This is a genomic window from Leptolyngbya sp. ST-U4, assembly GCF_039962215.1.
Taxonomy (GTDB): Bacteria; Cyanobacteriota; Cyanobacteriia; order Elainellales; family Elainellaceae; genus Leptolyngbya_A.
Genome location: NZ_JAMPKZ010000001.1, coordinates 864,661 through 980,003, shown reverse-complemented (window position 1 = coordinate 980,003; position 115,343 = coordinate 864,661). Strand labels below are relative to the sequence as shown.

The window sequence follows — 115,343 nt, the reverse complement described above, 5'->3', positions numbered from 1 at the left end:
GAGGCTAGCCTTGCAGTCAATTCAGCTCTAAGAGTAACGATCGCTAGGCGCGAACGGCAAGCCGGAAAATGCTGCTCAGAATATTAAACAAAATGGAATTGACAATGGTGAGGGCGATCGCTCCCAGAATTGCACTCCAAATTCCCAAACGCAAACGGAAGCCTTCAACGAGCTTTGCAGATAAACCAAAAACAATTGTGTTGACAACTAGCCAGAGAATGCCCAGCGTCAAAACATTTAGAATTGTGGAACCTGCAATCCAACCCAGCAGCCAGTTCAGCACGCCAAACACGACACCCGCAGTCAGAGCCTTGCCCACATTATCGACCTCGACCCCGATAAAGGGAATCTTTGAAATAATCAGCAAGCTAATGGCGGTGACGGCAACGCCAATCAGAAAGGGAATGAGGAAATTCATCGAGTTCTTATCTCCTATTTTGTTGATGTTTTGTTGATTGTTAATCAAGCGGAATCGATAAAGAAAAACCCGAACTGATACAGATTTTGCTCAAACTTCAGATTTTACTCAAACTTCAGATTTTGCTCAAACTTTGGGCAGGGGCTGAACGAAAAAACCCTTCAGCGCGACGGCTCCTCCGAAGCTTGTGAAGCAATCAATGACAGCAACCCAACGGATTGTCATGCCTTTATGAAAGGAAAAAAGTTTCAAGTTAAGTAAAGAATAGACATTAAAAGCTGTCAAGCGATCGGATACAAACTCCTTGTTACAACTAATTTCCTCTCGATACTCTGCCCCCACGATCGGGTACACACTGCGGTAAGCTGATTTAGGCGGAAAAAGCCCTGCCTTTATTAACATTTCGCAGTCTTTCGAGATAACCCTTTACAAAAATGGTTGCAAGTCTTCCCCGTTCCATTCGCATCGGCTCCCGCAAGAGTCAGCTCGCCCTTGTTCAAACCCACTGGGTTCAAGCAGAACTCCAGAGACTATTTAGTGATCGCAATTTTGAAGTTCATACCATGAGTACCCAGGGCGATAAAATCCTGGACGTGGCACTGTCCAAAATTGGCGATAAGGGACTGTTTACGAAAGAACTCGAAGTCGGAATGTTGAACGGAGACATCGACTTTGCTGTCCACTCGCTTAAAGATTTGCCGACTCGTCTACCCGAAGGCTTAATGCTGGGCTGCGTCACTGAACGGGAAGATCCGGCAGATGCCCTTGTGGTGCATGAAAAGTTTAAAGACAAACAGCTTGATACGCTGCCCGAAGGAACCGTCGTGGGAACGTCTTCCCTCCGGCGATTGGCACAGTTGCGCCATCACTACCCCCACCTGGCGTTCAAAGACATTCGCGGCAACCTGAATACCCGCTTGCAAAAGCTGGATTCGGGCGAATTTGATGCCATTATCCTGGCGGTTGCTGGACTGCGGCGCTTGGGCATGGGCGATCGGGTTCATCAGGTCATCTCTTCAGAAGTGTCGCTTCATGCGGTTGGCCAGGGTGCGCTAGGAATTGAGTGCCGTACCAACGATCCGGAAATTCTGAATCTGCTGAAGCTTCTGCAACACCAGCCCACAGCCTATCGCTGCTATGCGGAGCGGGCATTCCTACGCGAACTCGAAGGCGGGTGTCAGGTTCCGATCGGTGTCAACACCACTCTCAATGGCGATTCGCTGACACTAACAGGTATGGTTGCTAGCGTCGATGGACAACGCCTGATCAAAGACACCGTAACGGGTGCAGTCACAGATGCGGAGGCGATCGGGATTCAGCTTGCTCATAAGCTTCGGGATCAGGGCGCGACCGAAATTCTTCAGCAGATTTTTGCTGAGGTTCGTCCAGAGGCTTAACCCTAAACGGCAGAATTGAGATTCTCCTTAATCCCCCTCCAAAAGGGGGACTTTGAGTTTTTAAAGAACCTTTTACTGTATGAGAGCTTTCAACAGGTTCGGTTCTCCTTTTTCAATTCTTCTTTTTCCCGAGGAGGTTAGGGGGAATCAAAGGCTTTATCAGTTCTCCTGCAAGACAGCCCCGTAGAATCGATCGCGGTTTTGTCCCTGGATTGTTGTAGATTGATAAGGACTGTAAAACTCTCGATTTTTAAGCGATGTAAAGCAGTTCCCCTTAGGGGAAATCGAGAGTCACAGGTTCTTTCATTGCAGGGGACACAAGGCGAGTATGCGGATTCTGTTTGTAGCGGCGGAAGCGGCTCCGATTGCCAAAGTGGGCGGCATGGGAGATGTCGTAGGCGCACTTCCTAAGGTGCTGCAAAAAATGGGGCACGATGTGCGAGTCTTTATGCCCTATTACGGCTTTGTCTCGGACAAAATCAAAGTTCCGAAGCAGCCCCTCTGGAAGGGAACTGCGATGTTTCAAGAATTTCAGGTCTTCGAGTCGAAGCTGCCCAACTCAGAGGTGCCGCTTTACCTGTTTTCCCATCCCTCCTTCGCTCCGCGCCAAGTCTATTTTGGTGAAGATGAAGACTGGCGGTTCACACTGTTTGCCAATGGAGCGGCTGAGTTTTGCTGGAACTACTGGAAGCCTGACATCATCCACTGCCATGACTGGCACACAGGCATGATCCCGGTGTGGATGCATGAAACACCCGATATTAAAACTATCTTTACGATTCACAACCTGGCATATCAGGGTCCGTGGCGGTGGCGGCTGGAGCAGTTTGCCTGGTGTCCGTGGTATATGCAGGGACACAACACGATGGCAGCGGCAGTTCAGTTTGCTGATCTAGTAACGACTGTTTCTCCCACCTATGCTGATCAGATTAAAACCCCTGCCTACGGAGAACAGCTTGAGGGATTGCTGTCTTTTGTTAGCGGTAAGCTTGTTGGCATTCTCAACGGCATCGATCGCGACCTGTTTAACCCCGAAACCGATCGCCGCATTCAGGAAAACTATTCTGCCGAAAAACTGGACGATAAGCTCGCCAACAAGATCGCGCTGCAAGAAGAACTAGGGCTGGAAGTCAATTCCAATGCGTTTCTCGTCGGCATGGTGTCCCGGCTGGTCGAGCAAAAAGGCTTGGATCTGATTATTCAGGTGATGGATCGCTTCATCTCCTACACAGACGCACAGTTTGTGGTGCTGGGAACGGGCGATCGCTATTACGAAACTCAGCTCTGGCAGTTGGCTTCACGCTTTCCCGGACGGGTTGCCGCCTATTTGCTGCACAACGATACGCTGGCACGACGCGTTTATGCCGGAAGCGATGCCTTCCTGATGCCTTCTCGGTTTGAGCCTTGCGGCATTAGCCAGCTCATTGCCCTGCGTTATGGCTCTGTGCCGATCGTGCGGCGAACCGGTGGACTGGTCGATACGGTGACGCACAACAACCCGATGGAGCATGAAGGCACGGGCTACTGCTTCGATCGCTACGAGCCGCTCGATCTGTTTACCAGTATGGTGCGGGCTTACGAGGCATATCACTTTAAAGACCAGTGGCGAGAGCTACAGCAGCGCGGTATGGCGCAAAACTTTGGTTGGGAAAAGTCAGCAGTGGAATACGATCGGGCATATCGTCGAGTTCTGGGATTGCCCGAAGCTGACCCGCTCCAGCCTGAACCTTCACTCAATGGCGGAGCTGCAGACGTACCGGAAGATATGCAGCCTGAGCTAATTTCTTGAGCTCGTTTCTGGAGCTAATTTCTTAAGTTAGTTCGCGTCTGGATTGGGGCTGGCACGGGTTTCCCCAGCAAATCATTTGCTCTGGCATCGATTTGAAGACGGTACTTCTTGCCCCAATTACCGCATTTGCCCCGATCGTCACTCCAGGCGCGATAAAGCAATCTGCTGCAATCCACACTCCATCTTCGATCGCGATCGGAGCCGTTTTAAGGGCAAAAGCCCGATCGCGAATATCATGGCTACCGGTGCAAAGGTAGCTTTTTTGTGAGATGACGCAGTGGGAGCCAATGTGAACGCGATCGAGGCTGTAAATCACTACATCATCGCCAATCCAGCTCCAGTCGCCAATGCTGACTTTCCACGGATAGGTAAATCGTGCGGTCGGACGAATCATGACGCCTTCCCCGATCGCCGCACCAAATAACCTCAAGAGCCAGATCCTCGGCAGATGCAGCGAATGGGGCGTGATGGGAAAAACGATCGCCTGCAAAAACCACCACAGCAAAATGATCCAGCCCGACCGACCGCGATCGAAGTGGGATTGATCGTAGCGGCGAAGGTCAACGAGCGATCGAGGCGCAACAGCACGAGATTGAGGAACCATGAGGTAGAAAAGAACAGGACTGAGGCTAGCTTTCCCGATGAACCGACCCGTTCTCACAGGGATGCTTGGGGTTTTGCAGTCCCTTGAGTTCTCGTTACAAAATGAGTAACCCGATCGCCGCTCGTCCATTTCAAAGGCAATCTAATTGCAGGCGTTATGCGAAGGACAACCTCAAAACGGGCAAATTGCGGGAGGCGACAAATGCTTTATTCTGTAACGCGACGGCTGATGATGATTGGGGTTAGCAGTATACTGCTTGGCATCGTGGGATATTGGGCATTGCAAGTTCCGCATCGGGCAACAGCTCAGTCCTCTTCTTCATCTTCATCGATGCAAACTTCGACGGTGGATTCGGCATTTGTCGCAGCGAATACACGCTTTGGTTTCAAGCTGTTTGCCCGGTTGCTAGAGCAAAACCAGGGTGAGAATGTTTTGATTTCGCCGAGCAGCGTATCGATCGCCCTCAGCATGACTTATAACGGCGCAAGTGCAGCGACTCAGGAGGCCATGCAAAACGCGCTGGAAATGCAGGGCATGAGTCTAGCGGAAATTAATCAAGCAAACCGTGCCTTGCTGGAAGCCTGGAGAAGTTCTGACCCGGCAGTGCAGCTAACCGTGGCAAATTCCCTCTGGGGACGATCGGGCATCAATTTCAATCCAGCGTTTCTGAAGCGCAATCAGGAATTTTATGGCGCAGAAGTTACGGATCTGGACTTTAACGATCCGGGTGCAATCGATCGCATTAATCTCTGGGTGAATCAGCAGACGCAAGGCAAGATCGACAAGATTGTGAATCAAATCAATCCCAACGATATTTTGTTTTTGATTAACGCGATTTATTTCAAAGGCAAATGGACAAATCCATTTAATCCTGATGAAACGATCGATCGCCCTTTTCACCAGGGAGACGGCACGACGATCACGCAGCCTTTAATGACAAAGCGGGGAAAGTTTCACTATCTAGAAACTGAGCAGTTTCAGGCAGTGCGGCTACCCTACGGCAACGAACGCTGGCAGATGGCAATTTTTTTGCCGAAACCGACCAGCAGCCTGAACCAATTGACCCAAAGCTTGAGCCATAGCCACTGGGAAACCTGGATGAATCAATTTTCTTCGCGTCCTGGTACAGTACAGCTTCCGCGCTTTAAGGTGGAATATGGCACGAGTTTGGTCGAGTCTCTGAAGGCGATTGGTATGGAACTCGTGTTTGACGATCGGCAAGCCAATTTTGGTGAAATGAGTTCTTTGCCTGCCTATATTAGCGATGTGCAGCACAAAACCCTGCTGGAAGTGAACGAAGAAGGAACCGAAGCCGCTGCTGCTACCTCAGTTGCCGTTGCCGTTCGTGCTGCTTTACCCCAGCCGCCCTTTCAAATGACGATCGATCGTCCTTTCCTTTGTGCAATCTGGGACGAGCAAACGGGCACGATTCTATTTATCGGCACGATTCAGTCATTAACCTAAGCAAAAGTAATCAAATGGGAGAAATCAGGATGGAGAACGATCGTTACGGTGAGGCAAACCTTCAACGTCTGCAAATGTTTCTCTGCCTCGTTCCGATCGTTGGTTTTTTCCCGGCACTCTGGACGCTCTATTGCAGAAACGGCACAAGGGAACAGCGTCAGACCAGTCAACTTGCCGTAAAACTCGCGCTGGGCTGGCTAGTAGGAAATTTGCTGTTGCAAGTGGGAGTGCAGACTCATCAGGCGGCGATCGTGCCTTTGCTGATCCTGGCAAGCCTGCTAACTTCGGGCTATTTCTTGACCAATCTTTGGCTGATGGTTCGGCTCTGGCGACGGCAGCCGCTCGATTTGCTGAGAAGGAATTGATTAAAGAATCGATTAAATTCCAGCTCTAATGCAAAGTTTTTTCATCGCAATGCAAATCTTCTTCTAGAATTGGGTCAACTTGGTGATAATGCGCCTATAGTTACACCAGGTATAGCGATTCTGTGCTGATTGAAAAGTTGCTGAGTGTGAAAAACTTCCTGTCGCTGAATAATTCTGCTGCCAACGCTGCTGGCAATTCACCTGATTCTCTGCCCGCTGATTTCCAGAATCAAAAACAGTCTCGTGGTTCGTCTGTGGCTTCAACTCCTGCTGCCTCCAATCAGATGGGTGCTAAGTCGGACAAGGCGGATCATTTAGAGGATCATTTAGATTCGATGAATACTAATCCGGTCTGTGTGAACCCGATCGCTGCAAATTCGGCAACCAGTCCGGGGGCAGAGACTTCGGAGAGAGTTGAGCCAGCTTCAGCAGAGGAATTGCCGAAGAAAAACGGCTTCGGGTCGGGCAAATGGCGTTGGCTGGGGTTGACGGTGGGGCTGACGGTGGTGGCGGCAGTTTCGGCTTCGGCGGGTGCGCTGCTGGCAGTAGCAATTTCTGGCACACCGCTGATGCAGAGTAAGCTCAGTGCGGAAGACGCAAAAGCGTTTAATCAGGATGAGCCGATCGCCAGCGGGACGAATTTGCAGTTACCGCAGTTGACCCGTCCGGTGACTGTGCTGGTGCTGGGGATTAAGGTGCTGTCTTCCGAGATCTCGGATCCGCCGCCTGAGGTGCGCGATTTGCGGTATCACGCCGTCGTGAACTCGTTGGATGGCTTATCAGACTCGATGCTGCTGGTGCGGTTTGATCCTCAGACTCATCAGCTTACAGTGCTTTCTCTGCCGCGTGACACTCGCACGTGGATCGATGGTGCAGGCTTAACCAAGCTCAATGAAGCCAATGTTTACGGCGGTCCGGCACTTGCTGCCCGATCGGTGACAGACTTGCTGGGCGGCGTCAAAATCGATCGCTATGTGCGAATCAACGTGCAGGGGGTTGAAAAACTGATCGATGCACTGGGCGGTGTAAAGATCAACGTGCCGCAGGATATGTCGTACAAAGACGATTCACAGCATCTTTATATCAATCTCAAGCAGGGTGAGCAGCGGTTAAACGGTAATCAGGCAGTTCAGTTTCTCCGGTTTCGCTACGACCAGTTTGGTGATATTGGGCGGGTGCAGCGACAGCAAATGTTTCTGCGAGCACTGGTAGAACAGGCGATTAAACCTGTCACGCTTGCCAAAATGCCGCAGGTGCTTTCCGTGATTCAATCGAATCTGGATACTAATCTAAACGTTGAAGAACTGGTTGCTCTGGCAGGATTCACAGCTCAAACAAATCGTCCAAACGTGAAAATGCTGATGCTGCCGGGTGGCTTTAGCTCCAGTGCTGAGTTTGAGGCGAGCTACTGGCTGCCCAGCCAAGCCAAGATTGCTCAAATGATGCAGCAGTATTTTGGTCTCCCTGCTGCCAGCAGCACCATTGCCCACACGCCGACCACTGCCCAGATTGTGGTACAAAACAGCACCGGAAACGATCGGGCAATCGATCAGCTCATGACCACGCTAAAAACGGGCGGCTATGCGAATGTCTACCTTGATCAGCCCTGGAACGAACCCTTGACGATAACTCAAATTGTGGCGCAGGGGGGCGATGTTGCCAGTGCTGAGGCAGTCCGGCAAAGTCTGGGCTTTGGGGAGGTGCTGGTCGAAAGTACCGGAGATCTAGATTCCGATGTGACGATTCGACTGGGAACGGATGTGTTTCAGCCTACTCCTGCCCTGGTTGCCGATCCCACGCTGGAACCGAAAACCATTCCTGATCCGGCGGTCAACCCTTCCCCCTCAAGTCTCACAGGTCCGGCAGATCCTCAAACGATGAGTTCGCCGTAGGTTTTTGGGACGGAGAAGCAACATATTTTTCATACGGCTCTAGCTTGCAGTTTCTCAGCCGGGTCATCCATGCCCGTAAGCGCGACACATCAACGCGCCAGCCTCCCTGTCCGAACCCGATGCCACCAAGCTGAAAGGCGTATGGACGCGGAATTACCCAGAACCAGTAAGCCGGAAACTGCCCCGCCGGAATATCAGGACGGCTTGCCAGATCTGTATGGAAATCGAGCCATTTGTAAAACTTGAGAAATTGCAGCCGATTATCCCACCAACCAATTCGTCGTACAAATTCCTGGATATAAAGCTGCTGTAAGCGATCGCCTTTCAGCTTGCTTTGATGCTCGTCTTGCAGGTCTTTGATCACTTTCTTATAGACCTCTTGCTGAGCGAATAAGCCGTATCTGCCTTCGCTTGCAACACTCCATAGGCGATCGATTCGCTCCAGGGCATCGTTCTGCGTTATTGTTTCGATCGCCTGCATATTGAGCCAGTTCAGGGAGGGATTGGGGGAAAGCTTGAGCAAAATCTCGAAGGTTATCTGGTCTGCTTCCCACCAGTCGCGCTGTCCTTCCTTGCCTAAATGCTTTTCTAATTCCTGAAAAGCTTGCTCCAGCTCCGATTGAACGATAATTGTAGAACCAACTGTAGAACCTTCCTGAGAGCCTGAATTTTTCTCCTGGGTATTCGGTTTAGCATTCGCATTTGCGCTGACCTTGGACCCAGGTTGAGATTGATTCAACGAACTATCAGCGAAAAGGACATCCGCTTCTTCGGTCACTCGCGTTTCGGGCTTCAGGTGAGCGGTTGAAACTAAGGGGCGAGACGTGCTATGACCGGGTTCAGAATTTGTGGGGTTAAACAATTCATCTTTAATTTTGTCTTCGAGAGCCTGAATGCCTGCCGAGGCAAAGGAATCTTCGATCGGCGGAAAAGCCTCATGATGGCTATCGCGCCTTGCGTCCTGCATGACTTCCCGTTCTAGCCTCAGCACATCTTCACTCCGAAGTTTGAGCTTGCGCTGAAGCTCCCACAGCTCATCCTGCACTGACTCGCTATATAAAAAAGCTCTCGAACCCTCAAACTCTTCTCGATATTTCTCAAGGTTTGCTTTGTACTGCTGCTGCTCTGCGTCCAGTGCCTCAAGGCTGCGAATTTCGATCGCCTCTATATGCTGATCGGTCAGATTTAGCGTTTGCTGCAACGATCGCAAGCCTAACTTCAGCACTTCGTTCAGCGGAAACTGAAACCGAATTGCCTGGGCAAAAGCAGCTTGATAACGAGAAATGGCTTCTGGATTGGACAGCTCCTCAGGCGTGACCGCTGCTGGCTCTGGTTCTGGCGCAGTGTGAGTCTCTGAAGGACTAGCGTTCGCGGGTGCTGCCAAATTTTCTAGAGTAGGTGCAACTGGGCTGTTTTGATGGGTCGCTTGATCGAGGTTGTGTTCAGCAAGCAAAACTGGGCTGGGATCGGGCTGTTGGGCAGACTGTGAATCTAATAGTGAATCTGTCTGCGAATCCGTCTGCGAATCCGTCTGCGAATCCGTCTGCAAATCTAACGGTAAATCCGTTTGTGAATCTAACGGTGAACTTGTCTGCAAGTCCTTCTGAAAGCTCGTCTGGAAATCCGCCTGTGAATCCGAGTTTGAATTCGCCTGCAAATCTGTCTGTGAATCCGCCTGAAAGTCTAACTGTAAAACCGATCGCTCGATCGCCTCAGCTTCCTGGCTTAATAGCTTTAGATAACGTTGTTGTCGCTCTAGAATTTGCCGGACATCAGGCGAGATTAGCCCGTTAGGAGCATAGTGCCGAACGATTTCCCGATACTGCTCTGATGCGGAAGTCATAACAGGATCTCGATTAACGATCTGAATCCTAATCTTACTCCCACTCTTCCGTTGCTTCGACTTCCCTCTGAAGGAGAGTTTCTTTCACCTCGTGCCAGTCAAGGCGATCGATCGGGGCATCAGCGGCTAATCGACCGCGATCGAGCAAGAGCATCCGGGTGCAAAACTGCTGCGCCAGCTCAAGCTGATGATTCACCATCAAAATTGCCGTGCCTTCTGTCTGTGAAAGATCGTTCAGCACCTCCAGCAAATTTTGGGCGCGTCCAGCATCAAGGGCAGAAGTCGGCTCGTCCAGCAAAAGCACCTTTGGCTGAGTCATTAATGCTCGAGCGATCGCTACAAGCTGTCGTTGTCCCACCGAAAGCTGAATCTCCGATCGCTCCAGCCACTCTTGCGGAATGTGCAGTCGTTCCAGCCAGAGCTGCATTCGTTGTTCAAGCTCGCGCTGGGGCAATTTGCGAAGCTGGAGCGGATATTTCAAAGCGGCGCGTACCGTCATTCCAAGCAATTTTGATTCTTGAAGAACCAGCACCACCTGCTGCCGAAGCTCAACCGGGGGAATTTGCCGAATTTCTTGCTGCTGAAAAAACACCTGCCCCTGAGAAACTTCGCTTAGCCGATTCAGCACCCGCAGCAGCGTCGTTTTGCCCGCGCCCGACGCGCCCACGATCGCCACCCGATCGCCCGAAAATACCTGAAATGAAACGTCTTGCAGCAGGTAATGCGCCCCAATTCCCGTTTGCAGGCTCACCTGCTCTAATTGCAAAAGCGGATTGGTTTCAGCCGATCGCATTATGCTTGCCCTAGCGCAGTGGTGATCGTCCAGGCATCGATTGCCAGCAGCATTAGGGTCAACAGCAGCAAAATCAGATACATCCAGGGCTGTGCCAGAGGCTTGACATCTCGCGTATCAATTCCCGTTTTGGCTTCCACAATCCGAACGAGCTGAGCAAAGCCGACAATTCGCATCGGCAGCAGATACGCCCGCTTACCTTGATAGGGGAACTGCTCCGTATCACTGCTCCGGCTAAGAAAGTAATAGACAATACCGCCCTGTCCGGTCGATCGCGGCTTCAACGCCTGAATCTCTGACCACTGAAGCGACCATCCCCTGCGCCATAACCAAGAAATCCAGCCCGGATAGCTCACCCGAATGCCCTGCTCGTCCACCGTCACCCGCTCGGTTAGCGCGACATACAGCAGCCCCAACCCAACGACTAAACCGATCGCCAGCAGTCGGGATGACACCGAAGCCTCGGTCACATCTGCCAGAAACGGTAGGGGCAGCGTCAGCGCAATGTAGAGCAACAGCAGTGTCAGCCGAATCAGGGGTGACAGGCGAAACACCTGCGGCTGGTTTAAATCCAGCTTAGGAGCAGTGAGGTCAGAAGCTTGAGACACGGGCGATTGAGAATGTAAAACGGTTTCAGTTTTAGTATTACAGGTTTTTCTGCATGGGTTGCTATTCTCACGATCGCCAAAAAAAGGGCAGGCAATTAGCCCACCCTGTTATTTCATTGGAGATGTAGCAATGAAACTGCTTTAGCCCAGCAGAGCTTTTGCTTTGCTCACCACGTTATCAACGGTGAAGCCAAACTTCTCCATACACACGCTACCCGGAGCCGATGCGCCAAAGCGATCGATGCTGACCGTATCGCCTTCGCTGCCGGCATAGCGACACCAGCCAAAGCTGATTCCGGCTTCCACTGCCAACCGCTTCTTCACGTTCTTTGGCAGAACGGACTCTTTGTAGGCGGCATCCTGCTCTTCAAATACTTCCCACGACGGCATGGAGACGACGCGCACCTTCTTGCCTTCGCCCCGAAGCTGATCAGCCGCTTTAACGCAGAGGGAAACTTCGCTGCCCGTGCCGATCAGGATAATATCCGGTGTGCCTTCGCTGTCGGACAACACATACGCGCCCTTCGTCGCCTGCTCGATCGACCCACCCAAGTTGGGCAAACCCTGACGCGACATTGCCATCAACGTCGGGCGGTGCTGATTCGCGTACTCCACTGCTACTTTGTAGGCCGCAGAGGTTTCGTTACCGTCAGCCGGACGGAACACCGTCAGATTCGGAATGGTTCGCAGTGAGGCGATCGTCTCCACCGGCTGGTGCGTCGGGCCATCTTCGCCCAGGGCGATCGAATCGTGGGTCATGACCCAGATCACGCCGCAGCGTGACAGCGCAGACAAACGAATTGCCGCCCGCATATAGTCGGTAAACACCAGGAAGGTTGCGCCGTAAGGAATCAAACCCGATCCGTGCAGGGCCATGCCGTTGCAGATCGCGCCCATGCCGTGTTCCCGTACCCCAAAGCGGAGGTTGCGTCCGCCGAAGCTGCCTTTCTGGAAGTCGCCAAAACCCTTTAGATAGGTGAGATTGGAGTGGGTCAGGTCTGCCGAGCCGCCAACCAGTTCCGGCAGTGCTGGAGCCAGGGCATTCAGCGTTTTTTCTGAAGTTTGACGGGTTGCCAGTGCTTTGTCTTCCGGGCTGTAGACAGGCAGAGCTTTGTCCCAGCCTTCGGGCAACTTGCCGCTGATCATGCGCTCAAACTCAGCCGCTTCGTCTGCGTACTTGGTTTTGTACTGGGCAAAGGTTTCGTTCCACTCGGCTTCCAGGCTGGCTCCGCGATCGACTGCCTGACGGAAGTGGTTCAGCGCGTCTTCGGGCACTTCAAACGAGCCATAGGTCCAGCCCAGCTTGTCGCGGGTAAGTTGAATTTCGTCGCCGCCCAGCGGAGAACCGTGAACGCCTGCCGTATTTGCCTTGTTGGGCGATCCATAGCCGATCGTCGTTGTCACCTTGATCATCGTCGGTTTGTCGGTGACTTTCTTCGCTTCTTCGATCGCCGCCGCAATCGCCTTCAGGTCCGTATTGCCGTTTTCAACGTGGATTGTGTGCCAGCCATACGCCTCAAACCGCTTGCTCACGTCTTCGGTGAACGACACATCGGTGGAGCCGTCGATCGAAATATGGTTGTCGTCGTACAGCGCGATCAGCTTGCCCAGTCCCAGGTGTCCTGCCAGCGAGCAAGCCTCACCGGAAACGCCTTCCATATTGCAGCCATCGCCCAGAATCACATAGGTATAGTGATCAACAATCGTGCTGTCGGGCTTATTAAAGCGAGCCGCCATGTGTGCCTCTGCCATTGCCAGACCCACCGCATTTGCAATGCCCTGCCCCAGCGGACCTGTGGTCACTTCGACTCCGAGCGTTTCAAAGTTCTCTGGGTGTCCAGGGGTTTTCGACTCCCACTGACGGAAACTCTTGAGATCGTCCAGCGTCACGCTGTCATAGCCCGTCAGATGCATCAGGGCATACTGCAACATACAGCCGTGTCCAGCAGACAGCACAAACCGATCGCGGTTGTACCACTTGGGATTCTTGGGATTAAACCGCATGAACTGATCCCACAGGACAAACGCCATCGGCGCAGCTCCCATAGGCAGTCCGGGATGACCCGATTTCGCCTTTTCAACGGCATCGACTGCTAGAAAGCGAATCGAATTAACACACAATTCCTCAATCGATTGGGTTGTTGCGACAGCCATGACTTCCTCTATTCAACAAACGGCTTGGCGAGATGGACAGGAGATCAGCAGTTCAAAATCTGCGTCCAGTACACGAAGACCGGATCACAAACAGTAAGTAACTATACTTATCGATATTGCTTATAGTTTATAACTTATGAGGCGAATGATCTATCCTTTGTCCCTTTTAAACCTAATACAAAACGGATTTCTCTTAAGCAGCAGGATATCGAAACCGGGAGAGGATGCCTGCAATAGCTTCTAACCCGCCTAAAGAATCGATCGCCCCACTCGTTGAGAGTAAAGCGATCGAGTCCTAAAGAGAGGAGAATCTGACGCGATGTTCTGAGTGGCAAGCTCAAAAGATTGGGCACCACAATCAGAGCAAATAACTGGTACTTGCTAAACTAGCCTTGTCCAGCCTGTGCCTGAATCTTGTCAAAGGCAGCTCCATCATCGAAGAACTTTTCCTGCACCTGGCTCCAGCCGCCAAAATTCTGCACAGTGCTTAGATTTTTGATTTTGGGGTATTCGCTGGCAAACTCCTGAGCAACGGAAGTATCTACAGGACGGAAGCCAACCTTCGCGAACTCACGCTGCGCCTCAGGGGTGTAAAGGAACTGCACAAACGCTTCTGCAACTTCCCTGGTGCCGTGCTTGTCTACATTGGTATCGACTACTGCAATGGGATTGTCGATCGAAATATTGGGGTCAGGAATCACATAGGGCAGCACTTCGCCTTTTTGTTTCGCCAGCAGCACTTCGTTCTCGTAGTTCAGCAGCACATCGCCCTGCTTTTGCTTAAAGAAGACATCAGTTGATTCGCGAGCATCTTTGGGTAGCACGGGCACGTTCTTGAAAACATCAGTGGCGTATTGCAGTGCCTTCGCATCTTCAGCGTTTTGTGACACCGAACCCCACAGTCCTAGGAAGTTCCAGCGCGCACCTCCAGAAGTTTTCGGATTCGCCGTGATCACTTTTACATCGCTGCGGGTTAAGTCTTGCCAGGATCTCACATTCTTGGGATTGCCTTCGCGAGTTACCAGCGCAATCACCGATTTCGTCACGATGCTGTCGTTGGGTAGTTCTTTTTCCCAACCTGACTCAATCAGTCCTGCTTTCTCGATTTTCTGTGTATCGAGTGCCAGTGCCAGCGCAACCACATCGGCTTCCAGTCCATCAATAACCGCGCGAGTTTGAGAACCGGAACCGCCGTAGCTCTGGTTAAAGGTTACGTCCTGGTTATGTTCCTGCTTCCATTTATTCGTAAACAGCGGAATGATCTTTTCGTAAGCAGCCTGAGTTACCGCAAAAGAGACAAACGTTAGCTCGGCAGGCTGACCTGCTGAATTGCCGTCTCCAGATGCAGTGGTTTGGGTTGTTCCGCTGCCTGTGCAGGCCGCAAGGCTAATGCTCAAGCTAACCCCAGCCAGCAGCAGCGCCACAAATCGCCGCAGTTTACGAATCTGAAACATCTTTGCCCTCCAAAATACGGTAAATCAATCAGGATACTCAACTATGGATTTGAGACTAACCGATCGCCAACAGAAAGTCCAGTAAGTTTATCGGATAAGTTGGGTATCTAGGTACACTCGCTCACCTACCCACCGACTCACCCCTCCCCAAAAAACGCTATAAAAACAATGAAGTTAGGAATTACCCGCAATGCAATTTGGACCTGGTGTACTGCCTACGTTTCTCTACTACTTCACAGCAACAGCAGTCATTGTCGGTTTTGTCACAATTCGAGGGTTGCATTTTGGTTCAGAAACAGGCGTACCGCAGATCCTGGGGGTGATCGCCGGACTGATTGCAGGGGGGCTGGGAACCTCTTTCAACCGTACGACCACGCTGACGGTTTCAGTTGCAAGCAGAAAGAAATTTGTAAATCAGCTTGAAAGTACGCTGAGCCAGATGGGATACGAAAAAACGGCAGAAGAAGGTGAGGTTTTGACTTTTGAGCGATCGGCAGGAACCCTATCGCCCAGTAAAATCTATGTGCAGCTTGAAGGCGAAACGGCGACGATCGCCAGTCGTGCCCGAATTTTGCGTCAGGTGAAACAAGCCCTTGAACCGTCAGGAGTTTAATGAGTTCCCTCAAAAATTCAGGTGTTCTGGATACTTCTTTTTTGCCGCCGTGGGGCTTACGCAATGGCTATGCGATGACGGTATTCATAGCCCTGCAAGCGAGTCGTCAGTGGCAACAGTGGACGATTGACCCTGAGCCTTCCTATCGATCCCAGATATTTCTGGGGCAGGGTAATGTGCCAATTTTCGGATGGGTGGCAGTTCCAGAGTCGCCTAAGGGGACAATCGTGGGAACTTACGGAATTACGGGCACGCTGGAAAATCAGTGGTTTCTGCAACTTCTCGGACGCAAGGCATTTGCTCAGGGCTATGCGGTCGTCTTATTCGACTGGCGGGCACATGGCAAAACAGCAGAGCTGTCGCCGACGCTCACTTCTGATGGAATCTATGAAGGGCAAGATTTCGTTCACATCGCGGCAAAGGCAAAAGCGTTGGGCTGTCCGCCGCCTTTCTGGTTTACAGGCTACTCATTGGGCGGTCAGCTTGCGCTCTGGGGCATTCAGGAAGCATCTCACGCTGAGAATTTTGCCGATTTGGGCATTGAGCCGTCCGATCTAAGAGGTGGAGCGGTGATTTGTCCCAGTCTGGATTCCCACCGATCGCTTGCCTACCTGATGAATGATCCATTGGGAAAACATCTGGAACGGGGAATCGCCCGTGCCCTTAAGCAGCTTGCCCTAGAAATTCGGCAATATCATCCGGGCAGTCTCGATCCAGCGGCGATCGATCGGGCAAATAGTATCTGGGGCTTTGATCACGAACTGGTGATTAAACCATTAGGCTTTCCCTCGGTTGAGGCGTACTACGATGCCAGTAGTCCTTTACCCCTGCTGCCTCACCTGACCAAGCCAACGCTGATTCTGTATGCAGCAGACGATCCGTTGTTTGACCCGACGATCGTTCCTGATCTCCAGGCTGCCTGCGCGTCAAATGAAGCGATCGATCTGATGTTGACCCAATATGGGGGTCATGTGGGCTATTTCAGCAGCAAAGCCTGCCAACGTCGCTTCGGCGATTGTGACCCCTGGTGGGCATGGAATCGAATTTTAGAATGGATCGATCGGCAGTCAGCCTAGGTCTGCTCAACCTTATAAAGTCCCCCCTTTTGAGGGTGTGGGGGGCTGCAAAACCTTGAACTGAGGCTGACCGTTTACTGCACGCCCTCTATTAAAAATGACTGCTCAATTAAAATACTCAGTTAAGCAGCCGAATTTGTGTGAGCGGCGATCGCATATTCCTTAAACCGCTCCAGATCTGCCATAAGCGTCGATTCAACCACCCGTCCCAAAAACAAATTGTCCATAATTTTGCCAATCACGCCTGGAATTGCATAGGACACGCTGAGCCGCACAATACTGTACTCGCCGCGATCGTAAAACCGAATTGCGCCCCGGTTAGGCAGCCCGTCAACCGACTCCCACTGGATAATCTGATGGTGAATCTGCTTGAGAATGCGCGATTTCCAGCTAAACTCTAGTCCTCCGGTTGCTAGCTTCCAGCGCGACAGATCGGGATTGTCTTCCAGCACCTTCACAGACTCGATCCATTTCATCCAGTTCGGCATCTGCTCCAGGTCAGCCCACAACCCCCAAACCTGCTCCATTGGAACGGGAACCTCGATCTGGACACTATGCTCAAGCCAATTTGACATAAAAATTTGACATCTAAAACCGGGCGTACTCTTGCATTACTTTAGCAATCGAGCGGCAGGAAAGGAACGATTCCTCCTCTAAGGTGCTGCGAACAACTAGCTTTTTTCTCTATGAGTACAAGTTCCTGTAAAAACTGTACGGGTTCCCAGCAAGCTGCCTGGAAAGATGTGTGTAAGGATGATTCTCTGTCCATGTCTCAGGGGCATCCTAACTGCATAATTCATATCAACCAAAAACTGTCGATCGCTCTGATCCCACTTAGCCATGTCTCTACTGATTCATGTCGAACCTCATCTGGCTCAGGCAAAGCCTGCTACCCCAGCCTCTGAACTCTCGCTCCAGCAGATCTGGATGGCAACGTCAGGTATTCTCACGCTGCTGCTAATCGGGCTAGCGATTTACAACAAAATCCGCACGACCAAGCTCGAAAAACAGCGGCGGTTTGAGGAATTCAAAAATCGAGAACTGCAAAAAAAGCTGAAGTTAGCACTGGGCACGATCAGCAAAATGGAGCGCAATCCGGACCTGATCCACTCCCGCGAGTTTAACCTTGACTATCTGCGGATGCGGATGGAGGAAGAGCAGTTTCACTTTACTATTGTTAATCAAATTAAAATTAGAGTCAAAGAAAAAATTACGATCGCCTTACGTCCCTCCCAGGCAGACAACGGCATTGTCGGCATTGCCAGTGCAACAGGACGAATGATCGACGAAATTTTTGATGTGGAATACGACCCATCCGGCTCACCTGTAGGAACGAATCGACGAGTGCTGTTTCGGATTCAGATCAAGCTTGCTAAGCTGCCGACTCAGCCCACCTCAACCACGATCGCCCAGATTATTGAGTGTATGGAAAAATACATGAGTCAGGGCGGTGAGGAGAACTGGCAGCCAACGATTCAGGGCAGAATTGCCACGATGCACTGGGATCAAAAAGCAAAGCCCACTCCTCTGCTGGTATTGGAACAATCAAATGAGGGCGTGAATGTTACATTTCGCACACAGCGAATTGTTAACAATGAACGATAGGTCTAGGCTTCGTCAATCATACTGAGGTTTCTTTGAGTAAAATTTTACAGACCTGAAAATTTCTGTATAAGTACGGAGCATTTTGATCGATCGTCGGAGGAATTAGGGCAGGCTAGAGTCTACAGTACGTTCAGGAGGAGCATGGCTCATGCCAGCCGATCGTCTCGGAAATCGCCTGCGAGCAGCAAGAAACTTAGGCTCTCTTGCAGCCCCCGTCTCTCTTCGAGATGCTTTAGATCGGCAAGACCGGAATGACGTTGCCCGGCTTCGGTTGAGCAGTCGCAGTACCCTAACGCTGCAAGTGAGCGGGATTCAACGCAAAAGTGCGATCGGGGTTGACGTATTTATCCCAAAATCCACTGCTGGTAAACCGTGGAAGCGGCTTCGCCAAACTAATCTGGGACAGCTCAAACCAAAAGATTTGCGGCGGCAGTTCACTTTTCTGTCGCGATCGAAAGCAACTTCAGGTAGCTCTAACACTGTAAACCTGACGCTGGATGCAGGGGAATACTATTTGCGGCTCTACTTCCGCAAAAATTCTACCGCTTATCGACTGGTGGCTAGTGCAACGCCGCTTCCGCTTCCAACAGATTCACCGTCCCCTTCTGCTTCACCTTCGCCTCCTCCTCCTGCTTCACCTTCGCCTCCTCCTCCTTCCCCGCCTTCGCCGCCAACGAACCCACCCGCTTCTCAGTCCTTTACCCGAAACTGGGTGCGTCAGTTTGGAAGCAGTGCCAATGACTATGCCTATGGAATTGCAGTCAACGGCGGGACGCTTTTTGTTGCAGGGTCTACCAACGGTAATTTGGGCGGAGCAAATGCAGGCGATCGAGATAGCTATGTCGCGCAGCTTAGCACTGAAGGATCTGCCCCAATCCTGAGACAGTTTGGGCGATCGGGAACGGATGTAGCAGCCGACATCGTCGCCGATAGCGCAGGCAATTACTATGTCTCCGGTATTGATGTAATAACAGAGACTATTCCTTTTCTGGGACCAGTTCCCAATCCCAATGGCTACGCTGTCAAATATGGTTCTAATGGAACACCGCTTTGGTCAGCAACGATCGCCACAACGACTGATATTCCAGTTGCGCCGGGTGCTGCTATTCCGGCTGCCGATGCTGCCTCGCGAATTGCGATCGACGCTCAGGGCAACGTTTATGTCACAGGCTTCCTGCGCGGCTTACCCCCAGTAGCGGGCTTCGGTCAGCCCAGTCGAGCCTTTATTGCCAAATACAACAGCAGTGGAAATCAGCAATGGGTGGTAGAACTGAATGAGCTTTCAGGTTCCAGCAGCGGCACGGATATCACGCTCGACGCTCAAGGTAATATCTACCTCAGTGGGATTACCAACGCTACGCTAACCCCTAATGTGACCGATCCGCTTACCGGCGGCGATGCCTTTGTCGCCAAATTAAACGGCAATGGAGCAAGGCTCTGGCATCAAACAATCGAGGCTCCGGGCACAAATCTAGCGGGCGGAGTCGTTGTTGACAGCGGTGGTAATGTCTACATCACGGGCGATACGATCGGTGCCCTTCCGGGACAAACGAGCGCAGGCGGCAGCGATGCCTTTCTGGCGAAGTACGATTCCAATGGCACTCGCCAATGGATCAAACAGTTTGGGACGGCTCAGCTTGACGAATCTCAGGCAATTGCGATCGACGATCGCGATCGAATTTATTTGGCCGGGGAAACGACCGGATCACTCTTTGGCAATGCCCCACTCGGCTTGTCCGATGGCTGGCTTGCCACCTTTGATTCGGCGGGAACGCTGCTCGGCAGTACGCTGGTCGGTACGCCGCAGGACGATGATGTGTACAGTTTAATCGTTGTGAACCCTGCGCCTAACGCCGCGCTCAACTCGCCGTACACGGTTTACCTAGCGGGACAAACTCAAGGAACTTTCCTAAATGGCGGTATAAATAATCAGGGTAGCTTTGATGCTTGGGCTGCTCAGTACAGCTTTAGCCCTGTTTGATGACGACTGAGAAACGGCAATTCCCCTGTTGACCTTTTGCCCCAACGTTTCCTGCATTCCCTGTTGATTCCCTGGCTGCATCTCTGACTCAGGGAATCCTTGACTCAACCTTTCGCTCAAACATCGATTCAGAGCTTTGCCCCAAGCTTTGCAGGAACTCTTATTTTGTCAATTTCCCCAAATTTATTCGTCTATGCGCCTTGACTTCTGAATCTTGGCAAGACGATCGCTCACTGTAACTTGCTATCGGTGAACGCAGCTTGCGTTTGCTTTAGGAGAAATCATGCGTAGAACTCTTTCTGACCTCAGTGCTGCAAAAGGAATTCCCAGCACGGCGGCAATTCGCGATCGAGTGAACTCCAGCAACTCAAGCGATTTATTTCGGTTTGATTTAGCACAGCCCAGCGGCATTCGCATCAAGTTTAGAAGCTCTAGGCAGGGAGCAAACCTAAGGCTAGTTCAAGACCGCAATTTCAACGGACGAATTGATACGGGCGAAATTGTGCAATCGGCTCAGATAAGTTTTCAGCAAAAAGAGGTAAGCCGCTCTCAATTAGCAGCCGGAACCTATTACCTCCAGGTTTCTGCTGGAGGACAAGGAGCAAACCGCTATCAGCTTAATCTTGAAACCAGTGCGTCGTCTAACAGCAGCTCGCTGCAAACTGGCTTACCCGCACCCCAGCCTGTGAGTGTGAGTGTGATCGATCAAATTGTGTCGCTTACCAACGATTTTCGCCGTCAAAATGGCTTGCCCCCCGTGACGCTGAATCCGCTGTTAGGCACGGCTGCCCAAACCCAAAGCCAGAACATGGCATTGGAGGATTACTTCGATCACACCAGCCCCACTGGCGTTACGCCCGGTCAACGAGCAACTGCCGCAGGCTATCGCTGGTCGCGGGTGGCTGAAAATATTGGTGCAGGACATACAACAGCTGTCAGTGTGGTGCAAGGCTGGATCAATAGTCCCGGACATCGGGCTAATTTGCTTGACCCCAAACTAAGGGAAATCGGAGTTGGGTATTACTTTATGCCAAGTGATACGGGCACTGAGAACTGGAATCATTATTGGACACAAGTTTTGGCTGCGCCGATGTAGGGGATGAGGGAATAAGGGATGGGAGGTGAGAGTGGGCGTATGTTTTGTTCTTGTGCTTTCTTTCCTCGATCGCCCATAGTAAGGTTGCCCATAGTAAGGTTTGAGGAGAGCGTGAGCAGGTTGAGAAATTGCGAGTGAGAGAGCCTGCTACTTTCCCCTACCTTACTTTGTCTTTTTTATAGGGAGTTTTATACCGAGCAGCTGAGAGAGAACTACACCTGGCAGGAAGTGTTTCTTCAGTAAGCGGGTTATACAGCTCCTAAAGCGACTGTGTACTGATCAGTCTGACCAGCGGGTGAAATGGCTCTGAACGTCCTGACGGGTCAATGCTGGGCGGAACTGAGCTGATTGTGGGTTCGGAAATTCCCCAAGATTAGGGATTTAGAGGGCTGCAGTACCTCAAATACGAATAAACTCGCTTAGTGTGTACCCAGTAGCCATTTAGGGAGAATTAGGGGGAGACTTAACCCCCTAAACTTCAACTCGCAGCCTGCTCTGACGCTCGCTAAAGACCTTTTTTCTTTTTGTAGAAGGGCACTCCAGCAGTGGTATGAAAATCTTCTTGTACCTTCTGGGTTAGTCGTCGGGAGACTTGGCGCACAATTTGGTTCAGGAGACGATCGCCTGTGGACTGGACTAGGGACTTGGGCAAAGCCTGGATGAAGCGGGGAAAGTGGAGGAACACTTGCAAATCGAGTTCCCATTCGACGTGGGTAATTTTGTCGGGGAGCTGTGCCCGCTCTTTTGCCGCAAAAAGCGACCGATCCGGTTCAATTTCGACAAGCTGAAGGGCTGCCTGAAAATCAACATCGTATCCGGGCGGTTCGTATCCTGGCACTGAAACCGTAGCAATGCGATAAATGCCTGCCTGCTGCGGCAGTAGATCGAGTCCGACTTTGGGTTCGACATCATAGCCAAACGCGCCAAATCGACCGACGGTAAGGGCATAACCTGTTTCCCCGATCGACTCAGACTGCATTGGATGAGCACAGCGCGGAAACCATTCCCGATGCTCATCCAGGTATTGGGCAACCATTCGCGCTTCGGCATACATTTCCATGCTGCTGGCAAACGTGCCATGAAAGCGGGTTGGCTCGCTGCTGAGGCAATCTTCGGTAGGACGACCTCGTCGGGAAAGCTGCTCCGCATTAAGGGAATGCCCTTCTGTCCGGTGGGCACTGGCTTCCAAAATCGGAGAAGCATCAATGGAGTAATGTTCTGCTGGGTTTGACTGCATACGCTCCGTTCCTGCGATAGTCCTGCAATCTTGGCTGTAGGTCGGCTTCTTTCTCGGCGCCTTTCAAGGAGGACGCGCTCCAGTTTTCCTCAGGGTTGCTTTCAACAATCCTGCCGATCGCTCTGACTGTAGATCTTAAACCTCAGGCAAACAGTCTGTCAGGGGAGAGATGAGACTAAAATCTTGTCTAGCATATCCTGTCCGAGTAAGGATGCCCTCGATCGATCTACGGATAGAAAGCTGGTAAGCATAGATTTAGCAGGGGCGACAGCGGAATGCATCCGCAAAAGCAGCGACTGATAGAGATTGTTAATTGCCAGTAACTGATTTACTGAATTTTCACTAAACTGGAGCAGCCAAGCCACAAATTTACTCTTGTAAAATTCTGAGGAGCCGGAGTTCATTATTTAAGGTCGATCGCTTAAATTCAGGATTTGACTCATTCATCAGGTAATTCGATTCTCTGATTCAATTGTTTGATTCGATCGACTCACTCAATCGTCTAATTTCTAGTAAAGGGGCAGCGTATGAAAGTGTTTGTAGCAGGGGCTACAGGTGAAACCGGACGGCGGATTGTGCAGGAACTGGTGAGCCGTAACATTTCGGTGCGAGCACTGGTGCGAAATCTAGATAAGGCAAAGCAAATTTTGCCCCCAGAGGCAGAATGCGTGGTGGGAGATGTGCTGGAACCAGAAACTCTGCGGACAGCGATGGCAGATTGTACGGTGGTGCTATCTGCGACGGGAGCCGCCCCCAGTTTTGACCCCACAGGTCCATACAAGGTGGACTATGAGGGAACCAAGCATCTTGTTGATGTGGCAAAGGAGAAGGGAATCCAGCAGTTTGTCATGGTGTCTTCGCTCTGTACCTCTCAACTGCTGCATCCGCTCAATTTGTTCTGGCTGATTTTAGTGTGGAAAAAGCGGGCAGAAGAATATTTGCAGCAAAGCGGCTTGAGCTACACGATCGTTCGACCGGGAGGGCTCAAAAACGAAGACAATACCGATGCGATCGTTATGTCTAAAGCAGACACGCTCTTTGATGGCAGTATTCCGCGATCGAAAGTCGCGCAGGTTTGTGTGGAGGCTTTATCGCAGCCAGAAGCAAAAAATAAAATCGTGGAAATTGTTGCCAAGCCCGACGCACCGGCTTTGTCCTATGAGGCGATGTTTGCGGGGGTGGCTTAGTGGATAGATTGGGAGATCGATCGGCAGGAACTCAAGGCAGCCCGACTAGGCTAGGATGGGAAAGATTTGTCCTGGTCAAGTTTAATTGAGCTGTGACTTCAAACCATCCTGAGTCTTCTGTTCCTAATTCTGTTGTTTCTGATTCTGTTGCTCCTGAGTCTTCTATTCCTGATGGCGTTTCAGGGCGATTGTCCCAGCGAAACAAAAAGTCTCCCTCTTCGGTTGGGTTGCTGCTGCGCCAGCTAACGGCAGGGTTAATTGCCCTGGGAACCGTCAGTATTCTCTGGAATGCTATTCCCTCAAAACCACGATCGAGCTTTGAGTTAGACGGCAGCAACTACCCGCCCCTCGTGAAGCAAGGCGGCGACCCCTACATCCGCGCTTTAATGCGAACGATCTCTGCGAGTGAATCGAACGGTCCCAAGCCCTATACGCTGCTGTTTGGTGGCGAACATTTTGAGGATTTTAACCAGCATCCCGATCGCTGTGTGCCGATTACAGTTGGTGTGAATCAGGGCGACTGCACCACGGCAGCCGGACGCTACCAGTTTATTACCACCACCTGGGAAGAGCAGGCAGAAAAATACCATCCTGATCCGTCTGGGCTCTGGTTCTGGCAGCACTACAGCTTTGAGCCACAGTATCAGGATGAGGTGGTCTATCGCTGGCTCAGCGACTCGGAAGTCTGGGGAGTGGATTTATCTGCGCTGCTGCAACAGGGACAGCTTTCAGAAGTACTGCAAATTCTTTCGCCCGTCTGGACTAGTTTGGGCTATGGAATTGAAACAAACGACATGAGCGATCGACTGCCGCAGCTTTATGAGGCGATGCTGCAAGAGGAACTGAGCGGCACATCGAGTTAAAAGTTCTTCTTTCCTATTAAAAGGTACTTGCTAGAATGCGGTTTTTAGAATACGGGTTTTTGTCAGCATAGGCTGTCGATTCTCGATCGTGTCCCGCATTGATTGCATCCCGCATTAATTCTCACGCTTGAGCTTCATATCTTTCCAGGGAGCTGAGCCTTTCACAGGTTGATGCCATGATTTCTGGTAAAAGTTCAGCAATCTCTTCTTGCTGACGATCGCCGATTGGCAGATGCACCGTAAACGTGGTTCCCTGGTGGCAGCCGTCGCTATGGGCTTCGATTGTGCCGTTGTGCAGTTCGACGAGCTGACGGACGATCGCAAGTCCGAGTCCTAATCCACCGTGGCTGCGAGTGGAAGAACTATCGGCTTGGCGAAAGTGATCAAAGATATAAGGTAGAAATTCTGGGTCGATGCCGATTCCCGTATCCCTGACGTGCAGCCTGATTATGCCATTAGCATTCGATCGAACCTGTAAGCTAACGTTTCCGCCTTCGCAGGTGAACTTAATTGCATTGGTGAGTAAATTCAAGAGAATTTGACGCAACCGCACTGAATCTGCTCTCACGCTTGCCACGGTCGGATCAAGCTGCACGTCGAGCCGGATCGATTTCACCTCGGCTTGGGGACGAATCGATTCTACGGTTGCCTCAATAAAAGAGGGTAGGTCGATCGGGTGAATCGACAGTTCAACCTTGCCGCGCATCAGCCTAGATACGTCGAGGATGTCTTCGATCAGCCGCACCTGAGCCTGGGCATTGTATACGATCGTTTCGAGTGCCCGTCGCATTCTAGCAGGCTCAAACTCCCGCTTCAGCAAGAGCTGCGACCAGCCCAAAATTGAGTTCAGGGGCGTTCGCAGTTCGTGAGAGACGATCGCTAAAAATTCATCTTTTATGCGGTTTGCTTCTTCGGCTTGCTGGCGAGCAACCTGAGCACGGATAAGTTCTGCGTTTTGAGCAATCAGTTGGGCTGCCTGATGCTGAACTTCGAGATTCTTTTTGAATAAATCAATAAAAACAGAGACTTTAGAAGTCAAAATGGTAGGTTCGATCGGCTTATATAAATAATCGACTGCGCCCAACGTATAGCCCTGAGAGCGCAAATCGTCGCTTTCCGCAAACGCAGTTAGAAAAATAATGGGAGTGTGCTGCGATCGACCGCGCTGACGAATGAGCCTTGCTGTTTCAAAGCCATCCATACCGGGCATCTGCACATCCAGCAGGATCACAGCGACATCATGCTGAAGTAAATATTTTAATGCGGCAGCTCCCGACTGCACTTTGACCAAGTTCTGCCCCAGGCTCTGTAATACACGCTCTAGCGTAACTAGATTTTCGATGCGATCGTCCACAAGGAGGACATTCACTTTCGATTCCGGCGTGATTAGAGAAGAAGCAGGAGTTGATAATACATGGTGGATTTGTTGAGTCATCCCTAATTTACCCTTGACAATCACGGTCGCTTGGTGATCAGGCAATTCTCCGATAGAGCTGTGCTTGAGGATCGAATAGCTCATAGCACTGCTGATACGGTGAAAACTTCAAGCTTTCCTGCTGTCCCAAGCCTAGAATCCCAAATCTCCCTAAACTGTCGTGGAATAACTGATGAATCTTTGCCTGAAGCTCAGAATTTAAGAAGGTTAAAACATTGCGACAGAGAATGACATTAAATTCATTAAAAGAAGCATCCGTCACTAGGTTGTGGGCTGCGAAGACAAGGTTCTCCTTTAGAAATGAGTGGACGATTGCACTATCGTTTCTAACTGTATAGTACTCCGAAAGCAGTTGTTCTCCCCCTGCCTGTTGATAGAGGAGTGCATACTCCTGTGTCCGTCCAAGGGTAAAAACGCCCGTTCGTGCTTGAGCGAGAGCAGATTCATTGATATCAGTTGCGTAGATGCGGCAGCGAGGATAAATGCCCTCCTCCCACAGTAGGATTGCCATTGCATACACTTCTTCCCCGGTCATGCATCCGGCATACCAGATCCGAACGGATGGATAAGTTCGCAGCAGCGGCACAACCTGAGTTCTAAATGCCAGGTAAAAGCTGGGGTCATGAAACATCCCTGTACGATTTGCAGACAGATTCAGCAAAAAACGCTCCATATAGGCACGTTCATGCAAAATCTTTTCTTGCAGTCGAGAGATGTTGGGCAGCTTGTCGGTTTGAATGAGATCTCGAATCTGACGTTTAATTAACGCGCTCGAGTAACTTCGAAAGTCGAAGCCATAGTAGCGATTCACTCCCTCTAAAAGAAGCTGAATTTCGAGATCCTCAAGTTCGGCAAGCTGCATAAGGACGGGCATAAAGGTTCCTGATAAAGCAGTTGGATTATTGGTGGAGCCAAACCCGAAGTACAGACAAGAGCTGATCGGTTTCAACAGGTTTAGTGATGTAGTCCGAAGCTCCCGATTCGATGCATTTTTCCCGATCGCCGCGCATGGCTTTTGCCGTTAACGCAATGATAGGCAGATGAGCGAATTGGGGAATTTCCCGAATGGCTTGCGTCGTTTCATACCCATCCATTTCGGGCATCATCACATCCATCAACACCAAATCAAGATCCGGGTGATTTTGTAATACGCTAATGCCTTCTCGACCGTTTTCAGCGTACAGAATCTCCATTTGATAGCGTTCTAATACACTGGTGAGGGCAAAAATATTCCGCACGTCATCATCGACAATGAGAATTTTTTTGCCTGCCAGCGTTGGATCTTGCTGCTGCGATCGTTCCAGCATTTGTCGCTGAAGGTCTGGTAGGTCTGCCTGAACCCGATGCAGGAAGAGGGCAGTTTCATCCAGCAGACGTTCGGGCGATCGGACATCCTTAAGAATGATCGTGTCAGAAATGCCTCGGAGTTCCCGTTCTTCTTGAGCCGATAGATCTTTTCCGGTGTAGATAATGATCGGCAAGTGGGCCAGGCTGGAGTCATGTTTAATCTGCTCAAGGAAGGCAAACCCATCCATGTCGGGTAGTCCCAGATCGAGCACGAGGCAGTCAAAGTGACCTGATCGCAATGTCTCAAGCGCTTCTGCACCTGTGCCGATCGCGGTAATTGCTACGTCGCTATTGCCAATCAGTTCAACCAGGCTTTGGCGTTGAACGTCATCATCTTCGACGATCAGCAAATTTTTCATCGGACGCTCGACAAACTCCTTAATGCTTGCCAGGGCGTTGAGCAATGACTCGCTGTTAACAGGCTTTTGCAGATACGCGATTGCTCCCTGCCGCAAACTGCGCTGCAATCCCTCTTCTACCGACATCATGTGGACTGGAATATGGCGGGTGTCAGCGTGATGCTTCAGCCGATCCAGCACCATCCAGCCATCGAGAACCGGAAGGCGAACATCGAGCATAATTGCGGTGGGTTTGAGCTGCTGTGCCATTTCCAGCCCGACGTTACCGCGAGTGGCGACCAGTCCCTTAAAGCCTTGCTGTCGTGCCAGATCTAGCAGAATGCCGGCAAAGTTCAGGTCATCTTCAACGATCAACAAGGTCAGGTCGCCCGGTTGAATAGAGTCTCGATCGTCTTCGATCGCCCGCTCGCGCATCAGTGCCATTGGTTCGGGCTGATTGCCTGCTGTCGCTGGTTGCCCTGCTGCTAGCACCGTGGAAGGTCGGACGATCGTGGATTGCAAGGATGAGGTAGCGAGGGTAGGAATCGGTAAACTCCAGCGTTCTCCCTCGCTTTGGGGCAGATAAAGCGTGAACGTGCTGCCGCAACCCAGCTCACTCTTAAGGCGAATTTCACCGCCTAGTAGACGGGTAATTTCTCGGCTAATCGACAAGCCTAAGCCCGTTCCCCCATACTTCCGGGAGGTTGTGCCATCTGCCTGCTGAAACGCTTCGAAGATGACCTGCTGCTTATCTGGCGCAATGCCGATTCCCGTATCAGTAACCGCAAAGGCAATTACGCGATCGGCACGATTCAGCGTTTCTTTATCAAAACTCCAGCCCCCCGTTGCGAGGCTTACGTTGAGGCTGACCTGACCCTGCTCGGTGAACTTAAAGGCGTTCGAGAGCAGGTTTTTTAGAACTTGCTGAAGCCGCTTGGCATCGGTGTACAAAGTGCGCGGCAACTGCGGATCAAAGTTCATCTGAAATTCGAGATTACGATCCTGGGCGACCTGGCGGAATGTGCGATCGAGGTGATTGCGGAAGTCATTAATCGACATTGGCTCTGTTTCGATTGACATCGTTCCCGACTCAATTTTTGCCAAATCCAGAATGTCGTTGATGAGTCCAAGTAAATCGTTTCCGGCAGAATAAATCGTACGGGCATATTCGATTTGCTTATCGCTTAAGTTGCCGTCGCTGTTTTCGGCAAAAAGTCGTGCCAGAATCAGTAAACTGTTGAGCGGCGTTCGCAGTTCATGCGACATATTTGCCAAGAATTCCGATTTGTATCTGGAACTGAGGGCAAGCTGTTCGGCTTTTTCTTCCAGCGATCGACGCGCCTGTTCAATTTCTTGATTTTTGCGTTCCACCTCCCGGTTTTGAACGGCTAATAGTTCGGCTTTCTCCTGTAATTCCTCGTTGGTTTGCTGAAGCTGTTCCTGCTGATTCTTGAGCAGTTCCTCCGAGGCTTTGAGTGACTGCGCCTGCTGTTCTAATCGCTGGTTGGTTCCCGTTAGCTCTTTCTGCTGGGTTTGCAGTTCTTCTGCCAGTGACTGCGACTGTTTCAGCAGTTCTTCAGTTCGCATACTAGCGGCAATCGTGTTGAGGACGATCGCAATACTCTCGGTCAACTGGTCGAAGAACGTTAAGTGAATGTCGCTGAACCGCGAGAACGAAGCAAGCTCGATCACCGCAGTCACCTGTCCTTCAAATAAAACAGGCAGCGCAACCGCATTCAGCGGGGTTGCTTCACCCAGTCCAGAACTAATTCTGATGTAGTCTGCTGGAACTTCAGTCAGGAGAATGCGCTCCTTTTCTAAAGCGCACTGCCCGATTAGTCCCTGTCCTAGCTCGAAGCGGTTGCCTAAGTGCTTGCGCTCTTTGTAGGCGTAGGTGCTGATCAGCTTGAGATAGGACGTGTGGGTTTCGTTGGCTTCCATCAGGTAAAAGACCCCGTGTTGCGCCGAAACCAGCGGAGCCAATTCGGACAGAATCAGCTTGGACACTGTTTCAAGGTCGCGCTGCCCCTGCAACATACGGGTGAATTTCGCCAAGTTGGTCTTGAGCCAGTCTTGCTCGGTGTTCTTCTGCGTTGTTTCGCGCAGGTTGGCAATCATCTGGTTGATGTTGTCTTTGAGGACTGCCACTTCCCCTTTTGCTTCGACGGAAATCGATCGCGTCAAATCGCCCTTAGTCACCGCTGTTGCTACTTCGGCGATCGCTCGCACCTGCGTCGTTAGATTCGCTGCCAGCTCGTTCACGTTATCGGTCAAATCGCGCCAAGTTCCCGATGCTCCCGGCACTTTTGCCTGTCCACCGAGTTTTCCTTCGCTTCCTACTTCTCGGGCAACGGTCGTAACCTGTTCGGCAAACGTTGCCAGCGTGTCAATCATTTCGTTGATAGTGTCGGCTAACGTTTCGATTTCGCCTTTGGCATCTAGCATCAGCTTGAGCTTCAGGTTTCCGTTCGCCACCGCTGTCACCACTCGCGCAATGCCTCGCACCTGGGCTGTAAGGTTGCTTGCCATCGAGTTCACATTGTCAGTGAGATCCTTCCAGGTTCCTGCAACGCCAATCACCTGCGCCTGACCGCCCAGCTTGCCTTCGGTTCCTACTTCCCGTGCCACCCGTGTTACTTCCGAGGCAAAGGAACTGAGCTGATCCACCATGGTGTTAATGGTGTTTTTCAGATCGAGAATTTCACCTTTCACATCCACGGTGATTTTCTTGGAGAGGTCCCCGTTCGCGATCGCCGTTGCCACTTCGGCGATGTTTCGTACCTGTGCGGTCAGGTTGCCTGCCATTGAGTTCACGTTATCAGTCAAATCCTTCCAGGTTCCACCCACGCCGCGGACGTATGCCTGCACCCCGAGTTTTCCTTCGGTTCCCACTTCCCGTGCCACCCGTGTTACTTCCGAGGCAAACGAGTTGAGCTGATCCACCATGGTGTTAATGGTGTTTTTCAGCTCCAAGATTTCGCCTTTCACATCCACGGTGATTTTCTTGGAGAGGTCTCCGTTTGCCACCGCCGTTGTCACTTCGGCGATGTTTCGTACCTGTGCGGTTAAGCTGCCTGCCATGAAGTTCACGCTGTCGGTCAGGTCTTTCCAGGTTCCGGCTACGCCTTTTACTTCCGCCTGCACGCCGAGTTTTCCTTCAGAACCCACTTCCCGTGCCACCCGTGTTACTTCTGAAGCAAACGAGTTGAGCTGATCCACCATCGTGTTGACCGTATTTTTCAGCTCCAGGATTTCGCCTTTCACATCCACGGTAATTTTCTTCGACAAATCCCCATTTGCCACCGCCGTTGTTACCGCCGCAATATTTCGTACCTGTGCGGTTAAGCTGCCTGCCATGAAGTTCACGCTGTCGGTCAGGTCTTTCCAGGTTCCGGCTACTCCGCGTACATCTGCCTGTACCCCGAGTTTTCCTTCAGAACCCACTTCCCGCGCCACCCGTGTTACTTCCGAGGCAAAGGAACTAAGCTGATCCACCATGGTGTTAATGGTGTTTTTCAGCTCCAGGATTTCGCCTTTCACATCCACGGTGATTTTCTTCGACAAATCCCCATTTGCCACCGCCGTTGTCACTTCAGCAATGTTTCGTACCTGTGCGGTCAGGTTGCCTGCCATGAAGTTCACGCTGTCGGTCAGGTCTTTCCAGGTTCCGGCTACTCCGCGAACTTGCGCCTGCACGCCAAGCTTTCCTTCGGTTCCCACTTCCCGCGCCACTCGCGTCACTTCAGACACAAACGAGTTGAGCTGATCCACCATGATGTTAATGGTGTTTTTCAGCTCCAAGATTTCACCTTTCACGTTCACGGTGATTTTCTTGGAGAGGTCTCCGTTTGCCACCGCCGTTGTTACTTCGGCGATGTTTCGTACCTGTGCGGTTAAGCTGCCTGCCATGAAGTTCACGCTGTCGGTCAGGTCTTTCCAGGTTCCGGCTACTCCGCGAACTTGCGCCTGTCCGCCCAGTTTTCCTTCTGCTCCGACTTCCCGCGCCACCCGTGTTACTTCTGAAGCAAACGAGTTGAGCTGATCCACCATCGTGTTGACCGTATTTTTCAGCTCCAGGATTTCGCCTTTCACATCTACAGTGATTTTCTTCGACAAATCCCCATTTGCCACCGCCGTTGTCACTTCAGCAATGTTTCGTACCTGTGCGGTCAGGTTACCTGCCATCGAGTTTACGCTGTCGGTCAAATCCTTCCAGGTTCCCGCTACTCCGCGTACATCTGCCTGTACCCCGAGTTTTCCTTCAGTTCCTACTTCCCGCGCTACCCGTGTTACTTCCGAGGCAAACGAGTTGAGCTGATCCACCATGGTGTTAATGGTGTTTTTCAGCTCCAGGATTTCGCCTTTCACATCCACGGTGATTTTCTTAGAGAGGTCTCCGTTTGCCACCGCCGTTGTTACTTCAGCAATGTTTCGTACCTGTGCGGTCAGGTTGCCTGCCATCGAGTTTACGCTGTCGGTCAAATCCTTCCAGGTTCCCGCTACTCCGGGCACATCTGCCTGCACGCCGAGTTTTCCTTCAGTTCCTACTTCCCGCGCCACCCGTGTTACTTCTGAAGCAAAGGAGTTGAGCTGATCCACCATCGTGTTGACGATTTGAGCCGTTTGCAGAAACTCGCCTTGCAGCCGTTTGCCGTCAATTTCGGTGGCGATCGTCTGCGTCAAGTTTCCAGTGGCAACCGCCCGAATTACTCGCGTGGTTTCAGTCATCGGCTGCACCAGATCAGTGATCAGCGCATTGACCGAGCCGATCGATGCCTTCCATGCTCCCTTCGCATTCTGGAGCGAGGCGCGTTCGCTAATTTTGCCTTCCTTACCAACCACCTGGCTAATGTGTTCCAGTTCAGTTGCCATGTGCTCATTCATCTCAATGATGTCGTTGAGCGTATCGGCGATCTTGCCTGCAATACCGGTCTGGTCGAGTGGCATCCGAGCAGAGAAATTACCCTTTTTTATTTCAACCAGCGTTTTGAGGAGCTGCTGGAGATCGAGGGTATCGGAATTGGGGGTGCGAGAAGCGGTGGTCATAGCGGGTGTAACTTTCGCGGTAGGTCAGGATGAGTACGTCACTGGCTAGAAGTCCTGCCACAGGCATACATCGATTCATTATCCCTGCTTCGTTCAGGTCGATCGCTTCTACCTATGGGCGTAACTTTGTCTTTACTCTACCTTAGGCTAGAGGACGCTGATTGAGGCGCAGCTATTATTTGTGATAGCCCAAATTTTAATTTCAACTCTGCTCTCGATTCTGCTCTCAAAAGTTTGCTCTTTCACTGCTGAATCAAAAGCTTAATCTTCGTTAGCGTTTAATTCATAGCGAAAAAAATTGGTGGCATGGATTAAGAGGAGGGTTGAAAAGCGATTGCTGTTACCCGAACCATCCCCGATACGGAATTAACTTTGAGGGGAACCGAGCCATCTCTCCTCACGCTCAAAGTTCCTCAGCATTTGGGGGTATGGGGACAACCCAGCACTTTTGATACTTTTTAAACATTCTCTTAGATTAAGCTAAGGACATAAAGCTGAGGAAAGTGCTCCCGATCGGTCAGCACTCGGTTTGAATCATTAAGCGAATCAAGGAATTGTTGCTTGTCAAATCAGCCTTTTAACGAAACCCTTAACACTGAAGATTTCAATCATCTGATTGAGGCTGTGGTCAAAGCGGTTTTAAAAGTCGGACAAACCCATGATTTAGAAGAGGCGATTGTGATTCGGGATGAATTGCATCGGCTTCCCGACACGCTGCTGACGGAAGTCTTAAATCAAGTCATCTTGCATTTGGTTCCGATCGATCCGCTGCTTTGTCGCTGGTTTATTATCGATGTTTTTCTGCGCGACGCTCCGCCAGAAGGGAGAGCAGATGTTGCAGAACGAATTAATCTGCTGCTGGCGGATCTCCAGTCTCCTCAGTCGGAATAGGCTCGGTAGAGTAGCGTCTTTAAGGATGAAAGCTTTAAGGATGAAAGAAAAACGCTGCCCCAATCACCACGTAAGTCGCTAACAGCAGCGTTCCTTCCAGCCAGTTCGATCGCCCATCGGCACTGACCGAATTGGCAATAAACACTGCCACTGCAACGGAAACCAGTTCAAACGGATTAAAGTTGAGATCCATCGGCTGTCCCCAGAAATAGCCTGCGATCACCAGCACGGGGGCAACAAACAGCGCGATTTGCAGACTCGATCCCACGGCGACTGAAACTGCCAGATCCATCTTGTTTTTCACGGCAACGACCACCGCTGTTGCATGCTCTGCCGCATTGCCAATAATCGGCAGCAGCACAATTCCGGTAAACAGTTCGGTCAGCCCTAGCTGTTTTGTGGCTTCCTCTAGGGAACCAACCAGTATTTCTGACTCGATCGCCACCAGAACGGTCACAACCAGCAGCACCCCCACCCATAGCAGCAGATTGGGTTTTTTGCCTTCGGGGACGAGTCCTTCTCCTTCTTCTTCGGCAATCCCCACATCATATAGATAGCTGTGCGTTTTCATCGAGAACAGCAGCGTGAGCAGATACACCGTGATCAGCGCAATGGCAACCACGATCGACAGCTTTTGCAGCGTCAGTTGATCAATGCTTGGAGAGGTATAGTCCACTGCCGTCGGCAAAAGCATTGCCACCACTGCCAAATTCATTGTTGAAGCATTAATGCGGGCGATCGTTGGCTCAAAGCTTTGTTCTTTGTGGCGCAGTCCACCCAGCAGCATCGAGAAGCCCATCACCAGCAGCAAATTGCCGATAATCGACCCCGTGAGGCTGGCTTTGACCACGTTTACAACACCGCTTTTCAGGGCAACCAGCGCGATGATTAGCTCTGTAGCATTGCCAAAGGTCGCGTTTAGCAAACCGCCGATCGAGGGCCCAGTGACGATCGCGATTTCTTCAGTTGCAGTTCCCATCCAGGCTGCCAGGGGCAGGATCGCCAGACAGGCACTAATAAAAATCACCAGTGCTCCCCAGTGCAGCGCGTCGGCAAGAACCGAAATGGGCACAAAGACAAGTAAGACAGTAAAGATGAGATTCTTAAGGTTCATCGGTTTCTCAAGAGGCTCCTGAGGGTTTGCGTGCAGTATTCCCAAGAATCATGGCACGCTTCAGCTTCACTCAGCCACCCACTCGCCCCCAATCCACCGCTCTGCTAGGCTGCCACCGTCTCCGCCTCAAACCACGATCGATCGAACTCACAGCCCAGGTGCTCTTGAATTCGCAAAATGTCGTGCTCGGCGTTGCCCAAACAGGTGGTTGCACCCGGAGAAGGCGTGATGTTGAACCGAATACCATTGCCCGGATCGATTTCTGCCTGTCCCAAAATCAGCTTGCGCTGGGTGCGATCGATTAACTGCGGACGAATGCCGCCCACGCCGCGAGCAAACTCCAGATCCTCAAGCTGCAACGAAGGCACAATCTTTCGCACATCCTGGAGGAACAGGCGGCGATCGACCACGGGCATTTCAAACGCCATGTTTTTGAAGATGTAATTGCGAATGTCCCGCACTTTGAACAAATCCCATAGCACTGCCATCACGGTTGAATCGAGCCGCAGCACTTGCAGGTAATCGAAGGCAGTTTTCCAGTCATATCGCTCCAGCAGGGGCATGGGCAGCGCAGTCGGACCAAAGCGCGTTTTGCCGGGAACCGTGACATCAGGATCGCCGTGAATCGCGGCAAAGGGCAGCTTGTCGTTCTGCACCGTGTAGACCTTACCGTTCAGCACTTGCGGCGTGAAGTAGAAATTACCCGCGATCGGCAGACAGGAATATTCCAGCCCAATGCCCATTTTGTGAGCAAACAGCAGGCTGTGTCCCCCTGCAGAAACCACAACAAAGCGAGCGGTCAGCGTTTCATTGGGCGTGACAATGCGGTAATTCGCTCCTGCCGTTTCGATCGCCTGCACTAGCGTACCCAGCTTCAGGTCGATCGTTTTGCCTTCGACGGTTTGCGCCAGCTCGACAAACGACTGCGATAGTGCCCCGTAGTTCACCGCGGTATATTCATCCTGAATCCCGATCGCCACCAGTTCTTCTGGTCGAGCTTGTCCATTGACCTGCACCACATGGGGTTCGACTTCGGCAATCTGGGATTTTTCGAGCAGACTCATTCCAGTGAAGTGGGGCTTGAACTGCTCGTATCGCTGCCGCAAAAATTCACACTCCTGGGAACCAACACCCAGCACCATCTTGGGAAACTTGTAAATCACCCGATCGCGCATCTCATCAGACAATTCTGCGCCGTAGCGCACTACCATCTGCGCCGATCGCCGCACTTTCAACGCCTTTTCCAGGCTGTAGTTGGTTTCAATATCTCCGCAGTGAATAGTCTGGCTATTGTTCGTCGCCTTGGAGTTTACTGCTGCCACGCCACTATATTTTTCAACCAGCGCAACTCGCTTCAGGTCGGTAAACTTTGCCAGCGAATATAGCAGGGCAGTTCCCGCAACGCCTCCCCCAATTACAACAACGTCATACAGTTGGCTGGTCATTCCGCTCTCGTTGGTTTCTACTCGGTTGATTTTTACTCTTTTTATTATTGTAGAGATTTTCCGATCGCTGCTCATCCGCAAACGGTCGGAGGTTCATAACATTTCAGCCTAGCATTCGAATCTGCCTAGCAAGCGAGCCATTCGATCGGCTCTTTGTCGTAATGTGCTGATTGCGGCTGTCAGAATTTGTAATCTTTCACGCTACCGTCCGTGGGGGGAATCGGCTACTTTTCAGATAGAGCGATGCGAAGCAGTTCCCCCTGAGCGGTAATCGTCGTTTCACTGTAAACGGTTTGGAGTGAATGCTAATGGATGCCCCAAAGCCCGAAACCGGAGCTGGCCCATTGTCTGCTTCATCGATCGACTCGGATGTGCCTGAGGCAGGCGGCGGATTTCCCATCATTCAATACTGGGCAGAAAAAACGCTGTCTCCAGAGGGTGTGAAACTGTGGCAGACCTTGACCCACAAAAGTGCCTGCCTCTCTTGCGCCTGGGGTACGGGCGGACAAAAAGGCGGCTTCACGAACGAACTGGGCGAAAAAGTGCAGCGATGTATGAAAAGCGTCGAGGCGATCGTTGCCGAACTTCAGCCCGGACTTACGCCCCATTTCTTTGATCAGTACAGTGTTGCCGAACTTCAGCGGCTCACTTCGCTGGAAGCCGATCGCCTGGGACGTTTAAGTTTTCCGGTGATTTTGCGGGCGGGACAGTCGCACTACGAGCGCATTTCCTGGGATGAAGTGTTTAACATTGCAGAAACGGCATTTCGGCAGCCGTCAGAGCGGGTTGCGTCCTACAGTTCCGGGCGATCGTCGAATGAGGCAGCGTTTTTGTTGCAGTTAATGCTGCGGGCAATGGGGTCGAACAATCTGGCGGACTGCTCGGATTTGTGTCATGCGCCTTCCACGGTGGGACTGAAGCAGATGTTTGGTTCCGGTACGTCGATGGTGAGTCTGGAAAGCCTGAAGCAGAGCGATTGTGTGGTGCTGATTGGCTCGAATGCTCCGGCAAACCATCCGCGATTGATGAATGAGCTGATTCAGATCCGCGATCGGGGTGGCAAGGTGATTGTGATCAATCCCGTGATTGAAGTCGGCTTGGTGAAATTCGCTTCGCCTGCTTACCCAATAAAGTCGCTTTTAAGCGGTGGATCAGAAATTTCTTCGCTTTACCTTCAGCCTGTTCCCGGCAGCGATACGGCTCTGTTGGTAGGCATACAAAAAGCCCTGATTGAGCAAAACCTTGTGCGGTGGGATTACCTCAAGGCACACACCGAAGGGTGGGAAGCGGTCGTAGATCAGGCGCGATCGACTTCCTGGGAAACCATTACCTCTATCTGCGGAATCGATCGGGCAGAAATCCAGGTTGCCGCGCAGATGATTGGTACTTCAAAAGCGGTCGTTTTTGCCTGGGCAATGGGCATCACCCACCATAGCAACGGCACGGATAACGTATTCAGCATCGCCAATACTGCCTTAATAAGCGGCAATGCCGGAAAACCGGGTGCAGGCACAATGCCAATCCGGGGACATTCTAATGTGCAGGGTTTTGGCTCGATGGGCGTCACAGTGCGCCTGCGGCAGGAAATTCAGCAGGCCTTAGAAAAACTGCTTGGACGATCGCTCAGTCGCGTTCAGGGCTACGATGCTCGTGCGCTGATGGAAGCCGCTGACCACAATCGAGTCGATATGCTGCTTTGTCTCGGCGGCAATTTTTACGCGGCAAATCCCGATCTGCATCAGGCAAAACGTGCCCTCGGCAACATCGACACCATTTTCTATGTCGCAACCAAGCCCAACCTGGGGCACTTCCACGGATTAGCGCGGCAAAACACCCTGATCCTGCCTGTCTTCAACCGCTTTGAGAATCCCCACCAAACAACCACCGAATCTGGCAACAGTTTCGTGCGGCTTAACGACGAAGGCAAAAGCCATTTGCACGACGCAGACCTGATCTCCGAAGTGGAACTGTTGACCGAAATTGCCCACCGTATTCACGGTACAAATCCCATCAACTGGCGCAAACTGCAGGACACTCGCTACGTGCGCCAACTCATCGCCCAAACCATTCCCGGCTATGAAGCGATCGCCTTGATGGACGACACCCAAACCGAATTTACGATCGCCAACCGGGTCTTCGATCAGCCCACGTTTGCCACTGCTTCCGGCAAAGCTGCAATGTTTACTACACCCCTTCCCCAACTCATGCTGCCCACGCTGCAAGACTTTGGAATTCTTCAGACGAAACAGGCAATGATCTTAATTTTGGGCACGGGCAGAAGCTACTCGCAGCACAACACCGTCGTTTATAAACCAGGAGACAAATATCGCGGAATGCCTCACCGCAACTGTATCTTGATGAATCGATCGGACGCAGCCAAAGCAGGGTTCGAGGAACACCAGCGCGTCACAGTCCAGGGCGATGCCGGAAAACTGGAAAATGTCGAAATTATCTTCGGCGGCATTCGAGCAGGCGCAGCAATGATGTTTTACCCGGAAGTGAATGTCATTTTTAAGGCAAAAATTGATCCTAAGTCAGGTACTCCTGCTTATAAGCGCGTTCCCGTGGCTGTTTACGCTGATGTTTCCTGAGTAACTTCCGTTACTTCTCCCAGAGCAATGATGTCTAGCACGTCACGAACATTTGCTATGAGAGGAACGAGATTAGGGAGTCTATTGCTGGGTGCTACGAGAACAATGACTGCTATTCCAGCTTGCTGCAAGTTCTGTTGATAACGTAAGTTCTGATCTGTCGTAAGCAGACTGGGAGTGAGACTAACCCTCCGCCTGGCTCTGCTCTGGCTTAACCTGCATCACAATGAGCGTCATATCATCATCATTGGTTCGATCGGCTCCCACAAAACGCTGTACCTGATCGAAGAGATATTCCAGGATTGCCTGGGGGGTTTCGCAGTGACGGCACGCCCACTGGAAATGGCGCATCAGATTTCCCTCGTCGAAGCGTTCGCCCTGCTGGTTTGACGCGTCGGTGAAGCCATCGGTGTAATAGATGATGGTGTCTCCGGGCTGAAGCTGAACCTTGTTTTCGTGGTATTTGCTGTCCATATCGAGTCCGATCAGCATTCCGATCGTGTCAAGGCGGACGATCGCTCCGGTGGCTGCCTGCCAGAGCAGGGGCGGGTGATGGGCAGCATTGCTAAAAGACAGGGTGCGGGTCTGCTTGTCGTACTCTGAGTAAAACAGTGTCACGAAGCGGTTAGAGTTCTCCAGATCCGCATACATCACATGATTCAGGTGCTGCAAAATCTTTGACGGCGAGTGGGCGTTGAGCACTTCTGCCCGCAGCATTCCCCGCAGCATGGTCATAATCAGTCCGGCGGGAACCCCCTTGCCCATCACATCGCCGATCGCCACACTCCACTTATCTGACTCGATTTGTCCCGATTTTGTTTTGCGAATCTGGTCATACTTCGCCGGGATGAAATCGTAATAGTCACCGCCTACCCGGTTTGCGGTTTTGCACCGGGCCGCCAGCGATAGACCGTCGATCATCGGACACTGGCGCGGCAAAAGCTGATACTGAATTTCTGCGCCGATTTCGAGTTCGCGATCGAGCCTTTCTTTTTTCCGCAGTTCGACCGTGAGTTCGTCGTTTTCGATCGCTACGGCGGTTTGGTCAGCGACCAGGCGCACCAGCTTTTGGCGGGTTTCTGTCCAGGTGTAGTCGGGGTCGCGGCTGAAAACATAGAGCCTGCCTCGCTCCACGTTTTTCGTCAGAATTGCCGTGCCAAAAAGCTGAACCGAGGTTCCTAAGAAATGATTAACGTGATAATCCAGCGTCGCAGTGCGGTTCGGAATTGCAGTGATTTTGCCGTTGTAGTGGGCATTAGCGACCGCCGTGAGCTGACGGGTTGCAGTCTCGATCGCCACCTTTACATCCTGGCACTGATTGTCTTGACAGTGAAGCCGCTCCAGCCGCATTTGACCGTTAGGCTTAAACAGCACCAGCGCACCCCCATCGGCATCGGTAACTCTTGCCGCAATCAGGGGCGTCAGTTCGAGAAACTGGTTCAGGTTTTTGAAACTGCGAAGCGCAAACCCTAGCGAACTCAGCAAGTCCTGGATTTTGTTTTGCTCCCGGTGCAGCCGCGAAACCAGCTCCTTCAGCGCAAAGACAGGCGTAATGTCTGCTGGCGACGAGGAGCCACCAGGGAAGTCAGACGATTGGGAGGGCTGGCGAGGAGCAGGCACAGCAGTCATGAACTTGGGGAATCTGTGAAAGGAGTAATGACCGGAAAGAAGAGAATTGAAGCGGTAAATTTAGCGGAGCAGGTTTAGTTGGAGGAGGCAAGAAATCAAGGGAGTTCCAAGATAAGGGGAATTGGGGGGTAGCGACAGCATTGGGATAAATTCTAACGAATGCTTGCTCAATTACTATACGGATTTCCCGATTTTCATGGGATTTATCGTTTTGGTGAGTTTAAGCGGGAGAAAACTCTATCAGTAGTGATGTTTCATCCCATTCTTGCTACCGTTGGAGTAGCCGTGCCCCAGCCTGGAACTAGAATCGATCGCCAGATTCAGATTGATTTGCTAAAAGCGATCGCCGTAAGAGGATGGAGCGCTGGTTAAAACCTGGGTGGAAGTGCCTCAAATCAGCAAGCAGCAACCCTTCTGCATCAATTGAGCTGGAACGACCCTAAAGTGCCCATTCTCACTTCCCTTCAATCAAAGAATTATCAAGAATCGTCAAGATATTTTGTGAGCAGTAAAAAGCTCTCCAGAGTAAGGAGCAGATAATGCGATGACTCAAGACCCTCCTGCAAACGATTTGATGTTTCATGATACAGGCGATCTGCTCGATCGGCACACGATGCAGCGATGTCTTGAGCTAGCGCGACAAGCCAGGGGACAAACTGCGCCGAATCCGATGGTGGGTTCGGTCGTCGTGCAAGACGGGGAAATTGTGGGGGAAGGGTTTCATCCAGGAGCCGGACAGCCCCATGCGGAAGTATTTGCCCTGAGAGCGGCAGGCGATCGAGCCGAGGGAGCAACAGTGTATGTCAACCTGGAGCCGTGCAGCCACTTTGGACGCACTCCGCCTTGTGCTGATGCTCTGATTGCCGCCAAAGTGAGCCGAGTCGTGGTGGGGATGATTGACCCCAATCCTAAAGTGTCAGGGGCGGGAGTCGATCGCCTGCGAAATGCCGGAATCGACGTGGTGGTAGGCGTGGAAGAAGCTGCCTGTCGCCAACTCAATGAGGCATTTATCTATCGCATTCTGCATCAGCGTCCGCTGGGAACTTTAAAGTATGGGATGACGCTAGACGGCAAGATTGCCACTACCACCGGACACAGTGCTTGGATCACCAGACCCGAATCGCGGCAGCAGGTGCATTTCCTGCGGGCAGGCTGTGATGCAGTGATTATCGGCGGCAACACAGTTCGGCAGGATAATCCTTTGCTGACCAGCCACGGACAGGGACACAATCCGCTGCGGGTGGTGATGAGCCGATCGCTCGACCTCCCCAGAGTCGCCCAACTCTGGAAGATGACAGAAGCCCCCACCGTTGTTTTTACCGAAGCCGGAGCAAAGCCAGATTTTCAGCAGTTCCTGAGCGATCGCGGCGTAGAGGTGGTCGAAGTGCCCAATCTTTCTCCGGCTGCGGTAATGGCAAATTTATTCGATCGCGGCTTCCTCTCGGTGCTGTGGGAATGCGGCGGTACGCTGGCGGCGGCTGCCATTCGAGACGGGTCAGTGCAAAAAATCCTTGCCTTTATTGCCCCCAAGCTGATTGGCGGTGCGGCGGCTCCTTCTCCGGTCGGCGATCTGGGCTTCGAGCGAATGACCGAGGCGATCGAGCTAGAAGACGTGAAGTGGCAGGCGATACAGAGCAGTTCCCCCGATGGGGTAATCGGGTCTGATCTGCTGGTAGAGGGCAGGATTAAAAGATCGCTTACGTCCTAGGCTGGGGGAGAGGCAGGCGATTCAAAAGGTTCCTATTCGTCGTTGTTGTTTTCGCCGTCTTCGTTGTCTTCGTTTTCATCTTCGTCCTGGTCAGTCACCTTACCCGGTACGTTATTGTCTTCTTCATCGTCCGTGATCTGGGTTGGAGCTGCTCCGGGCTGTTGCAGTCCGCCTTCTTGTTCGGCAGAGCCGCCGCAGCTTGCTAGGGTCAGGCTCAGTCCAGCCACGATCGGCAGTCCCAGTATGAATAGATTCCGTTTCATTAGTCCCAATCTCCCATGCGCTTCATCAGCTTAACTTTGACAGAAGATTGCTGATTAAGACTTGTACTTCTGGATAGAAAGAGTAAAAGAGTATAAGTATTTTTAATGAACTGCATCGAATTTGCTCAGTGCTGTCTGATTCGCTTCACGTAAACTCGATCGCATCTTGCCGTTTCAACGCCTGTCGTAGCCTGATAACCGCTGTTTTCGTAAAGCTGAACTGCCTCCTTCAGCACGGTTGCCGTTTCGATCCAGATTTCCTCATAGCCCTGGGTGACGATCGTGGCTTCTAACGCTTGCAGCAAAAACCGTCCGAGCCCCTGTCCCCGCACTGCGGGAAGCAAATACATTTTGCGAATTTCAACCGCCTGGTTCCCCCTGGCGATCGGATAAAAGGCAGCAGTCCCCACGAGGCGATCCGCTTGCTCGACCACCCAAAATTCGCCCCCGGTTTTCCAGTAGGCTTGCTCCACGTTCAGCACATCCTGATCTGCCCCACAGGGTTCACATCCCAGCCCGTACTCGGTGAGAACAGAAGCAATCAGATCGGCGGCAGTTTGGCGATCGGCAGGTTGCCAGTTGCGGATGCAAAAAGTGCGATAAAAGCGATCCATAAAAGCAGTGAACCGACTGTGCGACTTATGTATCTGTGCGACTTATGTATCTGTGCGACTTATGTATCTGTGTGACTTGTGCATCACTCCTAGAAGATGAGCGGACGTGAGCGGCTGATTTATTGGATTAGACCCGATGCCTATTCCACGGGAAATCTAGAGGTTCAGCATTAAGCAACACAGCGCGTTATGGGTTCGCTAGCATTTGCTCGATCGCTTCAATTTGAGTCGGCAAAGCAGCCGTCAGCACCTCAGAGCCGTTTTCGGTTACTAGCACATCATCCTCAATCCGAATTCCCCGCACGTCGGCAAACTGATTGAGCCGCTCCCAGTTCACCACATTCCGGTAGGTTTCACGCCGCTCTGGGTCATTGAGAATTGCCGGAACTTGATAGAAGCCGGGTTCGATCGTCACTGCCATGCCGGCCTGCAAGGTTCGATCGAGCCGTAAATAGCCCAAGCCAAACCGATCGCTGCGAGTTCTTCCAGGCGCATAACCTGCCAGATCGCCGAGGTCTTCCATGTCATGCACATCCAGTCCGAGCAGATGCCCAATCCCGTGCGGAAAGAACAGCGCGTGGGCATCCTGTTCCACCAAATCTTCGGGTTGACCTTTGAAAATGCCCAGTTCGACCAGTCCTTCTGCCAGCACCTTTGCGCCTAGCAGATGAATCGATCGATATTCCACCCCCGGACGAACTGCCTCAATACAGCGATCGTGCGCTGCCAGTACCACCTGATACAGATCGCGCTGTGTCGGTGAGAATTTGCCCGAAACTGGCCAGGTGCGTGTAACATCCGATGCCCAGCCGGACTCCGCCTCTGCGCCCACGTCTGCCAGCAACAAATCGCCGGGTTTCAAAGGATGGTGATAGCGATCGTTGTGCAGCACTTCGCCCTGAACCGTGACAATACTGCCGTAAGCCGGGGTCATATTGTGCGATAGAATCACGCTTTCCATCACAGCGCGAACCTGTGCCTCATTTTTTGCCTGACGCGTGGCGATTATGCCTGCCCAATGTGCCTCAACGCTGACGGCTGCGGCTTTACGCAGTTCGGCAATTGCCCCCGCATCGTGGATCAGCCGGATCTGGACGATCGCTTCTGCCAGCAATCGATCGCGCTCTTGAAGCTGGTTTGTCGAAGCTATCATGCGATCGAGGATCTGGGACTGCTGAAGCTGAGTGGCAGCATCTTGCACGGGAATCGTCGCCGCATCGTGAACTCTGGATTGAAGCTTCGCGAACGGATAGGCAGCATCTGCGCCAATTTGGGCCGCTAGCTCATCCCGGCGCACCGTTTCTCCATGCCAGAGGATGCTTGCCGGGGTAGGGTCATCGACAAACAGTTCCAGTCTGCCGCCCTCCAGCCGAATCGCCGCATTCTCGATCGGCATCCCTGCAAAGTAAAGAAAATGGCTGCTGGCGCGAAACGGAAAGTGATTTGCCGGAAAATTGCGCGAACTCTGCCGCCCAGACCATAGGACAACCGGAAAATTAACCTGCTGAGCAAGCTGCTGTCTCCGCTGACGCAGAATTTTTGGGAGCGAGGGAAGGAGCGTTTGCATGAATTAAGGCAGTGTTGAAGAAAAATCTAAATTCCATAGGATAATCTTATCCCTTTAGACTATTGCCAACTGCTACCGACAGTTAGACACTGTAGTTGAGGAAAAATGGTGTGTTAATCAGCGGTTAAGAGGTTGTCGTGAAAAAAGTTTTAGCAATCATTCTGGGTGGGGGTGCTGGTACCCGTCTCTACCCGCTCACCAAACTTCGGGCAAAGCCTGCTGTTCCCCTTGCTGGGAAATATCGGCTGATTGATATTCCAGTCAGTAATTGCATTAACTCGGAAATTTACAAGATCTACGTTCTGACGCAGTTTAACTCTGCTTCGCTGAACCGACACATTTCCCGAACCTACAACGGCACGAGTTTCCAGGAAAGCTTTGTCGAAGTTCTGGCAGCGCAGCAAACGCCAGAAAACCCCAATTGGTTCCAGGGAACGGCAGATGCCGTGCGGCAGTATATCTGGCTGTTTGAGGAATGGGATGTCGATGAATACCTGATTTTGTCAGGCGACCATCTTTATCGGATGGACTACTCCGACTTTGTTCGCCGCCATCGGGAAACCAACGCTGATATCACGATTTCAGTGCTGCCGATGGACGAGAAGCGAGCATCGGATTTTGGACTGATCAAAATCAACGAGCAGGGGCGCATTCTCTCCTTTAGCGAAAAGCCCAAAGGCGATGCCTTGAAGCAGGCAATGGTAGATACCACTATTCTGGGACTCACCCCCGAAGAAGCAAAAGAGCAGCCCTTTATCGCGTCGATGGGGATTTATGTCTTCAAGCGGCAGGTGCTGATCGATCTGCTGAAGCAGTTCCCATCCCAGACCGACTTTGGCAAAGAAATCATTCCCGCCGCTGCCCAAACCCACAATATTCAGGCGTACCTGTTTAAGGGCTACTGGGAAGACATCGGAACGATCGAAGCCTTCTACGAAGCAAACCTGGCACTGACTCGGCAACCGCAGCCGCCCTTTAGTTTCTATGACGAAAAAGCCCCGATTTACACCAGGGGTCGATCGCTTCCTCCGACCAAAATGCTCGACTGCCAGATCACTGAATCGATGATTGGTGAAGGCTGCATTCTGAAAAGATGCCAGATTCATCACTCTGTTTTGGGCATTCGCAGCCGCGTTGAAGCAGGCGCAGTCATTCAAGATTCGCTAATCATGGGATCTGACTTTTATCAGCCCTTTGCAGAACGGCAGACCGACTGCGAACAGCACGAAATTCCTCTGGGAATTGGTGCAAACTCGACGATTCGACGGGCAATTGTCGATAAGAATGCCCATATTGGCTGCGATGTGCAGATCATTAACAAAGACCGCGTTGAAGAAGCCATGCGCGAAGAAGAGGGATTCTACATTCGCAATGGCATTGTGGTCGTGTTTAAGAACGCTGTCATTCCAGATGGGACGATTATTTAGGGGATGATTGAGCGATCGGTTTCCCGGCGATAATTTTCCAGGACGAAAGGCGGTTTGGAACCGTCATGGTTATCATCCGAATTGTCCCCCTGCCTCTCTCAATTCGGCTACGGTGTCCATAACGGTGTACTGTCCACAACAGTTATATAGAGGAACAAAGGGGGCAGCCATCTGTGTCATTCCAGCCGCCTCACCCGTCCCAGAATTCGATCGCCTCGCCGTTTTCTCAAGGGGCAATCGCTTCCCTCTCCGGTACAGAAGAAATTCTCTCTGTTTCTCAGATCCCGCTGACGCTGATGATCGGCTTGCCGGGAAGCGGAAAATCTACCCTAGCTGCTCAACTTGCCCAGGAAAGTCAGCAGTGGGTCATCTCGACCGATCAAATTCGGGAACAGCTTTTTGGCAACGAAGCGATTCAGGGCGACTGGAATCTTGTTCAGCGAGAAGTGCAGCGACAGTTCCGGCAGGCGATCGGCGCAATTCGGCAGGGCAGACTTCAGGGCGCAATTTATGATGCCACCAATGTCCGTCGTCGCGATCGTCGACGATTCCTACAGCAAGTTCGATTGATCGGCTTCAACTCAATCACGGGATTTTGGGTTGATACGCCCTTTGCCCTTTGTCTAGAACGCAACCAGAATCGATGGCGCCAGGTTCCTCCAGAAGTGATTTTGCGAATGCACCGTCAGCTTGCAGGTGCGCCGCCCAGCTTAGAGGAGGGATTCGATCGGCTGATTCAGCGCATTGCTCTGATGAATCAAGTCAAAAATCAGGAAATTGAGTCCTTTTTAATTAACCAAAATTAATCGCGCTGCATAATGAGAAGATGCACTGACGCCTTGATGAATTGAATGTCGATTCGATTTGTTTTCTGTGCCATTCTCTATATCGTTTAAACCATCTTTACTGGCATGAAAAGAGGCGGAGTCAACGCGAATGCGATGCGTGTGATCTTTCGCCGTCAGTTTCTTGTCTTAAGTTTTAGTTTTGCCTCCCTTGTCTTGGGCTACCGCAAAGTTGAACGCCTGATCGGGGGCAGTGGTATCGCAAGCGATCGAACTTCTTCTTTGTTTTCAGATATTCAAAATCACTGGGCAGAAGCCTCAATTCAGGCGATCGCGAAACGGGGTATCCTCAACGGCTATCCAGACCAAACCTTTCGCCCGGACAGTTTCCTGACCAGAGCGGAATTTGCAGTCATTTTGTCGCTCATTTTTCTTGACGCCGAGCCTGTGCGTGAGCCGATGCAAAGCAGTTCCCTTAATGGGGCACTCAATGGGGCGATCAATGGAGCGATCGCGTTTTCTGATGTTCCTGCGGCTTACTGGGCATATTCTGGCATTGAGCAAGCCTCCCTGAACGGCTGGTTTTCGGGCTATCACAATGGGACGTTTCTACCCAATCAACCGATTTCACGTACTCAGGTTATGGCGGTTTTGGGGACGGCACTGGGCTTTGAGTCGCCTGCTCATCCACTGCAAATTTTGAAGCTTTACTTTAAAGATGCCGATCGCATTCCCGACTGGACGCGCTGGCCCACTGCGGCAGCAATTCTGCAAGATATTGTGGTGAGCTATCCGGATGTGCGGCAGTTCTATCCCGATCAGAACGCTACACGAGGCGAGGTTGCCGCGATTTTGTGTCGTGTTCTCAAGCTAAATCATGCAGTACCGCTTGCGTATTCCACCTGTGGTTTAGGAATTAATGACCTGAAGGGGAATGTCACGGTTGCCTTTCCGCAATGGCGCGGCAGTGCCCGGCTGATGCAGGACATTCAAACGGTGCTTGCCAATTTTCAGTTTTATCCAGCCGATCGCATTAACGGGGAATACAATTTTGAGACCGAGCAGGGTTTAACCACGTTTTGTGATTTCTACAGTCTAAACACGATGAAAACAGGCGTGCTGGATGAAAAGCTGGGCTGGACGCTCACCCACGCTGACCCGATCGACTATTTTCTGGCATCGGCGCAAGATCGAAACGCAGTCTACAAAGAATTTTTGGCGCAGGAAGTCGCTTATCCCGGCAATCGGCTGGCATTTCTCGATCGCGGGGCTGCCAGTTCACGCTACTTTGCTGATATCTCGCAGTTTCCAGCCCGTTTAGCCGCAAAACTAGACGAAGAGGTAATTACCCCCTCGGCGGAACGGCTTCGTATCGCCTCGCTGGGCGACAGCAATGTTTTAACGGGAACGAATCAGCGGGTTTTCTTTACTCCGTTTCCTGAATACGGCACACTGCCCGCGATCGATAGCACTGGCTTAGACTTTCTTCATCCCGATATTCAAGAGGCTTGCCTCTGCGTTGGCAGCCTTGTCAACGGCACAATGCAAACCCACTGGTCAGGCAGAAACGCACTGGATAACGTTGAAATGTGGAGTACGACAAAAATCATTCCCCTGCTCAATGTGGTTTGTCAGGCAAACGCAGTCCAGCCCGACGCGAACGTGCGAGATTGTTTGGTGCGTCCGGTGGGCAGCCCAGAAGGGTATGGATTTTATAATCTGGCAGTGGATCCGATGAGCTATCAACGCGCGATCGCGTCATCAAATGCAGCGGCGGCAACCTTTAAGCAATTTTTTACCCCGCCAGAACTGGAAAACTGGGTGAGAAACCTGACAGGCAATCGCTATCTCGACTTTACCGGACGCTACGACGAACCGCCCTTTATCCAAAACCCCGACCTCTGGAGCCAGACCACAAAAGCCGTGCTGCTTAAATCTGCCTACAGCGATCATCTGGGCACAAATGCCATTTCAACCTGCGATCTGGCACGATTCGCCGCGATGTTAGGCTGGCATAATTATTTACCGACGGCTGCCAGTTTGCCAGCGGCGCAGTGGAGCAGTTTAGAAACGGTGGTGCGGGCAATGGCAATGGATAACGCTCGCTATCTAGATGGGGCGATCGAGCGGCTGCACCTGAGCAGCAGCATTCAGGCTCCGGTAATTGTCTCTAAAGTGGGGTTTGGGCGCAGTCAAATTCGCGATCGCACTGAGCTTTGCTATGTAGGGCTGGTTTGGTTTATTGATACGAAGCACCTCCCTTTAGGAGATCATCGTCCGGTTCAAGCAGGGAAACCTGCCGTCCTGCGTACCTTTAGCCTTGCGCTGCGAGCTGCCAAAGCTCTTAATAATGCAGCCGAAGAAGCCAGACAGCTCGATGCCAGAGTTGCGGCAGAAGTCACAGAAATCCTGCGGCGAATTATGACTCAAGAACTAGCGTAGGAATAATTCGGAATTCGGAACGGTGGAGCTTTTATACCCATTCGATCGATAAGAGCTATAGATATCCCTGCCCTGCTAAAGTTCTGAACCCCAAACGCTGAATTTCTAACGGGCTAAAGTACGGGAATTTCCCTATTTCCTGCCTTGCAACCGAACCCGCAGCAGGTCAGAATCCTGATAGCTTATAGGCAGATGCTATATTTAAGTGCTTAAAGGAATTGGCTGAATGGCAGCAACCGACTTTAAAGACTACTACGCTGTCCTGGGAGTCAACAAAACTGCCAGTGCAGATGAAATTAAGCAGGCATTCCGACGACTGGCGCGGAAATATCACCCTGATGTAAATCCAGGGGATAAATCGGCAGAGTCAAAATTTAAAGAAGTCAACGAAGCATACGAAGTCTTATCTGATACTGATAAGCGGCGCAAGTACGATCAGTTTGGTCAGTACTGGAACCGGGTTGGCACTCCAAGCAGTAGTCCGACCGGAACTCCGGGCGCAGATTTTGGCGGATTTGATTTCAGTCAGTACGGCAGCTTTGACGAATTTATTAACGAGCTGCTGGGTAAATTTGGCGGCACTGCGGGTGCACCGGGCGGGGGTCGTCGCGCCTACACCTATCGCACCAATCCGGGCAGTTCTGGATATGGTGGATTCAGCGATTATGCAGACTTTGGAAATTCCGCCGCTAACGTTCCGACTGATCTGGAAGCTACCCTGACCCTGACCCTCTCAGAAGCCTTTCATGGCGTTCAAAAAAATCTGCGCGTCGGCACTGAAGACATCAAGGTGCGGATTCCTGCCGGAGTCAAACCGGGCAGCCGCATGACCATTCGCGGCAAGGGACAGGTGAATCCTTACAATCAGCAGCGCGGTAATCTTTACCTAACTGTGGAAGTGCAGTCTCACCCCTTCTTTAAGTTTGAGGGCGACAATTTGACCTGCGAAGTGCCGATCGCTCCCGATGAAGCGGTTCTGGGTGCGTTGATCGAAATTCCTACTCCCGATGGCAGCGTCACGATGAACATTCCTGCCGGAATTCGATCAGGTCAAACTTTGCGGCTACGGGGTAAGGGCTGGCTCAATCCCAAGGGCGGCAGAGGTGATCAGATGGTGCGAGTGGTGATTGTACCGTCAACCAGCCTTAGCCCGATCGAGCAGCAGGCATACGAAACCCTGCGCGATAACCGCAGCACCGATCCCCGCGCTCAGCTCAAACAAATTAAACTCTAGGGTTGTGGTGCAAGCTGAGGGTTGTGCCATGATAGGCTCGTCAAAGGACGCTCATCCCTGAATCTTTGTTCTGCTGAATGTAGCCTATGCCCCTATTGCGCGATTTCACATCCTGGCTTCGCGAGTTCAGCCCTGCGGCGTTGCGAAGCGGTTTTCCCTACCGGGTAATCGGCTCCAGTCTCCTGGGATTCCTGCTGGTAGGCTGTCACTCTTCGGTACTGCTGGGCGAGCGTCCGTTTTGGAGCCAGCACAATCAGCAGAACAATTCCCAACGCCCCGATCGCCAGCCCCGCAGCGAGGGCGGATTAAAGCTAGGGGCAATGCTGCCTGTCACCGGAGATTTGGGTCAGGTAGGACGACCGATGCTTCAAACGTTGCCCCTCCTGGTGGATACGGTCAATCGCTGCGGCGGCGTGAATAATGCCTTTGTTTCTCTGGTGGTCGAAGACCAAGCTGTTAAACCACTCGATGGAGCACTGACCCTGGACAAGCTTGTCGAAGCCGATCGAGTCAGCGCGATTGTAGGAGCGTTTTCGAGCGAGGTAACTGCGATAGCCCTACCCGTTGCTGTTCAGAATAAAGTACTGCTGATTTCGCCTGCCAGCGTTAGCTCCTCATTGACTAATCGTGCCCAGCAGGGAACATACAAAGGATTTTGGGCAAGAACGGTTCCTTCCGAAACGGAGGAAGCGATCGCTCTGGCACAGCTCGCCCAGAAACGCGGCTTTCGCACCGTCACAACGATTACGGTTAGCAAGCCCGATGCGATCGCTCTTGAACAAGCATTTATTGCGGCTTTTGAAAAGCAAGGCGGCACTGTACTTGATAAAACTCAACCCCTGCGCTACGCCGTTAACGCTGACCCCTTTACACTGGAAGAGTTTGCCTATGCTGCGTTTCGTCCCTTTGATCCGCCTGATGCAGTCATCGCTATTCTTGATCCGGGAGCAGGTGCGTCGCTGCTAAAATCTGCGGCTGAGATGGGGTTAACAGAGGGAGTTCCAGTCGTGCTGACAGACGAAGTTCGCATCGATGCTTTTGTTCAACGAGTGGGCAAAGCGACGGATGGCACGTCTCTTCTGTCAGGAGCGATCGGGACGGCTCCGGCATCAGATGGTTCAGCCTTTTCTGATTTAGCGAAACTGTGGCAGGAGCAGTTTGGCAGCCCTCCGGGACTATTTGTGGGGCAAACCTGGGATGCTGCTGCCCTAGTGATGCTGGCGGCTCAGGCAGCAAAATCAAACAGCCGTGAGGAAATCCAGGCAAAGCTGAGAGAGGTTGCCAATCCTCCAGGGATGACGGTGAACCATGTGTGCGAAGGGCTGGCTCTACTCAAGAACGGACAAGAAATTAACTACAACGGAGTCAGCGGCAAAGTCGACATCGATCGCGCTGGGGATGTCAAAGGCAACTACGATGTCTGGACGGTAGACGATCGCGGGCAGTTTAAGCGGATCGATCGCATCAGTCCTGCTGATTAGGTTGCGTCACCCATTCGGTTGTCTTACAGATTAGGCAATCTGATCGCTAACACAACACAACATTAGATAATAAAAGCACCCTCGGTTTGGCAAAAATTAAGTACTTTTTCATTCCCTCCTATGGCTCAAACAGTGACCGTTGTCTTTAATCCTGAAACCCCTTCGACCCGGTTTCAGGTCCTTCCTGTTGATGTGCAAAACGGAGACAGTGCCCCCACGCCTGTCTTTATCTCTCCGATTCGCGGCAATGTGACTTCCTGGCTTGCTTGCAATGGCTATCAATGGGTGCAAGGCTCCCAACCCGAACAATGGATCAAGGCTTAGGGTGAGCTTTCAAGGAGCTTGATTTCCGCTAATCCCTGCTGTAGAGAGACTACGGTGTACCTCCATCTTGCTACCCAGGTTCAAATTGCTACTGCTTGCCCCCTAACCCCTTAATTCTGGAAGAAACCGAGCCTAATTCGGAGTTGAAAGTCCCCCTGGAGGATTTGGGGGGCTGCCAACCTGAAAATGCTCACAAGAATGCCTGATGTGGACAGGCTAGGTATTCAGGCTAAGGAGCTTTAGTCAGCCTGACAATCATTCGATTCACCGTCGGATAAAGGGCTTCCAGGTGAGGATTATCAGAGTCAAAAAGCTGGTCTCCCATGACTGCCTCGAAGTCAGCCGATCGCATTTCGATCGTTCCTGGCTGAGGAGCCAGCCGCAGAATGAGCAAGTCCTCATATTGAGCCAGCCGAGTTCCGGTAAGCACAACTGTTCCTGAATAATCCCAGCCGAAGCCATAAAGCTGAAACGGTCCCAAAGCTGCCTGTAAATCCATCAGGGTGGCTTCCATGCCGATACCCTCAGCCGTTTTCCACTCTGTGCCCAACTGCGAGACGGCTTCGGCTTGCGTCCGGCTTTCATCGCGCCAGATCACGGTGAACGATCGCGTTTCGCCCAGATCTACTCGTGTTGCGGGGCGCATTTCGCCTTCGCCCACGGAAAACTGCTGATTTGTTAATTGCTCCGAGCCATAGAGATTCACCAGATCGTCAAATGCTGTTGCGGCTGTAATCTGCCCGACTCGCGCTCCGGGGACAATCAAAAACTCGGCTGCCGGAGCAGTGGCATCTTGAGCCGGAGCCGAAATGACCGGGCTGCTAATCACACGCGAATCCGCAACCGTTGAAGAATTTGCGGGTGCAGCAAAAGGCGAACCGGCATTGGGGTTTTCAGGGGCAGAACAACCCATCGATGCGATCGCTCCACCTAGCATCGCCGAAAAAAGAACTTTGAGTTTCATGAATTCAAACTAAAACAAATCAAATCCCAGCACATAGGCATCGCTGGCACGAATCCGTACGATAAAGGGCGCACCGTTGACCCGTCCTTTCACCTCCCAGGCACGATTGCTCTCGACGCGATCGACATCATCAATCTCCACCACATCTGAGTAGGGGTCGCGAATGCTGAGCCGCTGACCCACAACTGCCCGCGCCACATCTTCGGCATCACTCTGGCTGCGAACGCTGCCGCCATCGGAATAGGTTCTGCGCCAGTCTTGGTTGTCGTCATCATCGCGATCGCTGCGATCGACTCCCTCCAGCCGGTAAAGCTGCACATTGCCCGTCCCGCTGGAATAGTCGCACCCCACTACAAAAGAGCTACCCTGCCGCTGGCTCACCTGCATCTGAACCTCAGCTCCGCCCGTTACCGGCTGGATCGATAAAATCTCACGCACCCGCAGTCCCCGATTTTCTGCCTGCTCGGTACAGATTTCTTCTGCGTCTCCTAACCCTCCGCGCTGCGCGAATAGCAATGAGGTATTGCTGATTAAAGTCGAAGCACGAACCGGAAAAACTGCTAAGCCTGTTGTCAGAGTCAGCGAGGAAACAGCAGCCAGCACAAACGTCCTCATAGTTCCGCAATTCCTTACGTAGATAAAAGTAGAGTCAAAAGGAGAGCCAGATGATAGGGGCGGGAATCTTATCATGGGAATCTTGTTAATACAGACGAGCTGATCGCGGCAAAAGGTTCCAGCTTATGTGAATTTTCTCTGCGACTGCGGCTGAAGTAGTGGGCCCTTTTTCCACAGTCGAAGGGACTTCCATTAAGCTAGGGGTGAGCTAGTCTACAACCTCCATTTTTATTCCTATTCTTTTATTTCTATTTCTATGGCCGCTGTTTTTTGCAGTCGAGGACATCCGAATCCGGGCGACAACCGATTTTGCTATCTGTGCGGCGAGAAGCTGAGCAGTCGGGCAATGCAGCAGGACTTGATTTTAGGCGATCGGTATCGAGTCGTCAGAGAACTCGGGCACGGCGGCTTTGGGCGCACCTACCTTGCCGAAGATTTAAACCGATTTCGTGAGGCCTGTGTGCTGAAGGAATTTGCGCCGCAGGTTCAGGGCACGTCTTCGCTGCAAAAAGCAGAAGAATTGTTTGAGCGAGAAGCAGGGATTCTCTACGGCTTGCATCATCCTCAGATTCCGCGTTTTCGGGAACTGTTTCGGGCGGTGCTGGGCGATCGCAGTCATCTGTTTCTGGTGCAGGACTACATTCCTGGAGAAACCTATGGGCAACTGCTTCAGCAGCGACAGCAGCAGGGAGGCACATTCAGGGAGCCAGAGGTTTGCCAGCTCTTGACCCAGATTTTGCCCGTTCTAACTTATTTACATCACTCTGGCGTGATTCACCGCGATATTTCGCCCGACAACTTGATTCTGCGATCGAGTGACGGTTTGCCTGTTCTAATTGATTTCGGCGGCGTAAAACAAGTTTCGGCGGCGGCTGAATTGCAGTTTGTACCTCCCGCTCAGGTTGCTCCTGCCGCGACCCGTTTAGGCAAAATTGGCTATGCCCCGATCGAGCAAATGCAGCAGGGGGTTGTTTCCCCTCAGAGCGATTTGTATGCCCTTGCCGTCACCGTGCTGGTGCTGCTGTCGGGGCAGGAACCCACATGGCTGCTCGAAATGAAGGGCACCCGTCCGCAGTGGCAGCGATCGGTTGCAATCAGCCCAGCCTTGACCCAGATTTTACAGCGAATGCTGGCCTCCCACGCTGACGATCGATTTCGTTCTGCTGATGCCGTGTTAACAGCACTTCAGCAAGCCAATTTGGTTCCGGCTGCCCATCAACTGCCGCTTCAGGTTCAGGAAAATGCCGCGACTGCTCATCTGCCCACGGCTCCGATCGCTGAACATCTTCATTCTCCTCAGGCGATATCAGGCGGTTCTCCCCCAGGCATGGCGACTGCTCCCACTGCGCCTCAAACCATTGCTAGGGGTCAAGCAAAAAATCAGGTTCAGTGGCACCAATGGGCGGCGTTGGGCGGTGTGGTGCTGGCTCTGGGTGGGGCAGGCTGGATGGCACACGATCGATGGCTGCCGCTTTTTTCCAGTCGTAGTCCGAGTTCTCAGCAAGGAAATCGTCAAATGACGCCTCAGCAGCGGAGCCAGAGCCTTGGCGTTGATTTTTCCTTTCTCGTGCAGCTTACCAATCAAACGTTTTATACCCGCTATCCCGATCAGCAGGGGCGCACGCTAACCAATGCACCTCAGGATCAGGAGCTGCGAAAAACCTGGGATATCATTGCTGCGGAGTGGCTCAGCCTGCTTGAGACGAACTTGAGCGAAACTGTCCGCCAGAAGCTCGGCAGCTACACCAAAGCCGATCGCGATCGCTGGAAAGAGCAGATCAACCAGCTTTATGTCAGCAGTCGATCGCTGTTCGACTTGACCGATGCTCGCTTTTTCGCGCTGTTTCCTGACCAGCAGGGGCAAAATTTTATCGATCAGCCGATCGGTCAGGTGTGGCACGGTATGGCAGCCGAGCAGGTTAAAACTTTAAACCATACTGCCCTGGAAAAAATTCAGTTTGCTCCGGGCACATTTAGTCAGCAGGTGAATGGTCGCCTTGCCCCCGGAACTGGGAGGGTTTTTCTGGCAAACTTGTCTGAGGGACAGATCATGCGCCTGAATATCCAGGCTGCGTCCCAAAGCACCTTGCTCTCGATCTATTTGCCGAAGCCAACCCGCGAATTGCCCGTTCTTTTGGAAGACTCAACCGATGTAACCTGGACGGGCAATCTACCCCAGTCTGGCTATTACGAGATTGTGATCGTTGCCAGAGGAAAGACTGCGACTGACTATCAGCTCAATCTTGCCATTGACAATGTCACTTCTGCTCCAGTAGAAGCCGCCCGCCCAGAAGCACCCGAAGCGAAAAACTAACGGACTTCCAGGGTGAAAGAACCGCGTCCCGAGCGATCGTAGGAGTTGGCAATAATCCGATAGGTTCCGTTTTCCGGCAGCGTTACCGTTACGGTCGAATTGGTATTCTCCGGCGTGGCATCGTCATTTTGGGCAATGACGCGTTCGCTCGCATCAACCACGATGACATAGGTGTCAAAGTCGGAACTTTCCATCGAAACCGTGATGGACTGCCCCTGCCGCCCCTCAATGCTGTATTCCTGATAGAAACTGCCGTCCGAAGGAAGCACAGGCGAACCTGGACCCAGTGTTCCCTGTTCGCGCAGAAGTGCCTGTCCGCTCTGACGCTGCAAGGTTTGTCCCTGCTGCTGAGGGGTTGATCCTCCCGCCGCCAATCGAATGCTGTAGTCGCCCGTTTCGCCCGCCGCATAGGTGTTTGCCAGCACCGTGTAGATGCCATCTACAGGCAGAGCCGCAGTGACACGTGCATTCGAGCCACCGCCGCTATCATCGTCCTGAGCCACGTTTTGACCATCTGGAGCGAGCAGAATGATAAACGGATCAACCTGGCTGCTGCTCATCTCGATCGTGATGCGATCGCCCTGCCGTCCCTCAAAAGTGTAGGCATCGAAGAAGCTGCGATCAGTCGGCAAAACATTGCTGTCGCGATCGAGCCGCCCACTCACAGGCCTATTCATCGCAATTCGTTCAGCAGTATAGCCTCCTCCCAACAGCGGCGACTGTTGTGCGACACGCGGGGCACTCCCCTCTCTCACCGCAGTTAGAAAAGGCTGGACGCGATCGACCGAGATAGCAAAGCCAATTCCCGTATTATTCGTGCCGTTGCTGCCCGGAGAGAAAATTGCGCTGTTGACTCCGATCAGCTCTGCCTGACCGTTAAGCAATGGTCCACCAGAGTTACCGGGGTTAATTGCCGTATCAGTTTGAATCAAGCCTCGATTGCTGTCAACCCGGCTAACAATTCCTGTAGTGAAGGTTCCCTGAAACTGTCCAAAGGGGTTGCCGATCGCAAAGGCGCGTTGACCCACTGCTACCGATCCTGCAGGCGCGATCCGCACTGTTGGCAGATCATTCTGTCCGTCAATCTTCACAGCTGCTAGATCTAGCCCATTTTCACCAAAGGCGATAACCTCGGCTTCAAATTCTCGCCCGTCTGCCAGCGTCACTGTGACCTTTTCAGATCCGCTGACGACGTGAGCATTCGTTAAAACTAAGCCATCCTGAGAAATTACAATGCCGCTGCCTGTCCCTTCCCCTGCCTTGATCGAGACTACCGCTGGGCTTGCCTGCTGATACACCCGAACATTGACGGTTTCCTCCTGATCCTGGGTTTGCGCCAGCGCAGAGGAGGCATTCGTTTGCCCAAAACGAGCCAGATTTAGCAGTTCTACTGAGCTGACTGCATTCAGCAGATTAAAGCTAAGTGCGGTTCCTAGCACTGCAAAACCAGAAGTTACGGAGCGGAGAAATTTACGATTCATGCTGTCACCACGCGATTGATGAGAGTGAGGAGACGAATAGATTACGATCGAGTCTAAAGGAAATGAATTGCCGCCGTCTTTATGCCATTCACCGTCTTAGCCTTTAAATCCGGTCAAACTGGTGTCTACCCTGCTAGAGAAACGCTTAACAGATTGCTAAAGCGTCATGTGAGATTGGCTGGGAGATTGTCAGATGGATCAGATGGAATTTAAGAAAGGCTCAGATAAAACTCAGGCTGGTTTTGATTTGCAGCGATCGGCGAATCACTGATGATTTCGCTTTATAACTGCTGATGCCCCTCCCCGTTTGTCAATGGCAATGCCCGCTGTCTCAAAGTACCCAGCCAGCTATCCTGATTATTCAGAATAGATCAGCTCACAAAAAATTGGCAGTATGCCCTGGACAGAAAAGGGGATAGAAACTGAATTCCTTCAGATTTCCACCCCCACTGATAAATGATTTGGGAATAATTCGGTTTTTAGAAAGGTAAAGGCTTAAGGCTCATCAGGATAATCAACAGGTTGATAATCTACGTAATCCGAAGAGACATCTGAGGTCGATCGAATCGATTCAGAACTGCGACGACGTGGCGAAGCACTCGAATTCGATCGGGGGCGACGAGAACGGGGCGACTCATCCGTATTGTTGGTGCTGGAATTATAGGTGCTGGAGCTATAGCTGCCGCTTGAGCCATAGTCGCTGTCGTAGCTGGGCGGCTCTACGTTCCGGCTATCTGTATCCCGTCTGCGCGTTGAGGAGCTGTCAAAATCATCATCCCAATCTCGGTTTGTCTGCGATCGATCGGGAGGCAATGGTCGGGCAGCCCGACGACGAGAGCGATCGTCTGCGACATAGCGCTGCGAAGCTGTTCCCCCTGTAGGGTAATCGGAGGTGCGACTCCGGCGGCGATCGTCTGCATAGTCGTCATATTCGTTTCTGGAATCCCGGCTGCCCCGAATCCGACGCGAAGGACTGACTCGGCTGCGTTCGTCGATCGGCGTGAGATCATCCAGTTCAGCCCGATAAACTCGGCTTACTGGACGCTCTTCATCCACAACCGGAGTCGATCGCTTTGCCTGCTCTGTGGCAATGCCGCGCAAACGAACTGCCTCGATCGCAAACCAACCGGCTGCCCCGGTCGAGAGAAACTGGGCAAACTGCAAAATCGGATCAAGCCGCCAGCCCTGAAAGAAGAGAATGCCGCCGCAAAGCAGGGCAATGGCTGCAAAGAAAATATCCTGGTCGCGGGCTAAGGCAGGTCGCATCGTCCGCAGAAAGTATAGTCCGGCTCCTGCAAGAATCAGCGCGATGCCAAGGACGCTAGGCAAGCCGAATCCGACGTTTACCATTTCAGTTCTCCGATGTTATGTCCCTATCTTAGCGACTGTAAATGTAGAATCCGCAACTGCAATCCGGCAAAAGGCATTGCTTTATTGTTCAACCCGATTCGCATACACACGATGCTGAAACAGAATGCTGAAATAAAAATGCCGTAATCTAGCCGTAATCTAAATGACGTGATGCTTAAAAGCCCCGGAATCGCATCATGGACAGACGAGCGCTGCCGTCAATGCCACCTCCGAGGCTAATCTAAACGAGGATTGAGGGTCTCAAGCGTTGAGAATGGGAATGAAACGGGCGAAGTTTCAAGCCAGATTTATCCTAGCGCAGATAGGAGAGCTTCCCTACCGCAGAAGTACAGATACTGCAGAAGTAGAGAGTAAAAGTACAGTACTTTAGACCACAGCACTTAGACGAGAACCTAGACTAGAACGCTAGACCACAACACTACTGACGCTGAATCTTATCTCTTTGGCTAATAAAAACAAGTCCAACCACGATCGGAATGACAACAATGACTACGCCAGCCAGGAGGCTGTAAAGGAAGTTTGCGAGAGAGGGTGTCATAGGGGTTTATCCGTTAAGAATAAGGCTACTGAATTAAATATCTTATCGGTCTGTTTCCCATTTGAGAAGAGTGGCACGATCGCCAATTGCAGGAAAGCGTTGGCAGAATTCAACCAAAAGCAAAGCTGACAGCTCAAAATTCATGCTTGGGGACGGTTAAAATATGAGTAGAAAGTTACGAAGCTTAAAAAAAATTGCCGCTCATTTCGTGCTGAGAACTGTCTATGACTGCTACCACGATCGCTACCTGGGTTCTTTCACCACTGCTGGGTCTGCTGATCCTGCTGTTTATTTTCCGCATTGTGTTGACTTGGTATCCGCAGGTTGACCTGGCTAAGTTTCCCTTCAGTATCATCACCCTGATTACAGAGCCACTGCTGATCCCGCTTCGCAAGCTGATTCCGCCGATGGGAGGCGTTGATATTACGCCTATTCTCTGGGTTGGCATCTTTAGCTTGCTGCGAGAGCTGTTCCTGGGACAGCAAGGCATTTTAACGATGATGAATCGCGGAATTTAGGGTGTAAAGCGCAGGATAGCTCTATTTGTTAACCACTCTATTTGTTAACCAATTGTCCCAGTTTCCGCAGCATTCGCTGAACCGGGCTGGTTTGACTGGTAGGGTGAGCTGAGTATTTTTCATGCAGGGCAGCTTCATCGATCGCTTCATTGAGATAGCGGTAGTGCTTCCAGATTTCCCAGTAGGGGCATCCTGGCTGAATCTTAATCCCTGCCCAGTGAAGAAACTGCAGCGATCGCCCCGTCTGTGGATCAAAAAGCTGATAGTTCTTAGAAATAAAATGGGGGCTGCCTGCCCAGTTACCGGGCATGGGTTCATCGTGGTGAGCAAGGTTCAGGCGACGTGAAATTTGCTTTAGCACCAGGTAGTTGAGAATTGGCTGGTCGGAGACCTTGCCGGAGAAATCAAAGTATTCTGGATGAGCAGCACACTCAGCACAGAGCGCGTAAAGGTCTGTTTCAGGCAGTAAATATTTTTTTGCTGCCCAGAATCCGCTATTAAACACGTCTTGCAGCTCGGTTGGGCTAAAGATTCTCTGTTGCTGGACGATTGGTGAAAAGATGTTTTGAATTCCTGAGCGATGCTGGTAGTCGGCGCAGAGGAAGTCATAGCGATCAAAATTGTGCAGCACGTCGATGATTTTCTCAAACACCACAATATCGGTATCGATATAGAGAAATTCGTCGAAGGGTCCGAGCCAGCAGGCCTGCTTTCGCAGCTTATTAGGCTTGTCAAAAAATCGATCGCCAAAAATTTGATGCAGCCGCTGGGAGCAGCGTTCCAGCAGATTGAGATCGGGGAAAAGCTGCACCTGATGCCGTGCCAAAGCCGCCGCTACCTGATGGTAGTTTTCGTCGTAGGGAATCAGAACGATCGGCGTGTCTGGATCATGCAGTCTTAGACTATTCAGCAGTGCGATCGACTGATCGAGCACGCGATCGTTGGCGACGATATAAATGCCGCGATTCATAGTAGAAGTCCTCAGTGAATGGCTTGGCGAATGGTTTAGCGCGTCAGTTGCAGTTTTCGGAAAACCCGCTGCATTAAGCCCGGAGGTTGATTGTACAAGCGAGGCTTACCAGTCAGAATCGGACGCTGTTCCGGCTGGTGCAGATAGCGATAGTGCAGAAAAAGATCACGGTAGGGAAACTTGATATTTTCGCCGCGACAGACACGGTTGAATAAAACCGAAGACAGACCGATGTAGTGCAGGTAAGTCAGGCGATTGGCGCGGTCGTACAAAAGCGGGTCTCCCCCCGCAGTTTCTTCGATGAAATGGGGTGAAGTGACACAACAGCCTGTTCGCTGAGCGATCGGCAGCGTCAACGCTAGATTATTGACTGCAAGCTTTGCCTTCATCACCATGTAATTGAGAATCGTCTGATCAGGAGCCATGGGGTATAGCACCGAGGCATCGCCCGATTGCAGTTCGCTCAGCAGCCAATGCAGCATTTCCGGGCTGAAGACGTTTCGTTTGGATGCATAGAAGCCGGAGCAGAAAATTTCCTGCAAGCGATCTGGGTCAAACAGCAGGGCAAGTTGAGGCGCCGCCAGATCATACACATGGCTGGGATCAGTGTACTGGAAGTCATAGACGACCCAATCCGATCGATCGAGCTGAGCAAGGATGTCGTCTAGCGGACTGAGCAGCAGTGTATCTGCATCCATGTAGACAAAGCGATCGAAGGGTCCATCAAAGGAACAGAATCGCCGATGGGTTCCAATGCGGTGATAGTAGTTCGGATCAGGATTGTTCCAGCAGTGGCGAGCGGTAGGGTGAGCGTCCCAGATCTCGCGCACATAGCTGTCCCATTTGGCAATGATTGCCTGGTCTTGAAAGAGCTGTACGTTCGGACGCCGATCGATTTCTGCCGCGATCTGCTCGACCTGATCATCGTAAGGAAACACACAAACGGGCATTTCTGCGCCCATCATGGCTTCAATGCTGTTAAGTAGGGCAATGAGCTGTTCGTAGACGCGATCGTTTGCCAGAGTACAAATGCCGCTTATCGTGCCGTTTATAGTGGCGTTCATGAGTCATTCAGGGGATAGGAATCGACGAAATCAGATAGCCAATTGAGAAGGTTGAGCTTGTGTAGAATCACCTGCCGCGCTTCGGCAATGGCTGATTTTGCGGCATACCAGGCTTCTGGCGATCGAATCACCTCCTGAATATAGGCAATTCCCTTTTCATCGAGGCTCGGCAACCGCAGAAAACTTCCGGGCGGCAATAGGCGATCGGCGGCAGTGCCTCCGTAGTAAATGGGCAGACACCAAGCGAGCAGAGCGTCCCACAGTTTTTCGCTGGCATACCAGCCGTTCTCAGCATAGTTTTCGATCGCCAGGTTGTAATAGTAGGGAGCCATCGCGTGCCATTTATTGGATAATTCGCCCATTGCCTGAGCTTCCGGCGGCAGATTGCGACCGTAGATGTCAACCTGACCGGGGGCGATCGTTTGCAGGTCGTGTAGGAATGCCAGCCGTTTGCGGTGATTTTCGGTGCGATTGATGCCGGAAGTGATCCAGCTACAGGTGCGTGGCTTGGCGGGAGGGGGCATCTGATCGAGTTCACGGAAAGAGTTCGTGTGATACCAGATCGCAGGCATATAGTCTGGTGTAGGAGCCGCCTCGTCGGGAGCCGAGACATAGCCGCAGGTAGACTTCGCCGCCTCATAATTAAGCTGAAGTTGGGACAGTGTTTCTGTCAGGGGCGGTTCGCGGATCAGGGAAATTAGACGAGACGGAGGCAGGGAACGGCGATCGGCATCGGTCAGACTGACGGTTTCGATGCAGCTAGTCGATCGCTGCCAGGGAAAACGTTGCGGTTTCGCCGCTTTGCGGTAAAAGTCGAACTGATACAGCAGCAGAAAGTCAGGACGGGGCGCATTCTTCAGGATTTGGATGTTGCGCCAAACGCCAAATGGCTCTGGGGTTTGATGCCAGAGCCAATCGCTTTGTTTGATATTTTGGTAAGACGATAGCATTCCAATCGTGCATCTGCCCATAAACGAAGAATTTCCGGCTGAACTTCGCTTATCGTTCCCGCAGTTTGGCAGGATGCAACAGGGCGTTAGACCGGTTCAGATTCTTCGATCGCCTGAACTGCTTCGATCAGCGATCGGATTTCGGTTACGCCTTCAGATGGCTCAAAGCCAAGAGGAAACTTGCCGCGTGCCAGCATTCGTAGTCCCAGCGGTCCCAGACTCAGAATGCCTCGCCAGTCACGGAGGGAATTGCCCACGACTCGTATGCCAAATTTGCGCTCGTCAATCCAGCCGCCTTCTTTCACCAGCTCCACCAGCACTTTGCGATGGCGCACCGGGCGACCCGCTTGATCATCCTGGCGATCGAGGATTTCCTGTTTAATTTTGCCGATTTGATCCATCGGAGCGACTTCCATTGGACAAACCGAGTTGCAGTAATAGCAGCGTGTGCAGCCCCATGCGCCCTTTGTGCCTTCGCTGTATTGCTCGATTCGCTCCTCGGTGCGGCTGTCTCTAGAATCTGCTAAGGTCCGGTATGCCTTCGCCAGGGCATGGGGTCCAACAAATTCAGGATTGACCTCACGCGCATTGCATTCGGAATAGCAGGCTCCGCACAGAATGCAGTTGCCCACCTGATTGAGCCGATCGCGCTCTTCTGGCGTTTGCAAAAATTCTCGCTCTGGAACTGCCCGCGCCTCGGTGCTGACGTAGGGATCGACTGCTTGCAGGTTATCCCAGAAACTCTTCATATCCACCACCAGATCTTTGACTACGGGCATATTGCCCATCGGGGCGATCGTGAAGACCGGAATCTCTGAAGTTGAGCTATGCGATAAGCCATTACCTTCAGGATGTTCAGCATGACTGGCGGCAATTGCCTGAAGTCGCGCCGCCTCGCTGCCCACGTTCTCTTTGCAGGCAAGCGCAGAACGTCCGTTAATCCGCATTGAGCAGCTTCCACAAATGGTATTGCGGCAATTTTTGCGGAATGCCAGTGTGCCATCCTGCTCCCATTTGATTCGATTTAAGCAGTCCAAAATTGTGTTTCCCGGCTCGACATCCAGCTCATAGGTTTGGATCTGCGGGAGACTATCAGAGGTTTGCCGAACTACTTTAAAAATAACTTGCATATAAATATCGATCGAATTCGCCATCCACTCTCCCAGTCTAAGCCGTTTTTTTCAGTTGTTGGGTATTGCTGCAGGATTCCAGGTGATTCGTTTGCTGCGATTCCTACTGCCACAAATTCGGCAAGAAAAAAGTAGGCTTTGGTTGAGAATAACAAAGTTTTTTAACTGAGGCTTGTACTGCAACCTCTGTTGAGTCTTTGAGTGGGATTTGTTGCCGCTGAGGGCGATCGTGAGCAATAAACTCTAAAAAACGTATTGTGAAGACCGATTGTCGATCGGGATGACCGGAACAATCAGACGGCAAACAGAATAATCCTGATAGGGTCGAAGTCCTTTGCTTTCGCTATTGATTAACAGAGCGATTCATTGCACCTGAGTTGCCAAAGCAAATATTTTTAACGATCTCTTCAATTCAGGTTTAGAGCAAATAAAGCTTCAGTCAATCCTGGAATTTGAAGCGACAATGCGAACCAGTTTTTCCTGAGAGATTGATGATCCGACGGGGGAATTTTAGCGTTATATTCGTTATAGATGAAGGTAAATTACCTTCGCAGATAGCAGATTTGGTAGCAGGTTTCTGCCCTGGAAATTGCAAGGAAGTTTGGGAAGAGCAATGAACGATATTTCACCGACCCCCCTAACCGGAAAAGCCCTACTTCAAAAAGTAAAAGAACTTTCACACTTGCCCCGTCGGGAAAAGGCAAAACGATGCGGCTACTACACGGTCGGCAGAAATAGCCAAACGCGGGTCAATCTGGCTGATTTTTTTGAGGCTTTGCTGGAAGCGAAAGGAACCACGCTCGATGCAGAAGGCACAAAAGATGGACGCGGTCGAGAGCCAACTTATCGTGTGAGTGTGCATAAAAATGGTCAGATCGTGATTGGCTCGACCTATACGGAAAAGATGGGATTGAAGCCTGGGGACGAGTTTGAAATCAAGCTAGGCTATAAGCACATTCATCTGATTCAGGTAAGCAGTGCAGACGAAGATTCTGAGGATGAGGAATAAAGAGGAGTAACTCAGTAAGACGATCGATTACCCCCGGCGGGAACTGCTTCGCATCGGCTTAGGAGAAACTCTTTTTGTGGTTCGTCCCCGATTTCAAATCTTTGTCTGAAACGTCCTTGATTCTATCCCTTAATAGCTGCTTGCTCTTAGCTCAATCCTTTTGGCTCAATGCGATCGCAGTTTTGCGAGTATTGGTGTTTTTTGTGCTTTGGCTAGTTTGCTGGCTGCCGATCGCCCTCCCGATCGCCAAAGCTGTGAAATGGCGATTTCCTCAGCCCATTTCTCCAGCTCAAAAACTGCCGCTGCTTGCCTCGCTTTATGCGTTAGCTCCACTTGTTTTGTGGGGAATTGTTGCGCTTGAAGGAAAAGGATTTAAAGATTATGGCTTGCCCTGGCAGAGCGATTTGCTGCGATCGTTTGGCGGAGGATTAGCGTTTGGTAGTCTAGGCTTGCTCAGCCTGTTTCTGCTGGAGTGGCGATTGGGCTGGGTAAAACGGCAACTGCCTCCCACTGAGTCTTCATTAGCAACAGAATCAACGGAAACGATTACGGCTCAATCTCCCGTTCCAGTTCTCCCAACCCTGCTCACCACCTTGCTGATTGGAACCTGGATTAGCCTGACCGAGGAACTCATTTTTCGCGGATTTCTGCTGACGACGCTGCAAAGTGATTTTGTGCCTTGGGTCGCAGCAACGATTGCCAGCTTAATTTTCGCCGTGCTGCATCTTGTCTGGGAAGGCAAAGAGAACCTGCCCCAGCTCCCTGGACTCTTTTTGATGGGACTGGTGCTAGTGCTGGCGCGATCGGTCGATCGGGGCAATCTGGGGCTTGCCTGGGGACTCCATGCGGGCTGGATTTGGGTCATGGCAAGCCTGGACACGCTGGGAGCGATTCACTATCAAGGCCGGGTCGGTGAATGGGCGACGGGCATTGGCAATAAACCGCTGGCAGGTGCGATGGGGCTGCTATTCCTGCTGGCGACAGGCGGAATTTTAGGCTTGGCGTTCTAGCGTCAGCAGCGTGACAGGATTAAGCGGTGTGAATCGGGTCAGGTCTGCGATGGGAGTCGATCGCGCCAGATTGATTTGCAGCAGTCGATGATTCCAGCCTGTTTGCTCCTGAAGCCAGAACAGCGATCGGGTCAGATTTTCCAGCGTCGCCATTGCCAGCACGATCGTTCCATTTGGAGCAAGCCGTTGACTGCACTGATGCAAAATTTCTGCAAGCTGACCGCTGCTACCACCAATGAACACGCGATCGGGCGCGGGTAGTTCTTCCAGCCGATCGGGGGCTTTGGCATGAACGGGAATGACTTTAACGCCAAATCGGGCTGCGTTTTGCTCGATCAGGTTAATTCCGGCGGCAGTTTGCTCGATCGCATAAACCTGACTATCGGGATAAAGCCGCGCCATTTCGATCGCAACGGAGCCTGTGCCTGCACCAATATCCCAAATGACGGAACGCTTAGACGGAGGCAGACTCAATTCTCCCAGGATGAGGATTCTGACTTCGCGCTTAGTCATCAATCCCGGACGATCGGAAAAGCTGAGAAACAGATGATCCGGCAGGCCGAAAGCAGGCAGGGTTGCCAGATCCGGCGAGTCAGCCTCAGACGATCGATGCAGAATCACTACATTTAAAGAGGCAAACGATCGATCGTGCAGTTCTTCAGGCGAAAAGCAATTGACCTGTTCATCCGTCCCGCCCAGATTTTCACATACCCAGACTTGGTAGGCGAGCGGTAAATCAAGCCCCTGTACATGCCGCGCAATCGCAGCAGGCGTATTCGTGGAATCGGTGAGTACGGCGATCGTTTCAGTTCCCTGTTGCAGTACCCGCGTCAGCTCCTCTAGCGAGCGACCGTGGGCACTAATTAGCGCAGCCCCCTGCCAAGGCAGTTTCACCCGGCTAAAGGCAAGCTGAACCGAACTGAGATGGGGATGAAACATGAGGCGATCGGGCGGCAATTCTGCTAGCAGCAGCCGACCCAAGCCAAAAAAGAGCGGATCACCAGAAGTTAAAACAACCGTGCCGGATTCCTCCTGCGGGTTTAAATCCTGATTTAATCGATCGCGAATCGCTTGAATTGCCGTACGAAAATTACCTAGCACGAGGCGATCGGCAGGATGATCCGCAAAATAATCGAGATGACGAGCACTGCCAACCAGCAGTGTGGCGCGATCGACCACTTGGCGTACCGATTCCGCCAGCCCAGATGTGCCATCCAGACCAATTCCGACAACGTGAATCATTGAATTGTCTCAGAGCATTCTCTTGGGTCAAACGGTCGGCATATCAAACAGCACCGTGGTCATGTATCGCTCTGCCCAGGCTTCTCCAAAGGCTTTTTCCAGGACGCGGCGGGTTTTATCGTTTTGCTGCTGCTGGGTGCAGTAATGGCGTTGTCCTGCCATAATTTCGTCGCGGCGATCGGGGGTGGGCTGCGTTGCGGTTGCCTGCTGACAGTGAATTTTGAGGAAGTCTGTCACCCGTGCAAGAAACTGCGCTTCTTCGGCTTCATTGACCGGACGAATCAGCAAACAGAACTCAGAAAAAATCGTGCCCCACTCCGGCAAACCGCGAGACTGGGAAAACTCAAGCGTCGGTAGAGCAGCGAGATTGGTTTGATAGTTTTCCGGCAGCGATCGATTGGTTCCCACTGGCGACAGATCGGCAATCGCCATACTGATTTGTCCCCGTCCGCTCACCAAGTCGCAGCCAAACATCGGTAGGGCATATTCCGGGCGCGGAAACATAACGCAGTGCAAAATATCGAGCGAGTTACCGATTTTTGCTAGTTCCATGTGCAGCTTCCGGAACTGCGGCGTTTGATAGCAGCGATTCTCGATCGTCAGCTTTTCACCTTCTAGTCGTCCCTCCACATAGCCTAAATCTTCGGGCAAATGATAGGGCGACAAATCCAGGAATTGCTGCCAGGTTGAATCGATCGCATCGGCAAGATGACGAATGAGCGAATGCTGCTGCTCACGGATTGAAACGGCGGAGGAAGACATAGAAAATTGCAGGTTGTATTAATACATGAATTCAAAAGTGAACCCCTTCGGGCGGCTTTCAAACGCCAATTTCTCAGCATATCGCAGAAGCGATTTATCCCCCTGAATTGATATGAATTTACAACAGAGCGCATTTTCTCACAGAAGATTCTTCCAGCCCCAAAGCAGGATTCGATCGCCCTACAGCAAACCAGTCAATTAAACCAGGCAATTAGGCAGGCTCTAAATTAAGAGTATATTCAGAGAAATTACACTTACAGCCAGTATCAGGGAATGCTATGGCGGATCAGATTCTAGGCGACCGATACGAAGTCGAACAGCAGCTAGGCGAAAAATCGGGGCGACGGACACTGCTCGCGCAGGATTTGCAGACCCAAACTCCTGTAATTCTGAAGCTGATTGTTCGGGATGCAGAGGTGCTGAGCAGCGATCTGACTCTGTTTCAGCATGAAATTGAGGTACTGAAGACTCTGAACCATCCGGCAACCTCGCACTATTTCGGTTCCTTCGAAATTGAGTTACTTGAAGAAGGAAAAGCCTTTGTGCTGGTGCGGAGCTACGTCGAAGGAACCTCGCTTTTTCAATATCTTCAGCAGGGCATCCGCCTGACCGAAGCCGAAGCGCAGCAGCTTGGAAAAGCAGTTTTGGAGATTTTGTGCGATCTGCATCAGCATCAGCCGCCCATTATTCATCGCGGTATCAACCCCGGTAATATTCTGCTGGCTAGCCCGCCGCAGACAATGATCGATCGCGTTTCTCTGGTCGATTTTGGCTTGATTAAATCACTTAGTCCCTACGATGAAACAACGGCGAGTATGGTAGGAACCGATGGCTACACGCCGCCTGAGCAAATGGGCAGAAGGGCAGTGCAAGCCTCTGACTTATACAGTCTGGGAATCACCCTGATCACGGCAATGACCAGTATCGACCCGGTTGAACTGCCGCGAAACGGGATGCGAATTGATATTGCGAAAGTATTAAGTGGTCATCCCAAATTCCTAGAGTGGCTCCAGAACATGACCGCACCCGAACTGAGCGATCGATTTCCTGCCGTAGAAGCCGCCCTTGCTGCCCTCTAGCCGATAGCCTGAGCAAATGCCGATTTTCTGCCAATCTGACCCAATCTAACAAGGGGCATCAAGCCCTATAGTGATGGAAAGGACTCGTAACGAGGTAACTTCATGTTCGGTTTAGGTTGGCCCGAAGTGGGCATTATTGCGATCGCCGCCGTTTTAATTTTTGGACCTAAGAAAATTCCTGAATTGGGCAGTGCCTTAGGGAAAACGCTGCGTGGCTTTAAGGAAGAAGTGAAAAAGCCGTCGGAGGAGACTGAAATTCAGGATCTCGATGCGGAATAAGTTCGCCTTTCCTGAGAAAACGAACCCGATTAAAACAATTCAAGACACCAAAAAACGGATGGGATGATTCCTACCCGTTGCGGTCGCTTTATTTTCTACACTTAGTTTCCTGCGAAGCAAAGAAAGGGAAAAGATTTAGAAAGTCTGAGGTAAGTTGCAAGGCGATTGAGATTTCCCTAAATCTCCCTTCTCAAAAGAGTGTCTAGACGTGCTATTGCTTGTTGACTGCAGACTGAACATAGGTTGCCGAAATTGGCGTAGTGACGATCGAACTGGGCACTGCTGGAGCAGATTGCTTCGGAACCGTCATTTCTGCCTGGGGATGACGACTTTGAATCAGGTTGATAGCACGACTGACACTTTCCGGCAGAATCACCACCAGCGCACCGTCGGTCGCCTGACTCAAGGCAGTTTCTAGTGCCTCTGATTCTTTCAGAATGATGTTGTAGGGAACTGACCGCCCTGCGGACTGAATTCCCTGCACGATCAGGGCTGCCACTTCACCCTCCGATCGTCCCCGGCGATCCTCATCTTCTTTAACAATAATGCGATCGAACATTCCGGCAGAAAGTTTGCCTAGCAGAACGAAGTCTTCATTGCGACGATCGCCTGGTGCACCCACGACTCCAACTTTTTCGCCTGACCAGTTGCGAACAAAGCCACCCAACGCCTCGTAGCTGTGGGGATTGTGGGCATAGTCCACCATTGCGTGAAACTTGCCCAGATTAAAGAGGTTCATTCGTCCGGGGGTTTGGCTTGCCGATGCCTTGAAGCTGAGCAGAGCTGCCCGCAGGTGCTCGATCCGAATGCCGTGAGCAAATGCCGCTAAACTTGCCGCGAGTGCATTGGCAATCATGAACGGCGCACGTCCGCCCATTGTTAGCGGCACATTCACCGCCTGCTCGATTCGCAGCGTCCAGTCACCCTTCAAAATCGACAGATAGCCGTTTTCATAAACTGCCGCCAAGCCACCCTGCTGCGTGTGCGTTTGAATCAGCTCGTTATCAGGATTCATCGAGAAATAGGCAACCTGTGCCTTTACCCGCGCCGCCATTTCCGCCACCCGCGGATCATCTGCGTTTAGAATCGCGTATCCATTGGGACGGGCAGTTTCTGGCAGCACGCTCTTGAGATGTGCCAGGTCGCCTACGGTTTCGATATCACCAATGCCCAGGTGATCGGCTGCTACATTCAGCACGACTGCAATATCACACTCGCTAAAGCCCAGACCCGATCGCAGCATCCCGCCCCGCGCCGTTTCCAGTACTGCCACCTCAACCGTGGGATCTTGCAAAATCACCTGGGCACTTTGCGGTCCCGTGGTGTCGCCCTGCTCAACCAGATAATCGCCGATGTAAATGCCGTCGGTTGTCGTATAACCCACCATCTGCCCGGTTTGCCGCACGATATGGGCCAGTAATCGAGTCGTGGTTGTTTTGCCGTTTGTACCTGTGACTGCCAGAATCGGAATCCGAGAAGGGGTTCCCGGCGGAAACAGCATATCCAGCACAGGCTCAGCCACATTGCGCGGAATTCCCTCACTGGGGCAGAAGTGCATCCGAAAACCGGGAGCTGCATTCACTTCGACAATCACGCCATCCATTTCGCGCAGCGGACGGGAGATATCCGACGTAACCACATCGATTCCGGCAATATCCAGCCCGATAATTTTGGCAACGCGCTGAGCAATCCAGACGTTTTCGGGGTGGATTTCATCGGTCCGATCGATCGCAATGCCGCCTGTACTCAAGTTTGCCGTTGCTCGCAAATAGCAGATTTCGTTTCCAGGCAAGACTGTATCCAGATCATAGCCCTGTCGCTCTAGCAGTTCCCAGGAGGTGCGATCAAGTTCGATGCGGGTCAGGATGTTGTCGTGCCCCACGCCGCGCCGGGGATCGCGATTGGTTGCTTCGATCAGTTCGGCGATCGTCGATTGACCGTCTCCTACTACGTGTGCCGGAACCCGCTCCGCAACTGCGACAACTCTGCCATTCACCACCAGGACTCGATGGTCACGCCCGACATAGTACCGCTCCACAATCACGCCTTTGGCAACCGCTTTAGCAGCGTCATAGGCTTCTTCCGCCAACTGCCAGTCCGTGATGTTGATCGTAATACCGCGCCCGTGGTTGCCGTCTAGAGGCTTGATCACGATCGGGAAGCCGCCCACATCCTCGATCGCCTGCTCCAGCTCATCCAGATAGTAAATTACCGTACCGCGAGGGACAGGCACCCCCGCATCGCGCAAAATCTGCTTTGTGCCTTCCTTATCGGACGCTAGCTCAACGCCCAAAATTCCAGTCTGGCTGCTGAGGGTTGCCTGAATTCGCTTTTGGTGCGCCCCGTAACCAAACTGAATCATGGCTCTCGTATTAAGCGACAGCCAAGGAATACCTCTTGCCTCGGCTTCTCGCACAATATTTTCCGTACTGGGACCGAGAGAAGCCTGAGTCGCAAAATCACGCAGGTCGGCGATATCCTGTTCCAGCTCTTCTTGCGGATAATGCCCGCTGCTGATAATGCTTTGACAGAGCCGTAGGGCTGCCCTTGCTGCATAGCGACCCGCCTGCTCATCGACATATTCAAACACGACCTGGTACACCCCTGGTGTTGCTGTTTCGCGGGTGCGTCCAAAGCCAACAGGCATGCATGCAAGCGTCTGCAATTCCAGGGCGATGTGCTCAATGATATGCCCCATCATTGTGCCTTCCTGCACCCGGCTTAAAAAGCCACCGCGACAGCCTGGAGAACAAAAATGCTCGACCAGACTGGGTAAAGCAGCAACCAAGCCTTCATAAAATCCAGGAATTTGATTCGATGGAGTTTCTGCCAGCTCCTCAAGATCAAGACGGACAACAATGAGCTTTTTATAACGAATACTCCAGTAGTTAGGACCGCGAAGCGTCTGGGTTTTGAGGATCTTCATAACTGGCTGATGTCAATAAAATTTGGGGCGGGTGATGCAGATCTAGTCTTGTGCCTTAAGGAGCGGTAAAATGTCCACGCTGAACATTTTGATTGATCTAGCTGGTCTATCTAGCTGGTCTATTTAATGGATTAACAAGATTCAGTTTTAATCAGCAGTGTAACGATTTAATGTTGTCTTTATCACAAGATATTTTTCAAGCTACCTTGAATACGCTTTAAATTCACTCCTTCGGGGGTTGCATTCCAATCTTTATTAGTTCCCAAAGATTGTCTTTGGATGTAGAAGAACAAGGGTAAAAAGCTCTGCAACCTGCCCGATCGCGTTTACAAGTCCTCTAGCGACCTGAGGAGACAACCTGCCGCTTGTAGATATCAAATCGATCACCGTGCGTGAGAATGTGGAGCCGCAGATTATGAATACTAATTGGCTCTGTATCAGTCACATGGGCATAGTTTGTGTGGGATACCTGGCCCGGATCAACCACTGTAACGGCTCCCTTACCAATTACCTGAAAAACGCCATCCTGTTCAAACATGGCGCAGGTGTCTTCATCGATGCCAATACCAAGCTTGTCAGTGTGGGCAGCAACGGCACTCAGGAGCCGTCCCATGCGATTGCGGTTATGAAAGTGCTGATCGACCAGAACTTCTGGAATAATGCCCAGCCCGATCGTCATATCAACCAGGGAGTGATTGGGCGATTCACCACTGCCGCCACCTGCGATCATCTGCTGCCCCATGACTGCCGCGCCTGCACTGGTTCCGGCAAGGGTAATTTCGCCGAGCTGTGCCCGCATTCGCACCCGCTCCATAATTAGCGTGTCTGACAGCAGTTCACAAAGGCGAAGCTGGTCGCCGCCCGTCATGAAAACACCCGTACAGTCCTCAACGTATGCCTGCCAGCTTGGATTGGCTGCGTTGTCTCGATCGCGAATGTCAATCACCTCGATCGCCTTGGCGCCCATTTCCTCAAAAATTTCGTGATAGCGACTGCCGATCGCCGCTGGCTCTCGCGACGCACACGGAATAATCGCAATCTTGGCATTCGTGCCGCCAGAGCGTTGAAAAAACGTTTGCAGGATTTGTCGTCCGTGAATTTTGTCTTCTGCTCCGCCAATCACCATCACGGCGGTTGTGTTCTTCGACTGAGGCATCCTTGGTCGCAGGAGTTGAGGGTTTAATTGCAGCATCTTATCGCTTCTGGACATCCAGTAGGTCAATCGATCCAGTAAGTTGACGAACGAGATGCTGGGCTGATTCATCCGGGTTGACTGCTCATTTAAACCAGCTCTGGATTCGAGCTTTAGCTTCCAGAGGCGATAGGCGACAATTCGCTAAATGATTTTTAAACGGTCGGATACAAACGCTTTGAATGCTCTCAATCAAAAAACTACTGGGCTGGGCGAACAATATTTTAATTTAGTATTTCACATTCTTGAACAAATCACTGGCATCCCCAATGGCTTTTATCGAAACTCTCAATCGCACTCTATTACCGCTTTCCTGATTAGCAGCGGCTTAAGCCGAAGCTTGCCTACGCTAGAAGTTCACAGGCCCATGACACAGACCTATGACAAACTTATAATTACAGCACAATTATTGAGATTCTTTAAGAAAATGCTTGAGGAATCATCGCTGTGCTCTGAACCGCTCCCCTACCATCCAGCCATGCTCACCCAACCTACCCCCGAACCTACCTGGCTCACGATCGCCCGTCTCCTGCGCTGGGACAAACCCACCGGACGCCTAATTTTGATGATTCCTGCGCTGTGGGCAGTGGTGCTGGCATCCCAGGGAAAACCTCCTCTGCTGCTGCTGGCGGTGATCGTCATTGGTTCTCTGGCAACCAGCGCGGCAGGCTGTGTGGTGAATGACCTATGGGATCGGGACATCGACCCGCAGGTGAACCGGACGCGCAATCGTCCCCTGGCATCCCGTGCTCTTTCAGTAAATACCGGAATTGGGGTGGCGATCGTCTCTTTTGCCTGTGCCTGGGGTGCCGCGGCTTACCTGAATCGGTTTAGCTTCTGGCTATGCGTGGCGGCGATCCCGGTGATTGTGTTGTATCCCCTGGCAAAGCGAGTTTTTCCGGTGCCGCAGTTGGTGCTGTCGCTGGCGTGGGGGTTTGCGGTGCTGATTAGCTGGAGTGCCGTGACCGCAAGTTTGCAGCCTGTTACCTGGCTTCTTTGGGCGGCGACCGTTCTTTGGACCCTCGGTTTCGACACCGTTTATGCCCTTGCCGATCGCGAAGACGACGAACGCATTGGGGTGAACTCCAGTGCCCGCTTTTTTGGAAAATATGCGCCGCTTACGATCGGGCTATTTTTTGCTGGTACTGTGGTCTGTTTGGCGGCTCTAGGAATTTTGCTGAATCTGAATTTTGGGTTTTGGGTAAGTCTGGCGATCAGCTGTGGGGGGTGGTTCTGGCATTACTGGCAGTTGCGTCAGCCGTCGATCGATCCCAGTGTTTATGGTCAGATTTTTCGGCAGAATGTCTGGTTGGGGTTTGTGCTGCTGGCGGGAATGGAGTTGGGAATTTTGAGGTAGAGCGGTGGATAAGTGGATGGGTAGAGGGGGAATGAGTGAGGGTTTGACTTTGAGAGTTTGACTTTAAAGAATCGCGAATCTGGCGGTTGCTTCCTAAGTGGGCGAGTTAGCCTTTAAAGCAGAGAGAGCGGTAAATTGACTCAGCGATAGGAGGAGGCTTCGATGAGGCAGCCATTTCAGGATCGCAGAGAGGCCGGACAGCAGCTTGCTACCCAGCTTACAGACTATGCAGATCGCCTGGATGTGATTGTGCTGGGGTTGCCGAGAGGTGGCGTTCCAATCGCCTATGAGATTTCGGCTACGCTGCACGTCCCGCTCGATGTTTGCTTGGTGCGGAAGCTTGGGGTTCCCGGACAGAAAGAGTTGGCAATGGGGGCAATTGCTCCTGGAGATGTCATGGTCTTGAATCGGGACGTGATTCGCTCGCTGCAGATTACTCAAGCCGCTTTAGATACTGTGACCGCTGAGGAACAGCAGGAATTAAACCGTCGCGATCGAGCTTATCGGGGCGATCGAGCCTTTCCTGATCTGCGGAAGCACACTGTGATTCTGGTCGATGACGGGATTGCGACAGGTTCGACCATTCGCGCTGCTATTGCTACGATTCGGGCGGCTGAGGCTCAAGCAATTGTGGTGGCTGTACCGATCGCACCCGCTGAGGTTGTAAAAAGTTTGGCGGCGATCGTTGATCGGGTAGTTTGTCTCTTAATGCCAGAGCCGCTTCATTCGATCGGGCAGTGGTACGAGAATTTTGATCAGACTTCGGATGAGGAAGTGCGGGATTTGTTGAGGCGGGGGAACGCGGTTTCCTCAGCGGGGTGAGGGAGTTGGGGGATGGAAGAGATGGGGGGATGAGGCAGGAAGGGAGAATTTTTGAAAGTAGTTGAAAGTATTTTTATTGAGTGTCTTCTGATTCGAAATAAAGGTTAAAGGATGCCCGATCGCTCCAATGAAGTGCGTTAGACTACAGCAGATCATAAAAGTGAAGCTCCTGTAAGAGTTCTTACTTCTACACAGAACCCTACAGGTCTTTTCAAGTTTGGCGTAATAGAAATTAGGTAAACCTATGTCAGAATTTCAAGATTTTTTGAAGCGAAGATTTGCCTACGTTGCGATTGGCGAATTTAAACCCGGTAAATTTGACGAAGCCTGTAGCCTCTATGAAGAGGCAGTTTCAACCTACGGACAAGGATTTGAAGGAACATTCTTGTTGCAGGAGCCGGGAACCGATCGCGGCATTTCAATTATTTTCTGGGATAGCCCTGCTGATATGGAAGCGAATCGATCGCAAGAGCATGAAGCAATTCTCAAAAAGATGAAGCCGCTATTTGCAAAACCACCAGAGGTCACTTTTTATGAAGTGGTTTGTGATGTGCAGCCATCGGAGAATGGGAGAGTGGAAGCGTAGCAGGAGAGGAGTGGATAGGTTAATGGATGGAGGAGAGGTTTAAGCCAGCGTGACGGCTTGAGTGTATGCCTTGATCAGCCGATCGCCGATCGCTTTCCATTCATAAGTTGTCTGAGCATGGGCTTGAGCATTTTGTCCGCGCCGCTGCCGTTCTGTCTGATTTTGAAGAGCTGATCGCAGTTGATCAGTCAAGCTGGAAACTTCGCAGGTGGCAATCCAGCCGGACTCGCTTTGCTGAATCTCTTGCCAGATGTGAACGCGATCGGAGATAACGACGGGAACGCCTGCTGCCATTGCTTCGGCGACGGCGATGCCAAAGTTTTCGTAATAAGAAGGCAGCACAAATAAATCTGCCGATCGCAGCAGTGCCCACTTTGCCGGACCGGAGACAAAGCCGCTTAGGGTGATTCGGGAGGCAAGGCAGGAAGTTTGAAAGCGATCAAGAATTGATTTTTCGTAGTCTGGGTCTTGTGGGTTGGTTCCGGCGATCGTCAGGTGAAACGGAATTTCTTCGGCAGCAAGCTGTTCTAAAGCAGGCAGCAGGAGCTCTAAGCCTTTTTTGCGATCGATCCGCGACAGAAACAGGAGATGAGGCACAGTTGATTGGGTGATGGGTGGCAGGGCGGACGGCAAATCAACGCCGAGGGGAATTACCCAGTCGCGAGTGACGGCTCCAAACCGCTCAGAAATTTTTGCTTCTTGAGTGCTGGTAAAGTGAACGGCGGCGGCATGGCTCAGGTTAGGGCGTTCGAGCAGCGTGCCATAAAGCTGTTTTAGCCAGCGTTTTTTCTGAAGATCAGCTGGGTCGAGCGTGCCCAAAGGACGCATTACATAAGGAAGTTTTTTGAGCCGGGCGATCGTTGCAGCCGCCGTGCTGACAGGAGAAAACAAGGCGTGAATGTGCGCCAGGTCAAACTCCTGGGCATGGTCTGCTAGCCAGTGCAGCAGGTCAACCGAAAACTTGTAGCGGCGAAACGGGGCACAGGGAAAGTAAAGAATGCGGTAGCCGTCTTGAAAAACGGGTTTTCCGAGGGGAACATCTAAAGCAGGCTGACCGCGATCGCCATTTGCAGCCGTAGTGAGAATCGTTACTTCTACGCCCTGCATTGCCAACGCTTTTGCCAGTCCCAGTACCATCTGGCTCGGACCGCCGTAAACCAGCGAGAGAGCAGGCACGATCTGAAGAATTCTGAGAGAAGACATGGCTGGTACAGGGGAGAAGTGAATAAATTTTTAAGACTTCTGAGTTAATGCTTGTGAGGGAGGTGAAACGCCGGGGTTGTAATTAGCGTAGAGATAGCAATCAAAAGAACTCAATTACTCGCGTCATCATGGTTCCCGTAGAAATAATCGACTTTGGCAGCCGCAAACGTCAGCAGTTTCATGGATATGACCTGCGTGGGGCAGAGATTTTTTCGGATTTAGTGGCAGGCGTAATGAGCCACACCACGCACGAGAGAATTGGGCGGGTTCGCGATGTCTTGTGCAGCCACGATGGTCGTCCGCAGTATGTAGTGGTTGACCTGGAACTGGCAGGCTGGGGGCGCGTTGTGCTGCTGCCTGCAAGACGAGCTTACATTCATCCCCATTCGCGGAAACTGTTTGCATCAGGACTGACCAGAGCACAGGTCGAACAAATGCCGGAATACCGGATTGAGTTTGTTGAATCTTATAATTAGCGGCTATTCCAGTTGCCGATAGAACGCAAGCTGCTGTTTTGCGAGCGCCAGATTGGTGTAGTGCAACATCGCCCGATCGTATCCCTTCTGAGCCAGCGATCGCGTCAGTTCCGGCTGAGCCATGAGCTGCGTTAACCGATCGCGCAGTGCCGCAGCATCGCCTTCGGGAAACGTCAGTCCGCTATCGTCAATCACATAAGGAATTTCGCCAGAGTCGGAGCCGATCACCGGAACCCGACAAGCCATTGCCTCGATCAAAACGTGCCCGAACTGCTCTTTCCAACCCGCAGAAGTCAGGGTCTTAAAATCTTGCGAAGTTTCCGAGGGCAAAACCAGCGTGTGCATGAGATTGAGATAGTTTGGGATCTCGGCATGGGGAACGCTTTCAACCCAGATCAAGCGATCGGCAATTCCCGCTTTTTGAGCCTTTTCCTGAAGCGTCGGTCGCAGGTCTCCCCGTCCCACCAGTAGCCATTTCCAGTTAAATTCGGGGTGAATTTCCGCTAGCGCATCGCACAGGGTCAGCAGTCCTTTTTCCGGAACAAACCGCCCTACGTAGCCCACCACAAACTGATCGGGCTGAATGCCGAGCTGGGCTGCAAGTTGGTGCTGGGGCTGGGGACAAAATCGCGCTTCGTCTACCCCAAGCTGAGGCATCACCTGAATTTTGCCCTCATAACCGTGGTGCCGCAGAATTTCCGCACCGTCCTGATTTCCCGAAATAATGCCGCTGGTATAGCGCAAATTAAACTGCTCTAGCCACGATACCGGGGGTTTTAACTTGTAGGGCAAATTCCACCAGGTAAAAAACAGCAGTTTGGCGTTGAGCTTCAGCAGCCGATTCAGCACAATGAGCTGGGCGTATGCAAGCGATCGCGACCCCTGCTCAACCTGAATCACCTGGGGACGAAACTGTTGCAGCAGCGTGACTAGCTCCGCACCAAAACAAAGCAATCCCTGATGGTTTTCGCTCCAGTTAGAAACGGGCACAACGCGAAACGATCCTTCCTGCCAACTGCGAGGTTCGATCGTTCCTTTTTGTACGCCTCCCGGTCGCCAGCGTTTTGGTACGACGACGACGACCTCGGTTCCCGGCTCTAGCTGTGCAAGCGATCGAAGTTTCTCGCAGTTGAGATCGACGATGTAGGTATGGCTCACCACCAGAATTCGCAGGGGTTTTGTTGGCGGATCGAGTTTGTCTTGTTGGGTGTAGACCTGACCCGCATCCCATAAACCGCGAACCTGAGTCATCAGCGCATCCAGCAAGCCGATGCCATAGAAAATTCCCCGCGTCAAAACCTTAATCGGAGAGCCGCTTTTGTAGCAGGGCGGATGCCCCAAAACGTGGCAGTCAAACAAACTTGCTGCCAAACGACAAGCTTGCCAGGGAGTGAGATTTTTTAATGCCATCAAGAAATGATTGTGATAGAAGCTGATTTGATACTGAAGCGATCGCGTGCTGATGTCATGACAGCCGCCTGATTCCTCGCCCAAATGAACGAGATGCGCGTCTGGGTCGTACCAAATGATCATTCCTGTTTTGCGAATGTGCAAACAAAAGTCCGATTCCTCTCGCACTGCACTGCCGCGAAACCGCTCATCAAACCAGATGTCGTGCTGCGTAAACAGCGTCTTGCGAAACGACATATTGCAGCCCCGCGCTGTCAACACCTGCTGCGGTTTGACCGTATGCACCAGGTCGATGTGATACCAGGCAATTCCCGCATCCATCGCTTCTGGTGGCAAATCTTCGATCGCATATCCCGGTTCTGTGCCTGCCAGCTTCATGCGATCGAATACTCGTCCTGCCACGGCTCCCACTTCTGGGCGATCGTAGTTTCGGGCATGGGCTGCCAGAAATCCGGGCGGCAACTGCACATCGTCATCCAGAAACAGCACAATCTCCCCAACCGATCGCCGCACCCCATAGTTTCGCGCCCCCGGCAAACTTGCCCAGTTCACCCGCAGCCAGCGTATTTTGCCGACCGCATCCATTTCCTGCAAATATGCCTCGGTGTCGGGCTGATGCTGTCGTGTTTGGTCCACGACCAGCACTTCAAAGTAAGGATAGTCTTGCTGAAGCACTGAGGCGATCGACTCACAGAGAATCGTTTCGCGTTCGTAGGTTGGAATAATGATTGAGATGAGAGGAAAAGACATGGAAGGAGATAGAAAGGGACAAAGGAAAATGAACGCGTTAAAGAATAGGACGGGGACAGTTTGGCGATCGGAATTTGGTTTGGTTAGGGCAATTTAGGCTGCCTGACAGACGGTTCCATATACTCCAAACCAGGAAGTAAATCCAAACCATGAAGTAAACGGTTTAAAGTTCCCTAACATAGCGGAACTAAGGGGGCGGTTCAGACGATAATTGGGCTTGTTTAAACCTCCGCTTAGACCTCGATCGCTCGCGGCTTGATGACGGTTGACCTCGCGGACTTGAGGGAGAGCGGTTGCCCTTTCGGGATAATCGACCTGTGCCTTTGCCTGTAATTTTTCCTTTAAAGGCAGCTTGAGGCGTGATCAATTCCTGTTCTGCTTCTCGCCGCGCCAGCTTTTCGATCTCTGGCAGTTTTAGAATTACGCCCGCAAAAAACCAGTAATAAACTGCAACCGGGTCAACATCGAGCGGATAGTAGTAGGTGTTGTAGCTGATGAATAGAATAAATAGCCAGAAAGCTGCACCGTAGCCCCGCAGGGATGGATCGCGCACCGATCGATATGCCCTGAAGCAAAGAACCGTTAGCGTTGTAACCATTGCTAAAAATGCCAGCGTTCCCCACGGACCGATCTCGTAGAGCATCTTGGGGTAATAGGTTTCTACCAGCGCGGTTTTTCCCAGGGCACGGGCAGAGTTGGTGGCGCGTCCTAACCCGTTGCCCAGGAGAAGATTGTCATCGAGTGCCCAGTGAAACTGCTCCAGGATAAAGGCATAGGGCGGCGAAGCATTCCATCGGCTAACGAAGCTGTTTATCCGCTCCTGAACGGTTGCCATGTTATTGAGAGCCCCTGCCGTCAGCGTAATTCCCAGCACCACGGCAACAGGAACAAATCGCTTCAGGTTCACAACCTGTCCGGTGAAGACTAGCAGCAGCGCAATCGCGATCGGCACGAGGGCAAGGGCAATTCGCTGTCCAGACACGACCGCCATCACAAAAATTAGCCCCAGCCCGATATAGCCTGCAATCCGCCAGAAAAACTTCGGCTCGTTAAACGCAGTTGGAAAGACAAGAAAGCTGTTTGCAATCAAAAACCAGCCCCACTGCCAGGGAGCCACAAACGTTCCGGGTAGCCGAATCATGTCCTGCTGCGGACTGTAGACCAGCGCGCCACCCACAAAGCAGCGTGCCTCCAGCGTTGCCTTAAACAAATCTTCGCCTACCGCAAACCGGGTTCCTTCGCAGCGTCCCGTTAACAGCAGCAGATATTGCACCATGCCCAGAATGCAGCAGACGATCGCCAGAACGGTCATTAGCCGAGTGAAAAACAGTAGCTCTGCTTTGCTGCGGAGCAGATAGTAAGCGCAGACGATAAGCGGAACATAGCCCAGCATCACCTTCAAGCCCAAAATGCCCATTGCGATCGGCTTTTCGCCTGGTTTGCCAAAAAACTGCTGATAGCCATTTACCCCTAACAGGGTCACCATACAAAAAAACAGCAAAATCCCCAGCGTAGGCATGAGTGCTTTGGGAATCAGCAGCGGCAGTTTTTGTTGTTTGCAGTACTGCACAATGCCATACAGCCCCGGCAGGTAAAGTCCATCTTTGGCAAGCTGAAGCAAAGGACTATTGCCGATCGCATAGGTGATTGTGCCGCCAAAGGGCAGATAGATAATAAATCCCCAGAGGGCAAGTTTTGGATACTTAAAACTAAACGCCAGCATCAGAACCCCGCCGACGGCTGCGATCGCAATTTTGATGCCGCCCACGATCGCCAGAGGCGCGCCCACCATTACCGTAAAAAAGACCGCAAACAGCGTAAAGTTGGTGATTTCCTTTCGCAGCCGCGCCGCTTTTCGCTTTTGAGCCAGTCGTTCTTTCAGGCTCGGAGCCGCCGAACTGGGAGCAATGCTTTCTGCATTCGAGGTCTGTGGCTTTGGAGCCTGCCGCGTTTTCAGTACCATCCGAGGGGCAATCGAACTACGCCTTAGTTATTCCCCTAGAAGACACGACGGTAACGAGCGGATAAAAGTGAATCTCTCCAAGGGCAACCCCTACGAAAGCTCAGGCTTCAAAAAATCAGCAACCTCTTCTCATTCGGGTGACTGCTGCACGGTGAGCCGTTCCCCTGGTAGCCATACAATAAAGCTGTCCTTTAATTAACGCCTAACGCCACTCGCTCTTTACTAAAGCCAGGATTCCAGTCTTCATTATCTAACGATCGTCTGATCGTCCTGCACGGTGAGGCATTAGATCTCGATCGCTCCCTTGGCGGAAGTGCTCTGGAGTGCAGCTATTAGGGTGAGTTATCCTATCGATCGCGCATGAAAATGCATTGATTTTCTCGATTCTATTGATGCTGATGCGGAAATTTTAGAAATTCGATCATCTGTTCAGAAAGCTGCGAAGCAACCGCACAATTGTCCTGCAATATCTTCAGATGCAGGAATTTAAGAAAAGTATCTCTTTGTTCTACCGTGCTTTTTCTATGACCACTGCCCCGCATGATTCAGAAAACTCATCTTTCCGTTCTCCTGAAATTATTGGTCTCCTTCCGGCAGGCGGGCAGGCAACTCGTCTTGCGCCCTTACCCATGAGCAAAGAGCTTTATCCGATCGGCTTTCGATCGGCTCAGGGAGGAATGCGTCCAAAAGTGGTGAGTCATTATCTGCTAGAGAACATGCGATCGGCGGGAGTCCAGAAAGCGTTTTTTATTCTGCGTCCAGGCAAGTGGGATATTCCGCAATACTACGGCGACGGTTCGCTACTGGAAATGCACTTGGGCTATCTTACAGTTCATGTGCCGCACGGCGTTCCCTACACCCTGAACCAGGCGTATCCCTTTGTGCAGGGAGCCATGATCGCGCTGGGCTTTCCCGATATTTTGCTGGAGCCGGAAGATGCCTTTGTGCAACTGGTGAAGCAGCAAGCAAAAACTGGGGCAGATGTTGTGCTGGGGCTCTTTCCCACCGAGAAGTATCAGAAAGCGGGAATGGTTGATTTTGATTCAACCTCAGGGCAGGTGTTTCAAATTGTTGAAAAGCCGCAGCAGACCCATCTACGCTATATGTGGGCGATCGCCCTCTGGACTCCTCGCTTCACCGAGTTTTTGCATCGTTTTCTCCAAACCCATCTTGCTGAGCGCGAATTGCCGATCGGTGACGTGATTCAGGCGAGCATCGGCGCAGGCTTATCGGTAAACGCCGTTCCGTTTCCCCAGGGCAGCTACCGTGATATTGGCACACCAGACGATCTGATGCAGGCAATTCGAGATTTCACCCCCGCTAGCATTGAGCCGATCGCCTTTCCCCATCCAGAAACTTAAGCTGTTGATAAAGCATTTGAACACGAGGGAGATTGATTCCAGCGGCTTGTGCCATGCGAAGCGGATTGCCGAAGATTGCTTCTACTTCCAACGGACGGCGATCGTCGTAGTCGAGCTTCATGCTAGTGCGGTAGGGCTTCATTTTTTCGGTGTAGTCCAGCATGGTTTGAATGAAATCGGCAGGGATGGCACGATTTGTCTCTGTTTGCTGGGCAAAACCTGAATGAGCAGAATCTGGATGGACAGAACCGGAGAGCATTTGGATCGAGGCATTTGCGCCGTCGAGCACTTCCTGCATCAAGCTGGTCGAAAGCTGTCGGGCGAAGGGGTTTGCCATAATACGGTCGGTCGTGGCATCCAGAACAACTGATAAGCCATTGAAGGGAATATTCCACATCAGCTTTTTCCAGCGCGCCATCAGCAAATCCTCAGATGGAATGATCGGGATTCCGGCTTGCTCAAAGTCCTGAGCAATTTGCTTCAGGCGATCAGTCATTCCACAGGGGGCATAGCTGTCTGCGTAATCGCCCAGCGTGATCTGCTTATAGTCCACATGATGAATCACCCCAGGCGCAATTTTATTGGAGCAAAGGAAACACAAGCCGCCCACCACTCGATCGCTGCCCACGACCTGCGCGACTTGCGGTTCAATTCCTAAGCCATTTTGCAGCACCAGAACAATACCGTTTGGTTTAACGATCGGCGGCAGCAATTGAGGCAATCGCTCATTTTGCGTCGTTTTCAGGGCAACGATCACTACATCGCAAGCAGGCATGTCGCCCACATCCCGATAAGCATGAACCTGAGACAAATGAAAGTCTCCGTCGATCGATTTCACAACTAGGCCCTGTTGCCGCACGGTGTCATAGTCGCTTCGCAGCAAAAAATGCACCTCGTTGCCTGCCTGCTGAAGCCTTGCGCCGTAGAATCCGCCCAGTGCGCCTGTCCCGATAACGGCATAGGTTCGACAATCAGGCAGCGGTGGATAGGTCATGGTGAATCGGAAGTGGTTTGAGCAGTGTGACAGGGGACTATATTGCCCCTGAGATCCTCCAGAATCAAAATTGGGGGACGCATCGATACCCGTTCCAAATATTTTCTATTGAGAATCGACAGTCACATCAGCCGTAACTGAAGAAACCGCAGGCTTCGGCAACTGCAACATCCACTCACGGATGAGCGCGTTCACCTGATGGGGCACTTCGTCGTGGGGGCAGTGTCCGGCTTGCAAATAGTATTCTGTAAGGCTGGGATAATGCTGACGGAATCTTGCGCCCCGCTCTCGCGAATTCATCCACGGATCGCCCTCACCCCACAGCATAAGCAGCGGACAGGTTAGCTGCTCGACCAGCACATCGTTTTTCTCTCCGGGCGGAGCTTTGAACACTGACGCAAACACCTTCACCGCTCCCTCATCGCAGGACGGACGGTAGATGTTTTCTACCAGCTCATCGGTAACCGCGCTCTGATCTAGATAGACCTGGGAAAGCGTCCGCCGAATAATCGATCGCTGCCGCACGTACTGAAACAGCAGATAGCTCGGCATCGGCAGCAAAATCACTGATCGCGCCAGGTTGAAAAACACTTCCCGGAACGGGTCGGGCTTGGTCACCGAAGGAGCTTCGCTAAACGATCCGGCAGGATTCACCAAAATTAGCCCTGCGACTGTATCCGTTTGCTTCGCAGTTCCGTGAAGGGGTAATCGCTGCGCGCCCACACAAAGTGAAACATAGCCGCCGATCGAATTTCCTGCCAGCACTGCAGGCTGACCAATGACCTGAGTGATAAAGTCGTGAATTTGATCGCGCCAGACGTCTGCGCTGTATTCCCACTCCGGCTTGGCAGAGCGACCGAATCCCAGCAAGTCGATCGCCCACACTTCAAACTCGTTGCAGAGTCCGTCAACATTTTTGCGCCAGTGATCGGTGGATGCGCCAAAACCATGAATCAGTAGCAAGGGGGGACGGTCTGCGCGTCGCTGCCCTGCTTTAACGTAATAAATTGACTGTCCGCGCCACTGCCAGTAGGCTCCGGTAGAGGAAGAGATCCGAACCTGCATAGTCATTTCTCAGGAGTGATTTTTTAAGGGTGTTTTTGAGTGATGAAGAGAAGGGGGGATCGCAAATCAGCAATCGTAAATTATTGTACTGCAAGCGTTCAGGCGATCGGGAAAGAGAAAAAGCCTATTAGGAAAGGGCAAGGAGTGGGGCAATGGCGATTAATGTTCGAGTTCGGCAGGGCGCAAGGGTCAGGCAACAGCCACGCGGCAGGCTATGGTTTGAAAAGCTGATGGCATTGCTCGCGCTGATTAGCTTCTTGCTGGTGCTGTTTGATTGGAGCTATTTGCCGTTGCGCGATGAGTATATGCGTGTATTTCCGGGGTTCACCCAAGCGTATGGCTACCACATCAAAGGCATTGAACCGCACCGCACCACGGCTGCCTACCTGCAAACAGTCGATCGCCTAAACGAACAGATTGCCCAAACCGGATTACAGTCTCCCCAAACTGCCCTACTGCTGCAAGACCTCCGCCGCCGCAGCGAGGAAATCATCGAAGAAAATCCGTTTGAGAGTGCGGGGAAGTCTGGTTCGCTAGAACGCATCAAGAACCGAATGCGCGACCGTTTGCGGCAGGAATCGGCAACCCAGGCCCTCACTACTTTCTGGAGTCAGCCCTATCTCACTCAAGCAGGCTGGAATGATTCGATCGCCTTTTTTAACCGGGAAATCCGTCCTCAGTTTGCCAGCAACTATTTCCGGGGCATTGGGGAAAACGGCAAGCCGATCGATCGGTTCTGGAGAATCGATATGTGGTTCATCGGGCTATTTGCGATCGAGATGTCTGCCCGGATTCTGTTCCTGATGCGCCGCTATCCGGGCTTAACCTGGCTGGATGCGATCGTGCTGCGCTGGTATGATCTGCTGCTGTTGCTTCCCTTCTGGCGGATTTTGCGAATTATTCCGGTGACGGTGCGGCTGCATCGATCGCAGTTAGTGAATCTCCGACCGATCAGCAAGCGCGTGGTGCGTCTGGGCGTCTCGAGCGTTGCCGTCGAGCTAACCGAAATGGTTGTGCTGCGAATTGTTGACCAGATGCAGGAACTGATTCGCGGCGGTGCAATCAAACGCTGGCTGTTTCAGCCCGATCGCCCCTACATTGATCTCAACAACGTAGACGAAGTCGCCGTCCTATCCCGACACTTGACCGATCTGCTGGTGCATCGCGTCTTCCCCAAAGTCCAGCCGGATCTGGATGCCCTACTGCACCACAGCCTTGCTCAGGCAATCAACAGCTCTCCCCTTTATGCCGGACTGCGCCAAATTCCGGGAATGAGCCACTGGTCAGACCAGCTCAGCCGCGAAATGGCGAATCAAATTTCCCAAAACGCCTACCGTGCTGTTACCACCGCTCTGGAAGATGAAGTCGGGTCAGCCCTGATGCAAAAACTCGTCAGCAATTTCAACCAAACCTTCCGTAATGAAGCCCAGCAACACGAGGCACTCACCGAAATTCAGGCACTCACGATCGCCCTTCTGGACGAAGTCAAAGTCAACTACGTTGAGCGCATCAACGAAGCCAACAACGACAGCCTGCGATCGATGACCCAGCGGCTTTATCAAATTCCCCAAAACAAATAATAAACCTTTAGCAAAACTGCTCAATCAGCCCTTATCCTCCCATCCCCTCAACGCTTCACCCATTCCTGCCAATTTCCTTTCCCCCGTTCCATCTCAAACCCCATACGTTAAACTGAAAATCTACCGGGAAAACTGCTTTCCGGGGTTCTGATGATAACTCCCGTCAGAAGTGGGTCGATCGCCCACTTTTTTGCGTTTTATTGCTGTGTTTTATTGTCTTTGCGTTTTACCGTGGCTCACGATTTCTCAAATTCAGTTTCATCAAACAGATTGAGGAAAGCAACGGTTATCTGATTTGCAACCTGCCATGACCCATCCTTTAATTCCGCCCATTCTCGAACTCGCATCGCCCGTTGCCGCCGACCTGGGGCTAGAAGTGGTTGGAGCCGTGTTTCAAACCAACCAAAGTCCGCCTGTGCTGCGGGTAGATGTGCGAAACCTGCAAGCCGATACTAGTCTGAATGACTGTGAGCGCATGAGCCGTGCTCTTGAAGCCGCGTTGGATGCGTCGAGTATAATTCCCGATGCCTATGTTTTGGAGATCTCCAGTCCTGGAATTTCTCGATCGCTCACCTCCGATCGCGAGTTCATTTCCTTTAAGGGATTTCCGGTTCTGGTGACGACTACAGAGCCATACTCGGGTCATATCAACTGGACGGGTCGGCTAGTACGTCGCGACGAGGAGGCAGTTCGCCTGAACCGCAAAGGACGCACGATCGCCATCCCGCGTCATCTGGTAAGTCAGGTGCAGCTCGTCGATGGCATTGAGGAATAGCAGCAACAATTCACCCGCAAAGAAATTCAAACAACTGAAGATACTGACAACTGAAGAGAGGACTTAACCTATGTCAATGGTTGCCCTTCCTGGACTCCAGGAACTAATTGATGGCATCAGCCGCGAACGAAATTTGCCCAAGCACGCGGTTCAGGCTGCCCTGCGCGAAGCACTGCTCAAAGGCTACGAACGCTACCGCCGCACCCATCGCCCAGATGTATCTGCGTTTGACGAAGAATATTTCAATAACTTTGAAGTCGAACTCGATATCGAAGACGAAGGGTTTCGGGTGCTAGCAACCAAGACGATCGTGGAAGAAGTTTCCAACCCCGATCACCAGATTTCGCTGGAAGAAGTGCAGGAAGTCGCCGACGAAGCGCAGTTGGGCGATACGGTTGTTCTGGATGTTACCCCAGACCAGGGTGAGTTTGGACGTATGGCAGCCATCCAAACAAAGCAGGTGCTAGCGCAAAAACTGCGGGATCAGCAGCGCAAGCTGATTCAGGAAGAATTCCAGGAGCTAGAAGGCACGGTACTTCAGGCCCGGGTTCTGCGGTTTGAGCGGCAGTCTGTTGTCATGGCAGTCAATAGCGGTTTCGGTCAACCTGATGTCGAAGCCGAACTGCCGAAACGCGAACAGTTGCCCAACGACAACTATCGAGCAAACGCTACGTTCAGAGTGTTCCTAAAGAAGGTGCTGGAAGGCTCCCATCGCGGACCACAGCTCTTAATATCACGGGCAGATGCCGGACTGGTGGTAGACCTGTTTGCCACTGAAGTGCCCGAAATCGAAGACGAGGTCGTGCGGATCGTGGCAGTGGCACGGGAAGCCAATCCGCCCTCACGATCGGTTGGACCCCGCACCAAAATCGCCGTCGATACCTTGGAACGAGATGTTGACCCGGTTGGAGCCTGTATCGGTGCACGGGGATCACGCATTCAAGTTGTGGTAAACGAACTGCGCGGCGAAAAAATTGACGTGATTCGCTGGTCGCCCGACCCGGCTACTTACATTGCTAACGCCCTCAGCCCTGCCAGGGTCGATGAAGTCCGGCTGATTAACCCCGATGAGCGGCAGGCCCATGTCCTTGTTCCCGATGACCAGCTCAGTTTGGCGATCGGCAAAGAAGGGCAAAACGTGCGCCTGGCAGCTCGCCTCACCGGATGGAAAATTGATATCAAAGACACTGCTAAATACGACTACGAAGCCGAAACCCGCAAAATGGAAGCACTTGCTGAAGAACGCCGCCTCGCCCGCGAAGCCGAAATGGACGAGTACGAGGACGAGTACGATGATGAAGAACCCCTTGCCGAAGACGAAGCAGCCGTCCTGACCGAACAAGACTTCGATGCTGAGGAAATGGCACAATCCGCCAGAGATGGCTTTGGGAGCGAATTGGGAGAGGCAGTGCAGCGTCCAGAGCGATCGTAGGAGTTGGTGAGGGTGGAGGGGTGCAAGGGTGGAGGGTAGAGGAGTGAGTAAAGTTTCATGCTGTACCTAAGGTGTACCCAAGGACGAGATTAGGCAGTGGGTGAGCAAAAGAAAAAGAGCAAGTGTTGTCTCTTACCCTACGACGCTCCCTATGAGGCTATCTCCTCCAGGCTTTACGTCCTTGCTGCTTCACCCCGTTGCCCCTATCCCTTCACTCATTCCCTTCCCTTGCCCTACCCTTATCCCTACCCATCCACCCCTATGCCCCCCAACCATCGCCGCTGCATTAGCTGTCGCCGTGTTGCTCCCAGAGAAGAGTTTTGGCGTGTCGTGCGATCGTTTCCTTCACAAATTGTTATGCTAGATCAGGGGATGGGGCGATCGGCTTACCTTTGTCCAGACTCGGCCTGTCTTCAGACTGCTCAACGTAAAGATCGTCTGGGACGTGCCTTGAAGGCGACAGTTTCTGAAGAAATTTATCGAACTCTGTGGCAACGACTTTCCACAACCGCTACGATAGAGTAATTGTTGATATATCCTTTCTGAGTCAGGGAAAGTCAAGCGAGCGATTTTTCCCAGAGAGGCGTAATAAGTTGAGGTTAATCGATTGAGATTGGTTGAATTGATGCACTCACGGAGGCAGGGCATTCGTTAAGCAGTAACTATCAGGTCAGGCACTCCGCAAGAACTGAAACCTGAGTCATCTAAGCCTAGATTGCACTCCGTGGTGCAAGTCGTTCTTAACCTGAAAAACGTCTTCAACATTCCGAAATTCGTGCAAGATGGTAAGGGAAGCTGTTTTATCCCGGTAAAGCAGTACTCAATTCATCTGATTAAATAAAAGCTGTTGAGCCTGAATCAATCTCAAGGAAGGGGTAAACTGCCTGCTTGAGTCGATAAGGTAAAACAGTTCCAGGTGGGATTGATTTGTTTTGTACACCAGAAGTGCAGGTCAGTATGTAACCTAATCAAGATCGTTTGGGACGTAGAGGGGATAGTGGATGAATAACGGCAAAGTGAGAATATACGAGTTATCGAAGGAATTGAATTTGGACAATCGAGACATTCTGGCAGTTTGCGACCAGCTTGATATTGCGTACAAGAGTCATAGCAGCACCATTACTGAGGCGGAAGCGGAGCGGATTCGTTCTGCTGCCGAGAAATACACACCCAACCATGCTGTTGCACCCAGGCCTATGGCATCAGTTCAGGCAGGTGCTTCTCAGGCAGGTGCTTCGTCAAGGCCGTCTAGTATTCAACCCCCTGTGAAGAAGCAGCAAATTCTAGAAATTCGCAGAACCCGCCCTCTTGCAGAACCGCCCAAGCGTGCAGAGGTTGAAACCAGCTCGGCTTCTGCCCCCGCCACACCTACCGCAGACCGAGCCCCCGCAAAGCTCAATTCACCCAGCCGCCCGGTTCGTTCAGCACCAGCAGACGAAGCGGCCCAGCCCAGTCCCGAATCGATCGAAGCGACGATAGAAGAGGTCGAAGCTCCTGTCGAGATAGAGCTAGTTCAAGCTGAAGCTCCGGTTGAGGAAACGCCGCAGGTAGCTGCACCAAGGCCAATGCAGAGCAGCTCTTCTGATGATGGGGCGGCTCCCAGGGTGGAATCCGTTCGCGCTCCCCAGCCCCAGCTTAGCTCTCCTCCGCCTCGTCCGGTCAAGGCGGCTGATGGCTCAGCCCCGAATCTAACTAACCGGCCCGTTTTGAGGAAGGCAAGAGCAGAAGCGGCAGAGCAGGTAGAAGTAGGAGCTAAGCCTGTCCAAGCGCGTGAAGGTGGCGTTTCGGTTCGGGAAGCTCCTCGACGTAACGATCAGCCCGGTGGTGCGGGTCGCCCGGAATCACCGCTGAGGCCCAAGCCCGTTATTGAGCTGCGCCGCAAACCCACGCGTCCCGGAGAAGGCGGAGACGGTGCGGAAACGGCTGCGAAAACTGAAGACGGTGGTATTGTTAGACCCTTTGTGCCGGGCGGTGAAGAAGTTCGTCGTCCCACTCTGAATCGTCCGCCCAAGCGAGGCAAGACCTGGGAGGAGGAAGAAGAGGAAGAGAAGGAAGCCGCTAAGACAGGCAAGGCAGCGACGAAGACTAAGCGACGCGCTCAGCCTGTGATTGATGAGGAAGATCTGGAGCTAGAAGATATCCTCGACGAAGATGAGCTTGATGAGGATGCTCCTATACAGGTCAGCCTTTCGCTGGCACGTCCGCCGAAGCCAAAGAGCCGTCCTGGACAGCAAGCGAAACCCGTGGCGGCAGCTGCTCCTGTGAAGCAGAAGCGATCGTCTGAATCCTTCCGCAGTCGGCGCGACCGAAAGCAGCAGGAAGAAATGCGGCAGCGTCCGACGGAAATTACCCTTACGGGCGGGCTCTCGGTTCACGATCTGGCGATCGAATTGGCCGTCCCTGAAACGGAGCTAATTCGGATTCTCTTTATGAAGGGAATTGCCGCAAACATCAACCAGATTCTTGATATTCCCACCGCGACAATGGTGGCGCAGGAATACGAGATCGAAGTGAAGACAGGCGAAGTGGAAGCCGAAGCCAAGAAGATCACCGAAATGCTGTCCGCCGAGGATCTAGAAAACCTCCAGCGGCGTCCGCCTGTGGTGACGATCATGGGTCACGTTGACCACGGTAAAACCACGCTGCTCGACTCGATCCGCAAAACGAAGGTGGCTCAGGGCGAGGCAGGCGGCATTACGCAGCACATTGGTGCATATCACGTGGATGTGGACACCGAGAACGGTACACAACAGGTCGTCTTCCTGGATACGCCAGGTCACGAAGCCTTTACTGCAATGCGGGCACGAGGCGCAAGAGTCACGGATATCGCCGTACTGGTGGTAGCTGCTGATGACGGAGTGCGTCCTCAAACGATCGAAGCAATTAGCCACGCTAAAGCTGCTGAAGTGCCGATCGTCGTTGCGATCAACAAGGTCGATAAAGAAGGAGCTCAGCCCGATCGCGTCAAGCAGGAACTGACTGAGTTCAGCCTGGTTCCTGAAGAGTGGGGCGGCGAAACGATTATGGTTCCGGTGAGCGCGCTCCAGGGTGACAACCTCGATACGCTGCTGGAAATGCTGCTGCTGGTGGCTGAAGTCGAAGATCTTTACGCCAATCCCGATCGCACCGCGAAGGGCACGGTGATTGAGGCACACCTGGATAAGGCACGGGGTCCGGTCGCGACGCTGCTCGTTCAAAACGGGACGCTGCGCGTGGGCGATGTGCTGGTCGCAGGTTCTACCTTTGGTAAGGTGCGGGCAATGATCGACGATCGCCTTAAGCGCGTAGATGCAGCAACTCCTTCCTTTGCAGTTGAGGTGTTGGGTCTGAGCGATGTTCCGGCGGCAGGTGATGACTTTGAGGTCTACCGCGACGAGAAAGAAGCGCGTGCAGTCGCAGGCAGTCGTCTGGATCAGCAGCGTCAGTCTCGCCTTCAACAGGCAATGGCGTCGCGTCGGGTTAGCCTCAACACCATTTCTGCTCAAGCTCAGGAAGGCGATCTGAAGGAACTGAATCTGATTTTGAAGGCAGACGTGCAGGGTTCGGTCGAGGCAATCCTCGGTGCGCTCCAGCAGTTGCCGCAGAAAGAGGTTCAGGTGCGCGTCTTGCTTGCTGCTCCGGGCGAAATTACCGAGACAGACGTGGATCTGGCGGCGGCAAGTAGTGCCGTAATCGTTGGCTTCAATACGACGCTTGCCAGCGGTGCGCGTCAGGCAGCCGACGGTGCCGGAGTAGATGTCCGCGACTACAACATCATCTACAAGCTGCTGGAAGACATCCAGGGTGCGATGGAAGGTCTGCTGGAACCCGAACAGGTAGAAGAGCCCCTCGGTCAGGCAGAGGTACGGGCAGTCTTTACCGTGGGACGAGGAGCCGTTGCAGGCTGCTACATCCTGTCGGGTAAGGCAATCCGCAACACGAAGATGCGCGTTCGCCGCAGAAACGATGTTGTCTTTGAGGGCAACCTGGATTCGCTGAAGCGGGTGAAGGACGACGTGAAGGAAGTCAATGCCGGATACGAGTGTGGTATTGGCTCCGACAGCTTCCGCGACTGGCAGAACGGAGACATTATCGAAGTCTTCCGACTGGTGGCAAAACGCCGATCGCTTTCTGCCTAAGACTCTGATCCTGTTCTAATGAATGGACGGATCGTCTTCCAAGCTAGATAAACGATAAAAAAAGAGGAGTTCAGGAAATCCTGGCTCCTTTTTTGTAGCGATTTTTCCGGCGATCGTCGCTGCTTTTTTCAGAGTGATGTTGTAGAAATCTCCAAAGCTAGGAAACTCTCTTCCGGCTCAAAGCTCCTTACTTGAAGGAATTCTTGGAGGGATTTAGGGGCAGTTCGGGTCGTCAAACTATCGCAATCCGCGCATTTCTTGCAAAGTCTGACGGTAGCCTTCTGCCTGCCCCTGCTGGAGAAAAAGATTAGCTGCCTGCTGAAAATCGGCTCTGGCGGCTGTGGGATCTCCCAGATTAGCGTGGAGCCTACCGCGACTCATATACGCCTGAGCGTCTTGACCGTTGAGCTGGATTGCCTGAGTGTAATCTGCCATTGCGCCCTGCTGATCGCCCATTGCAAACCGCAGTTCGGCTCGATCGCTCAATACCGCAGCGGTTTCTGATCCGTTTTCGGCAGCTTCGGGCTGAATCGCCAGGAATTCGCTATAGTCTGCGTCCGCACCAGCTGGATTTCCGATCGCCACACGGACATCGGCGCGGCTACGGAGGGCATCGGCATAGTCTGGACGCAGTGCAAGTGCCTGATCGTAGTCTGAAATCGCGCCTACCAAATCTCCAGCCAGAACCCGCACATCGCCCCGCACCTTAAAGGCTTCGGCATCGTTTGCATTTAGAGCCAGTGCCCGGTTTAAATCGCCGAGCGCGGCAGAATGATTGCCCAGCTTTGCCTGCATTAGCCCCCGATTGCGGAAGGCTTCTGCGTAGTCTGGCTTGAGTTCGATCGCCCGTGTAAAATCGACCACTGCCGTTCGCAGTCCGCCCTGACTGGAGTAAATGAAGCCGCGATTGTAATGGGCATAAGGAGATTCGGGATTGAGATCGATTGCCTCATTTAAGTCTGCGATCGCATCTTGAGTCCGACCCAGCCCAAACAAAATGCTGCCTCGATTGAGATACGCCTCTGCGTCTTCGTCATCGAGATCGATCGCCCGGTTAAAGTCTGCCAGTGCCCCCTGCTGATCCTGCAAGCTGGCTTTGAGTGCGCCGCGATGAACATAGGCATCCGGTTCTTCTGGTGCAAGGGCAATGACGCGGTTGAAATCAGAGACTGCCTGCTGAGGCTGGTTCAGGCTGGAGTAGCTCACGCCCCGATAAAAGTAAGCCTGGGGATCATTAGGCACAAGTTCAATTGCCTGGTTATAGTCCTGCACCGCAACGGTGTAATTTCCCAGAGCTGCCTGAGCATAGCCGCGATAAAGATAGGCGGGAGCATAATTCGCAGACAGATTGAGCGCACGATTAAAGCTATCGATCGCGTTTTCAAATTCTCCAGCGTTAATCTGGTTTACCCCACTGCGATAGAACTGTTCAGCACTGGCTGTACTCGGCCGTAAGGCAGGCGTTTGGGCAGGGGCAGGAGCCGTTTGCGCCAGAACACTTTCAGAGACAGCCGTACAACCAATTCCTAAACTGGTAAGCAAGACGATCGCATGAGCAAGCTTCATCACATCCCTCCTATCGCGGTAAATCACACCAAGGCTGTGAGGAGGATGCCCTATTTGCGGATAAAATTATCGCTCTCGTCGGATTGCTGCCCGGATACAGAGTTTAACCAACTTGCAAAAATGCAGTCAGTTCCTCAACTTTTTTCCAGGCGGCTCCGCTAGCGAGAATGTCTTTGGCGATCGCAATTCCCTTACGGTAGGTCGCGATCGGATCATTGGAAACCTCCGGCAGGGCACATCCAACTTTAAGGGCAAGGGCAGCATTGAGGGCGACCACTTCCTGCTGTGCCAGTGTCCCTTTACCTTGCAGTACCGAACGCAGAATTTCGGCGTTTTCCGCCACTTCGCCGCCGCGCAGGGCATCGGTGGGAGCCGGGGTGAGTCCCAAGGCTTCGGGGTGCAGGGTTAGCGATCGAACCTCGCCTCCAGACAGGATTGCCGTATCGGTTGCGTCTGCCAGTCCCGCTTCGTCTAATTTCTCTCGTCCGTGCAGTACGATCGCCTCTGCCATGCCGAGCTGCTGCATCGATTGGGCGATTGTTTCTACTAGATTAGAGCTAAACACGCCCACGACTTGACCAGTCGGACGCATCGGATTCACAAGCGGACCCAGCAAATTAAACACTGTTCGCACTTTCAGCGTTTTTCGCAGGGGGACGACTGCTTTCATCGCCGGATGCCAGCCTGGCGCAAACAGAAACGTCACGCCCACTTCTGATAGAGCCGCTTTGATGCGGTCGGGCGACGCGCTCAAATTCACACCCAAGGCTTCTAGCACATCTGCCGAGCCAACCTTACCGGAAGCCGATCGATTGCCGTGCTTTGCCACCGCAACCCCTGCTGCCGCCGCCACAAACGCCACGGTCGTTGAGATATTAAACGTGGATGCGCCATCCCCCCCTGTGCCGCAGGTATCAATTCGGGGAGTGGGAAATCCTGAGGTATCTGTGCCGCCGACCGAACGCGCCTGAAGCACCTGCGCCATGCCCGTCAGTTCTGCCGCTGAAACGCCCTTTGCCTGAATTGCGGTCAAAATTGCCCCTGACAGCACGGGTGGAATTGCCTCCGCCAGCCAGCCTTCCATCAATGCCACAGACTGATCCACCGTCAGCGATTGCCCATCGAGAAGCTGTTGCAGCAAAAGCGACCAGTCATGATCGGCGAAAACATCCGGGGCAAAAGGAGTTACGGTTGCAGGGAAATTGCTCATATCAGACTCAGAGGAGACTTAAAAACTGCTGAAACAATCGATTTAGAAACCCAACAAAACCCTACGATCGCAGAGAAAAGGTCTATCGCAAGGCAGACTTTTACAGATCATAGGCGGTTACGCAGCTTTTCGGCGATCGACTTCTAGAAGCGGGTATCAGGCTCAAAAAAAGGGGGGACAACTGCCCACCCCTCCAGTGATTTAACAATCAGTTAAAAATTGGTCACTGCTAGACGGTTTGCGCCAGTTTATAGGGACTCGTCAACCGGTCGAGCTGCTGCACCATCAGACTGAGGAACAAGCCTACGTCCGTCACAACGCCCACCGATTCCACCGAACCCCGATCGCTTAACTTAGTCACAACCGCCGGGTTGATATCAACACAGACCATTCTCACACCTGCCGGAGTCATGTTGCCTGTACCGATCGAGTGCAGCATCGAAGACAGCATTAGAATCAGGTCAGCTCCTTTGATCAGTTGTGCGTAGTCTTCCTGCGCCTTGATCAGATCCATCTGCGTATCAGGAAGGGGACCGTCATCCCGAATTGAGCCTGCCAGCGAGAAGGGGACGTTGTTCTTAACGCACTCATAGAAAATGCCACCGGTAAGTATGCCCTGTTCAACGGCTTCCGCAATGCTGCCGCAGCGACGAATCGTGTTGATTGCCTTCAGGTGATGGCGATGCCCACCCCGAACTGAAACGCCACGCTTCATATCCATGCCTAGCGATGTGCCCATCATGGCCTGCTCGATGTCGTGAACCGCGATCGCATTGCCACCCAGGAGTGCTTGAACATAGCCTTCGCGAATCAAGTGAGACAGATGCTCGCCGCCGCCCGTATGAATCACGACTGGACCCGCGACGACCACCACCTTGCCGCCCTGATCGCGGATCTTGCGGATTTCCCAGGCAATCTGCTCGACTACTAGCTCGACGCGGCGTTCGCTCGATACACCCGAACCCATAAAGCTGAATTCGTCTGGTTTGGTCTGGGTCGCGTTGCGCTGCTCACGAGACTCAGTTTTGCGAATGGTGCGAATGCCCTCAACCCCCACAACCACGCGATCGCCCGTCTTCAGGTCGCGCAGCAGTTTACATTCTGCCGTGGTTTTCTCTGGAGTCTGCGAAACGACGATCGCCCCATCCATGCGCTGATTCTGGACTTTAATCCACTCGCAGTTAACGCGCACTTCGGTGGGATAAATCGTAGTGACATAGAAATCATCGGGTGCAACGCCGTCTTTGGTCACCGTTTCAAGCTGATTGTCGCAAACCTCCTGCGGACGAGCGACTGCGCCCATATCAATGAGCTGCGTCATAATATTTTCCATCACGTCATGATCGGGAGACGTGACGCGAATCTCTGCAGTAGAAGTGCTTTGACGCTGTTCGCCCAGCCGGAAGTTTAAAACCTGAAAGCTGCCGCCCGCTTCAACGATCGTATCTAACGCCCGGTTGATCAGACCCGAATCAAGCAAATGCCCTTCGAGCTGCACCACGCGCGACTCGATTGCCGCCACTGCATGGTGAATTGGCTGTACTGCTTCTATGGTTCGCAGAGTGAGACACTTCGCTGCGCCGCCTGCTTTGAGGAATTCGGTCAGGGGCGTTTCGACGATCTGAAATCCGATCGCTTCTAGCCGCCGTTTCAACTCCGCACTAGCTTTGTTCATGATGATCGTGCGATCGATATTCACTGCATTGCAGGCAAAGTTGACCGCATCTGCCTCTTCGATCGCAATTCGCTTTGATTCGGGAACGCGCATCTCGATCAGGCGATTGGAATAGGAATCAAACGCCGGCGGATAGTAAAGCAGATAGCCATCTACCAGCGGACAGAAGCAGGTATCCAGATGGTAAAACCGTTCGTCCATCAGCCGCAGTGACAGCACCTCAATATCCAGCCAGTTTGCTAGATAGGGGTGAGCATCTAGCTCCGATCGAAATCCGTAGCCTGCCCAGAGCCAGCGACCTTCGCGATCGAGCAGCGCATCGCCCGCGCCTTCAAACGGCAAATCTTTAGGCAGCGTATGCACGGTAAAGCCATGCTCTTCAAACCACTGCTGGAAGAAAGGCTCTTCGCCCTGACGTTCCTTGTGATAGAAACGGCTAAGGACGGCTGTTTTTTCTAAAACGAGTCCGGCATTGGCAGTAAACACCATATCCGGTACACCGTTTTGTGGCGTGACTAAATCAACAATGGCATGGTCCTTAATGACGTGATATAGCTTTTGCCATTGCTCTACGGCTCGATCGCGAGAAGACTTGTGAACATTCCCTTCCATCCATGGATTAATCACATAGTCCACGTCATAGTGGTCGGGGGAACACATCAAAAACCGAATCGGTGAGGTACTCATAAGTAAACCTGTCGCGTTAGATGAGATAGAAGCTGGTGGGAACTTAGGTCAGAACACTTTAACCAAAGGCTTATCTTGCTAATGATCTTGCTAATGAAAGGGATATCTAAATTGTGCCTGAACGAACATTTTAGAAGCGGGTTTTTGTTGCCGTTAGTAAAGACAATTAGTAAAGGCAGCGGTGAAGCCAAGGTGAAAGCCAACCTATCATCTTGGCACAAGTTCTCAATGTTGTAGTTATAAGTTTTAGAGCCTGAGCGTTTCTGACGGTAGATTATTCTGTCCACGTCATCGCGTATGGTTGAAGGGACAGCCCCAAAAATTAATTCGATCGTCTCTATTTATGCGCTGGCAAGCTGATTTCTATCGTCGTCCGCTTCAAGATGCTGTAGGCAGTCCGCTCTGGGAACTGGTCGTTTGCGACACTGACGGCAAATTTACCGCAAGTGCCTTTTGTTCTCAGTCTGAGGCAGATTCAAACTGGATCGCAGCTCAGCTTCAACAGTGGATCGACCCGCAGGAAAAGCCCGATCGTCTCCAGGTTTTCCGTCCTCAGTCGGTGAGCCTGATGCTGGCGGCAGCAGAGAAACTGGGCCTCAAAGTTGAGCAAACCCGCTCTGTTCCTGCTCTGAAGCAGTTTTTAATTCAGAGAGCGGCTGAATATCGCTCGCTCCCCCACTACACGAATCAACCCTACGATCCAATTACGCTCGATCGTCCGGCTCCCCTACCCTTGCCCGAAAACCTGTGGGGCGATCGATGGCGGTTTGCCGCACTCCCAGCCGGGGATCTTGTCTCAGCGTTTATCGATCGCCCGATTCCAATTCGTGAAATGCCGGATGCTCTGTTTCCGATCAAGCTCCAGCTTCCTTCAACGCTTCCCATTCCGGGTGTGGTGATTGATGGGGGCAGACAGTCGATGAATCTCGCTCGATGGCTCCAGCGATCGCGCCCGGTATTTCTCAACTATATTCCTGGACAGCCAGACGGCTTAATTTTAGAAGCAGGTTTGGTTGAGCGATGGGTCTTAACAACGTTTGAAGATGCTGATGTAATTCAGGCGGCAAAGACGTTTCGCGATCGCCAGTCACAGGCAAAAGGACTCCATTTTCTATTAGTTCAGCCCGATAATTCTGGGATGACTTACACCGGGTTTTGGCTATTACAAACTAAAGTCTAGGACTGTAAGTTTAGAACTAAAAGTTTAGGGCTTTAAGTTTAAAACTGTAAGTCTGGAATTGCTAAAACTGTAAGTTCAGAACGATGAGGTTTAGCCTGATGTAGTAACGCTCCAGCTTGAGTAAGTCATGGCTCCGCCCAGTCATGGGGTGCTGCAGGATATGAGCTGGAAGGACGTTGAGGCGATCGTGAACAAGCCAGGAGAAAAGCGATCAACTCGCTTTGCCAAACTTCCTGATAATTGAAGGCAGAAATGATTTTGGATTAACTTAAAAACCTACATCAGAAGAGCAGCCTAGAAAGGTCTCATGGTTCAAAAAACGGCGGACAAGGGAGACAAACTCTAGCCAAAACACAAGGGAAAACGACTTACCGCAAGAACTAAATTCCAGGCTGCGACTTCAAAGAGAAGTTATCTTCTGTGATTTCTATTACAAACTCTTCTGATGCTGCACAACTCCGCCAAATGGCTGAAATTCGCTAATTTCCTTGTTTTCCCTGAAGAAATAACTGTTCTATAATGACTCGATAAAGCGGGCTGTAAAGGATTGAATAAGGCTAGGTAGAAATCCTGATATCGGCTTGCTTCTCACGTAGAAGCGATCGTATTTACTCTGCCATTCCCTTCTCAGTTGCTCTGTCATGTGCGATCGTTTGCTTCAGCTTTGTCTTCGGCTTCCTGCCCAAAATTCAGCTAAATGGCGTTGGCTTCCATGCCTCCTTGTGATCACCAGTCTGCTGCCTTTAACGATCGGCTGTAGGACGCTAACACTTCCGGGTCAGCCTCAAGAAGTGAGCCTACAAATGGCAGTGGAATCTGGCTCCAAGCGCAGCGGCTACACTGTCTCTGGAACCACAAACCTTCCAGACAATACGCCAATCACCGTTGCGGCAATTCGCTACTTTTATCCAACAAGCTCATCGGATTTGGCCAGCTTACAAAGCACGGTAGACCCACCTAGCTCAACTTTTGAGGTTCTAGACTACGCTTCAACCACCGTCGCTGAGGGTAAATGGCAGGCTGAACTCATGCTTCAGCAGCCGGGCACAGATGGCAAAGGCTGGGAGGAGTGGCAAATGCAGCAGCCTAAACTGGGGCTAACGCTGAAACCCGCCGAGACTGTCTCCTTTGTAACCATGCTTACTGCTGAGGATCAGCTAACGCCTCTAGAGCAACAGCTTGCCGAAGAAGGATTCAGGCTGCCTCGCGGCATTGTTCGCACGACTGCAGAAGGACAGCGATATGCAGAAGTGAGCCAAACGATCGCCCTCACTGCCCCGAACCTCGGTCAACCTGCTCCAGCAGCTTTGGAACCAGAGAATTACGGCTGGGGCGATCGATATGTGCTGGTGAAGGAACCTCAAAATCCAACCCGATTGGAACGCCCAGACCAGCCTCAAACAAATGCTCCACCTACTTCGTTAGAGTTTCTGCGCTAATTTGAATTTCTGAAATTTGGACGATTGATGCAGTATTGGGTCGAGCCCTTGGATTCAGGTTCTTGGATTCAGGCTCCGGGTCAGACCATTTTGCGAACCGAGTTGACAGCCTCAGGTAAGGCGACCTTCAGGCATTGAAATTTGTGTCGCCTTTGTCGCCTTTAAAGCAAAGACGGGGGCTGCTTGCCCCCCTTTGATTTTTCACCTTTTCAGGCTGCAATGGATTCAAGAAACGCTGAATTAGGACTGAATCGCCTGATAGATGTAGTAAGTCGCCATTGGAATAATCGTGGCAGCCAGCAGCAGAACTACAACAATCATCGTTGCGCTGCGATCGTCTGTTTCTTCGGCGCGGGCAAAAGTTCCTTCGGTTTGAACGTTGTTTTCCACGATCGGTGGACCTGGATCAGCCTCACCGGACAAAATTGCCGTTAGCCGCTCGCTGGCATCAAGAAATGCCTGGTTGTACTTATTGCCGTTGCGAAGCGGAACCATGACGGTTTCCTGCGCCACGCTCTGGGCAGCTTCAGGCGTGAGCAAAGACTGAACCTCAGCTCCAGTGCTGATTGCGCTGCTGTTCGTCACATTGTCTAATACAAGCAGGGTTTGGTTTGCCTGGGCTTCTGGCGTTGGAAACCACTTTTCAAAAAGCTGCTTGGTGAAAGTTTCGATCGTTTCGCCATAGTCGAGCCGATGAATCGTAACAAATCGAACTTCGTTTCCGGTCTGGTCTGCCAGGTTTGCCAGTTCGTTGCTGAGTTCTCCTCGCGTTGCCCGACTCATCACCCCTGCCTGATCAATGATCCAGGTTTGCTCTCCCGCCCTGAGAGACGGCATACTGTAAACGCCAGTTGCAGCCGCCGAATCAGGAGAAATCAGCCAAACCTGAAGCATTAAAACAATCGATACCAGGGTTAGCCAAATCGATCGAACCGGAATAAATGGCAGAATCCGAGAGTGCAACTGTCTCATCCAATGCGTTCCAATGCTTCTCTTAGACGATACTACAGCGCAGGAGGGCAAATCAAAGGGCAACTTGAAGTCGGAGTAAAGCAAACGGGCGAAGCGAAAGGGTGTCTTGGGCGGAGTAGCGGGTAGAGTCCGTGTGAAGTCACCTATCTAGAGGACGTTGAAGGTCTGAGAGTTCGATAGGATAATAGCGCGGCGAAGGAATCGAATCTCAAAAGCTGCTGTCTAAGCTGCCTTGATTCAGAAGTCAATTGATTGATTAATTGATTTAAGGTGAAACCTGACAAAACCCGCGATCGTCCTGGCTCAGAAATGGGTTCAAGAATGAATTCAGGAATGAGTTCAGGAATTGAATGAGTTCAGGAATTGTTCAAACCCTGTTTCAAGAGTTGTAACTGCGCTGTCAACCCTCGCGTTTCTGCATATTCTGAAATTATGCCCCCCTCTGCAAAGCCCTCCTCAAAGCCAACCTGGGCAGATCTGGAACTGGTCGATGCACCAGAGCCGAGTCAGCTCGACAATATTAAGGCACAGCTTGATCTAGTGCTGCTCGCACTCGAATCGCTGGCAAACATCGGCTCAGAGGAAGTCTTGCAGGCGGCGGCTGACCTGAATTTGAGCGAGGTGGTGGCTGATCGCGTTTCCCTCTGGCGACTGCGGCAATCTAGCCCCCTGCGGCGGGGACAGGGACGTAAACGGCTCGATGTGGAAGAAGCTCGATCGCTGGTGATGATCATTTGTCGGCTGGCAAACCAGCATCAGGAACTCATTCGCCGTGCCGTCGCGCTGCTGGAGCAGTTAACCGAGCAAAATCAGCCGCCCCACCATGCCGCTTTGCTAGGGGATTACCTTGATACCTTTAGCAACGCCTATCAGGAACGGATGGAGGATGACACGGCTTCCATTGACGATCTGACCCATCTCGCCCTCAAACTGCTGATCGATCTGCTGTTCTACAGTGCCCCTAATGGCTCTCGCCGCCTCTGGATAGCTCTCCTCGATCGCTCAAAATCCTAACCCTTCTCCCACCTCCCTACTTATCTGCTTCTTTACCCCTCCACTCATCCACCCCTCCCCGACTCATGCCCCAAACCGTTCTACGCCGATACACCCCCCCGACCTGCACCCTCGAAGTGATGGCAACCGGGTCGGCACTGTCTTGCTGGACAGATCGGGCAGTGTTAAAGAATTTGCGCTTCCGGCTGCATCTGGACGACCCCAAGCTACCTGCGGAGAATCAGGTGACGCTTCAGGGCGATCGGAACCAGCTTGAAGCGCTGTGTGAAGCTGTGGATGGCTATGTGCAAAACTGGCTGAGCCGATCGACCGCCGATTCCCTTCCTTTGGAGCGTAGGGTTGAGGCAGGAGCAACTGCGCTTCAGGTGCTCGAACCCACTATGCTTCAGCGTCAGCTGACGGAAACGAATGTGAGCGAATCTGCAATGGTTTTGGAGCCGCAGGGTTTGCTGGCACACCGTCTGCATTTAGGGACAATGGCAATCGAGCAGTCGGGCGAGTCTGTTTCGCTGTCTACGCTGCAATTGTTTGACCTGGCAAACGCGCTTGATCAGTACCAATCTGATGCTGTTACCCTACCGTCGTTAGCTCGTCCCAGCTGGATGCGATCGCCTTCAGGCTGGGCAGGAATTGCGGCTGCGGCAGTGCTGACCGTGGGCGTGACGGGGGCGATTGCGAAATTTGTGATGGATGTCTCCAGTCCACCCCTGCAAACGGCATCTACTTCGGTGCAGACCGAAACCAACCTGAGCCAGGGCACACCAACCTCGCCGACCCCGTTAGCGATTCCCTCGCCGCCCGGATCACCATCTCCTTCGCTGTCACTGACTCCGCTGCAGCCTCCCGCTCCGCCCCCTGGAGCAGTGCAAACAGCCCCGCCTCCGCCCTCAGTTTCAATTGCGCGTGAGCCTGTTCCGGTTGCGCCTGCTCCGGCTCCGCCTGTGGTGGAAGTGCCCCGCTCGACTACTCCACCTCCACCTGAGCGAATTGCGATCGTTCCACCTGAGGGAACTGTTCAGCAGCCCAGCATAACCGCGATTCCAGAGATCGAAAGCTCTGCGGCGCGATCGGCTGAACAGGGTATCGCAGCGGCAAATGCGCCCGAAGCCGAAACCGGAGACTCAGCAGGAGCGGCAGCTAGCAGTACCGCATTTGATGCCGTACCTCAAGTGTCTGAGATTCGGCAGTATTTTGAGCAGAACTGGCAGCCGCCCACCGAGCTCACACAAACGCTGGAATATCGGCTGGTGCTGAACGCCGACGGATCGCTTCAGCGAATTGTGCCTTTGGGTCAGGCGGCTGAAACCTTCCTCGATCGCACGAATATGCCTTTGATGGGTGAGCCGTTCGTATCACCTACAGACAACGGAGGAAATCCGCAGATTCGGTTGGTGCTGCGTCCTGATGGCAAGGTGCAGACGTTCCTGGAATATGCCCGCTAGCCCCACAATCGGCGTCGGGGTGTCCCACTCAGGCGATCGTGCGTATCACGCAGCAGAGTGGGAATATCCAAATGCTCCGGGCAGCGAGGCAAACAGTCGCCGCAGTCGGTACAGCGATTTGCCTTCATGCCGGGAAACCAGTGCCCCGCATTTTCAAACATTCCGTAACGGTATTGCCCGAAAGCGGTCATGTCGTAAGCAACCGCTAGATTTCGCAGACGCAGCACTTCGGGAATATTGATACTTTCTGGACAGGGCAAACAGGCAAAACACTGGCTGCATCGATCGGTTCCCAGGGTCGCTTGGTGGTGAAGATCCAGCCGTTCCAGGGTTTTGAGTTCTGCGGACGTGAGGGGTTCGGTTCGTTCGCTGGCCTGTAGTGGAGTCTCTAGCTCCTGTGGATTGGCTGCGCCCAAGCTAAGCGTGGTAATCCGCCGATCGCTGAGTAAAAATCGATAGTTTAGCTCTAGCGGCGTGAAAGGTTGGCAGAGGTTCACCAGCGTTTCAGAAGGGGTATGAAGCATTCCGCCTTTGTCAGCAGGCGAGATAATCAACACGCCCATGTCTTTTTGGTGCGCGAGAGCCACTGCCGCCTCATTGCGCTGATTAAACAGGTAATAGTGCAGATTAACAAACTCAAACTGATTCGTCTCGATCGCCCTCAGAATAATTTCCAAAGGAGCATGGGTTGAGAAGCCGACATGACGAATGCGCCCATCTGCGATCGCCGCTCGAACTGCCTGCATACAGCCCTGTGAATTCTCAACCCAGTCCAACTGTTCTGCCGTATTGACGCCGTGAATGCCCAGCGCGTCCAAATAATCCACCCCCAGCCGATCGAGGGATTCGTCGATCGATCGTGCCATTGCGTCTGCGTTGGGGGTCGGGGGAATTTTGGTCGTGATGTGAATCTGTTCGCGCATCACAGGCAAGCCTGCCCGAATCGCTGCCCCCAGATACAGTTCGCTGCTGCCGTAGCCTCTGGCGGTTTCGATATGGTTGATGCCCCGATCGATCGCTTGCTGAATCGTCTGGATCGCGTTTTCCTTTGAGGCAAGGTAGCGCATCGTGCCCAGCGAAAAAACCGACAGAAAGAGATTTGTTTTGCCGAAGCGACGATACTGCATGAACAATTCTACGGAGACGCGATCGGGTCGCTCAGGATTGCGGATTGAATGAAGGGGTGGAGAGCTTTATTAGGGCTTTATTTCTGAGGGAACGGAAGAGATGCCCATCTGATAAGAAGATAAGAAGGGCTGCTGATGTCCTGGTTTTGATTAACCTTCATCCTGCTTGGTAAAGCGTCCGCCCTGATTAAAGTCCCCCGGCCGCAAATTCGAAAGAAAATCGCGAAAGGCTTTGCGCTCGGCTTCATCAGCATCGCGATCGACAGGCATTGAGGCATCGGCAACGACTTCTTCCATGACCCAGATTGGGCTTTTGGTTCGCAGTGCTAAGGCGATCGCATCGCTGGGGCGGGAATCGATTTCTTTTTTCACCTCTCCTTGCTTCATCTGAAGAATGGCGTAAAAGGTATTATCTTGCAATGAGTGAATAACGACCTTTTCCAGCACCATGCCCCATTCGTCCATCAGATTCACCATCAGGTCGTGGGTGAGCGGTCGTGGTGGAGCCTGCCCTTCCAGAACGCTAATAATCGCTCTCGCCTGATCTTGACCAATGTAGATGGGTAACTGCCGACGCTCGGAGGCATCTCGTAGCAGGACGATCGGGCTACGAGAGACTGCATCTAAGGCAATTCCAGCAACTTTCATCTCAATCATTGGCGGAGCCTCAAAAATTCTTTGAGAGAGTTAAATTTCGCTGATTTGGGGTGAAAAAGCAAATCTGCATTGGTAGCGGGAGCAGAGATCCCGAATCCAAAACAGCGAGTACGAATAGAACATATCATTGGACTGGCTACGAGCCTGAGAAAGTTACTTATATTTTCACTCTATCCACCGAAAATCATTCAGTGCTAGACCGTTAAGCGAAGGCTCGATTCCTTATCTTTTGAGTTATAGCAGTTTAATAGGACACACTGCATCCAGTATGCCCTGTTCTTTTAGGGATAATTAGGGGATACGAAGAGGTTTCAAGAAGCTGCCTGGCTCCAGCTCACATAGGGCAAGTTTGCGGCGGTTTGACGAATGCGATCGGCTTGGGCAACGAGCTGACCACAAGCATCCCAGGTTCCGCTGAGGAACATACTGCGAGGTCCGGCTCCCATCTGCACCGGAGCCACAAAGTCATTGACCCGCACCTGCATTGCTTCCAGATCTACTGTGACTGATACCTGAGGATTTGCCGCAATCCGTTGCTGTAGCTCTGTCACGACTGCTGGATCTGCTGTGACGCAGGGAATGCCCATCGCGACACAGTTGCCAAAGAAAATCTCGGCGAAGCTTTCGCTCACGATCGCCCGAATGCCCCACTTTGAGATTGCCTGTGGTGCGTGTTCGCGAGAAGATCCACAGCCAAAGTTGCGATTTGCTACCAGAACAGTTGCGCCCTGATACTGCGACTGGTCAAAGGGATGCTGTCCCTGCATCTGGTCGCGATCGTCTGCAAAGACCTGTGCGCCTAATCCGTCGAAGGTAACGCACTTGAGGAAACGGGCAGGAATAATGCGATCGGTGTCGATGTCGTTGCCGATGAGAGGAACGGCGCGACCAGAAAGGGTTTGAATTTGGCTCATGGGGTTCTCCTTATCGGTAAGTGGGTGAGTGAGGGGGTAGGAGATGAGGAAGTGAGGAAGGGGAATCAGCTCTAGGGTAGTGGTTCGTTCTCGACCTCACAGGCTTTGAGCAAAGAGGAAGTTGCTGTCTTGCGTCCGGTTAAAACGAACGCTCCTAACTCATCTGCCCCGTCTGAGGTCTTGCCAAACGGCCAGCGTTCCAGCATTTCTAGTGAAGGAAGGGATATTAGAGCAGTGCTCGGACATCAGTCACTTGGCCTGTGATTGCCGCTGCCGCCACCATTGCCGGGCTCATCAGCAGGGTACGACCGGACGCAGAGCCTTGCCGTCCCTTGAAGTTGCGGTTAGAGGAGGACGCGCTAATTTGGTTGCCGACGAGCTTATCGGGATTCATTGCCAGACACATCGAGCAGCCCGGTTCTCGCCACTCAAAGCCTGCCGCTTCAAAGATTTCGTTTAGCCCTTCGGCTTCTGCTTGCTGCTTCACCTGCTCGGAGCCGGGAACGACAAACGCTTTGATGCCTTCCGCAACAAATCGACCCTTGGCAATTTTGGCAGCCTCGCGTAAATCACTGATGCGTCCATTGGTGCAGCTTCCGATGAAGCAAACGTCGATCGCCGTTCCTTGAATGGGCTGTCCGGGTTGCAGGTTCATGTAGCTGTATGCCTCTTGAGCCAGTGCCCGATCCTGGTCCGACAACTCCTCTGGGGTAGGAACCGTTTGATTGACCCCAATTCCCTGACCGGGTGTAATGCCCCAAGTAACAGTTGGCGGAATGTCAGCGGCATCAAACACGACGATATCATCGTATTGAGCATCGGCATTGCTGCGAAGGGAATTCCACCAGTCGATCGCCCGATCCCACTCGGGTCCTTTGGGTGCGAAATTGCGGTCTTTGAGATAGTCATAAGTGACTCGATCGGGGTTGACATAGCCGCAGCGGGCACCGCCTTCGATCGCCATATTGCAGACGGTCATGCGCTCTTCCATGCTCATCTGCTCAAAGGTCGTTCCAGCGAATTCGTAGGCATAGCCCACGCCACCCGTCACGCCTAGGGTGCGAATGATGTGGAGGATCACGTCTTTGGCATAGACTCCGGTGGGCAGGGTCCCGTTGACTTCAATCTTGCGGACGTTGAGCTTAGCGAGTGCCAGGGTTTGCGAAGCAAGAACATCCCGTACCTGGCTGGTTCCAATGCCAAAGGCGATTGCGCCAAATGCGCCATGCGTGGAAGTGTGGCTATCTCCGCAGGCGATCGTCATGCCGGGCTGCGTCAATCCCTGTTCGGGAGCGATGACGTGAACAATGCCCTGACCCCCAGAGCCAATGTTATAAAAGCGGATGTTATTCTCTTTGCAGTTCTTTTCGAGTTCCTGCATCATTTCTTCCGCCATCGGATCAACAAACGGACGCGTCTGGCTGATCGTTGGCACAATGTGATCCACCGTGGCAATGGTGCGATCGGGAAACAGCACTTTTAATCCGCGATCGCGCAGCATCGAAAACGCTTGTGGACTGGTGACTTCGTGGATCAGGTGCAGCCCGATAAAGAGCTGTGTTTGTCCTGAGGGAAGCGTGTTGACGGTGTGAAGATCCCAAACTTTGTCGAACAGTGTGCCCTTACTCATAGCGGCAATCGTCCTTACTCAAGGATGTGTGAACTCAAGGATGTGTGACAGGTGGCTGGAGGGTTTCTCCCCTCTAGATCCCCCAATTCTGGAGGATTGTGAAACGAGCAGTGGTGCTTTCGTTTGCTGAAGTGCTGATGTTAGACCTAACTCTTCCAGATTAGGAGGGGCGATTGGTAATGTCCAATATATTTTTAATGCAAGATTAAGACATTTGAAATATGAGTAAATCGGTGATTAATCCTTTGCAGGAACCCTAACTCTTCTCATAAGTTTTAGGTACAATGCCGTCTCTCATCGGTGGCGATCGTCCCCGCGAAAGGCGATCGATCCTCAGACGCAGACGATAAGATATATCATCGGCGGTTAGCTCTATTGAACTGCTCCTCCTGTCTTTTCATCTCTGGATTCTCATGCGCGTTGACATTACCAGTCATCTCAATCCTTCCCAGCGGCGTGCCGTTGAGCATTACTGTGGTCCTTTGCTTGTGGTTGCCGGAGCCGGATCGGGGAAGACCCGCGCCCTGACCTACCGGATTGCCAATATGGTGATGAATCATCGCGTTGACCCGGAAAATATCCTGGCTGTCACCTTTACTAACAAAGCGGCGAAGGAGATGAAGGAGCGGATCGAGAAGCTGTTTTCTGAACAGGAAGCGGAGCAAAAGTACGGAAAGCCGCTGGATGCGCTTGCGCCATTTGAGCAAACTCGGCTGCGATCGCACGTTTATAAAACCATTACGAAAGAACTCTGGATTGGCACGTTTCACGCCCTTTGTGCCCGGATTCTGCGGTTTGACATCGAGAAGTATCAGAGTGAGCAGGGCTATTCCTGGAACCGTAACTTTTCAATTTTGGACGAGTCGGACGCGCAGAGTTTAGTCAAAGAAATTGTCGTTAATCAGAATTTGGACGATAAGAAATTTGAGCCGCGATCGGTTCGCTATGCGATCAGCAATGCTAAAAACCAGGGCTATTCGCCGAGCGACCTGGAGCGGGAGCAGAACAACTATCGCGGACGGGTGATTTCAAATATTTACGCCGAGTATGAGCAGCGGCTCGCTCAGAATAATGCGCTAGATTTTGACGATCTGATTTTGATGCCTGTGCGTTTATTCCGGCAGAATGATCAGGTGTTGGCATACTGGCATAAACGGTTTAGACATATTCTGGTTGATGAATATCAGGATACGAACCGCACCCAGTATGACTTGATTCGATTACTCGTCACGAATGGCGAAGATACGAAGAAATTTAACGACTGGAATTATCGATCGATTTTCGTGGTGGGTGATGCAGATCAGTCGATTTATTCCTTTCGGGCGGCTGATTTTACGATTCTGATGAACTTTCAGGATGACTTTGGTGATGGCTTGCCAGATGACGATACGCGCACAATGGTCAAGCTAGAGGAGAATTATCGCTCGACTGAAAATATTCTCCAGGCAGCAAATGAGCTAATCGAAAACAACACTGAGCGAATTGATAAAGTATTACGTCCGACTCGCGGATCGGGAGAAACAATTTACTGCTATCGCGCCGACGACGAAATTCAGGAAGCGAACTTTGTGGTGAATCGGCTGCGGGAAATGGAACTGGTCAACCCGGAGCTAAACTGGGGCAGTTTTGCAATTCTTTACCGCACGAATGCTCAGTCACGGGCGTTTGAAGAAGTGTTGGTGCAATATGGCATTCCTTACAACATTGTCGGCGGGCTGCGGTTTTACGATCGCAAAGAAGTGAAAGACGTGCTGGCATATCTGCGCCTGATTGCAAACCCAGACGACTCGATCAGCCTGAAGCGGATTATCAACGTACCTCGGCGGGGAATTGGAAAGGCAACGATCGATCGGCTCGAAAAAGCTGCGAGGGAGCTAAACGTTCCCCTCTGGCAAATCCTCAGCGATGAAACTTCGGTGCAGACTTTGGCAGGGCGATCGGCGAAGCCTGTACTGGCGTTTGGTCGGATGATTGAATACTGGCAGTCGAAGATCGAAGGCTCTTCAGCATCGGAGATTGTGCAGGGCATTCTTGATGATTCCCACTACTTGCAGGACTTACGCGAACAAGGAACCGACGAAGCACTGGAACGGCTGCAAAACGTGCAGGAACTTTACAACGCCGTGCTGCAATTCGAGGAAGACAACGAAGAGTCGAATCTGTCGCTCTTCCTGGGAAATGCCTCGCTCGCGTCTGACCTGGATAACCTGAACGAAGCCGCCCAGGAAAAAGTTTCGCTGATGACGCTGCATTCCTCGAAGGGTCTGGAATTCCCGGTCGTGTTTCTCGTTGGGCTGGAGCAGGGATTATTTCCCAATTTTCGATCGCTGGAAGACCCAAAATCCCTGGAAGAAGAGCGGCGGCTCTGCTACGTCGGCATTACCCGTGCCCAGGAGCGTCTGTTCCTCAGCTATGCCCGCGAGCGGCGACTCTACGGCTCCCGCGAACCTGCCAGCCCATCCCTATTCTTAGCGGAACTGCCGAAGGAGCTTTTGCTCAGCAGCGTTGCCAATGCAATTCCCAAAAAGATGACCACCCCAATCCGGGAAGTTCGCAAACAGGCGGCCAGTTCCCCCAGCTATCCCCAGCAGGACTGGACGGTGGGTGATCGCGTCATTCATCGATCGTTTGGCACAGGTCAGGTGACGCACATTTTTGGAGCTGGAAACAAAGCCTGTCTCGCGATCAAGTTTCCCGGCATGGGACAGAAGATTATCGATCCGAAGCTGACCCCGCTTCAGAAGGTTGAGTAGTGCCGGGCAAGCTGCCTAGGTCTTTTAAAGATTTCTATAAGCTGGATAGTCATAACTATCGGTTTATACCCCTTATCAGTTTGATAAGTGTGAAGAGAAGCAGCCAGGCAAGGATGAGAATAGACTAATTTCCGTGGGATTACTGATCCCATTTCCTTGGAAAATTATAAGAATTGTGGAAATTATGGATGCACTAAGTCATCCCTGCTGATGTTCCCTGTTAGCAACCGAGTATCACCCCTCTGTGTTCCTCAAGTGATTCATTAAAAGTTCGCACAGGCTTTTTCTTGGCGCACAAGTGCGGGTTATGTGCTTGATTCAATAAACGTTGAATCAGTTTGATGTCTTTGTAAGCTTTCTAGTACCAAACTGGTTGTCAACATCATTTGACAGCAGTTCATACTAACCTTTTCAGTCCTGTGCTGTTCTCCTTAGAAGGAGTGATTGAGCGCGATCGTCACTCTCCTGAGAATAGCTGGCTTTGCATTGAGTTTGAGCGGGTCTAAACGCTGCTCCACTAACGCAGTGTAGGTTCGCTTTTGCGACAAACAATCAAATTTCCACAGATGTGAGGCTTAAAAATGATTACGCTAGAAACCTTGCAGTGCTGGTTTGACGAGCCTTCCATCAATCGGGTGATGGAGCTTTCCTGTAGAGAGGCTGTGGTCAGTCCTAAGACCCTCTACACTTTTATGCAGAGATTTGTCACCTATGGTAGAACCTACAGCTTTCTGGTGCCGCAACTTGCCAGTGTGATTGGCTCAAGTCCTCTATTTAAAGATCAAAATTGTACGATCGCAGCTCACGCCGAACGCAGTATGGATGTTGCAGCCCATGTGTTTTCTGCTTCAATCGAGGAGTTCCGCGATCCCAGAACAGCAGTTTCCCATCGAACATTGTCCTATGCACTGTTAGACAAGCTGGCAGAATACGCCAATCTAACTCCCGCAGAAGTTAACCAAATTGCCCAAGCGGGTGCGTGGCTCCCTAAGGTACTGGAAGAGGTGCGAGAAGGATATGCTGCCCGCCCAGATGACCTTGGTAGCCTAGTGCGAGCGATCGGATTTCATGCTGGAGCTGAAACCATTGGTAGTAATGAGTGCAGTATTATCAACGCTGTGTTCTTCTCAGAACAGAAAAAAAATTCTTTTGGGCAATTTATCCGGCGCAGCAAGGTGCAATACCCACAGGGAGTGGTTAGCCCCTGGTATTGGATTGCGATTCATGGCACTTTCGAGACGCGGGGAGTAGAAGCTGATCACTCCGATGATGCACTGCTAGCACTGAATCAAGCAATTCAATATAGCAACGCAACGGAGGAGCAGATTGGGGAGTGGGCAAGGCAGGGATTCGCTCATTTCATCGATGTTCAGATGCTGTTTTTCCGGCGCGTTCAACAGGAGCTACAGGAAAGTGTACAAGCCTTAGCTGCCGCTAGCTAAATCGCGCTCTAATCCCTTGTTCTACAGCCGAGATTCACAATTTTTAAGAGTGAGGAGAAATTCATGATGCAAGTGAAAGCCGCGATCGATGGAAAAGGCAAGCAGTTGATCGCAACAATGCCAATCTCCGAGGGTGAAACCTTTTACAAGATGAGCAGCTACAAAACTATTGCCAAGCCCACCTACACGAGCATTCAGATCAGCTACGACTCTAGCATTGAAGACTACGCTTGTCTTGCCAACCTGAATCATAGCTGTGATCCCAATGTCATTGTTGATACTACCCGGATGGAGCTTAAAGCAGCGCGAGACATCCAGCCTGGAGACGAGCTATCTTTTTTCTACCCCAGCACTGAATGGGATATGACTTCTCCCTTCATCTGCCTCTGTAGTGCATCGAACTGCCTGAGGCTAATTGCTGGAGCCAAATACCTCTCCCTCGACGTAATGAGTCGCTATTTCATCAATCGCCATATTGGTGCAATGGCTCTAGAGTGTCTTACTCATCGAGAAGCTTTGAAATCTAAAGGCTTAAAACACCGTGAGCTACACTATCGCTAACGATCCTGCAAGAATTAATCGTGTTTATCCTCCAATTTCAATTCTGATTCACTACTCAATCAATTCACCAATATTGAAATCGATTCTGATCCATCCCCTGAGTTGGCGCAAGTTTTCGAGAATCAATAAGGGAATTTGCCAGTGATGCACCATTAGAAACGGGAGGGGATCGTTGACTCTGAACAGGGCATCTGTGCCGCTTGTGATGTTGCTCAACCAGGTTTGAAGCTGTTTGATCGGTTGCTTCGCAGTTCCCTTTCGGGGAAATAGCACCTCATTCAATCGCCAGAGTTCGTGATAGAGCCAGTAGGTCGGCTTGGCATCTGGAAGCGGGTGTAGGGGTTCGGCGGGGGGTTCTGGATTGAGGTAAGCATCTGCGACGCCGGGGTGGTTGTAGAACAGCGTCACTGCCGTATGAGTGCGAGGGTTACACTCGATCGGGTAAACGGTTCCATCTTCGGTTTGAATGATGTCAAAAGAAGCCTGTCCGATGCCGTCAACGCCTGCGAGAAGACGGGTGATCCAGTCGCTAATTTCGGGTTTATCGACATTCTCGTAGTTCACTTGAAACGCCGAGGAGGGACAGCAGCAGTAGAGTGTTGATTTGCCGTTCCGCACGGTGCTGTGGGTGCAGTATTCCTTGCCGCGAATAAACTCCTGCATAATCCAGGGCTTGTCTTCGCTGATCGGTAAGCTGTTCACAAAAGCAGCCGTTTCTTCAGGCGTGGCGCAGGGCAGTTTAGTCATGTCCAGGCGACGCACAGCATCGTAAGGAATGCTTTTGAGAATGTAGGGATTCTGCTCTTGTGAAAAGTCGAAATTCAAAACTTGTTCTGGTGCAGTGATTTTGAACGATTTGGGAACGGATAAGCCTAACGATCGCGCCTTTTCCGCAAACGCAAATTTGTCGTCTAGCATTCGTGTAGTGTCGGCATTAAAGTGCAACACTTCACAGTAGCCTTCGAGCGGATGTTCATTGACACCGTCTGGGTAAATCACTGCAAAAATGGCAACCGGAATAAATAAATCAACTTTCTCTTGCTCAGCGATCGATCGCAGTTTTCGTTGATAGCCTTCCCAATCTTTAGCAGGGTCAGGAACTGTATAAAATGCATCAACTGCATTCGAGTATTGATTACCGTTCAGCCAGAATTTCTCAGTGTCGATAATAATTGCGCGATGTCCGGCTTCATAAAACGATCGCGCCAGTTGCAGCGTTTTGGTCATTCTTGCTCCCGCAATTAATACCGTTTTGGGAAACTCAGCAACCGTACGAGGTTTCTGGAAAGGACGACTAATCCAGCTCCACAGCAGCGATAAAAGAACAACCGTGAGATTAAAGGGAAATGCGATCGCTAATAAAGCCAACGTTCCCAAGTTTTGAAACAGCGCGACAATTCGTTTATTAAAGCTTCGAAAAGGTGCTGTTTGTTCTGTTATCAGTAAATCTTCGACAGATGAAACATCTGAAGCATTTTGAAGCTGAACGTTTTGCGGAAATGGCTTTGTTTTCATCGATCGCATTAAATCGCATCAATAGGGAGGAATAGGAGTGGCTGTGGAGCGCAGCACCGTAAACTGAGAGTAGCGTAATCAGTCTTTACACAAGGAGCAACCTGTCTAAGGAAGTAGAGCAATTTATTCTGAA

The 115,343-nt window shown here is 52.0% G+C and carries 91 protein-coding genes and 2 pseudogenes; 45 read left to right on the top strand and 48 right to left on the bottom strand.

Translation table 11 applies throughout. The annotated features are described in order from the left end of the window. Positions 1-43 precede the first annotated feature (43 nt). Positions 44-418: a phage holin family protein gene (locus tag NDA02_RS04250; RefSeq protein WP_190791050.1), complete on the bottom strand. Its 375-nt coding sequence runs from the start codon at positions 416-418 to the stop codon at positions 44-46. A gap of 434 nt (positions 419-852) precedes the next feature. On the opposite strand from NDA02_RS04250, the gene hemC reads away from it, so the two are divergent. Both hemC and glgA read left to right on the top strand, forming a co-directional pair. After that, positions 853-1,815: a hydroxymethylbilane synthase gene (gene hemC / locus NDA02_RS04245; protein WP_348254458.1), complete on the top strand. Its 963-nt coding sequence runs from the start codon at positions 853-855 to the stop codon at positions 1,813-1,815. A gap of 328 nt (positions 1,816-2,143) precedes the next feature. Beyond that, complete coding sequence (gene glgA, locus NDA02_RS04240) at positions 2,144-3,604, top strand: glycogen synthase GlgA (protein WP_348254457.1); 1,461 nt, start codon at positions 2,144-2,146, stop codon at positions 3,602-3,604. Between the two features lie 22 nt (positions 3,605-3,626). Here glgA and hpsU read toward each other — a convergent pair whose 3' ends face one another. Further along, positions 3,627-4,208, bottom strand: a complete 582-nt coding sequence (gene hpsU, locus NDA02_RS04235; protein ID WP_348254456.1) for a hormogonium polysaccharide biosynthesis acetyltransferase HpsU — start codon at positions 4,206-4,208, stop codon at positions 3,627-3,629. 201 nt (positions 4,209-4,409) lie between these two features. Between hpsU and NDA02_RS04230 the strand changes: the two genes are divergently transcribed. From NDA02_RS04230 to NDA02_RS04220, 3 genes are all read left to right on the top strand, one after another. Then, positions 4,410-5,672 (top strand): serpin family protein, encoded by a 1,263-nt coding sequence (locus NDA02_RS04230; RefSeq protein WP_348254454.1) that lies wholly within the window; start codon positions 4,410-4,412, stop codon positions 5,670-5,672. Positions 5,673-5,701: 29 nt separating this feature from the next. Then, positions 5,702-6,037, top strand: coding sequence for a hypothetical protein (locus NDA02_RS04225; RefSeq protein WP_190791967.1), 336 nt, complete (start codon positions 5,702-5,704; stop codon positions 6,035-6,037). 122 nt (positions 6,038-6,159) lie between these two features. Continuing rightward, a complete protein-coding gene (locus NDA02_RS04220) occupies positions 6,160-7,929 on the top strand; it encodes an LCP family protein (protein ID WP_347277873.1) in 1,770 nt (589 codons plus the stop codon). Here the strand turns inward: NDA02_RS04220 and NDA02_RS04215 are convergent. From NDA02_RS04215 to NDA02_RS04195, 5 genes are all read right to left on the bottom strand, one after another. After that, positions 7,889-9,772 (bottom strand): GUN4 domain-containing protein, encoded by a 1,884-nt coding sequence (locus NDA02_RS04215; protein ID WP_348254453.1) that lies wholly within the window; start codon positions 9,770-9,772, stop codon positions 7,889-7,891. The genes NDA02_RS04220 and NDA02_RS04215 overlap by 41 nt on opposite strands. 34 nt (positions 9,773-9,806) lie before the next feature. Beyond that, complete coding sequence (locus NDA02_RS04210; RefSeq protein ID WP_190792488.1) at positions 9,807-10,565, bottom strand: ATP-binding cassette domain-containing protein; 759 nt, start codon at positions 10,563-10,565, stop codon at positions 9,807-9,809. Then, on the bottom strand, positions 10,565-11,173 hold the full coding sequence (locus tag NDA02_RS04205) for a hypothetical protein (RefSeq protein WP_190792487.1): 609 nt from the start codon (positions 11,171-11,173) through the stop codon (positions 10,565-10,567). Before NDA02_RS04205 ends, NDA02_RS04210 begins: the two co-directional genes overlap by 1 nt. Positions 11,174-11,314: 141 nt before the next feature. Beyond that, complete coding sequence (tkt, locus tag NDA02_RS04200; RefSeq protein WP_190792486.1) at positions 11,315-13,327, bottom strand: transketolase; 2,013 nt, start codon at positions 13,325-13,327, stop codon at positions 11,315-11,317. A 386-nt stretch (positions 13,328-13,713) separates the two neighbouring features. Further along, positions 13,714-14,781: a sulfate ABC transporter substrate-binding protein gene (locus tag NDA02_RS04195; RefSeq protein ID WP_190792485.1), complete on the bottom strand. Its 1,068-nt coding sequence runs from the start codon at positions 14,779-14,781 to the stop codon at positions 13,714-13,716. A 190-nt stretch (positions 14,782-14,971) separates the two neighbouring features. Between NDA02_RS04195 and NDA02_RS04190 the strand changes: the two genes are divergently transcribed. Then, a complete protein-coding gene (locus tag NDA02_RS04190) occupies positions 14,972-15,394 on the top strand; it encodes a hypothetical protein (RefSeq protein ID WP_190792484.1) in 423 nt (140 codons plus the stop codon). After that, entirely contained in the window at positions 15,394-16,470 is a 1,077-nt protein-coding gene (locus NDA02_RS04185; protein WP_190792483.1) for an alpha/beta fold hydrolase, read from the top strand. The genes NDA02_RS04190 and NDA02_RS04185 overlap by 1 nt, the downstream gene beginning before the upstream one ends. 122 nt (positions 16,471-16,592) lie before the next feature. Here NDA02_RS04185 and NDA02_RS04180 read toward each other — a convergent pair whose 3' ends face one another. Next, on the bottom strand, positions 16,593-17,045 hold the full coding sequence (locus NDA02_RS04180; protein ID WP_190792482.1) for an SRPBCC family protein: 453 nt from the start codon (positions 17,043-17,045) through the stop codon (positions 16,593-16,595). Positions 17,046-17,310: 265 nt separating this feature from the next. Here NDA02_RS04180 and NDA02_RS04175 point away from each other — a divergent pair, with 265 nt between their 5' ends. The 3 genes from NDA02_RS04175 (at position 17,311) to NDA02_RS04165 (ending at position 21,152) form a co-directional block, all read left to right on the top strand. Beyond that, positions 17,311-18,075, top strand: a complete 765-nt coding sequence (locus NDA02_RS04175; RefSeq protein ID WP_190793431.1) for a hypothetical protein — start codon at positions 17,311-17,313, stop codon at positions 18,073-18,075. 148 nt (positions 18,076-18,223) lie between these two features. Beyond that, positions 18,224-20,056 (top strand): SBBP repeat-containing protein, encoded by a 1,833-nt coding sequence (locus NDA02_RS04170; protein WP_190793430.1) that lies wholly within the window; start codon positions 18,224-18,226, stop codon positions 20,054-20,056. Positions 20,057-20,339: 283 nt separating this feature from the next. After that, positions 20,340-21,152: a CAP domain-containing protein gene (locus tag NDA02_RS04165; protein WP_199296719.1), complete on the top strand. Its 813-nt coding sequence runs from the start codon at positions 20,340-20,342 to the stop codon at positions 21,150-21,152. Between the two features lie 505 nt (positions 21,153-21,657). On the opposite strand, the gene NDA02_RS04160 is transcribed toward NDA02_RS04165, so the two are convergent. Continuing rightward, a complete protein-coding gene (locus NDA02_RS04160; protein ID WP_190793429.1) occupies positions 21,658-22,389 on the bottom strand; it encodes a DUF1997 domain-containing protein in 732 nt (243 codons plus the stop codon). 527 nt (positions 22,390-22,916) lie between these two features. Between NDA02_RS04160 and NDA02_RS04155 the strand changes: the two genes are divergently transcribed. Then, positions 22,917-23,576 carry an SDR family oxidoreductase gene (locus NDA02_RS04155; RefSeq protein WP_190793428.1) on the top strand — a complete coding sequence of 220 codons (660 nt, stop codon included), beginning with the start codon at positions 22,917-22,919 and terminating at the stop codon, positions 23,574-23,576. Between the two features lie 92 nt (positions 23,577-23,668). Further along, on the top strand, positions 23,669-24,439 hold the full coding sequence (locus tag NDA02_RS04150) for a glycoside hydrolase family protein (RefSeq protein ID WP_347277907.1): 771 nt from the start codon (positions 23,669-23,671) through the stop codon (positions 24,437-24,439). Between the two features lie 121 nt (positions 24,440-24,560). Here the strand turns inward: NDA02_RS04150 and NDA02_RS04145 are convergent, their stop codons facing one another. Genes NDA02_RS04145 through NDA02_RS04135 form a run of 3 tightly spaced genes read right to left on the bottom strand, consistent with a single transcriptional unit; the run spans position 24,561 to position 32,605 of the window. After that, on the bottom strand, positions 24,561-25,958 hold the full coding sequence (locus NDA02_RS04145) for an ATP-binding protein (RefSeq protein WP_242067490.1): 1,398 nt from the start codon (positions 25,956-25,958) through the stop codon (positions 24,561-24,563). Then, positions 25,912-26,748, bottom strand: coding sequence for a CheR family methyltransferase (locus tag NDA02_RS04140; RefSeq protein ID WP_242067489.1), 837 nt, complete (start codon positions 26,746-26,748; stop codon positions 25,912-25,914). The genes NDA02_RS04145 and NDA02_RS04140 overlap by 47 nt, the downstream gene beginning before the upstream one ends. 25 nt (positions 26,749-26,773) lie before the next feature. Then, positions 26,774-32,605, bottom strand: a complete 5,832-nt coding sequence (locus NDA02_RS04135) for a HAMP domain-containing protein (RefSeq protein ID WP_348248751.1) — start codon at positions 32,603-32,605, stop codon at positions 26,774-26,776. A 561-nt stretch (positions 32,606-33,166) separates the two neighbouring features. Between NDA02_RS04135 and NDA02_RS04130 the strand changes: the two genes are divergently transcribed. Beyond that, positions 33,167-33,496, top strand: coding sequence for a hypothetical protein (locus tag NDA02_RS04130; protein WP_190793426.1), 330 nt, complete (start codon positions 33,167-33,169; stop codon positions 33,494-33,496). A 34-nt stretch (positions 33,497-33,530) separates the two neighbouring features. Here the strand turns inward: NDA02_RS04130 and cax are convergent, their stop codons facing one another. Together cax and NDA02_RS04120 are read right to left on the bottom strand one after the other, a co-directional pair. Next, on the bottom strand, positions 33,531-34,610 hold the full coding sequence (gene cax / locus NDA02_RS04125) for a calcium/proton exchanger (RefSeq protein ID WP_190793425.1): 1,080 nt from the start codon (positions 34,608-34,610) through the stop codon (positions 33,531-33,533). Positions 34,611-34,714: 104 nt separating this feature from the next. Then, positions 34,715-36,055, bottom strand: coding sequence for an FAD-dependent oxidoreductase (locus tag NDA02_RS04120; protein WP_190793424.1), 1,341 nt, complete (start codon positions 36,053-36,055; stop codon positions 34,715-34,717). 308 nt (positions 36,056-36,363) lie between these two features. On the opposite strand from NDA02_RS04120, the gene NDA02_RS04115 reads away from it, so the two are divergent. Beyond that, positions 36,364-38,646 carry an FdhF/YdeP family oxidoreductase gene (locus tag NDA02_RS04115; protein ID WP_190792168.1) on the top strand — a complete coding sequence of 761 codons (2,283 nt, stop codon included), beginning with the start codon at positions 36,364-36,366 and terminating at the stop codon, positions 38,644-38,646. Here NDA02_RS04115 and NDA02_RS04110 read toward each other — a convergent pair. Both NDA02_RS04110 and NDA02_RS04105 read right to left on the bottom strand, forming a co-directional pair. Next, positions 38,628-38,816, bottom strand: a pseudogene (locus NDA02_RS04110) (hypothetical protein); the annotation flags it as partial. The gene NDA02_RS04115 and the pseudogene NDA02_RS04110 overlap by 19 nt on opposite strands. 13 nt (positions 38,817-38,829) lie before the next feature. Then, positions 38,830-40,275 carry a PP2C family protein-serine/threonine phosphatase gene (locus NDA02_RS04105; protein WP_190792169.1) on the bottom strand — a complete coding sequence of 482 codons (1,446 nt, stop codon included), beginning with the start codon at positions 40,273-40,275 and terminating at the stop codon, positions 38,830-38,832. Between the two features lie 159 nt (positions 40,276-40,434). Here NDA02_RS04105 and NDA02_RS04100 point away from each other — a divergent pair, with 159 nt between their 5' ends. Together NDA02_RS04100 and ribD are read left to right on the top strand one after the other, a co-directional pair. Further along, positions 40,435-40,647, top strand: a complete 213-nt coding sequence (locus NDA02_RS04100; RefSeq protein WP_190792170.1) for a hypothetical protein — start codon at positions 40,435-40,437, stop codon at positions 40,645-40,647. Positions 40,648-40,849: 202 nt separating this feature from the next. Continuing rightward, entirely contained in the window at positions 40,850-41,983 is a 1,134-nt protein-coding gene (gene ribD, locus NDA02_RS04095) for a bifunctional diaminohydroxyphosphoribosylaminopyrimidine deaminase/5-amino-6-(5-phosphoribosylamino)uracil reductase RibD (protein WP_199296572.1), read from the top strand. A 32-nt stretch (positions 41,984-42,015) separates the two neighbouring features. Here the strand turns inward: ribD and NDA02_RS04090 are convergent, their stop codons facing one another. The 3 genes from NDA02_RS04090 to NDA02_RS04080 form a co-directional block, all read right to left on the bottom strand. Further along, entirely contained in the window at positions 42,016-42,246 is a 231-nt protein-coding gene (locus NDA02_RS04090) for a hypothetical protein (protein WP_190792172.1), read from the bottom strand. A 125-nt stretch (positions 42,247-42,371) separates the two neighbouring features. Further along, on the bottom strand, positions 42,372-42,860 hold the full coding sequence (locus tag NDA02_RS04085) for a GNAT family N-acetyltransferase (RefSeq protein WP_190792173.1): 489 nt from the start codon (positions 42,858-42,860) through the stop codon (positions 42,372-42,374). A gap of 187 nt (positions 42,861-43,047) precedes the next feature. Beyond that, positions 43,048-44,427, bottom strand: coding sequence for an aminopeptidase P family protein (locus NDA02_RS04080; RefSeq protein WP_190792174.1), 1,380 nt, complete (start codon positions 44,425-44,427; stop codon positions 43,048-43,050). A gap of 137 nt (positions 44,428-44,564) precedes the next feature. Between NDA02_RS04080 and NDA02_RS04075 the strand changes: the two genes are divergently transcribed. The 6 genes from NDA02_RS04075 to NDA02_RS04050 all read left to right on the top strand — a co-directional run bounded on the left by NDA02_RS04075 (position 44,565) and on the right by NDA02_RS04050 (position 52,120). Further along, the gene (locus NDA02_RS04075) at positions 44,565-45,854 is read left to right on the top strand and encodes a glucose-1-phosphate adenylyltransferase (RefSeq protein ID WP_348254448.1); all 1,290 of its coding nucleotides are present in this window, start codon (positions 44,565-44,567) and stop codon (positions 45,852-45,854) included. Between the two features lie 173 nt (positions 45,855-46,027). Then, entirely contained in the window at positions 46,028-46,660 is a 633-nt protein-coding gene (locus tag NDA02_RS04070; protein ID WP_347277843.1) for an AAA family ATPase, read from the top strand. A gap of 105 nt (positions 46,661-46,765) precedes the next feature. After that, a complete protein-coding gene (locus NDA02_RS04065; RefSeq protein ID WP_348254447.1) occupies positions 46,766-49,081 on the top strand; it encodes an S-layer homology domain-containing protein in 2,316 nt (771 codons plus the stop codon). Between the two features lie 226 nt (positions 49,082-49,307). After that, positions 49,308-50,315 (top strand): DnaJ C-terminal domain-containing protein, encoded by a 1,008-nt coding sequence (locus NDA02_RS04060; RefSeq protein ID WP_190791056.1) that lies wholly within the window; start codon positions 49,308-49,310, stop codon positions 50,313-50,315. Positions 50,316-50,401: 86 nt separating this feature from the next. Then, positions 50,402-51,796, top strand: a complete 1,395-nt coding sequence (locus NDA02_RS04055) for an ABC transporter substrate-binding protein (protein WP_190791057.1) — start codon at positions 50,402-50,404, stop codon at positions 51,794-51,796. Positions 51,797-51,916: 120 nt separating this feature from the next. Next, positions 51,917-52,120: a hypothetical protein gene (locus NDA02_RS04050; protein WP_190791058.1), complete on the top strand. Its 204-nt coding sequence runs from the start codon at positions 51,917-51,919 to the stop codon at positions 52,118-52,120. Positions 52,121-52,349: 229 nt separating this feature from the next. Here NDA02_RS04050 and NDA02_RS04045 read toward each other — a convergent pair whose 3' ends face one another. After that, positions 52,350-53,084: a hypothetical protein gene (locus NDA02_RS04045; protein ID WP_190791059.1), complete on the bottom strand. Its 735-nt coding sequence runs from the start codon at positions 53,082-53,084 to the stop codon at positions 52,350-52,352. A gap of 9 nt (positions 53,085-53,093) precedes the next feature. Further along, positions 53,094-53,699 (bottom strand): hypothetical protein, encoded by a 606-nt coding sequence (locus NDA02_RS04040; protein WP_190791060.1) that lies wholly within the window; start codon positions 53,697-53,699, stop codon positions 53,094-53,096. Positions 53,700-53,955: 256 nt separating this feature from the next. Here NDA02_RS04040 and NDA02_RS04035 point away from each other — a divergent pair, with 256 nt between their 5' ends. Next, positions 53,956-56,013, top strand: coding sequence for a serine/threonine-protein kinase (locus NDA02_RS04035; protein ID WP_348254444.1), 2,058 nt, complete (start codon positions 53,956-53,958; stop codon positions 56,011-56,013). Here NDA02_RS04035 and NDA02_RS04030 read toward each other — a convergent pair. From NDA02_RS04030 to NDA02_RS04020, 3 genes are all read right to left on the bottom strand, one after another. Beyond that, positions 56,010-57,494 carry a trypsin-like peptidase domain-containing protein gene (locus tag NDA02_RS04030; RefSeq protein ID WP_190794327.1) on the bottom strand — a complete coding sequence of 495 codons (1,485 nt, stop codon included), beginning with the start codon at positions 57,492-57,494 and terminating at the stop codon, positions 56,010-56,012. The genes NDA02_RS04035 and NDA02_RS04030 overlap by 4 nt on opposite strands. Before the next feature lie 495 nt (positions 57,495-57,989). Then, positions 57,990-58,844, bottom strand: coding sequence for a Ycf66 family protein (locus tag NDA02_RS04025; protein ID WP_190794328.1), 855 nt, complete (start codon positions 58,842-58,844; stop codon positions 57,990-57,992). 439 nt (positions 58,845-59,283) lie between these two features. Continuing rightward, on the bottom strand, positions 59,284-59,403 hold the full coding sequence (locus tag NDA02_RS04020) for a photosystem II reaction center X protein (RefSeq protein ID WP_190794329.1): 120 nt from the start codon (positions 59,401-59,403) through the stop codon (positions 59,284-59,286). Between the two features lie 224 nt (positions 59,404-59,627). On the opposite strand from NDA02_RS04020, the gene NDA02_RS04015 reads away from it, so the two are divergent. After that, a complete protein-coding gene (locus NDA02_RS04015; protein WP_348248431.1) occupies positions 59,628-59,921 on the top strand; it encodes a YggT family protein in 294 nt (97 codons plus the stop codon). 37 nt (positions 59,922-59,958) lie between these two features. Here the strand turns inward: NDA02_RS04015 and NDA02_RS04010 are convergent, their stop codons facing one another. From NDA02_RS04010 to NDA02_RS03995, 4 genes are all read right to left on the bottom strand, one after another. Then, complete coding sequence (locus tag NDA02_RS04010; RefSeq protein WP_348254443.1) at positions 59,959-60,891, bottom strand: Npun_R2821/Npun_R2822 family protein; 933 nt, start codon at positions 60,889-60,891, stop codon at positions 59,959-59,961. Positions 60,892-60,926: 35 nt separating this feature from the next. Next, positions 60,927-61,931 (bottom strand): Npun_R2821/Npun_R2822 family protein, encoded by a 1,005-nt coding sequence (locus tag NDA02_RS04005; RefSeq protein ID WP_348248441.1) that lies wholly within the window; start codon positions 61,929-61,931, stop codon positions 60,927-60,929. Between the two features lie 20 nt (positions 61,932-61,951). Then, on the bottom strand, positions 61,952-62,926 hold the full coding sequence (locus NDA02_RS04000) for a glycosyltransferase family 10 (RefSeq protein WP_190794332.1): 975 nt from the start codon (positions 62,924-62,926) through the stop codon (positions 61,952-61,954). 65 nt (positions 62,927-62,991) lie between these two features. Then, complete coding sequence (locus tag NDA02_RS03995; protein ID WP_190794342.1) at positions 62,992-64,035, bottom strand: succinate dehydrogenase/fumarate reductase iron-sulfur subunit; 1,044 nt, start codon at positions 64,033-64,035, stop codon at positions 62,992-62,994. Between the two features lie 613 nt (positions 64,036-64,648). Here NDA02_RS03995 and NDA02_RS03990 point away from each other — a divergent pair. Beyond that, positions 64,649-65,044 carry an AbrB family transcriptional regulator gene (locus NDA02_RS03990; RefSeq protein WP_190794333.1) on the top strand — a complete coding sequence of 132 codons (396 nt, stop codon included), beginning with the start codon at positions 64,649-64,651 and terminating at the stop codon, positions 65,042-65,044. A gap of 140 nt (positions 65,045-65,184) precedes the next feature. Continuing rightward, complete coding sequence (locus NDA02_RS03985) at positions 65,185-66,054, top strand: CPBP family intramembrane glutamic endopeptidase (RefSeq protein WP_242067574.1); 870 nt, start codon at positions 65,185-65,187, stop codon at positions 66,052-66,054. On the opposite strand, the gene cbiE is transcribed toward NDA02_RS03985, so the two are convergent. Together cbiE and NDA02_RS03975 are read right to left on the bottom strand one after the other, a co-directional pair. Continuing rightward, entirely contained in the window at positions 66,037-67,296 is a 1,260-nt protein-coding gene (gene cbiE / locus NDA02_RS03980) for a precorrin-6y C5,15-methyltransferase (decarboxylating) subunit CbiE (RefSeq protein WP_190794335.1), read from the bottom strand. The two genes, NDA02_RS03985 and cbiE, sit on opposite strands and share 18 nt — an antisense overlap. Before the next feature lie 27 nt (positions 67,297-67,323). Further along, entirely contained in the window at positions 67,324-68,058 is a 735-nt protein-coding gene (locus NDA02_RS03975; RefSeq protein ID WP_190794336.1) for a phycocyanobilin:ferredoxin oxidoreductase, read from the bottom strand. 278 nt (positions 68,059-68,336) lie between these two features. On the opposite strand from NDA02_RS03975, the gene NDA02_RS03970 reads away from it, so the two are divergent. Together NDA02_RS03970 and tatA are read left to right on the top strand one after the other, a co-directional pair. Further along, positions 68,337-69,137, top strand: coding sequence for a serine/threonine-protein kinase (locus NDA02_RS03970; protein ID WP_190794337.1), 801 nt, complete (start codon positions 68,337-68,339; stop codon positions 69,135-69,137). Between the two features lie 102 nt (positions 69,138-69,239). Beyond that, positions 69,240-69,416 (top strand): twin-arginine translocase TatA/TatE family subunit, encoded by a 177-nt coding sequence (tatA, locus tag NDA02_RS03965; protein WP_190794338.1) that lies wholly within the window; start codon positions 69,240-69,242, stop codon positions 69,414-69,416. A gap of 211 nt (positions 69,417-69,627) precedes the next feature. On the opposite strand, the gene cphA is transcribed toward tatA, so the two are convergent. Then, entirely contained in the window at positions 69,628-72,342 is a 2,715-nt protein-coding gene (gene cphA / locus NDA02_RS03960) for a cyanophycin synthetase (RefSeq protein ID WP_190794339.1), read from the bottom strand. 337 nt (positions 72,343-72,679) lie between these two features. Then, positions 72,680-73,534: a cyanophycinase gene (locus NDA02_RS03955; RefSeq protein ID WP_190794340.1), complete on the bottom strand. Its 855-nt coding sequence runs from the start codon at positions 73,532-73,534 to the stop codon at positions 72,680-72,682. 478 nt (positions 73,535-74,012) lie between these two features. On the opposite strand from NDA02_RS03955, the gene NDA02_RS03950 reads away from it, so the two are divergent. The 3 genes from NDA02_RS03950 to NDA02_RS03940 all read left to right on the top strand — a co-directional run bounded on the left by NDA02_RS03950 (position 74,013) and on the right by NDA02_RS03940 (position 76,299). Then, positions 74,013-74,891, top strand: coding sequence for a 4-hydroxybenzoate solanesyltransferase (locus NDA02_RS03950; protein ID WP_348254441.1), 879 nt, complete (start codon positions 74,013-74,015; stop codon positions 74,889-74,891). A 162-nt stretch (positions 74,892-75,053) separates the two neighbouring features. Then, the gene (locus NDA02_RS03945) at positions 75,054-75,713 is read left to right on the top strand and encodes a phosphoribosyltransferase (RefSeq protein ID WP_348248424.1); all 660 of its coding nucleotides are present in this window, start codon (positions 75,054-75,056) and stop codon (positions 75,711-75,713) included. A 244-nt stretch (positions 75,714-75,957) separates the two neighbouring features. Next, complete coding sequence (locus NDA02_RS03940) at positions 75,958-76,299, top strand: antibiotic biosynthesis monooxygenase (protein ID WP_190794137.1); 342 nt, start codon at positions 75,958-75,960, stop codon at positions 76,297-76,299. Between the two features lie 39 nt (positions 76,300-76,338). Here the strand turns inward: NDA02_RS03940 and hpsP are convergent, their stop codons facing one another. After that, on the bottom strand, positions 76,339-77,502 hold the full coding sequence (gene hpsP, locus NDA02_RS03935) for a hormogonium polysaccharide biosynthesis glycosyltransferase HpsP (RefSeq protein ID WP_190794138.1): 1,164 nt from the start codon (positions 77,500-77,502) through the stop codon (positions 76,339-76,341). Between the two features lie 128 nt (positions 77,503-77,630). On the opposite strand from hpsP, the gene NDA02_RS03930 reads away from it, so the two are divergent. After that, the gene (locus NDA02_RS03930; RefSeq protein WP_190794139.1) at positions 77,631-77,978 is read left to right on the top strand and encodes a PRC-barrel domain-containing protein; all 348 of its coding nucleotides are present in this window, start codon (positions 77,631-77,633) and stop codon (positions 77,976-77,978) included. A gap of 3 nt (positions 77,979-77,981) precedes the next feature. Here the strand turns inward: NDA02_RS03930 and hpsO are convergent, their stop codons facing one another. From hpsO to hpsL, 3 genes and pseudogenes are all read right to left on the bottom strand, one after another. Next, positions 77,982-79,151, bottom strand: a complete 1,170-nt coding sequence (gene hpsO / locus NDA02_RS03925) for a hormogonium polysaccharide biosynthesis glycosyltransferase HpsO (protein ID WP_348254573.1) — start codon at positions 79,149-79,151, stop codon at positions 77,982-77,984. 21 nt (positions 79,152-79,172) lie between these two features. Further along, positions 79,173-80,138 (bottom strand): annotated as a pseudogene (gene hpsN, locus NDA02_RS03920) (hormogonium polysaccharide biosynthesis glycosyltransferase HpsN); the annotation flags it as partial. Between the two features lie 187 nt (positions 80,139-80,325). Further along, a complete protein-coding gene (gene hpsL, locus NDA02_RS03915) occupies positions 80,326-82,101 on the bottom strand; it encodes a hormogonium polysaccharide biosynthesis protein HpsL (RefSeq protein WP_190794140.1) in 1,776 nt (591 codons plus the stop codon). 524 nt (positions 82,102-82,625) lie between these two features. Between hpsL and NDA02_RS03910 the strand changes: the two genes are divergently transcribed. Continuing rightward, positions 82,626-83,462 (top strand): sugar phosphate nucleotidyltransferase, encoded by an 837-nt coding sequence (locus NDA02_RS03910; RefSeq protein WP_190794141.1) that lies wholly within the window; start codon positions 82,626-82,628, stop codon positions 83,460-83,462. Here the strand turns inward: NDA02_RS03910 and NDA02_RS03905 are convergent. Together NDA02_RS03905 and NDA02_RS03900 are read right to left on the bottom strand one after the other, a co-directional pair. Beyond that, complete coding sequence (locus NDA02_RS03905; RefSeq protein WP_190794142.1) at positions 83,422-84,456, bottom strand: 2-dehydropantoate 2-reductase; 1,035 nt, start codon at positions 84,454-84,456, stop codon at positions 83,422-83,424. The genes NDA02_RS03910 and NDA02_RS03905 overlap by 41 nt on opposite strands. A 105-nt stretch (positions 84,457-84,561) precedes the next feature. Next, entirely contained in the window at positions 84,562-85,521 is a 960-nt protein-coding gene (locus NDA02_RS03900; RefSeq protein ID WP_190794143.1) for an alpha/beta fold hydrolase, read from the bottom strand. A 152-nt stretch (positions 85,522-85,673) separates the two neighbouring features. Here NDA02_RS03900 and NDA02_RS03895 point away from each other — a divergent pair, with 152 nt between their 5' ends. The 5 genes from NDA02_RS03895 (at position 85,674) to infB (ending at position 93,426) form a co-directional block, all read left to right on the top strand. Continuing rightward, on the top strand, positions 85,674-87,101 hold the full coding sequence (locus NDA02_RS03895; RefSeq protein ID WP_348254438.1) for a hypothetical protein: 1,428 nt from the start codon (positions 85,674-85,676) through the stop codon (positions 87,099-87,101). 307 nt (positions 87,102-87,408) lie between these two features. Continuing rightward, positions 87,409-87,876 carry a ribosome maturation factor RimP gene (rimP, locus tag NDA02_RS03890; RefSeq protein WP_190792223.1) on the top strand — a complete coding sequence of 156 codons (468 nt, stop codon included), beginning with the start codon at positions 87,409-87,411 and terminating at the stop codon, positions 87,874-87,876. A gap of 70 nt (positions 87,877-87,946) precedes the next feature. Continuing rightward, positions 87,947-89,308, top strand: a complete 1,362-nt coding sequence (gene nusA, locus NDA02_RS03885) for a transcription termination factor NusA (protein ID WP_190792224.1) — start codon at positions 87,947-87,949, stop codon at positions 89,306-89,308. Between the two features lie 261 nt (positions 89,309-89,569). Then, positions 89,570-89,833, top strand: coding sequence for a YlxR family protein (locus NDA02_RS03880; protein WP_190792225.1), 264 nt, complete (start codon positions 89,570-89,572; stop codon positions 89,831-89,833). 476 nt (positions 89,834-90,309) lie between these two features. Continuing rightward, on the top strand, positions 90,310-93,426 hold the full coding sequence (gene infB / locus NDA02_RS03875; protein WP_190792226.1) for a translation initiation factor IF-2: 3,117 nt from the start codon (positions 90,310-90,312) through the stop codon (positions 93,424-93,426). Between the two features lie 237 nt (positions 93,427-93,663). On the opposite strand, the gene NDA02_RS03870 is transcribed toward infB, so the two are convergent. The 3 genes from NDA02_RS03870 to NDA02_RS03860 form a co-directional block, all read right to left on the bottom strand. Then, entirely contained in the window at positions 93,664-94,992 is a 1,329-nt protein-coding gene (locus tag NDA02_RS03870; RefSeq protein ID WP_190792227.1) for a tetratricopeptide repeat protein, read from the bottom strand. Positions 94,993-95,095: 103 nt separating this feature from the next. After that, on the bottom strand, positions 95,096-96,202 hold the full coding sequence (trpD, locus tag NDA02_RS03865) for an anthranilate phosphoribosyltransferase (protein ID WP_190792228.1): 1,107 nt from the start codon (positions 96,200-96,202) through the stop codon (positions 95,096-95,098). 229 nt (positions 96,203-96,431) lie between these two features. Then, positions 96,432-98,564: a TIGR00300 family protein gene (locus NDA02_RS03860; RefSeq protein WP_190792229.1), complete on the bottom strand. Its 2,133-nt coding sequence runs from the start codon at positions 98,562-98,564 to the stop codon at positions 96,432-96,434. Positions 98,565-98,907: 343 nt separating this feature from the next. On the opposite strand from NDA02_RS03860, the gene NDA02_RS03855 reads away from it, so the two are divergent. Next, the gene (locus NDA02_RS03855; RefSeq protein ID WP_190792230.1) at positions 98,908-99,744 is read left to right on the top strand and encodes a Tab2/Atab2 family RNA-binding protein; all 837 of its coding nucleotides are present in this window, start codon (positions 98,908-98,910) and stop codon (positions 99,742-99,744) included. A 641-nt stretch (positions 99,745-100,385) separates the two neighbouring features. Next, positions 100,386-101,183 (top strand): hypothetical protein, encoded by a 798-nt coding sequence (locus NDA02_RS03850; RefSeq protein WP_348254436.1) that lies wholly within the window; start codon positions 100,386-100,388, stop codon positions 101,181-101,183. 240 nt (positions 101,184-101,423) lie between these two features. Here the strand turns inward: NDA02_RS03850 and NDA02_RS03845 are convergent, their stop codons facing one another. Further along, entirely contained in the window at positions 101,424-102,155 is a 732-nt protein-coding gene (locus NDA02_RS03845) for a TPM domain-containing protein (RefSeq protein WP_348248415.1), read from the bottom strand. Positions 102,156-102,587: 432 nt separating this feature from the next. Here NDA02_RS03845 and NDA02_RS03840 point away from each other — a divergent pair, with 432 nt between their 5' ends. Next, positions 102,588-103,169, top strand: coding sequence for a DUF3038 domain-containing protein (locus NDA02_RS03840; RefSeq protein WP_190793086.1), 582 nt, complete (start codon positions 102,588-102,590; stop codon positions 103,167-103,169). 65 nt (positions 103,170-103,234) lie between these two features. Then, entirely contained in the window at positions 103,235-104,611 is a 1,377-nt protein-coding gene (locus NDA02_RS03835; protein WP_190793085.1) for a DUF4335 domain-containing protein, read from the top strand. Here the strand turns inward: NDA02_RS03835 and NDA02_RS03830 are convergent. From NDA02_RS03830 to leuC, 5 genes are all read right to left on the bottom strand, one after another. After that, positions 104,608-105,738, bottom strand: coding sequence for an aldo/keto reductase (locus NDA02_RS03830; RefSeq protein WP_190793084.1), 1,131 nt, complete (start codon positions 105,736-105,738; stop codon positions 104,608-104,610). The genes NDA02_RS03835 and NDA02_RS03830 overlap by 4 nt on opposite strands. Positions 105,739-105,888: 150 nt before the next feature. Next, complete coding sequence (locus tag NDA02_RS03825; RefSeq protein ID WP_190793083.1) at positions 105,889-106,395, bottom strand: bifunctional nuclease family protein; 507 nt, start codon at positions 106,393-106,395, stop codon at positions 105,889-105,891. A gap of 311 nt (positions 106,396-106,706) precedes the next feature. Further along, positions 106,707-107,309 (bottom strand): 3-isopropylmalate dehydratase small subunit, encoded by a 603-nt coding sequence (gene leuD / locus NDA02_RS03820; protein ID WP_190793082.1) that lies wholly within the window; start codon positions 107,307-107,309, stop codon positions 106,707-106,709. Positions 107,310-107,380: 71 nt separating this feature from the next. After that, entirely contained in the window at positions 107,381-107,515 is a 135-nt protein-coding gene (locus NDA02_RS03815; protein WP_277879209.1) for a hypothetical protein, read from the bottom strand. A gap of 20 nt (positions 107,516-107,535) precedes the next feature. Then, positions 107,536-108,939 carry a 3-isopropylmalate dehydratase large subunit gene (leuC, locus tag NDA02_RS03810; RefSeq protein WP_348254434.1) on the bottom strand — a complete coding sequence of 468 codons (1,404 nt, stop codon included), beginning with the start codon at positions 108,937-108,939 and terminating at the stop codon, positions 107,536-107,538. Positions 108,940-109,352: 413 nt separating this feature from the next. Here leuC and pcrA point away from each other — a divergent pair, with 413 nt between their 5' ends. From pcrA to NDA02_RS03795, 3 genes are all read left to right on the top strand, one after another. Continuing rightward, entirely contained in the window at positions 109,353-111,692 is a 2,340-nt protein-coding gene (gene pcrA / locus NDA02_RS03805; protein WP_348254432.1) for a DNA helicase PcrA, read from the top strand. Positions 111,693-112,273: 581 nt separating this feature from the next. Continuing rightward, complete coding sequence (locus tag NDA02_RS03800; RefSeq protein WP_348248409.1) at positions 112,274-113,134, top strand: hypothetical protein; 861 nt, start codon at positions 112,274-112,276, stop codon at positions 113,132-113,134. 63 nt (positions 113,135-113,197) lie between these two features. Continuing rightward, positions 113,198-113,695, top strand: a complete 498-nt coding sequence (locus tag NDA02_RS03795; protein ID WP_348254431.1) for an SET domain-containing protein-lysine N-methyltransferase — start codon at positions 113,198-113,200, stop codon at positions 113,693-113,695. Positions 113,696-113,746: 51 nt separating this feature from the next. Here the strand turns inward: NDA02_RS03795 and NDA02_RS03790 are convergent, their stop codons facing one another. Further along, positions 113,747-115,210, bottom strand: coding sequence for an ATP-grasp enzyme (locus NDA02_RS03790; protein ID WP_348254429.1), 1,464 nt, complete (start codon positions 115,208-115,210; stop codon positions 113,747-113,749). Between the last annotated feature and the right edge of the window lie 133 nt (positions 115,211-115,343).

Excerpts from the sequence above, each read along its gene's own strand:
- NDA02_RS04135 (WP_348248751.1), bottom strand. The coding sequence starts at position 32,605 with ATGACCACCGCTTCTCGCACCCCCAATTCCGATACCCTCGATCTCCAG.
- NDA02_RS03830 (WP_190793084.1), bottom strand. The coding sequence starts at position 105,738 with ATGCAGTATCGTCGCTTCGGCAAAACAAATCTCTTTCTGTCGGTTTTT.
- NDA02_RS03995 (WP_190794342.1), bottom strand. The coding sequence starts at position 64,035 with ATGCAAGTTATTTTTAAAGTAGTTCGGCAAACCTCTGATAGTCTCCCG.
- NDA02_RS04250 (WP_190791050.1), bottom strand. The coding sequence starts at position 418 with ATGAATTTCCTCATTCCCTTTCTGATTGGCGTTGCCGTCACCGCCATT.
- nusA (WP_190792224.1), top strand. The coding sequence starts at position 87,947 with ATGTCAATGGTTGCCCTTCCTGGACTCCAGGAACTAATTGATGGCATC.
- pcrA (WP_348254432.1), top strand. The coding sequence starts at position 109,353 with ATGCGCGTTGACATTACCAGTCATCTCAATCCTTCCCAGCGGCGTGCC.
- NDA02_RS04120 (WP_190793424.1), bottom strand. The coding sequence starts at position 36,055 with ATGACCAGCCAACTGTATGACGTTGTTGTAATTGGGGGAGGCGTTGCG.
- NDA02_RS03795 (WP_348254431.1), top strand. The coding sequence starts at position 113,198 with ATGATGCAAGTGAAAGCCGCGATCGATGGAAAAGGCAAGCAGTTGATC.
- NDA02_RS03855 (WP_190792230.1), top strand. The coding sequence starts at position 98,908 with ATGCGCTGGCAAGCTGATTTCTATCGTCGTCCGCTTCAAGATGCTGTA.
- NDA02_RS03860 (WP_190792229.1), bottom strand. The coding sequence starts at position 98,564 with ATGAGTACCTCACCGATTCGGTTTTTGATGTGTTCCCCCGACCACTAT.
- NDA02_RS04015 (WP_348248431.1), top strand. The coding sequence starts at position 59,628 with ATGACTGCTACCACGATCGCTACCTGGGTTCTTTCACCACTGCTGGGT.
- NDA02_RS04230 (WP_348254454.1), top strand. The coding sequence starts at position 4,410 with ATGCTTTATTCTGTAACGCGACGGCTGATGATGATTGGGGTTAGCAGT.
- NDA02_RS04045 (WP_190791059.1), bottom strand. The coding sequence starts at position 53,084 with ATGAAACTCAAAGTTCTTTTTTCGGCGATGCTAGGTGGAGCGATCGCA.
- NDA02_RS04050 (WP_190791058.1), top strand. The coding sequence starts at position 51,917 with ATGGCTCAAACAGTGACCGTTGTCTTTAATCCTGAAACCCCTTCGACC.
- hpsP (WP_190794138.1), bottom strand. The coding sequence starts at position 77,502 with ATGTCTTCTCTCAGAATTCTTCAGATCGTGCCTGCTCTCTCGCTGGTT.
- NDA02_RS04190 (WP_190792484.1), top strand. The coding sequence starts at position 14,972 with ATGCAATTTGGACCTGGTGTACTGCCTACGTTTCTCTACTACTTCACA.
- NDA02_RS03990 (WP_190794333.1), top strand. The coding sequence starts at position 64,649 with ATGAACGATATTTCACCGACCCCCCTAACCGGAAAAGCCCTACTTCAA.
- NDA02_RS03930 (WP_190794139.1), top strand. The coding sequence starts at position 77,631 with ATGGTTCCCGTAGAAATAATCGACTTTGGCAGCCGCAAACGTCAGCAG.
- NDA02_RS03905 (WP_190794142.1), bottom strand. The coding sequence starts at position 84,456 with ATGACCTATCCACCGCTGCCTGATTGTCGAACCTATGCCGTTATCGGG.
- NDA02_RS04195 (WP_190792485.1), bottom strand. The coding sequence starts at position 14,781 with ATGTTTCAGATTCGTAAACTGCGGCGATTTGTGGCGCTGCTGCTGGCT.
- trpD (WP_190792228.1), bottom strand. The coding sequence starts at position 96,202 with ATGAGCAATTTCCCTGCAACCGTAACTCCTTTTGCCCCGGATGTTTTC.
- NDA02_RS04090 (WP_190792172.1), bottom strand. The coding sequence starts at position 42,246 with ATGAAACGGAATCTATTCATACTGGGACTGCCGATCGTGGCTGGACTG.
- leuC (WP_348254434.1), bottom strand. The coding sequence starts at position 108,939 with ATGAGTAAGGGCACACTGTTCGACAAAGTTTGGGATCTTCACACCGTC.
- NDA02_RS04010 (WP_348254443.1), bottom strand. The coding sequence starts at position 60,891 with ATGAATCGCGGCATTTATATCGTCGCCAACGATCGCGTGCTCGATCAG.
- NDA02_RS03790 (WP_348254429.1), bottom strand. The coding sequence starts at position 115,210 with ATGAAAACAAAGCCATTTCCGCAAAACGTTCAGCTTCAAAATGCTTCA.
- NDA02_RS04175 (WP_190793431.1), top strand. The coding sequence starts at position 17,311 with ATGTCTCTACTGATTCATGTCGAACCTCATCTGGCTCAGGCAAAGCCT.
- hemC (WP_348254458.1), top strand. The coding sequence starts at position 853 with ATGGTTGCAAGTCTTCCCCGTTCCATTCGCATCGGCTCCCGCAAGAGT.
- NDA02_RS03910 (WP_190794141.1), top strand. The coding sequence starts at position 82,626 with ATGACCACTGCCCCGCATGATTCAGAAAACTCATCTTTCCGTTCTCCT.
- NDA02_RS03900 (WP_190794143.1), bottom strand. The coding sequence starts at position 85,521 with ATGCAGGTTCGGATCTCTTCCTCTACCGGAGCCTACTGGCAGTGGCGC.
- NDA02_RS04160 (WP_190793429.1), bottom strand. The coding sequence starts at position 22,389 with ATGCAGTCAAACCCAGCAGAACATTACTCCATTGATGCTTCTCCGATT.
- NDA02_RS03845 (WP_348248415.1), bottom strand. The coding sequence starts at position 102,155 with ATGAGACAGTTGCACTCTCGGATTCTGCCATTTATTCCGGTTCGATCG.
- NDA02_RS04185 (WP_190792483.1), top strand. The coding sequence starts at position 15,394 with ATGAGTTCCCTCAAAAATTCAGGTGTTCTGGATACTTCTTTTTTGCCG.
- NDA02_RS04065 (WP_348254447.1), top strand. The coding sequence starts at position 46,766 with ATGAAAAGAGGCGGAGTCAACGCGAATGCGATGCGTGTGATCTTTCGC.
- NDA02_RS03815 (WP_277879209.1), bottom strand. The coding sequence starts at position 107,515 with ATGCTGGAACGCTGGCCGTTTGGCAAGACCTCAGACGGGGCAGATGAG.
- NDA02_RS03825 (WP_190793083.1), bottom strand. The coding sequence starts at position 106,395 with ATGATTGAGATGAAAGTTGCTGGAATTGCCTTAGATGCAGTCTCTCGT.
- tkt (WP_190792486.1), bottom strand. The coding sequence starts at position 13,327 with ATGGCTGTCGCAACAACCCAATCGATTGAGGAATTGTGTGTTAATTCG.
- NDA02_RS04040 (WP_190791060.1), bottom strand. The coding sequence starts at position 53,699 with ATGAGGACGTTTGTGCTGGCTGCTGTTTCCTCGCTGACTCTGACAACA.
- NDA02_RS04155 (WP_190793428.1), top strand. The coding sequence starts at position 22,917 with ATGAAAGTGTTTGTAGCAGGGGCTACAGGTGAAACCGGACGGCGGATT.
- NDA02_RS04000 (WP_190794332.1), bottom strand. The coding sequence starts at position 62,926 with ATGGGCAGATGCACGATTGGAATGCTATCGTCTTACCAAAATATCAAA.
- NDA02_RS03950 (WP_348254441.1), top strand. The coding sequence starts at position 74,013 with ATGCTCACCCAACCTACCCCCGAACCTACCTGGCTCACGATCGCCCGT.
- NDA02_RS04105 (WP_190792169.1), bottom strand. The coding sequence starts at position 40,275 with ATGACTGCTGTGCCTGCTCCTCGCCAGCCCTCCCAATCGTCTGACTTC.
- cbiE (WP_190794335.1), bottom strand. The coding sequence starts at position 67,296 with ATGATTCACGTTGTCGGAATTGGTCTGGATGGCACATCTGGGCTGGCG.
- NDA02_RS03955 (WP_190794340.1), bottom strand. The coding sequence starts at position 73,534 with ATGCTGCAATTAAACCCTCAACTCCTGCGACCAAGGATGCCTCAGTCG.
- NDA02_RS04060 (WP_190791056.1), top strand. The coding sequence starts at position 49,308 with ATGGCAGCAACCGACTTTAAAGACTACTACGCTGTCCTGGGAGTCAAC.
- NDA02_RS04055 (WP_190791057.1), top strand. The coding sequence starts at position 50,402 with ATGCCCCTATTGCGCGATTTCACATCCTGGCTTCGCGAGTTCAGCCCT.
- NDA02_RS03895 (WP_348254438.1), top strand. The coding sequence starts at position 85,674 with ATGGCGATTAATGTTCGAGTTCGGCAGGGCGCAAGGGTCAGGCAACAG.
- NDA02_RS03945 (WP_348248424.1), top strand. The coding sequence starts at position 75,054 with ATGAGGCAGCCATTTCAGGATCGCAGAGAGGCCGGACAGCAGCTTGCT.
- NDA02_RS04025 (WP_190794328.1), bottom strand. The coding sequence starts at position 58,844 with ATGGTAAACGTCGGATTCGGCTTGCCTAGCGTCCTTGGCATCGCGCTG.
- infB (WP_190792226.1), top strand. The coding sequence starts at position 90,310 with ATGAATAACGGCAAAGTGAGAATATACGAGTTATCGAAGGAATTGAAT.
- NDA02_RS04165 (WP_199296719.1), top strand. The coding sequence starts at position 20,340 with ATGCGTAGAACTCTTTCTGACCTCAGTGCTGCAAAAGGAATTCCCAGC.
- leuD (WP_190793082.1), bottom strand. The coding sequence starts at position 107,309 with ATGAGCCAAATTCAAACCCTTTCTGGTCGCGCCGTTCCTCTCATCGGC.
- NDA02_RS04080 (WP_190792174.1), bottom strand. The coding sequence starts at position 44,427 with ATGCAAACGCTCCTTCCCTCGCTCCCAAAAATTCTGCGTCAGCGGAGA.
- tatA (WP_190794338.1), top strand. The coding sequence starts at position 69,240 with ATGTTCGGTTTAGGTTGGCCCGAAGTGGGCATTATTGCGATCGCCGCC.
- NDA02_RS04035 (WP_348254444.1), top strand. The coding sequence starts at position 53,956 with ATGGCCGCTGTTTTTTGCAGTCGAGGACATCCGAATCCGGGCGACAAC.
- hpsL (WP_190794140.1), bottom strand. The coding sequence starts at position 82,101 with ATGGTACTGAAAACGCGGCAGGCTCCAAAGCCACAGACCTCGAATGCA.
- NDA02_RS04115 (WP_190792168.1), top strand. The coding sequence starts at position 36,364 with ATGGATGCCCCAAAGCCCGAAACCGGAGCTGGCCCATTGTCTGCTTCA.
- NDA02_RS03800 (WP_348248409.1), top strand. The coding sequence starts at position 112,274 with ATGATTACGCTAGAAACCTTGCAGTGCTGGTTTGACGAGCCTTCCATC.
- NDA02_RS04170 (WP_190793430.1), top strand. The coding sequence starts at position 18,224 with ATGCCAGCCGATCGTCTCGGAAATCGCCTGCGAGCAGCAAGAAACTTA.
- NDA02_RS04145 (WP_242067490.1), bottom strand. The coding sequence starts at position 25,958 with ATGAGCTATTCGATCCTCAAGCACAGCTCTATCGGAGAATTGCCTGAT.
- NDA02_RS03835 (WP_190793085.1), top strand. The coding sequence starts at position 103,235 with ATGCCCCAAACCGTTCTACGCCGATACACCCCCCCGACCTGCACCCTC.
- NDA02_RS04225 (WP_190791967.1), top strand. The coding sequence starts at position 5,702 with ATGGAGAACGATCGTTACGGTGAGGCAAACCTTCAACGTCTGCAAATG.
- NDA02_RS03970 (WP_190794337.1), top strand. The coding sequence starts at position 68,337 with ATGGCGGATCAGATTCTAGGCGACCGATACGAAGTCGAACAGCAGCTA.
- NDA02_RS04140 (WP_242067489.1), bottom strand. The coding sequence starts at position 26,748 with ATGCCCGTCCTTATGCAGCTTGCCGAACTTGAGGATCTCGAAATTCAG.
- cax (WP_190793425.1), bottom strand. The coding sequence starts at position 34,610 with ATGAACCTTAAGAATCTCATCTTTACTGTCTTACTTGTCTTTGTGCCC.
- NDA02_RS04210 (WP_190792488.1), bottom strand. The coding sequence starts at position 10,565 with ATGCGATCGGCTGAAACCAATCCGCTTTTGCAATTAGAGCAGGTGAGC.
- rimP (WP_190792223.1), top strand. The coding sequence starts at position 87,409 with ATGACCCATCCTTTAATTCCGCCCATTCTCGAACTCGCATCGCCCGTT.
- NDA02_RS03840 (WP_190793086.1), top strand. The coding sequence starts at position 102,588 with ATGCCCCCCTCTGCAAAGCCCTCCTCAAAGCCAACCTGGGCAGATCTG.
- NDA02_RS03850 (WP_348254436.1), top strand. The coding sequence starts at position 100,386 with ATGTGCGATCGTTTGCTTCAGCTTTGTCTTCGGCTTCCTGCCCAAAAT.
- NDA02_RS04085 (WP_190792173.1), bottom strand. The coding sequence starts at position 42,860 with ATGGATCGCTTTTATCGCACTTTTTGCATCCGCAACTGGCAACCTGCC.
- NDA02_RS04180 (WP_190792482.1), bottom strand. The coding sequence starts at position 17,045 with ATGTCAAATTGGCTTGAGCATAGTGTCCAGATCGAGGTTCCCGTTCCA.
- NDA02_RS04020 (WP_190794329.1), bottom strand. The coding sequence starts at position 59,403 with ATGACACCCTCTCTCGCAAACTTCCTTTACAGCCTCCTGGCTGGCGTA.
- NDA02_RS04030 (WP_190794327.1), bottom strand. The coding sequence starts at position 57,494 with ATGAATCGTAAATTTCTCCGCTCCGTAACTTCTGGTTTTGCAGTGCTA.
- NDA02_RS03975 (WP_190794336.1), bottom strand. The coding sequence starts at position 68,058 with ATGTCTTCCTCCGCCGTTTCAATCCGTGAGCAGCAGCATTCGCTCATT.
- NDA02_RS04100 (WP_190792170.1), top strand. The coding sequence starts at position 40,435 with ATGCTTGCTCAATTACTATACGGATTTCCCGATTTTCATGGGATTTAT.
- ribD (WP_199296572.1), top strand. The coding sequence starts at position 40,850 with ATGTTTCATGATACAGGCGATCTGCTCGATCGGCACACGATGCAGCGA.
- NDA02_RS03870 (WP_190792227.1), bottom strand. The coding sequence starts at position 94,992 with ATGAAGCTTGCTCATGCGATCGTCTTGCTTACCAGTTTAGGAATTGGT.
- NDA02_RS03880 (WP_190792225.1), top strand. The coding sequence starts at position 89,570 with ATGCCCCCCAACCATCGCCGCTGCATTAGCTGTCGCCGTGTTGCTCCC.
- glgA (WP_348254457.1), top strand. The coding sequence starts at position 2,144 with ATGCGGATTCTGTTTGTAGCGGCGGAAGCGGCTCCGATTGCCAAAGTG.
- cphA (WP_190794339.1), bottom strand. The coding sequence starts at position 72,342 with ATGAAGATCCTCAAAACCCAGACGCTTCGCGGTCCTAACTACTGGAGT.
- hpsU (WP_348254456.1), bottom strand. The coding sequence starts at position 4,208 with ATGGTTCCTCAATCTCGTGCTGTTGCGCCTCGATCGCTCGTTGACCTT.
- NDA02_RS04215 (WP_348254453.1), bottom strand. The coding sequence starts at position 9,772 with ATGACTTCCGCATCAGAGCAGTATCGGGAAATCGTTCGGCACTATGCT.
- NDA02_RS03940 (WP_190794137.1), top strand. The coding sequence starts at position 75,958 with ATGTCAGAATTTCAAGATTTTTTGAAGCGAAGATTTGCCTACGTTGCG.